Source organism: Candidatus Brocadiaceae bacterium, from assembly GCA_012728835.1.
Classification (GTDB): Bacteria; Planctomycetota; Brocadiia; order SM23-32; family SM23-32; genus JAAYEJ01.
The window spans coordinates 1-115343 of the sequence record JAAYEJ010000062.1; the positions used below are offsets into that span (position 1 = coordinate 1).

General features: G+C 70.3%; 88 protein-coding genes, 1 tRNA gene and 1 pseudogene (1 of these 90 running past the window's edge). 34 read left to right on the plus strand and 56 right to left on the minus strand.

Annotation, left to right across the window (positions count from 1 at the left end):
* Positions 1 to 320: 320 nt before the first annotated feature.
* Positions 321 to 2225, minus strand: coding sequence for a chloride channel protein (locus GXY85_09610; protein NLW51079.1), 1905 nt, complete (start codon positions 2223 to 2225; stop codon positions 321 to 323).
* 187 nt (positions 2226 to 2412) lie between these two features.
* Between GXY85_09610 and GXY85_09615 the strand changes: the two genes are divergently transcribed.
* Positions 2413 to 5154 carry a glycosyltransferase gene (locus GXY85_09615; GenBank protein NLW51080.1) on the plus strand — a complete coding sequence of 914 codons (2742 nt, stop codon included), beginning with the start codon at positions 2413 to 2415 and terminating at the stop codon, positions 5152 to 5154.
* On the opposite strand, the gene GXY85_09620 is transcribed toward GXY85_09615, so the two are convergent.
* The 6 genes from GXY85_09620 to GXY85_09645 form a co-directional block, all read right to left on the minus strand.
* Entirely contained in the window at positions 5114 to 5872 is a 759-nt protein-coding gene (locus GXY85_09620) for a hypothetical protein (GenBank protein NLW51081.1), read from the minus strand. The genes GXY85_09615 and GXY85_09620 overlap by 41 nt on opposite strands.
* A 58-nt stretch (positions 5873 to 5930) precedes the next feature.
* Positions 5931 to 6308, minus strand: a complete 378-nt coding sequence (locus GXY85_09625) for a hypothetical protein (GenBank protein ID NLW51082.1) — start codon at positions 6306 to 6308, stop codon at positions 5931 to 5933.
* Between the two features lie 108 nt (positions 6309 to 6416).
* Entirely contained in the window at positions 6417 to 7400 is a 984-nt protein-coding gene (locus tag GXY85_09630; protein NLW51083.1) for an ornithine cyclodeaminase family protein, read from the minus strand.
* A 382-nt stretch (positions 7401 to 7782) separates the two neighbouring features.
* Positions 7783 to 9711 (minus strand): DUF3604 domain-containing protein, encoded by a 1929-nt coding sequence (locus GXY85_09635; protein ID NLW51084.1) that lies wholly within the window; start codon positions 9709 to 9711, stop codon positions 7783 to 7785.
* Between the two features lie 44 nt (positions 9712 to 9755).
* On the minus strand, positions 9756 to 10202 hold the full coding sequence (locus GXY85_09640; protein ID NLW51085.1) for a GNAT family N-acetyltransferase: 447 nt from the start codon (positions 10200 to 10202) through the stop codon (positions 9756 to 9758).
* A 53-nt stretch (positions 10203 to 10255) separates the two neighbouring features.
* Positions 10256 to 11284 carry a hypothetical protein gene (locus tag GXY85_09645; protein ID NLW51086.1) on the minus strand — a complete coding sequence of 343 codons (1029 nt, stop codon included), beginning with the start codon at positions 11282 to 11284 and terminating at the stop codon, positions 10256 to 10258.
* Positions 11285 to 11671: 387 nt separating this feature from the next.
* On the opposite strand from GXY85_09645, the gene ychF reads away from it, so the two are divergent.
* The 4 genes from ychF (at position 11672) to GXY85_09665 (ending at position 18122) form a co-directional block, all read left to right on the plus strand.
* Positions 11672 to 12742: a redox-regulated ATPase YchF gene (ychF, locus tag GXY85_09650; GenBank protein NLW51087.1), complete on the plus strand. Its 1071-nt coding sequence runs from the start codon at positions 11672 to 11674 to the stop codon at positions 12740 to 12742.
* On the plus strand, positions 12739 to 12879 hold the full coding sequence (locus GXY85_09655; protein NLW51088.1) for a hypothetical protein: 141 nt from the start codon (positions 12739 to 12741) through the stop codon (positions 12877 to 12879). The genes ychF and GXY85_09655 overlap by 4 nt, the downstream gene beginning before the upstream one ends.
* Positions 12880 to 13015: 136 nt before the next feature.
* Positions 13016 to 17296, plus strand: a complete 4281-nt coding sequence (locus GXY85_09660; protein ID NLW51089.1) for a hypothetical protein — start codon at positions 13016 to 13018, stop codon at positions 17294 to 17296.
* 481 nt (positions 17297 to 17777) lie between these two features.
* A complete protein-coding gene (locus GXY85_09665; GenBank protein NLW51090.1) occupies positions 17778 to 18122 on the plus strand; it encodes a hypothetical protein in 345 nt (114 codons plus the stop codon).
* Positions 18123 to 18135: 13 nt separating this feature from the next.
* On the opposite strand, the gene GXY85_09670 is transcribed toward GXY85_09665, so the two are convergent.
* The 3 genes from GXY85_09670 to GXY85_09680 all read right to left on the minus strand — a co-directional run bounded on the left by GXY85_09670 (position 18136) and on the right by GXY85_09680 (position 22962).
* Positions 18136 to 19386 carry a serpin family protein gene (locus GXY85_09670; protein ID NLW51091.1) on the minus strand — a complete coding sequence of 417 codons (1251 nt, stop codon included), beginning with the start codon at positions 19384 to 19386 and terminating at the stop codon, positions 18136 to 18138.
* 60 nt (positions 19387 to 19446) lie between these two features.
* Positions 19447 to 22407 carry a DUF2135 domain-containing protein gene (locus GXY85_09675; protein NLW51092.1) on the minus strand — a complete coding sequence of 987 codons (2961 nt, stop codon included), beginning with the start codon at positions 22405 to 22407 and terminating at the stop codon, positions 19447 to 19449.
* A gap of 117 nt (positions 22408 to 22524) precedes the next feature.
* Positions 22525 to 22962 carry a hypothetical protein gene (locus tag GXY85_09680; protein ID NLW51093.1) on the minus strand — a complete coding sequence of 146 codons (438 nt, stop codon included), beginning with the start codon at positions 22960 to 22962 and terminating at the stop codon, positions 22525 to 22527.
* 597 nt (positions 22963 to 23559) lie between these two features.
* Here GXY85_09680 and GXY85_09685 point away from each other — a divergent pair.
* Positions 23560 to 25068, plus strand: coding sequence for an MATE family efflux transporter (locus tag GXY85_09685; protein NLW51094.1), 1509 nt, complete (start codon positions 23560 to 23562; stop codon positions 25066 to 25068).
* Between the two features lie 88 nt (positions 25069 to 25156).
* Here the strand turns inward: GXY85_09685 and recQ are convergent, their stop codons facing one another.
* Positions 25157 to 26947 carry a DNA helicase RecQ gene (gene recQ / locus GXY85_09690; protein NLW51095.1) on the minus strand — a complete coding sequence of 597 codons (1791 nt, stop codon included), beginning with the start codon at positions 26945 to 26947 and terminating at the stop codon, positions 25157 to 25159.
* 119 nt (positions 26948 to 27066) lie between these two features.
* Here recQ and rmuC point away from each other — a divergent pair, with 119 nt between their 5' ends.
* On the plus strand, positions 27067 to 28485 hold the full coding sequence (rmuC, locus tag GXY85_09695; GenBank protein NLW51096.1) for a DNA recombination protein RmuC: 1419 nt from the start codon (positions 27067 to 27069) through the stop codon (positions 28483 to 28485).
* 106 nt (positions 28486 to 28591) lie between these two features.
* On the opposite strand, the gene GXY85_09700 is transcribed toward rmuC, so the two are convergent.
* The gene (locus tag GXY85_09700; protein NLW51097.1) at positions 28592 to 30313 is read right to left on the minus strand and encodes a hypothetical protein; all 1722 of its coding nucleotides are present in this window, start codon (positions 30311 to 30313) and stop codon (positions 28592 to 28594) included.
* Positions 30310 to 32328: a DUF4175 domain-containing protein gene (locus GXY85_09705; GenBank protein NLW51098.1), complete on the minus strand. Its 2019-nt coding sequence runs from the start codon at positions 32326 to 32328 to the stop codon at positions 30310 to 30312. Before GXY85_09705 ends, GXY85_09700 begins: the two co-directional genes overlap by 4 nt.
* A 166-nt stretch (positions 32329 to 32494) precedes the next feature.
* Here GXY85_09705 and GXY85_09710 point away from each other — a divergent pair, with 166 nt between their 5' ends.
* The 9 genes from GXY85_09710 (at position 32495) to GXY85_09750 (ending at position 42674) form a co-directional block, all read left to right on the plus strand.
* Entirely contained in the window at positions 32495 to 32974 is a 480-nt protein-coding gene (locus tag GXY85_09710) for a 6,7-dimethyl-8-ribityllumazine synthase (protein NLW51099.1), read from the plus strand.
* Between the two features lie 107 nt (positions 32975 to 33081).
* Positions 33082 to 34374 carry a transcription antitermination factor NusB gene (nusB, locus tag GXY85_09715; protein NLW51100.1) on the plus strand — a complete coding sequence of 431 codons (1293 nt, stop codon included), beginning with the start codon at positions 33082 to 33084 and terminating at the stop codon, positions 34372 to 34374.
* A gap of 20 nt (positions 34375 to 34394) precedes the next feature.
* The gene (gene ftsY / locus GXY85_09720; protein NLW51101.1) at positions 34395 to 35411 is read left to right on the plus strand and encodes a signal recognition particle-docking protein FtsY; all 1017 of its coding nucleotides are present in this window, start codon (positions 34395 to 34397) and stop codon (positions 35409 to 35411) included.
* Positions 35412 to 35448: 37 nt separating this feature from the next.
* Entirely contained in the window at positions 35449 to 36642 is a 1194-nt protein-coding gene (locus tag GXY85_09725) for an aspartate aminotransferase family protein (GenBank protein NLW51102.1), read from the plus strand.
* Between the two features lie 20 nt (positions 36643 to 36662).
* Positions 36663 to 37568 (plus strand): ornithine carbamoyltransferase, encoded by a 906-nt coding sequence (gene argF / locus GXY85_09730; GenBank protein NLW51103.1) that lies wholly within the window; start codon positions 36663 to 36665, stop codon positions 37566 to 37568.
* Positions 37569 to 37609: 41 nt separating this feature from the next.
* Complete coding sequence (locus GXY85_09735) at positions 37610 to 38017, plus strand: YkgJ family cysteine cluster protein (GenBank protein NLW51104.1); 408 nt, start codon at positions 37610 to 37612, stop codon at positions 38015 to 38017.
* A 211-nt stretch (positions 38018 to 38228) separates the two neighbouring features.
* Positions 38229 to 39902 carry a dihydroxy-acid dehydratase gene (ilvD, locus tag GXY85_09740; GenBank protein ID NLW51105.1) on the plus strand — a complete coding sequence of 558 codons (1674 nt, stop codon included), beginning with the start codon at positions 38229 to 38231 and terminating at the stop codon, positions 39900 to 39902.
* A gap of 28 nt (positions 39903 to 39930) precedes the next feature.
* Positions 39931 to 42132, plus strand: a complete 2202-nt coding sequence (locus tag GXY85_09745; GenBank protein NLW51106.1) for a hypothetical protein — start codon at positions 39931 to 39933, stop codon at positions 42130 to 42132.
* Positions 42129 to 42674, plus strand: a complete 546-nt coding sequence (locus tag GXY85_09750) for an HAD family hydrolase (protein ID NLW51107.1) — start codon at positions 42129 to 42131, stop codon at positions 42672 to 42674. The genes GXY85_09745 and GXY85_09750 overlap by 4 nt, the downstream gene beginning before the upstream one ends.
* Here GXY85_09750 and GXY85_09755 read toward each other — a convergent pair.
* From GXY85_09755 to GXY85_09795, 9 genes and pseudogenes are all read right to left on the minus strand, one after another.
* Positions 42668 to 44449, minus strand: a complete 1782-nt coding sequence (locus GXY85_09755) for a hypothetical protein (protein NLW51108.1) — start codon at positions 44447 to 44449, stop codon at positions 42668 to 42670. The two genes, GXY85_09750 and GXY85_09755, sit on opposite strands and share 7 nt — an antisense overlap.
* Positions 44450 to 44469: 20 nt before the next feature.
* A complete protein-coding gene (locus tag GXY85_09760) occupies positions 44470 to 46164 on the minus strand; it encodes an ABC transporter permease (protein NLW51109.1) in 1695 nt (564 codons plus the stop codon).
* A 340-nt stretch (positions 46165 to 46504) separates the two neighbouring features.
* Positions 46505 to 47365: pseudogene (locus tag GXY85_09765) on the minus strand (ABC transporter ATP-binding protein).
* Between the two features lie 13 nt (positions 47366 to 47378).
* Positions 47379 to 49307: a cadmium-translocating P-type ATPase gene (cadA, locus tag GXY85_09770; protein NLW51110.1), complete on the minus strand. Its 1929-nt coding sequence runs from the start codon at positions 49305 to 49307 to the stop codon at positions 47379 to 47381.
* A gap of 55 nt (positions 49308 to 49362) precedes the next feature.
* Positions 49363 to 50511 carry a hypothetical protein gene (locus tag GXY85_09775; GenBank protein ID NLW51111.1) on the minus strand — a complete coding sequence of 383 codons (1149 nt, stop codon included), beginning with the start codon at positions 50509 to 50511 and terminating at the stop codon, positions 49363 to 49365.
* Positions 50511 to 51569, minus strand: coding sequence for a hypothetical protein (locus tag GXY85_09780; GenBank protein ID NLW51112.1), 1059 nt, complete (start codon positions 51567 to 51569; stop codon positions 50511 to 50513). The genes GXY85_09775 and GXY85_09780 overlap by 1 nt, the downstream gene beginning before the upstream one ends.
* 4 nt (positions 51570 to 51573) lie before the next feature.
* Entirely contained in the window at positions 51574 to 53577 is a 2004-nt protein-coding gene (locus GXY85_09785; GenBank protein NLW51113.1) for a hypothetical protein, read from the minus strand.
* Positions 53578 to 53615: 38 nt separating this feature from the next.
* Positions 53616 to 54596 (minus strand): hypothetical protein, encoded by a 981-nt coding sequence (locus GXY85_09790; GenBank protein ID NLW51114.1) that lies wholly within the window; start codon positions 54594 to 54596, stop codon positions 53616 to 53618.
* Between the two features lie 130 nt (positions 54597 to 54726).
* A complete protein-coding gene (locus GXY85_09795) occupies positions 54727 to 56091 on the minus strand; it encodes a hypothetical protein (GenBank protein ID NLW51115.1) in 1365 nt (454 codons plus the stop codon).
* A 258-nt stretch (positions 56092 to 56349) separates the two neighbouring features.
* Between GXY85_09795 and rfaE2 the strand changes: the two genes are divergently transcribed.
* The 7 genes from rfaE2 to yidC all read left to right on the plus strand — a co-directional run bounded on the left by rfaE2 (position 56350) and on the right by yidC (position 62988).
* Complete coding sequence (rfaE2, locus tag GXY85_09800; GenBank protein NLW51116.1) at positions 56350 to 57846, plus strand: D-glycero-beta-D-manno-heptose 1-phosphate adenylyltransferase; 1497 nt, start codon at positions 56350 to 56352, stop codon at positions 57844 to 57846.
* Positions 57830 to 58405: an SIS domain-containing protein gene (locus tag GXY85_09805; GenBank protein NLW51117.1), complete on the plus strand. Its 576-nt coding sequence runs from the start codon at positions 57830 to 57832 to the stop codon at positions 58403 to 58405. Before rfaE2 ends, GXY85_09805 begins: the two co-directional genes overlap by 17 nt.
* 22 nt (positions 58406 to 58427) lie before the next feature.
* Positions 58428 to 59060, plus strand: a complete 633-nt coding sequence (locus GXY85_09810; GenBank protein NLW51118.1) for a site-2 protease family protein — start codon at positions 58428 to 58430, stop codon at positions 59058 to 59060.
* Positions 59061 to 59072: 12 nt separating this feature from the next.
* Positions 59073 to 59900, plus strand: a complete 828-nt coding sequence (locus tag GXY85_09815) for a segregation/condensation protein A (protein NLW51119.1) — start codon at positions 59073 to 59075, stop codon at positions 59898 to 59900.
* 42 nt (positions 59901 to 59942) lie between these two features.
* Positions 59943 to 60173 carry a hypothetical protein gene (locus GXY85_09820; GenBank protein NLW51120.1) on the plus strand — a complete coding sequence of 77 codons (231 nt, stop codon included), beginning with the start codon at positions 59943 to 59945 and terminating at the stop codon, positions 60171 to 60173.
* A 14-nt stretch (positions 60174 to 60187) separates the two neighbouring features.
* Positions 60188 to 60940 carry a metallophosphoesterase family protein gene (locus tag GXY85_09825; protein ID NLW51121.1) on the plus strand — a complete coding sequence of 251 codons (753 nt, stop codon included), beginning with the start codon at positions 60188 to 60190 and terminating at the stop codon, positions 60938 to 60940.
* An 80-nt stretch (positions 60941 to 61020) separates the two neighbouring features.
* Positions 61021 to 62988, plus strand: a complete 1968-nt coding sequence (gene yidC / locus GXY85_09830; protein ID NLW51122.1) for a membrane protein insertase YidC — start codon at positions 61021 to 61023, stop codon at positions 62986 to 62988.
* Positions 62989 to 63002: 14 nt separating this feature from the next.
* On the opposite strand, the gene GXY85_09835 is transcribed toward yidC, so the two are convergent.
* Together GXY85_09835 and GXY85_09840 are read right to left on the minus strand one after the other, a co-directional pair.
* Positions 63003 to 63437: an OsmC family peroxiredoxin gene (locus tag GXY85_09835; GenBank protein ID NLW51123.1), complete on the minus strand. Its 435-nt coding sequence runs from the start codon at positions 63435 to 63437 to the stop codon at positions 63003 to 63005.
* A gap of 27 nt (positions 63438 to 63464) precedes the next feature.
* Complete coding sequence (locus tag GXY85_09840) at positions 63465 to 63992, minus strand: ferritin family protein (GenBank protein NLW51124.1); 528 nt, start codon at positions 63990 to 63992, stop codon at positions 63465 to 63467.
* A 258-nt stretch (positions 63993 to 64250) separates the two neighbouring features.
* Between GXY85_09840 and GXY85_09845 the strand changes: the two genes are divergently transcribed.
* Both GXY85_09845 and GXY85_09850 read left to right on the plus strand, forming a co-directional pair.
* Positions 64251 to 65630 carry an alpha-glucosidase/alpha-galactosidase gene (locus tag GXY85_09845; protein ID NLW51125.1) on the plus strand — a complete coding sequence of 460 codons (1380 nt, stop codon included), beginning with the start codon at positions 64251 to 64253 and terminating at the stop codon, positions 65628 to 65630.
* A gap of 86 nt (positions 65631 to 65716) precedes the next feature.
* On the plus strand, positions 65717 to 66124 hold the full coding sequence (locus GXY85_09850; GenBank protein NLW51126.1) for a hypothetical protein: 408 nt from the start codon (positions 65717 to 65719) through the stop codon (positions 66122 to 66124).
* Positions 66125 to 66164: 40 nt separating this feature from the next.
* Here the strand turns inward: GXY85_09850 and GXY85_09855 are convergent, their stop codons facing one another.
* From GXY85_09855 to GXY85_09885, 7 genes are all read right to left on the minus strand, one after another.
* Entirely contained in the window at positions 66165 to 67334 is a 1170-nt protein-coding gene (locus GXY85_09855; GenBank protein NLW51127.1) for a hypothetical protein, read from the minus strand.
* Positions 67335 to 67474: 140 nt separating this feature from the next.
* The gene (locus tag GXY85_09860; GenBank protein ID NLW51128.1) at positions 67475 to 69052 is read right to left on the minus strand and encodes a hypothetical protein; all 1578 of its coding nucleotides are present in this window, start codon (positions 69050 to 69052) and stop codon (positions 67475 to 67477) included.
* Positions 69052 to 70965, minus strand: a complete 1914-nt coding sequence (locus GXY85_09865; protein NLW51129.1) for a hypothetical protein — start codon at positions 70963 to 70965, stop codon at positions 69052 to 69054. The genes GXY85_09860 and GXY85_09865 overlap by 1 nt, the downstream gene beginning before the upstream one ends.
* Before the next feature lie 37 nt (positions 70966 to 71002).
* Entirely contained in the window at positions 71003 to 72565 is a 1563-nt protein-coding gene (locus GXY85_09870; protein NLW51130.1) for a hypothetical protein, read from the minus strand.
* Positions 72562 to 74460: a hypothetical protein gene (locus GXY85_09875; GenBank protein NLW51131.1), complete on the minus strand. Its 1899-nt coding sequence runs from the start codon at positions 74458 to 74460 to the stop codon at positions 72562 to 72564. The genes GXY85_09870 and GXY85_09875 overlap by 4 nt, the downstream gene beginning before the upstream one ends.
* A gap of 172 nt (positions 74461 to 74632) precedes the next feature.
* Positions 74633 to 75412 (minus strand): cytochrome c biogenesis protein CcsA, encoded by a 780-nt coding sequence (gene ccsA / locus GXY85_09880; protein ID NLW51132.1) that lies wholly within the window; start codon positions 75410 to 75412, stop codon positions 74633 to 74635.
* On the minus strand, positions 75402 to 76115 hold the full coding sequence (locus GXY85_09885; protein NLW51133.1) for a cytochrome c biogenesis protein ResB: 714 nt from the start codon (positions 76113 to 76115) through the stop codon (positions 75402 to 75404). The genes ccsA and GXY85_09885 overlap by 11 nt, the downstream gene beginning before the upstream one ends.
* A 193-nt stretch (positions 76116 to 76308) precedes the next feature.
* Between GXY85_09885 and GXY85_09890 the strand changes: the two genes are divergently transcribed.
* The 5 genes from GXY85_09890 to GXY85_09910 all read left to right on the plus strand — a co-directional run bounded on the left by GXY85_09890 (position 76309) and on the right by GXY85_09910 (position 80369).
* Positions 76309 to 77301, plus strand: coding sequence for a nucleoid-structuring protein H-NS (locus tag GXY85_09890; protein ID NLW51134.1), 993 nt, complete (start codon positions 76309 to 76311; stop codon positions 77299 to 77301).
* 61 nt (positions 77302 to 77362) lie between these two features.
* On the plus strand, positions 77363 to 78178 hold the full coding sequence (locus tag GXY85_09895) for an amidohydrolase family protein (protein NLW51135.1): 816 nt from the start codon (positions 77363 to 77365) through the stop codon (positions 78176 to 78178).
* 92 nt (positions 78179 to 78270) lie between these two features.
* On the plus strand, positions 78271 to 78858 hold the full coding sequence (locus tag GXY85_09900) for a YbhB/YbcL family Raf kinase inhibitor-like protein (GenBank protein NLW51136.1): 588 nt from the start codon (positions 78271 to 78273) through the stop codon (positions 78856 to 78858).
* A gap of 30 nt (positions 78859 to 78888) precedes the next feature.
* Positions 78889 to 79974: a hypothetical protein gene (locus tag GXY85_09905; GenBank protein NLW51137.1), complete on the plus strand. Its 1086-nt coding sequence runs from the start codon at positions 78889 to 78891 to the stop codon at positions 79972 to 79974.
* A gap of 26 nt (positions 79975 to 80000) precedes the next feature.
* Positions 80001 to 80369, plus strand: a complete 369-nt coding sequence (locus tag GXY85_09910) for an acyl-CoA thioesterase (protein NLW51138.1) — start codon at positions 80001 to 80003, stop codon at positions 80367 to 80369.
* 27 nt (positions 80370 to 80396) lie between these two features.
* On the opposite strand, the gene GXY85_09915 is transcribed toward GXY85_09910, so the two are convergent.
* On the minus strand, positions 80397 to 81239 hold the full coding sequence (locus GXY85_09915; GenBank protein NLW51139.1) for a sugar phosphate isomerase/epimerase: 843 nt from the start codon (positions 81237 to 81239) through the stop codon (positions 80397 to 80399).
* Between the two features lie 192 nt (positions 81240 to 81431).
* Between GXY85_09915 and recG the strand changes: the two genes are divergently transcribed.
* Positions 81432 to 83543 carry an ATP-dependent DNA helicase RecG gene (gene recG, locus GXY85_09920; protein ID NLW51140.1) on the plus strand — a complete coding sequence of 704 codons (2112 nt, stop codon included), beginning with the start codon at positions 81432 to 81434 and terminating at the stop codon, positions 83541 to 83543.
* Positions 83544 to 83560: 17 nt separating this feature from the next.
* Here recG and GXY85_09925 read toward each other — a convergent pair whose 3' ends face one another.
* The 19 genes from GXY85_09925 to ribD form a co-directional block, all read right to left on the minus strand.
* Positions 83561 to 84034 carry a PEGA domain-containing protein gene (locus tag GXY85_09925; GenBank protein NLW51141.1) on the minus strand — a complete coding sequence of 158 codons (474 nt, stop codon included), beginning with the start codon at positions 84032 to 84034 and terminating at the stop codon, positions 83561 to 83563.
* Positions 84031 to 84522, minus strand: coding sequence for a metallophosphoesterase (locus GXY85_09930; GenBank protein ID NLW51142.1), 492 nt, complete (start codon positions 84520 to 84522; stop codon positions 84031 to 84033). The genes GXY85_09925 and GXY85_09930 overlap by 4 nt, the downstream gene beginning before the upstream one ends.
* 52 nt (positions 84523 to 84574) lie before the next feature.
* Positions 84575 to 86578 (minus strand): PQQ-binding-like beta-propeller repeat protein, encoded by a 2004-nt coding sequence (locus GXY85_09935; protein NLW51143.1) that lies wholly within the window; start codon positions 86576 to 86578, stop codon positions 84575 to 84577.
* Positions 86579 to 86597: 19 nt separating this feature from the next.
* Positions 86598 to 87404 (minus strand): amidohydrolase family protein, encoded by an 807-nt coding sequence (locus GXY85_09940; GenBank protein NLW51144.1) that lies wholly within the window; start codon positions 87402 to 87404, stop codon positions 86598 to 86600.
* Positions 87405 to 87732: 328 nt separating this feature from the next.
* A complete protein-coding gene (locus GXY85_09945) occupies positions 87733 to 89022 on the minus strand; it encodes a hypothetical protein (protein NLW51145.1) in 1290 nt (429 codons plus the stop codon).
* A gap of 104 nt (positions 89023 to 89126) precedes the next feature.
* Positions 89127 to 89318 (minus strand): DNA gyrase inhibitor YacG, encoded by a 192-nt coding sequence (locus GXY85_09950; protein ID NLW51146.1) that lies wholly within the window; start codon positions 89316 to 89318, stop codon positions 89127 to 89129.
* A 56-nt stretch (positions 89319 to 89374) separates the two neighbouring features.
* Positions 89375 to 89659, minus strand: coding sequence for a zinc ribbon domain-containing protein (locus GXY85_09955; GenBank protein ID NLW51147.1), 285 nt, complete (start codon positions 89657 to 89659; stop codon positions 89375 to 89377).
* Between the two features lie 62 nt (positions 89660 to 89721).
* Positions 89722 to 90342 carry a nucleotide exchange factor GrpE gene (locus GXY85_09960; GenBank protein ID NLW51148.1) on the minus strand — a complete coding sequence of 207 codons (621 nt, stop codon included), beginning with the start codon at positions 90340 to 90342 and terminating at the stop codon, positions 89722 to 89724.
* A gap of 35 nt (positions 90343 to 90377) precedes the next feature.
* Complete coding sequence (gene dnaJ / locus GXY85_09965) at positions 90378 to 91520, minus strand: molecular chaperone DnaJ (protein NLW51149.1); 1143 nt, start codon at positions 91518 to 91520, stop codon at positions 90378 to 90380.
* A 132-nt stretch (positions 91521 to 91652) separates the two neighbouring features.
* The gene (groL, locus tag GXY85_09970; GenBank protein ID NLW51150.1) at positions 91653 to 93275 is read right to left on the minus strand and encodes a chaperonin GroEL; all 1623 of its coding nucleotides are present in this window, start codon (positions 93273 to 93275) and stop codon (positions 91653 to 91655) included.
* Positions 93276 to 93317: 42 nt separating this feature from the next.
* Entirely contained in the window at positions 93318 to 93611 is a 294-nt protein-coding gene (locus GXY85_09975; protein ID NLW51151.1) for a co-chaperone GroES, read from the minus strand.
* Between the two features lie 70 nt (positions 93612 to 93681).
* Positions 93682 to 95358: a chaperonin GroEL gene (gene groL, locus GXY85_09980; GenBank protein NLW51152.1), complete on the minus strand. Its 1677-nt coding sequence runs from the start codon at positions 95356 to 95358 to the stop codon at positions 93682 to 93684.
* A 290-nt stretch (positions 95359 to 95648) separates the two neighbouring features.
* Positions 95649 to 97940: a PKD domain-containing protein gene (locus tag GXY85_09985; GenBank protein NLW51153.1), complete on the minus strand. Its 2292-nt coding sequence runs from the start codon at positions 97938 to 97940 to the stop codon at positions 95649 to 95651.
* Between the two features lie 117 nt (positions 97941 to 98057).
* Positions 98058 to 98132: transfer RNA gene (locus tag GXY85_09990), tRNA-Met, on the minus strand.
* Between the two features lie 39 nt (positions 98133 to 98171).
* Complete coding sequence (locus GXY85_09995) at positions 98172 to 98609, minus strand: hypothetical protein (GenBank protein NLW51154.1); 438 nt, start codon at positions 98607 to 98609, stop codon at positions 98172 to 98174.
* Between the two features lie 227 nt (positions 98610 to 98836).
* Positions 98837 to 101002 carry a protein kinase gene (locus GXY85_10000; protein ID NLW51155.1) on the minus strand — a complete coding sequence of 722 codons (2166 nt, stop codon included), beginning with the start codon at positions 101000 to 101002 and terminating at the stop codon, positions 98837 to 98839.
* A 130-nt stretch (positions 101003 to 101132) separates the two neighbouring features.
* Positions 101133 to 101777 (minus strand): endonuclease III domain-containing protein, encoded by a 645-nt coding sequence (locus tag GXY85_10005; protein ID NLW51156.1) that lies wholly within the window; start codon positions 101775 to 101777, stop codon positions 101133 to 101135.
* A 49-nt stretch (positions 101778 to 101826) separates the two neighbouring features.
* Positions 101827 to 102891, minus strand: coding sequence for a methyltransferase domain-containing protein (locus GXY85_10010; protein ID NLW51157.1), 1065 nt, complete (start codon positions 102889 to 102891; stop codon positions 101827 to 101829).
* Positions 102885 to 104060 (minus strand): bifunctional diaminohydroxyphosphoribosylaminopyrimidine deaminase/5-amino-6-(5-phosphoribosylamino)uracil reductase RibD, encoded by a 1176-nt coding sequence (ribD, locus tag GXY85_10015; protein ID NLW51158.1) that lies wholly within the window; start codon positions 104058 to 104060, stop codon positions 102885 to 102887. Before ribD ends, GXY85_10010 begins: the two co-directional genes overlap by 7 nt.
* Before the next feature lie 148 nt (positions 104061 to 104208).
* Between ribD and GXY85_10020 the strand changes: the two genes are divergently transcribed.
* On the plus strand, positions 104209 to 105207 hold the full coding sequence (locus tag GXY85_10020) for an acetyl-CoA carboxylase carboxyltransferase subunit alpha (protein ID NLW51159.1): 999 nt from the start codon (positions 104209 to 104211) through the stop codon (positions 105205 to 105207).
* 21 nt (positions 105208 to 105228) lie between these two features.
* Here the strand turns inward: GXY85_10020 and secD are convergent, their stop codons facing one another.
* Complete coding sequence (gene secD, locus GXY85_10025; GenBank protein NLW51160.1) at positions 105229 to 109101, minus strand: protein translocase subunit SecD; 3873 nt, start codon at positions 109099 to 109101, stop codon at positions 105229 to 105231.
* A gap of 275 nt (positions 109102 to 109376) precedes the next feature.
* Between secD and aroE the strand changes: the two genes are divergently transcribed.
* Positions 109377 to 110858 carry a shikimate dehydrogenase gene (aroE, locus tag GXY85_10030; GenBank protein ID NLW51161.1) on the plus strand — a complete coding sequence of 494 codons (1482 nt, stop codon included), beginning with the start codon at positions 109377 to 109379 and terminating at the stop codon, positions 110856 to 110858.
* Positions 110859 to 110864: 6 nt separating this feature from the next.
* Here aroE and GXY85_10035 read toward each other — a convergent pair whose 3' ends face one another.
* The gene (locus tag GXY85_10035) at positions 110865 to 111590 is read right to left on the minus strand and encodes a metallophosphoesterase family protein (GenBank protein NLW51162.1); all 726 of its coding nucleotides are present in this window, start codon (positions 111588 to 111590) and stop codon (positions 110865 to 110867) included.
* Positions 111591 to 111784: 194 nt separating this feature from the next.
* Between GXY85_10035 and GXY85_10040 the strand changes: the two genes are divergently transcribed.
* Positions 111785 to 112969, plus strand: coding sequence for a glycosyltransferase (locus tag GXY85_10040; protein ID NLW51163.1), 1185 nt, complete (start codon positions 111785 to 111787; stop codon positions 112967 to 112969).
* 10 nt (positions 112970 to 112979) lie between these two features.
* Here GXY85_10040 and eno read toward each other — a convergent pair whose 3' ends face one another.
* The 3 genes from eno to pabB form a co-directional block, all read right to left on the minus strand.
* The gene (gene eno, locus GXY85_10045) at positions 112980 to 114296 is read right to left on the minus strand and encodes a phosphopyruvate hydratase (protein ID NLW51164.1); all 1317 of its coding nucleotides are present in this window, start codon (positions 114294 to 114296) and stop codon (positions 112980 to 112982) included.
* 158 nt (positions 114297 to 114454) lie between these two features.
* On the minus strand, positions 114455 to 115336 hold the full coding sequence (locus GXY85_10050) for a 4-amino-4-deoxychorismate lyase (protein ID NLW51165.1): 882 nt from the start codon (positions 115334 to 115336) through the stop codon (positions 114455 to 114457).
* Positions 115326 to 115343: the end of an aminodeoxychorismate synthase component I gene (pabB, locus tag GXY85_10055; protein ID NLW51166.1), read on the minus strand. 1368 nt of this gene lie beyond the right edge of the window; the window shows 18 of its 1386 coding nt (coding positions 1369-1386); the start codon falls outside the window, past its right edge — the gene reads right to left on this strand; it ends in the stop codon at positions 115326 to 115328. The genes GXY85_10050 and pabB overlap by 11 nt, the downstream gene beginning before the upstream one ends.

Consider the following 115343-nt stretch of genomic DNA (forward strand, 5'->3'; position numbering starts at 1 on the left):
GACGTCCAGCGCCGGACCACCCCTGGCGCCAAGGCTACCAGAACATGCCCGCGCATTTATAGCTGCGGCAACAACCGGACATTTCTATCTGCCGTGTATAGCGGACATTTCTATCTGCGGTTGACAGCATGAACTGGCTACGGTGTCAACCGCAGATAGAAGTGTCCGGTCTTCGGCGGATAGAAATGTCCGCTTTCCTTCGGGTGGAAGGAGAGCGGATGGAGGGAGACCGGACATTACTATTCGCGTATGACACCCCGCGCGACGACGGGAGCGCTCGAACGGCCGGAGCCCGCCGGGAACGCGGCCGATTCCGGCGGTCAGTCTTCGGCGGCCTCGATCTCGGCCTCCCAGGCATGGTAGAAGGCCATGAGTTCGTGGCGGCCCAGCACGCCGACGACCCGCTGGGACTCGGCGTCCAGCACAGGCAGTTCGTCATACTCGGACTGCGCGAAGCTCAGCATCGCGGTCGACAGGTCGCTGTCCGTGCGCAACGGTTCCGCGTCGCGCACAACCACGTCCTTGACGATGATCAGCCGCGCGGCGTCCCTGTCGTAGAGGAGCGGCCGGACCTGGTTCAGGCCGAACATGCCGTAGTAGTCCCCCCGTTCGTCCAGGACCGGGAAGACGGTCTGCGCCGTGGATGGGATCAGGTCCATGACGTTCGACAGAGGGGCGTCAAACGGGAACGTGACGACCGGCCCCCCGCCCGGCGTCCACACTTCGCTGACCCTGTGGCCTCGGACGACGCTGAAGACGAAATCGCCCTGGTGCGCCGGCGAGTAGAGGCGCGACGGCACCTGTTCATGGTAGATGGACCAGCCGCGGCTCAGCAGGTAGGCGATGGCGGCCACCCACATCGCCGGGATCAGCAGCTCGTAGCCGGCGGTCAGCTCCGAGACCATGATGATCGTGCTCAGCGGCACCTTGGCCGCCGCCGTGAAGAAGCCCGCCATGCCCAGGATGACAAAGACGTCCGGCCGCACGACCAGCCCGGGCATCCACTGCTGGAGCAGCAGGCCCACCGCCCCGCCCAGAGTGCCGCCGATGACCATGCTGGGGCCGAAGATGCCGCCTGAGCCGCCCGCCCCGATCGTTAGGGCCGTCGTCACGATCTTGCCCAACCCGATGGCCGTCAGGATCACCAGGGCCGGCCTCAGGCCGTACTGGAATTCGCCGGCCAGCAGCCTCTGAAGGATGCCGTAGCCGAAGGACAGCACGTCCAGCGAATCCTTCTGTGCGACCGGCCCGAGGCCGGCCAGCCCATAGAAGAGGCCCAGCGCGAAGAGGCCCGTCAGAAACGCACCGAGCGCCGGCCGAATATGCGCGCGCACGTGCACGCGCTTGAAAACCCTCTGCGCCCCGTAGAAGCACCGCACGTACAGGAACGACGCGACGACCATGCAGCCCGCCAGCAGGGCGAGCGGAGCGAGCAACAGCGGGTTGTCGAACACCAGCCCCGGCTGAACGGCAAGAAGCGGCGAGAAACCGGACGGGCTGCCGAAACCGTAGGTCGTTACGAAGCCGAAGACACAGTAGGCGACGGTGCACGAGATGAACGCCGGGATCAGGGCTTCGGCCTCGAAGTCCTCGTCCCTGTAGAGGACCTCGATGGCAAAGATGGCCCCGGCCAACGGCGCCTTGAAGATGGCGGCGATCCCCGCCCCCATGCCTGCGCATAGCAGCATGCGCCGTTCGCGTGCGGAGAGCTTCAGCAGGCGGGCCAGATACGAGCCGAACCCGGCGCCGATCAGGGCGATCGGACCCTCGCGGCCCCCCGAGCCGCCGGTGCCGAGCGTCAGGGCCGAACAGACGATCTTCACCAGCGGAACGACCGGCCGGATGATGCCGCGGCCCCGGTGGTAGGCGCGGATGGCCGCGTCTGTCCCGTGCCCCTCGGCTTCCGGGGCGACTGTGTAGACGATCCACCCCGAGACCAGCCCCCCCAGGGCGACGATCACCAGGATCAGCCACGGAACGAGGCGGCCGAAGGCGGGCCGAACCTCCGAGAAGATGTCCCACTCCCCCGCCGGCCCGCCGGGACGATAGCCTGCGATGAGTTCCAGGCCGTACCGGAGCACGACGTGCGACAGCAGTTGGAAGGCCACCGCCCCCAGCCCCGCCACCACGCCGACCAGCCCGGCCAGCAGGACGACCCGTCCGACCCAACGCAAGTGCCCCGGCTCAGGATGCAGCACCCCCAGACGTCGCAGCGCAGCAGCCATCCCCCCGCACCCTGGTCCCTTCCGGCCCGCCATCAGAACAGGAACACCCGCTCGGCACCGGTGCCATTAGAATGCCCCGGCGCGCAGGTTTCAAGCATCGCCCTTGCGCGTTGATATTCGCGCTTGTCTGAGGCTATGCTGATGCCACGTCGTATCTCCCCGATGGCCACGGAAGGAGCGGTGTGCATTGAGCGCGGCGGCCAACCTACGGCACGAAGCGGCGTCTGAGCAGCAGGTCTCCATCCTGATCCCGACCTTGAACGAGGCCGAGAACATCGACCTGCTGCTGACGCGGCTGTTCGCCGTCGTTGACCCGGAGGGTCCGGTGGCCGAGATCGTGTTCGCCGACGGCGGGTCGACCGACGGCACGCAGGACCGGGTCGCCCGATGGGCCGGCGACCATGCCGTCCGGCTCGTGCAGTGCGACTCCCATCGGGGCCTGTCCGGCGACGTTCTGCAGGCGGCGGAGGCCGCCTCCGGCCAGGTCGTCGTGGTGATGGACGCCGATCTGAGCCACCCGCCCGAAGCGATTCCGTCCCTGGTGGCGCCGCTGCTCGACGGCACGCATGACATGGCCGTCGGCAGCCGATACGTGCCCGGAGGCGGCACGCCCGACTGGCCGTGGACCCGCCGCCTGTCCTCTCGTGTGGCCACGGCACTGGCCTGGCCTCTGGTGAGCGTGCGCGACCCGATGTCGGGTTTCTTCGCGGTTCGGCGCGACCACCTGCTCGAACTCGGGCAGACGGCCGCGGGCTTCAAGATCGGCTTGACCGTGCTCTCCCAGGGCGACGACGCGCTGCGGGTCAAGGAAGTGCCGATCGTGTTCCACGACCGAACGGTGGGCCGTTCGAAGTTCGGTCTGCGGGAGATCGGCACGTACCTGGCGCAGTTGCTGGCGCTGGCGGGCGCTTCCGTGCCGGGCGGGTCCGGCGGAGCGCTCCTAACGGTGGGGCTCATCGCACTCGCTGTCGATCTGGCGGTCTTCAACCTGCTGCTGACGCTGGGGCTTGGCAGGGCGGCCGCCCATCTGGCGGCGTTCGCGGCCGCCACGCTGCCGTGTGTCCCGGCGGCGCGCGGGGCGTTCGGCGGGCCTGCCGGCGGGGAGGGCCCGGCCCGGCCGCCCGGCGGGCGTTTCCTGGGCGTCTGGCTTTTGGCGGCGGTTCTGCGCGGCGTGGTCCTGGAGGCCTTCGTCGACGCCCTGCGCTGGTCACCCCGGGCGGCCATCCTGCCGGCGGCCGCCGCGGGCATGGCCGTCGGTCTTGTCGGGGGCATGTTCTTCGTGTTCCCGGCCGCCGCCGACGGGGCGCGGCCGGCCACGCGCTGGCGGGTGTTTGCCCTGTGCATGGCCGGCTACGGGCTGCTGCTGCGGCTGGCGCTGGCTGGGGCCACGGACCTTCTGCCCGAGGAGGCCTACTACTGGCTCTACGGGCAGCATCTCGACATCGGCTACCTGGACCATCCGCCCATGGTGGCCTGGATGATCCGCCTGAGCACGTGGATCGGCGGGAACAGCGAGTTCTTCGTGCGCCTGCCCGCCCTGCTGTGCTGGGTTGTGATGGCCGGCTTTCTGTACCGGCTGGCCACGAACATGTTCGACCGCACCGTGGGGCTCTGCACCGTGTTCTTTGTGAGCGTTCTGCCGGTCTACTTCGGCATGGGGATGGTCACGCTGCCGGACGCGTCGCTGTTCGCTGCGTGGGCCGCGTGCCTGTACTTTTTCGAGCGGGCGTTGCTGGGCGAGCGCCGGCACGCCTGGTGGGGTGTGGGGGTGTGCTTCGGCCTGGGGATGCTGTCGAAGTACACGATGGGGCTTCTGGGCCCGGCGGCGCTGGTCTTCGTGCTCGTGGATCGTCCCTCGCGCCGCTGGCTCCTGCGTCCCGGGCCGTACGTGGCCGCGTTTGTGGCCGCCCTGGTGTTCAGCCCCGTGATCGTGTGGAACGGCATGCACGAGTGGGCGTCGTTCGCCTTCCAGGGGCCGCGCCGGTGGTCGGGGCATGCAAGGTTCTCGGTGCACTTTCTGCTCGGGGCGATGCTGGGACAGGTGACGCCTCTGGCGTTGATCGGCGTGCCGGCGGCGTTTCTGGGGTCTCGCGCGTCCGGGGACGGCCAGGGGGCGCCGGCCCCGTCCATGGGCGGCCGGCACCGGCTGTTCGCTCTGGTCTTTTCCGTGGTGCCGCTCTCCGTGTTCGTCCTGCACAGCCTGCAGGACGAGCCGAAGTTCAATTGGACCGCCCCCGTCTGGCTGGCCGCCCTTCCGCTGTTCGCGTCGTGCGTGGTGGCCGGGCGAACGCGGCGGCCGGTGCGCCCCTGGGTCGCGACGGCGGGATTCCGCCTGTGGAAGCCCGCGTCCGTCGTCCTGCTGATCTTCTACGGCATAGCCATGTACCACCTGGTGCTGGGCTTGCCGGGGGTGCCCGCGCTCCGCACGATGAGCATGCCGGTTGGCTGGGAGGAGCTGTCTGCCGAGGTGGCGGCGATCGACCGGCGCGTGCAGGCGGAGACGGGGCGGCTGCCGCTGATCGTGGGCCTGGAGAAGTACTCCCTGTCCAGCCAACTGGTGTTCTACGATCCGTCGGGGAGCCGGCGCGGGAGGGTGTCCAGCCGGCATCTGCTGGGTCGGAGCGGTCTGATGTGGGAGTACTGGCAACCGGTGGAGGATGCCGTCGGGAAGACGGCGCTCCTTGTGGGCTTCCGGCGTTCGCACGTCGAGGGGCCGCGCGTCGAGGCTCGGTTCGCCCGGTTGGGCGAAGTCGAGGAGATCGACGTGCGGAAGGCCGGCAGGACCGTCACGCACATCTACTGCCGGGTCGGCTATGACTACTCGGCTGGAGCAGTGCGGATGACGCCCCGTCCGCGGCCGACTGAGGCCGGCCCGTCGGCGGTCGGGCTCAGGTCCCGTCGGACCAGGGCCAGACATCGGATGCCTTGAGTTCGGCCACGACGCCGTCGGTCAGGTTCAGGACGAGGACGACGCCCTCGATGGTGCCCTCTTCGGGCCATTCGGCGGCCATCTTGAGCAGCCGGCGGGTCCAGCCGTCACGCCAGGCGGCCTCCTGCTGCCCGGTCGCCTGGGCGGCGGCGGCCTCGGACAGGACGATCTGCGGGATGGGCACGCGCACGCCGCCGGGCAGATCGAGCGTCATGCTGCAGCCGGCCTGTTCGGCACGGAGCCAGAGTGCCAGGCGGGCGGCCATGGCGCGGTCGCCGGCCTCCTCGGCCATGCCCTGCCAGAGGCGGTACTCGAGTTCCTGGAGGGCGGGGTCAGCGGCCGCCGTGGGGACGGGTTGCGGGCCGGCGTCTTCGAGGGCCTGGGCGGCAGCCGCTTCGCCTTCGGCATCCTCTTCGATCAGATCGGCCAGCATCTCGTCTTCGGGCTCATCCGCTGCGGCCGCGACGTCGGCTCCCTTGCCCTTGCCGGCCGGCTGCGGCTTCTCGGCGCCGTGTCCTACCAGATGGGCCACCCGGGCGGCCAGGTTCTTCTTGCCGCTGGGCCGGGCGCCGTCGCGCCGGCCTCCGCCGAAGTCCTCCCTGACGACCTCCATCTTGCCGCCGCATCCGGGACAGTGGCCGCACTCGCCGATCTCGTCCTCGAACACGGTGACCTTTGTGCCGCATTTTGAGCAGCGCAGCTTCGCCTCACGCGCCATCGTTCATCTCTCCCCGCTTCTTCCGTACTGGTTGTGACGGCGGAGGGACTCCGGCCCACTACTCGTCGTCGTTCCACGGCCAGACGCCGGCTTCCTTGAGTTCCTCGACGACGGAGTCGGTGTGGTTCAGCACGGCGACGATCCCCTCGGTGGTCGGTTCGTCATGCCATTTGACGGCGACGTTGACCAGCCGGCGGGTCCATTCGGCGCGCCACTCGTCCTCGCTGCCGACGGTGAGGGCGGCGGCGGCCGCTTCGGCAGCGATGATCTCCGGGATGCGCATCTCGCGCCCGTCCGGCAGCACCACCGTCATCTTGCACCCGGCCTGCTGCGCCTGGTGCAGGATGTGGAGTCGGGCCACCATGGCCTCGTCGCCGGCGAGCTCGGCCAACCTTCGCCAAACCAGGTAGCTGGCTTCCTTCACGTCTGCAGCCATTGACCTTCCCCTTCTGCCTTGCGATGTGCGGTTACAGGCGAATGCCGAATTCTACTGTCTTCGGGCGCCAATCTCCAGCGATTTCCGCCGATTCCGGCCGTCCTGCGGCTATGACAGGAAGTCGAGGGTGACCAGCCGGGCAGCGGCCCCGTCGGCCATCACTGCCCGGTAGACCAGCGCGGCGCAGGCCAGGTCCTGTATGGCCAGCCCGGTCGAGTCGAAGACCGTGATGTCGTCGTCGGACTGCCGTCCCGGTGTGCGCCCGCAAACGACCTGCCCGAGTTCGCCGTGCAGGTCGTCCCGGCCGAACAGCCCCTGGGAGACGGGCACGTTGATCTCGCCGCCGTGGGAGGCCTGCTCCCATTCGTCGATGACCACGCGGGCGGATCGGATGATGGCAGCGTCCAGCTCCTGCTTGCCGGGGGCGTCGGCGCCGATGGCGTTGATGTGTGTGCCGGGCCGCACCTGGTCCCGCATCACGATGGGCTTGCGCACCGGAGTGACGGTCACGACGATGTCGGCGACGGCCAGAGCGTCATCCAGGGGGCAGGCGGCGGCCTCGATGCCGTGCCGGGCGGCGCTCTGCCGGGCAAGCTCCTCGGCCCGCTCCCGATTCACGTCGCAGAACAGGGCGCGCTCGATCGTGGGCACCGTGACCATCAGCGCGGCGAGTTGCGTCTGCGCCTGACGGCCGGCGCCCACCAGGCACACGACGCGGCTGTCCGCGCGGGCCAGGTACTTCGCCGCCACGCCGCCGGCAGCGCCGGTGCGCATGGCCGTCACGAGCGTGCCGTCCATGATGGCCAGCGGATAGCCCGTCTCCGGGTCGAACAGGCTGATCGTGGCCATGACGGACGGCAGGGCCGTGTTCCCCGGATGGACGTTCACGTTCTTGACGGCGGCCAGGCCCAGGTCCGGCTCGTAGGACGGCATGACGCGCAGGTCGCCCTTCTCGAACAGCAGGTAGGACTTCGGGGGCATCTGGACCTTGCCCTCGCCGTATGCCCGAAAGGCCGCCTCGACCGCGGCCACGGCCTGCTGCATGGAGAGCACACGTGACACATCCGACTGGGGGATCAGGTACGTACGCATGCCGGCCATCATGACCTCCAAAGCAGAGTCCGTCGAATGGGGACAGTGCGGACATCATAGGGCAGACAAGCGGCGAGTTCAAGCGGCTGAGACCGGCCGCGAGCCGGGCGTGCGGGTGGGGATGGCGCCAAAAAGGACGGGCGGGCCTGAGAAGCAACGACCGCCCCCGCGTCGTGCGTTCCCCGACCCGCCCTCCTCCACCGCACTCGGTCGCCCCCGCAAGGACGATCGCCCGCCGAGCACCGAGGTCCATCTGAGGCGCGGCATCCTGTGTGGGACACCGAGTACAGAGCATACGCGCCGGGTGCCCGCCGCTCAATCGGGAAAACCCGCAGATGCGACGGTGGAATCCCTGAGTGGCACGCCGAGCCGGAAGGCGCGGTCAGGGGCCGATCCAGACGGGACTGGCCCAGGCCATCTGCCCGTCGCGCTGGCGGGCGCGCACGTAGTAGAAGCAGAACGGGTGCGGGCAGTATCGGGCGGCCGGCATCCAGAGGCCGCCCAGCGGGGCGTCGTCCACCCAGGTCAGCTCGCAGTCCGGGGCCTCGACCGCGTGCGTGTGGACCACCGTGTTATTGCGGACGATCTGGATCCACTCCAGGGGTGCGGTCGCGTGGCAGCGTACGTCCAGGGTGCGCCGCCCGTCCAGCGCGCCGTCTTCCGCCAGGCTCAGCTCGGAGCCGAGCGGGCGGCCGGAGAGCGTGTAGTCCAGCAGGATGCGCGGCCCGGTCGTTGCGATGACGCGCCGCTGCCACAGGCCGTCCCAGATGGCCTCGCGCGTGCATGCGGCGGCCAGCACGCAGGTCAGGCCGACCATGCGCCACTCGTCCCCCAGTTTGTGGGGGAACTCGGTGCCGGCGTGGCCCTCGTGATCGTCGCCTCCGCCGGTGAAGCCGACCCGCCAGCCGGCCGCCAGGGCGTTGCGCACGTAGCCCTGCCGGAACGGCGCGGGGTCCGAGCGCTGCGGCAGCGGGTTGCCGTCCTCTTCGGAGCACTCATAGCAGCCGAGTATCTGGTAGATCTCCACCAGCCGCTCGTGCACCGGGTCGTGGTCCTTCCAGTCGCAGGGGTTTCCGCTTCGGGCGGTGTGGTGGGGCATGACCAGCGCCGCTTCGTCCTGCAGCGCGGCGAACAGGTCGGGCGGGGACGGGTAGTCGGCGTCGTCGGCGCGGTACATCGGGCGGTCGTCGTGCAGGAAGTAGACGTTGCGGTCTCCATCGCCGTTGCGGCGCCAGCGCGCCCACTCGTAGCCCAGGAAGGTCACGAACGCGCCCGGATCGTGCCACCGTCTGACGGCGCGGCACGTCGCCTGCCAGAAGCCATCGGGGTGCTCGCTGCGGCTGTCGTGGTCGCCGGTGGCGCCGAAGTCGAGCCCCGCCTCGCGGCGGAGCTGGTGGAAGTAGGCGTCCAGCGACTCGCGTCCGTCGGACATCTCGGTGTGCGCGTGCAGGATGCCCCAGTGCGGGCGCAGGGCCGGCCGGGAGTCGGCACAGACGATGGGGTTGGCCTCGGCCGTCCACCCGCCCGGCCCGGCGGCGACGCGCAGGCGGTGCACGCCCTCGTGCGGCAGCACGACGTGCAGGCGCAGGCAGGACGACTCCGGGACCGCCTCGGCGCGTGCATCGAGCGCCCGGCCGTTCAGCGAGACCCGTCCTCCGTCCAGCCGTTCGGGCGAGAGATTGCTGTGCTCGTCCTCCGGGCGCACCAGGACAACGATCTCCTGCCCGGGCCGCGCGTGCGACGGCACGTAGGCGCGGACATGATGGATCGGGCCGCCGAGCACGTGCATGCTGCAGGCGGCGACGATCCGTCCGCCGTTGGCCGGGTTCCACTGGTTCGGACGGTCGTTCTCGTCCTGCGCCTCGTACAGGACCACGAACTTGTTGAGCGCGCGCATGGTGGGCATGCGGGCGCCGGGGCCGCCGCCGGACCGGTCGCCCACGACGAGCGTGAGCACCTCGCCCGCCCGAAGGGCCCTCTCCGGCCGCGCCAGGGTGTAGTAGCTGCGCGCCTCATCGGGGGTGAGCGGAACCGGTGCGCCGTCCGGCCCCTGCAGGGAGACGTAGCCTTCGCCCCGCGGGTCGGCTGCCTGATCGTCGGCGAAGCCCGGCCGGGCGTTGCGGCCGCCGCCGGTCTGGAGCTTCAGGAGGGTCTCGGGGGCGACGTCGCGTGCGAGTTCCAGCGGCAACCGCCAGGTGCCGCGCTCGCCGGCCAGGCCGAACGGCGGGTCGGCGTGGCGCAGCGGCACGGACTCGGGGATCCTGATCGGCCGCGTCCAGCGCGGCAGGAAGCCGGCCTCCACCATCGGCATCGTCAATCCTCCACAGGAAGCGGGCGCACGCGAGCACGCGCCCGTCACTTGAGCCATTCGAACAGCCGGTAATGCTCCCCGTCCATGCCCATCGCCTCGTAGGCGCGGCGGGCGGTCAGGTTGTCGGCAGCCACGTAGAGCCGGATGCCGGCAAGGGTCCCGTCGTGCTCGACGAGCGTACGCAGGTGGGCGTAGAGGGCGCCGAACACGCCCGTGCGGCGGTGGGCCGGGAGCACGTACAGGGACTGGATCCACCAGACCCAGGCGTTGCGCCAGTCGGACCATTCGGGGGTGACCAGCAGCACGCCGACGGTCTGGCCGTCCGTCTCGGCGATCCAGTACCGCCCCCGGGTCGGGTCATCGAGGACGGCCCGCACGCCGGCGGCGACCGTGGCGGCGTCCAGCCGGATGCGTTCCGTCTCCCAGGCCATCGCCCTCTGGGAACGTGCGATCGCCTCGGCGTCCTCGGCTCGCGCGGGCCGGACCTGCATTGCGGGGTCTGCCTCCGGGGATGATGTGTCGGTTGGCGAGGTGATCCGTCGGGTTAACGGGAATCGGGGCAGCCGGCGGCCTTCAGCGGCGTGCGCCCGGCGGCCGGCCGGACGAGCAGGCGCTCGAACGTCTCATCGGGCAGGCGGCCCAGGGTGCGCGCCAGCACGTAGACCACCGCAATGCTGAAGAGCACCCGCCCCACGAGCACTCCCCCGACGTGCGCGCCGATGGCCATCATGAGCAGCGTGTCCTCGATGAGGCTGTGCGAGAGGCTCAGCAGCGCGAGCGAGAAGAACACGTCGCGGCCCGAGAGCCGGCCGGAACGCGACTCCCGGATGATGAGTCCCCCGCCGTAGGTCAGCCCCAGCGTCATGCCGATGATGGTCAGGGGTGTGGCGTTTTCGCTGAGCCCGAGCCTGTGCAGCAGCGGCGTGAGCGGGCGGATGAGGATGTCGATGACGTGCAGCCGTTTGAGCACCCGCAGCAGCACGAGCAGCGTCAGGATGATCACGAAGATCATGGCCAGGTTCCGAACCTGGGCCACGGTCCAGGCCGCCCAGGACGGATCCGGCGCGGACGGCTTCAGCAGAGGATTGCTCTGCTGCTGCAGCCACCCGAAGGCGGTGCACGTGCGGTGCACGATCCACCCCAGCGCCAGGGCCGCCAGCACGCGGAGCGGCCCGATCGCGCGCAGCCGCGAGCCGGCCTTCTGCGCCACGCGCAACTCCACCGGCAGCCCGTGCGCAATCAGGATCATGCAGCCGAGCACCGTCACCTGGGCGACCGTTAGCGAGGCCGCCGGTGCCAGCGACGCGAAGACGATCATCGACCCGTACATGTTGATCAGCATCGCCGTCGCCCAGACCAGGCCCATGCTGCCCGGCAGGCCCACGGCACCCATGACGGGGCTGAGCGCCTCGCCCAGGAGCAGGATCGCCCCGGTCTGCTCGAGGATGCGGGTCAGGAGCAGGACCGGCACGAGCACCTTCGCCAGGGTCGAAAAGGTCTCGAACGCATCCCGGAAGACCTGGATGGCCGCATGCGCCGGGCGCGATGCCTGCACGTCGACAGGAGTGCTCACGGAGGAACCGCCGTTTTCCGGACAGGATGGACCCTCGGGCGGGGCGGGACCGGCCCGTTGCGCACGGCCCTGCCTCACGGGGGATGTCACGACGATGGTCCCGGCCCGTCCTGCCGTCCGATGTCCGGGACGCGTCCGGCCGGGGCCACCCCGACCCCACCCTCTATAACAGACGCGCATGGGCCTGTCAACGGCGGTTCGGGCAGGCGATCGACTTGCGGCGGAAGGCGGTTTCTGATAGCCTCGGGGGTTCCTGCAACGACGCGGCCTCCGCGCGGCGTTTCCGGCGTCCTCACTTCCTGAAGCGTTCCCGCCGGTCACCACGGGGCCGCCGTGCGCCATCGAACGGCGGGCCGCGCCGCCCGCAGCCCAGAGAGGAGACTCGCAGTGAGAGTCGGCATCATCGGCGCCCGAGGGGCCGGAAAGCGGACCGTCTTCGAGGCGCTCACGCGGCTGTTCGGGCCCGGGGGGCACAGCGGCGAGAGCCGCATCGGCACGGTCAACGTGCCGGACGCGCGTCTGGACGTCCTCAGCGCCCTCTACAAGCCCCGGAAGACGACCCCCGCGCAGATCCAGTATTTCCTGCCCGCCGTCCGGGGCCAGGAGAGCGACCGCGACCAGGACGAAGGCATGTACGCCCAGGTGCGCGACTGCGACGCGCTGATCGCCGTCATCCTCAACTTCCGCGGTGAGGGCAGTGACGAGGGAACGATCGAGGACCGTTGCAGGAAGCTGGACGAGGACATGATGTTCGCCGACCTGGTGACCGTCGAGAAGCGCCTGGAGCGCATCGAACTCGATCGGCAGCGGGGCCGGCGCTTCGACGCGCAGGAGTGGGAGGCGCTCAAGGCGTGCAGCGAGAGCCTGGAGCGCCAGGTCCCCATCCGGCGGCTCCCCGAACTGGCCTCCTCGCCCCACCTGCGCAGCTACTCGCTCCTTTCCGCCAAGCCCCTGCTGACCCTGATCAACAACCCCGACGACGCCCCCGAGACGGCCGCCTCGCCCGAGACGGCTGCCTCGCCCGAGGCGGCCGCCTCCGGGGAGGCGGCGGCCGGCGAACGCCGGGCCGTCATCCGCGGACGGCTCGAACACGAACTGGCCCAGATGCCCCCCGAGGAGGCGGCCCTCTACTTCGACGAGTACGGGATCGCCGAGTCCGCCACCCGCCGCGTGATCCGGGAGAGCTACGAACTCGTGGGGCTGATCTCCTTCTTCACCGTCGGCCCGGACGAGGTCCGCGCGTGGACGATCCGTCGGGGGACCTGCGCGGTGGACGCTGCCGGAGAGATCCACTCGGACATCCAGCGCGGCTTCATCCGTGCCGAGGTGGTCGCCTATGACGACCTGATCGCGGCCGGCAGCCACCAGGAGGCCCGCAAGCGCGGCCGGGTGCGCCTGGAGCGAAAGACCTACCCCGTGCAGGACGGCGACATCATCAACGTGGCCTTCAACGTGTGAGGAACGCCGCGACGGGCACCAGCCACCCGATCGGCCGTCGGATCACGCGGGAGAACCTGCGCCGCATCTGCGCGGGCGGCTGCAAGCCCGACCAGTGCTACGAGGCGGCGAGTGACCCTTCCGTCATCTTCGGATGACGCTCCCGGCCGGGCCGGCCGCCGCCTTCGCCCATCGACGGTTGAAGACCCTTCCAACGCCCCGTATGCTCGACCGTACGGCCGTCGGGCCGCTGTACGGAACATGGGAAGACGCGGGATGCGGGGAGGTCGGGGGATGTCGGGCTCAGGGAGGTCGATCACGTGGGCGCTCTGTCTGTCGGTCATCGCCCTTGGGAGCGCGCAGGCGCCGAGCCGCGCCCAGGAGATACTGCCCGAGGGGGTGAAGGTCCAATGGGACCTCGGGCGGGCGCACCGGGAGTCCACGGTGACCCGGGAGCGCCTCTGCGTCAACGGCCTCTGGCGCTGGCAGCCGGCCGGCGAGGACGTCGAGGCCGTTCCGGCGGACGGCTGGGGCTACTTCAAGGTGCCGGGCCCCTGGCCGGGCACGCGCTTCGGCCGGGCCGACGAGTCCCAGCGCGCCTATGCCCATCCCACGTGGGCAGACCTGAACCTGTCCGCGGTCCAGCGGGCATGGTATGAACGCGAGGTCGCCATCCCCGCCGGCTGGGCCGGCCGCCGGATTGAGCTGTGCGCCCAGTATGTCAATGCCTCGGCCGTGGTCTTTGTGGACGGCGAGCGCGCGGGCGAGATCCGCTCGCGCGGGGGCCGCGTGGACCTGACGGACGCCTGCCGTCCCGGCGGGACGCCTCAGCGCCTGTCCATCCTCGTGCGAAAGGGGCCGCGCGGCTTCCGCGGGCTCTGCGGCGACGTCTACCTGGAGAGTACGCCCGCCGGCGAACGGATCGAGGACGTCCGCGTCGAGACGTCCGTGCGCCAGTGGGAGATCGCGCTCGACACGGCCGTCTCGTCCCTGCGCGATGCGGAGACGTATACGCTTGCGGCGGAGATTCGGGATGGCGACGCGGTGGTGAAGCGGATCACGGGCGAGCCGTTCCGCGCCTCGGCGTTGGAGAACGGCCGCCTCGTCGTCCGGGACGCCTGGCGGCCGGACAAGCTCTGGGATACGCACACGCCGCAGAACCAGTACGACCTGACGCTCAGCCTGTTGGACGCCGCCGGCCGGGTCCTGGACGAGTCTCATCCGGTCCGGTTCGGGTTCCGCGAGTTCCGGGTCGACGGACGCGACGTGCGCCTGAACGGCACGCGGATCACCTTCTTCGCCACGCCTCTGGACGTCGGCGAGGTCAGCGCCCATGCCGCCTCGTACCAGACCGCCCTGAAGATGTTCCGCCGCCTGCAGGGCGTCGGCATCAATCTCATGTACACGCACAACTACTCCTGCATCCCGGGGGCCCACATCAGCTTCGACGAGATACTGCGCGCCGCCGATGACGTCGGGATGCTCGTCTCGTTCAGCCAGCCGCAGTTCAACGACTACGACTGGGAGGCGCCCGACGCCGAGGCGACGAACGGCTACGCCGAAGACGCCGCGTGGTACGTGCGCCGCGCCCAGAACCACCCGTCGGTCATCATGTACTCGACGAGCCACAACGCCACCGGGACGTCGCAACAGCAGAATCCCGACTACCTGGACAGCCGCTCGGCGCCCTGGCCCCACCCGGACGACCCGGCCCTTCGGAACGACAACCGCGCACGCCGCGCCCTCCGGGCCGAGGCCATCATCCGCCGCCTGGATCCCTCGCGCCCCGTCTACCATCACTCCTCGGGCAACCTGGGCGGCTTCTACACCCTGAACTGCTACCTGAACTGGGTGCCGATCCAGGAGCGCTCCGACTGGTTCGAGGTCTGGGCGACCCGGGGGCGGAAGCCCCTGTTCCTGGTCGAATGGGGCGCCCCCTACACGGCTACGTGGTCCGACAGGCGCTCGGGCAGCATGACGCCCGGCCGGGGCAGCCGCCAGTTCCAGGTCGAATGGGGCGCGCAGTTCCACGGCGACGCCGCCTATGACCTGACCGACGCCGAGGCCGCCGACCCCAACCGCCGCGACAAGAACTCGCGGAACGTCGCCGGCGTCCTCGCCCTGTTCGTCGCGCAGAACTGGCCCGCCTTCCGGACCTGGGGCGTCCCCTTCACCAACGACTGGAACCTCCACTACACCGTCTTCACGGCGCGACGGGGTGCGTCGGACCCGCAGCCGGTCGTCGACTGGGACGACCTGCAGAAGCCCGGCTACAGCGCCGACTTCATCCGCACCCGGCGGTGGGACCACGGCTACGGCGAGGAGGACTGGACGCCCGACGCCGAGGGCCAGGCGCTCATCCGCTACAACCGCCCGGTGCTCGCCTACATCGCCGGCACGGAGCCGCGCTTTACCAGCCGCGACCACAACTTCCAGCCCGGCGAGACCGTGGACAAGCAGCTCATCGTCATCAACAACTCCCGGCGCGAGACCCTCTGCGAATACGAGTGGTCGCTGGGGCTGCCCACGCCGGTCACCGTCTCCGGCGCCTGCACGGTCCAGACGGGCGAGCACGTCCGCCTGCCGATCCGCGTCGCACTGCCGGCCGCCCTGCCGGCCGGACGCTACGAGTTGACGCTGAAGGCGGCGTTCTCCGGCGGGGAACTCCAGGAGGACGCCTTCGCGATCGAGGTCCTTCCGGAGCCGCCCGCCGTCGGGACGGCGTTGCGGATCGCGGTGCTGGACCCGAATGGGGAGACGCGGGAGCTGCTCTCGCAGATGGACGTGAGCTTCGATTCCGTGACGGCGGACGCCGACCTGGCCGCCTACGACCTGCTGATCGTCGGCAAGCACGCGCTGACCCTCGTCAACCCCCTGCCGGACCTGTCCCGCGTGCAGGACGGGCTGAAGGTCCTCATGTTCGAGCAGAGCAACGAGGTGCTGCAGAACCGGCTCGGATTCCGCACGCAGGAATACGCCCTGCGGAGGGTGTTTCCGAGGATGGCCGGTCACCCCGCCCTGGAGGGCCTCCGTGCCGAACACCTGCGGGACTGGCGCGGGGAAGGCACGACCGTGCCCCCCCGGCTGGCCGTGTCCATGGAGCCGCACGGAGGCTATCCCCGCGTGCAATGGTGCGGCTTCAGCGTGCCGCGGGCGTGGCGCGCCGGTTGTCTGGGCAGCGTGGCGTCCGTGCTGATCGAGAAGCCCTCGGCCGGGGACTTCCTGCCGATCCTGGACGGCGGGTTCAGCCTGCAGTATGCCCCGCTGCTCGAGCATCGGCACGGGGCGGGCCTGATCCTGTTCTGCCAGATGGACGTGACCGGGCGCACACAGCAGGACCCGGCGGCGGCCCGGCTGGCCGGCAACCTGATCCGCTATGTGGGCGGGTGGGAAGCGCCCGTCCGGCGCGGCCTCGTCTACGCGGGCGAGGATGCGGGCAGGGCGCATCTGGCGGCCGCGGGGTTCGAGCCGGCGCCGCCTGGCGCGGACCGCCCGGCGTCCGCCGACGTGCTCGTGACGGGGCCGGGGGCCGGCAAGGAACTGGCGCCGCACGCCGACCGCATCGCCCGGTGGCTGGCGGCCGGCGGCCGGCTGGTGGTCCTCGGGCAGGATGCCGAGGAGATCGGCTCCTACCTGCCTCTGCAGGTCGCCACCGAGACCCGGCGGTACACGTGCGGCGCCCTGGCGCCGCCCTCCCCCGCGGCCGCCGTGGCCGGCATCGGCAGTGCAGACCTGCTCGATCGCGCGCCGCGTGAGCGGCCGCTGATCGCGGACGGCGCACAGACCCTGGCGGACGGCGTCCTGGCACTGGCCGAACACGCCGATGGGCAGGTCGTCTTCTGCCAGCTCGTTCCGTGGCATTTCGACCACCAGGAATCCTACAATGTCAAGCCCACGTTCCAGCGCAGCAGCTTCGCGCTGACGCGCCTGCTGGCCAACATGGGCGTCCGGCCGGCCACGCCGCTGCTGCGGAACCTCTCCAGGCCCCTGCCCCCCAGTTCGATGCTGGACGACGTTCCGGGCGTTGTCTACCTGCAGGCGGGCGACGAACACATCATCCTCCCCTCGACGTGGAAGGGGCTCCCCCTCGGCGAGGAGGAACCGCCGGAGCACTGGAACGAGACGGGGTTCGACGACGGCGCCTGGCGCGACATCCAGGTCCCCGGGTCCTGGGAGGACCAGTTCCCCGACCTGGCCCATCTGAACGGCCAGTTCCTCTACCGGACGGCGTTCGACGTCCCGGCCGAATGGGCGGACCGGGAGGTGACGCTCGTGGTGGGCGCGGTGGATGACGAGGACTGGACCCACGTCAACGGGCAGTTCGTCGGCTCGTTGACACGCCAGACGCACCCGGACGACTACTACTCGGCCGTCCGCTCATACGCCCTGCCCCGCGGCGTCCTGGCCGCCGGGCGGAACACCATTGCCGTGCGAGTCAATGACCTGCGAGGGGCCGGCGGCATGTTCGGCTCGCTGCTGAAGCGACGGGGCGGAACCGACGAACGCTGGCTCTCGGGCCTGTACGTGGACACGCCCGAACTCCAGGACGATCCCTATCGCTACTACTGCTGGTAGGCGGGGATGCTCTGCAGGACGGGCGAGCCCGGAACACGCATGCGACCCTCCGGATCGTGTGCCGCCCGCCCGGCCGGCACGGCGGCCGGCGCCTGAATAGGAATGGACTGCGGCGCTCTGCCGCGCACCGGTCTGCCCCGGGTGCAGGTGAAGAACACCGTCGGAAGGCAGAGCCGGGCTTGACATGGCCGGTCACGGGCATACAATGTCCGGTGAGTCATCGCAGTTGTCGGGAGGACGGGAGGTTCTGGATGGGACTGGCATCCAGCGCCCAGGGGCAGGACAGCCGGATCCTGCAGGCTGAGTCTGCAGAATTCATAGGTCCGATACAGCACAGGAACGGCGCCTGCCCGGCACATACGCGGACGGTTCGTCCGTCGGCCAGCCGCGGGAGGTCGGGCGGGGGCGCCCTTCGAAGCGAACCGGGCGAAGCAGACGGAAGGGGGTTGTACGCACCGCAACAGGAGGGGGAGGGCTGACGATGGCATCCGACGACCATTATCTGACGTGCCTCAACCAGTCGATGGGGCACATCCTGGAGACCGTGAAGCACGGGCTGACGTCGCTGATGGACTCGGTGACCGTTCGGGACGCAACGCTGTGGAACGTCCATCTGATCAGCTACGGGGCGCGGCACCTCTCGGAGGAGAGGAAGGCGGCGCACCCGGAGATCGACTGGGACGCCCTCGGGCAGCTCTCCGGCCGGCTGATCGGCCGCGATCCCTGGTCGGTCGAGCTGAACAACGTGGCGGCCTTCGTGGAGAACGACCTCCCCGCCCTGCGAGAGCGCCTGCAGCGCCTGCTGGCCGCCCGCTGGTCCAAGTAACGCCCGGGCCGGATCAGTCCGCCTGCGACGGGTCGGCCAGCCGGCCCATGAACAGGACGGCGTCCGTCGGCCTGTGCCGGATCAGCAGGATGAAGGGATGGTCGGCGCGGAAGGTCACGGGCGGCGCCGGAGCGGCCCGCAGCCCCATGACCACGACCGTGGCGGCCGCCGCCTCGGTCCCCTGCTCGTTCACGTCCACGAACGCCTTGTGCAGCACGGCAGAGATGCGCAGGTCCCGCCCGCCCGTCATCCCCGAGAAGTCCGCCGACTGCACGCTGAACGCATCGGTCATGCCCATCGCCTCAAGCACCTCGCCCAGGCCGACGGCCCGCGTCAGCTTGAACTTCGGCAGCGTCACGTCCACCTCACGACTCCGCAGTCCCGCCGTCCACTCGGCCAGGGCCTCCGGCGTCAGGGCCGCCTCCAGCGCCGGCAGTCCCCCGCGGCCGCGCGGCAGAAGCACCACCATCGACAGCGCCTCGCCCGCATACGGCAGCTCGAGCACCTGGCACTGCGCAGACTCGCCGTACGCCAGCGACCGCGTCTGACGCATCATCGGCGCCGCCACGCCCTCCTCCGGCGTTGTCCAGAAGACGCCCTCGGTTGTGACGCCCTCCTCGAACGGATGCAGCCAGTCGCCCTTGAAGTAGATGGCGTTGGCCAGCACCAGCCGCGTCAGGGCGTTCAGCACGCCGGCCGGAACGAGGTCCGTGATCCTCTCCCGGGTCTGTTCGGACACCCAGTCGTTGATCTGCTTGCGCGCGGCTTCGGCGGCGTCCACGAAGTCGACCTGGTGAAGCGGCGCGGCGTAGTGCCCGTCCAGCGTCTGCAGGAACTCCGGCACAAAGGCGTAGCCCGACTGTCCCCAGAGCGCGTTGGCGATGCGCAGTTCGCAACCCTCGGCCTCCGTCGCACGCCCGATCTGCTCGATGAGCCGTCCATACGCCGGATGCAGCCGCGCGGCCGGCAGCGTGAAGTGCAGCACGTCCGCCATCTGCGCCGCCGTGTTCCCGGCCGCGCCGGCGTAGGTCATCGCCAGGGCGGTCGAGATGCTGTAGGGCGAGAAGAAGAGGTTGCCCTCCTCGGGCCGCAGCCGCGCGTAGAGGTCCACCGCGAACGCATTGACGCCGGCGGCAACCACAGACGTGTCCGCCGCCGCATCGGCCGCCGCCGCCTGCGCCCGGACGGCCGGCGCCCCGGCCGCAGCCCCCAAAGCCAGGACCGCCAGCAACAGCACCGTCCCGCGCCTCGTCTTCCGTGTCATCGCGTCCTTTCCTTCCGTGCCTTCGGGCTCCGGCCGAACCTCTCCCCGGCGACCGGTCGCTCAGAACTCGATCTCTCCCACGGTCACCGTCTCCTGGGCGCTTCGGAGCCGAAGCGTCAGCGAGCGGCGCTGTTCGTTCGGTCGGCCGTAGTTCAGAAAGACCTCGGCCTGCACCGTGACCGCTCCGGCCAGCTCCGGGGCCGAGCTGCCGTAGTAGTTCGCCTCGATCCTGTAGGACCCGACCATCGCCTTGCGGACGATGTACTCCTCCGGGCCGTAACCGTCCGTGAAGTCCCTCGACAGATTCCCGCCGATCGTCGTCCTCGGATGCCCGTAGTAGGCCTTCTCCCCCGACGGCTCGGTCACCCACAGGTCGATGTCGGTCAGGTCCGCGTCCCAGGTCAGGACGATGCGCACGTCGACGTCCAGCAGCGTGATAAACCGCGCATCCGCCGCGAACTCCCCGACCCCGGCCGCCCGCGCCAGGGGGATCAGCCGGTTGAGTTCCACCAGCGCAACCAGCTCGATCCCGTCGAAGCGGTCCCACTCCCCCGCCACGACCTGCCAGAGCAGGTCGACGGCCCGGGCGTAGTCGCCCTGAGGATCCACGGCCCCGTCCTGCCCCGCGCGGCGTGCCAGCACCAGCGCCAGGTCCCGGTGCGACTGCGGCTCTTCCGGCCGGAACCGCAGCACGTCCTCGAAGACCCGGGCGCTCAGGTCCAACTCGTCCAGTTGGGCCAGCCTGTGGCCGAGCACCCGCAGCAGGGGCGCGCTCTCCAGCTCCAGCTCCGCGACGTTGGACAGCACCTGCATGCCCATCTCGCCGTGGCCGGCCTGGAAGAAGAAGTCCGCGCAGTCCAGGAAGAACGCCGGTGAATCCGCGTAGTCCTGCCGCCGGCCCATGTAGACCGCGACGGCCTCGTCCTGTGGGGCGACGCGGAGCGCCTCCAGGTACGGCGTGCCGGGGTCCCAGGGCTGGATCAAGATCACGGGCTCGGCCGCCCCGGGGGCACCCGCGTCGCCGGCCGGCTCCTCGTCGCCAAGCTCGGCGGCCTCCTCCCGGAGCGAAGCGAGTGCCGCTGTCGGCCGCGCGTCCGCTGCCGCGGCCACAGCCGTCCCACCGCGACCGCCGGGAATCCTGCTAAAGAGGGGCACGTCCGGTTCGGCCCCCTCGGGCTCCCCGGCCGTCGTCTCTGCCGGCTCGTCGCGGAAGCCCGCCGGGTAGACGAACTCCTTTGTGCACCAGGCCACCTTCTCCTGCCAACGCGCCAGTACGTCGTCGAGCTTCGCCTTGCGCTCGGCGGCCTTCGCGCTGACCGTCTCTCGCATCCGTGCCTCGTACTGGGCGCGCATCTCGGGCAGCGACTCGGGCGGGGTGATGCCGTGCTCCAGGTACTGCGCCAGGCTCTCGAGCACGATCAGCGACGTGCCGGGCGTGGCCAGCCCGAACCTCCGGCCGGTCGACAGGATCTCCTCGGCGTTTCCGTCCGGGTCGGCCAGAAGGTCCTGCAGATGGTTCTGCGCCCAGAACCGTGCCAGCAGGTCGCCCTCCACGGCTTCGCCGGCCGAGACGACGTGCCGGGCCGTATGGACGGCCACGCCGTCGACCCCGTAGGTCAGGGCGACCTCCGCAGCGGCGCCCAGCAGGCGGCCGACCACGGTGACCCGCCCCTGCACCGGCGCGTTGTCGCCCGGGTATGCGTCTGCGATCGCGTCGGCGCGCACGGACAGCAGCGCCAAACGGGCCTGGCGCAGGACGGCGACGGCGGCGTGCACGTCAATCCGGCTCAGGTTCAGATACTCGCCGCCCGTGCGCCGGGCCAGGTGCCGCAGGAACGGATGGTCGGCGGCGGCGTCGGACGAGACCGCGTAGACCGGCCGCCCGAACTCCGGCCGGCCGCGGACCCCGAAGTTCCCGTTGCCGTCGGAGAACAGCAGGTAGACGTCCGGTTCGCGCTCGTCGGCCGCCGGGTTCAGGCAGGCGATGTTCGTCCCGCCGTCGTACAGAACCCCTTCGAGGGCGGCCACGAGTTCCGCGCAGTCGCCGTTGCGGATCACATAGGGCCGGGCGGGCGCCGCAGCGTTGCGGAACACCACCAGGTCGGCCTGCACCTCCGTGTCGCGAAGCTCTGCGAAGTAGGCGCGCAGCAGCGCGATCTCCCGGGCGCGGTCCGTCCGTCCGCGCGAGCCCGAGGCGTCCCACAGTATCCGCACACGGCCCGGCGCAGCCTTCGGCGGCCGTTCGGGCTCAGGAGGCACGTCGCGGATGCAGAAGTAGACCTCGCCCCCCGGCGCCGTCTCCACCAGCACGCTCGGCGCCCTCACGTCGGGCAGCAGCAGGACCAGGTCCTCGGCCAGGGCGGCATTCTCCAGGCGGGCCTCGGCCACGAAGCCCTCCTGCCACCGTGCGAAGTCCAGGCCGGCCGGCCCTCCCTGCCGCACGACCGGCATGGCCTCCGCCTTGACCACCTGGACCCGCAGGCGCGCCTCGCCGACCGGTTCCCTGAAGTTCAGCGGCAGGTAGTAGGCCGGCCCGTCCGGCCCGTCCACGACCTCGCTCAGGTACCTCACCATCACGGTGCGGCGGCCCCGGGCCGGGATGGGAAACACCCGGGTCCGGAAGTTGCTGCCCCGCACCCACTCCAGAAGCCCGGGATCGATGCCCTGGCGTACGATCTTCTCGAAGACCTCCCGGCCTTTGCGGCGCTCGACCACCACGCCGTCGACCATGACGCCCTCGACGTCCAGGGCGTAGCCGCTGACGGTCGCGCCCTCCGGCAGGGGGAAGTACAGGTCGCCGGCCAGTGCGCGGTCATGGGGGTTGGCGAACGTCAGCGTCAGGCGTGTCTCCGCGATGGAACCGAAGACGCGGGCCTCGACGTCGACCCGGGAGATCGCCAGGGACGCGGGGCCGGCGGCGCCGGCCGACGCCGCATCGACGAACAGCGCCGGCGGCACCTCCTGTGCGCCGGCCACCGAGCCCAGGAAGACCGCCAGACACGCCATCCGCAATGCCCTCATCGTCCGAACCTCCCGAGTCAGAGTCAGGCCGTGCGCTTCGTGTGCCGCCCATCTTGGATGAGTGGCGACCACCCCGGGTTCCCGGGAATCCCCCCGCTACCGTCGTGGGCCACAATCCTACGAGGCGTCGCCGGCCTCTTCGGGGCTCGGCCGTAAGGGAGCGGACTCCTCGGCCGACGGCCCCTTGACCGGCCACGAGAACGTGAAGGGCCGCCAGATGCTGGCCGGACCATACGTGCGGAAGACGTCCTCGTACTCCATCTGGCCCATCACCCACTGGATGTCGAGCGCCAGCCCCTTGGCGAAGCCGAAGACCGGGCCCGTGGCGAAGCCGACCGGCCCCAGGACGACCGCGTTCAGCGAGTGCAGGACGGGCACCTCGTCGAACCGCTCCCGGTTGGCGCGGTAGTTCTCCGCCGGACAGTCGATGGCGTTGGTCACCGCGCCCGTGACCGTGCCCGTGACCGTGGCGCAGCCGGCTCCTGCGCACAGACCCACTGCGAGCGCGGCGATGGCCATAACGCGGCTCGCGCGACCGATCGTGCTCCGAATCATCCCGCCTCCTCCTGACGATGGACTGAAGTCCCGTGACTCATCAGAGTATCATCCCAGCCGGGCGGATGCACTCGCCGGGCAACGCATCCGCCCCAACGACAATGGGTAGCGCGGCCGTCCTCGGCCGCGGGGAAGCCGGTGCGCGCACACACCCCGGGCGGGGACGACCCGGGCGACCCGGCGTTGGAGGGGCACGCTCCGTCGTGCCCGCTCCTGCAATGACAGGCCGCTGGCCATCCCCGGCCGCGACGGAGCGCGGCCCTCCACCGGCACGCTCCGTCGTGCCCGCTCCCGCAATGACAGGCCGCTCGCCATCCCCGGCCGCGACGGAGCGCGGCCCTCCACCGGCACGCGCCGTCGTGCCCGCTCCCGCAATGACGGGCCGCTCGCCATCCCCGGCCGCGACGGAGCGCGGCCCTCCACCGGCACGCTCCGTCGTGCCCGCTCCTGCAATGACAGGCCGCTCGCCATCCCCGGCCGCGACGGAGCGCGGCCCTCCACCGGCACGCTCCGTCGTGCCCGCCCGGGCAATCCCGGCCGAGACGGCGCCGTTCACCACGTCCTCTTGTGCCGGAGGCCCGGGTCGGGGATAATCCGATGGTCTGCCGGGTGTCGCGGCCCGGCCCCTCCTTTCTGGCCCCCGATCGCTGGGAGTCCTCCGTGTCGCATCTTCTGAGGGACGGCGTCCGGCGCCGCTGGCACGCCGAGGCCGGGTATCGCGAGATACTGAAGCTCGCCGTGCCCCTCATCATCAGCACCAGCGCCTGGAGCGTCCAGCATTTCGTCGACCGCATGTTCCTGGCGTGGTACAGCCCCCAGGCGGTGGCGGCCGCCATGCCGGGCGGCATGGCCAGCTTCGCCGTCCTGAGTCTGTTCATCGGCACGGCCGGGTACGTGGGCACGTTCGTGGCGCAGTACCACGGGGCGGACCGCCCGGAAGAGATCGGCCCGGTCGTCTGGCAGGGCATCTACCTGTCCGCCGCCGCCGCCTGCCTGCACCTGGCGCTCGTTCCCCTGGCGGGTCCGTTCTTCCGCCTTGTCGGCCACGAGCCGGAAGTCCGGGACATGGAGATCGCCTACTTCCAGATCCTCTGCCTCGGTGCCGGACCGGCCGTCGCCGGCAACGCGATATCGGGCTTCTTCGCGGGACGCGGCAAGACGTGGACCGTCATGATGGTGAACGTCCTGGTCACGGCGGTGAACCTGGTCCTGGATTACCTGCTGATCTTCGGCCGCCTCGGGTTCCCTGAGATGGGCATCCGGGGCGCCGCCCTGGCCACGATCATCGCCACGGCGGTCGGGTTGTGCGTCTCCGCGTATCTGCTGATGCTGCCCGAGCACGCCCGGCGCTTCGGGACGCGGTCCGGCCGGCGCTTCCGGCCGGCGCTGTTCCGCCGGCTCATCCGCTTCGGCTTCCCGAGCGGCGTTCAGTTCTTCATCGACTCGGCCGGTTTCACGGCGTTCATCCTGCTGGTCGGGCGCCTGGGCGTCACGGAACTGGCCGCCAGCAACATCGCCATGAACGTCAACACGCTGGCCTTCATGCCCATGATCGGCATCGGCATGGCCGTATCCATCCTGACCGGTCAGCATCTCGGCGCCGACCGGCCGGACGTCGCCGAGCGCGGCGCGTGGTCGGGGTTCCACCTGACCCTGGCGTACATGACGGGCATCGCGACGGCCTACATCCTGCTGCCGGGGGTGTTCCTGGCGCCGTACGCGGCCCGCATGTCGGCCGCCGATGTCGCCCTTCTGCGCCCCACGGTGGTGATCCTGCTCCGGTTCGTGGCCCTGTACTCGCTCTTCGACGGCCTCAACATCATCTTCGCGTCCGTGATCAAGGGGGCCGGGGACACCCGGTTCGTCATGCAGATGATCCTGATGGTGTCGCTGGGGGTGCTGGTCGTGCCCTCCTACGTCGCCCTGCAGGTGCTGGGTCGGGGGTTGTACACCCTGTGGGCGTTTCTGGCGGCGTATGTCATCGTTCTGGGCCTCGTCTTCCTGATGCGGTTCCTGGGGGGCCGATGGAAGTCCATGCGCGTCATCGAGCCGCCGGTGGCGGCTGTGCCTCCCGCCGTCCCGGACGCGCCGACGAGGCAGGTCTGACCGCCTGCCCCTCCCCCCGGCGATTTGCGCGATGGACACGACCCCATTGGGATGGAGGGACGGCGAGCGGCCACGCCTGGTCCGCCCCCTACTGGCCGCCGCGTTCGAACTTCCGTATGGCCTCGATGAACGGCTCGGCGTACTGCCGGCACTTGCGGTCGCCGACGCCGTGGGCCGCGCGGAACTCCTCGGGCGTATGCGGCCGGCGGCGGCAGAGGTCGCGCAGCGTCGCGTCGCCGAACACGACGAACGCGGGCACGCCCAACCTGTCCGCCAGGCGCTTGCGCAGCGCCCGCAGGTGTCCGTAGAGGTCCGGGTCGACGCCGTCCCAGGGGTCCTCGGTGCGGAGCATGGGGCGCACCGGCCCGCCGGCCGGCCGGGACAGGCGGGGGGTCCGTTCCCCACGCAGCACCTCGGCCCCTTCGCGCGTGAGCTTCAGCACCTTGTGCTGCGCCGTGCGTGTCAGGCAGCGCTGGGCGAGCAACTGCTCGATCCAGTTCCGCACCTGCCGGGCGGGGTACTCGCTCAGCAGCCCGTAGGTGCTCAGCCCGTCGTGCCCGTTCTGAACGACGCGCTCCGGGTTGGCGCCCGTCAGCACGCCGGCGGTGTAGGCCGCGCCGTAGCGCTGCCGGAGCCGCGCCACGCAGGAGAGGATCTTCTGGGCCGTCTCCAGCGAGTCCTCCAGGCACGCCACCTCGCCCAGGCAGAAATCGCAGGCCCCGCAGTCCGCCTTCCCGTAGGGCTGGCCGAAGTACTCGACCAGCGTGCGATGCCGGCAGGAGACGTCGGTGCAGAAGCTGTACATCTCGCTCAGCTTGCGCATGTGGATCCGGCGCATCTCCGGGTCGGAGTCGGACAGGATGAACTTCCACGTGTGGTAGTCGTTGCCCGAGTAGAAGACCCAGCACTCGGACTCCAGCCCGTCCCGCCCCGCGCGGCCCGCCTGCTGCTGGTACTCCTCCAGCGTCTTCGTCATGCCGGCGTGGATGACGTAGCGCACGTCCGGCTTGTCGATGCCCATGCCGAAGGCCACGGTGGCGACCACGATGTCGGCCTCGCCGCGCGAGAAGGCGTCCTGATTCCGCCTGCGCGCCCCATCCTCCATGCCGGCATGGTACGGCAGCGCGCGGTAGCCGAGGCTCTGCAGCTCGGCGGCCGTCTCGTCCACGTCCGCGCGCCGGATGCAGTAGACGATCCCCGCCTGCCCGGGATGGGCGTCGATGACGCCGCGCACCTGGGCCGGCCGATTCTCGGCGGGTCGGGCGCGATAGACCAGGTTGGGCCGGTCGAAGGACCCGACCATCACCCGGGGCGCCTCCAGGCGGAGCGTCTGCACGATGTCCTCCCGCACCTGCTGCGTCGCGGTGGCCGTGTAGGCGTGCACGGCGATGCCCGGGAAGACCTCCTTCAGCGCGTCGAGCCGCCGGTAATCCGGCCGGAAGTCGTGCCCCCACATGCTGACGCAGTGCGCCTCATCCACGGCGATGAACGAGAGACCGCCCGCGCGCAGCACGTCCGTAAAGCGTTCCGACACCAACCGTTCGGGCGAGACATAGAGCATCTTCAGGGCGCCGGCTCGGAACTGTTCCATCACGCCGCGCCGCTCCTCCGTCGACAGACTGCTGTCGTAGCGTGCCGCCGCAACGCCGCACTCGGCCAGCGCGTCCACCTGGTCCTTCATGAGCGAGATGAGCGGGCTCACCACGACGGCCGTGCCGGGCAGCACGCCGGCGGGCGCCTGGTAGCAGAGCGATTTGCCCCCTCCGGTCGGCAGCACGACCAGGGAGTCGCGCCCTTCCAGGACGCTCTCCATGGCGTCCTGTTGAAGCGGCAGGAACCCCTCGAAACCCCAGTATTTCCGCAGTGTCTCGCGCAGCATGGCCGCTCGGGAATATAGCAGCACCCGGCGTCGAATGCCAGTGCGCCCGGGCTGCGCCGGCGGTTGAGTCGGCGCGCCGCGCGTGCTAAGCTTGGGCGTCATTCGCGCGGGAGAGGTCGATGACGTCGGTCATCGTTGCGGCACTGGCGGGGCTGGTCGTGGGCGGCGCCGCGGCCTGGGTCCTGGCGTCCGCACGGGCGCGGGCGACGGTCGGTGCCCAGGTGGCACAGGCGCGCGGCACGGTCGGCGAGCTGCGCGGGCAACTGCTCAAGGCCGAGGGGGACCTGCAGTCGCTGCGGCAGACGCTCGACGCCGAACGGGCGGCGCGGGTGAAGGCGGAGACCGAACAGGCCGAGTCGGCGCGCAACCTGCAGGAGCAGCGCGCGCTGCTGGAGCAGGCCCGCATCCGGCTGACCGACTCGTTCAAGGCCCTCTCGCACGACGCCCTGAGGACGAACAACCAGGCGTTCCTGGAACTGGCCAGGAAGTCGCTCGAGGCGCTCGTCACCGACGCCAAGGGCGACCTGGGCAAGCGCCAGGAAGGCATCGACGCGATGCTTAAGCCCCTGCGCGAGGCCCTGAAGCGCTACGAGGAGCAGATCCAGGCCATCGAGCACAGCCGCCAGAAGGCCTACGGCGGCCTGGAGGAGCAACTGAAGGGCCTGACGGCCGCGCAGCAGCGCCTGGAGAAGGAGGCGCACCAGCTCAGCACGGCGCTGCGCAATCCCCAGGTACGCGGCCGCTGGGGCGAGATCAGCCTGCGGCGCGTTGCCGAACTGGCCGGCATGAGCGAGCACTGCGACTTCGCCGAGCAGGTGTCCGTGGCCGGCGACGCGCGCCGGGGGCGTCCGGACATGGTCGTGAGCCTGCCCGCCGGCCGGCAGATCGTCGTGGACGCCAAGGTGCCGCTGAACGCCTACCTGGAGGCCGTCGGGGCCGACACGGAGGAAGCCCGTGCGCGCTCACTGGCCGTCCATGCGCGCCACATGCGCGACCACATGAGGGGCCTGGCGGCAAAGGGCTACTGGGAGCAGTTCGCGGAAGCGCCGGAGTTCGTCGTGATGTTCATCCCGGGCGAATCGTTCTTCGGTGCGGCGGTCGACAACGATCCGGCGCTCATCGAGGACGGGATGCGCGACGGCGTCGTGCTGGCCACGCCGACGACGCTCATCGCGCTCCTGCGTGCGGTCGCTTACGGCTGGCGCCAGGAGCAGCTTGCGCAGAACGCGCAGGCCATCAGCGACCTGGGCCGGCAGGTGTACGACCGGCTCGGCACGCTGACGGGGCACCTCTCGGCCGTCGGCGATGCCCTGCAGCGGGCGGCCCATGCCTACAACCGGACGGTGGCCTCGATGGAGGCCCGCCTGTTCCCCGCCGCCCGGCGGTTCCAGGAACTCGGCGTCGCCGCGCCCGACAGCTTCCCGGCCGTCTCCCACGTCGAGACCAGCCCGCGCACACTGGCCGCCCCCGAGGCTGCCGGGGACGACGCCGGCGCAGCGGACGATCGCGACGACGCGGACCAGGCCGCCGACGCGTGATCCCGCACGGCCGGCCGCGTGCCGTGTGTGGCACAGCCGCCCTCGGCTGTGTCGGCGCCGGAGGCGCCGCCGGGCGGGCGGCTCCTCCAGACCTCCCCCACGGGCGCTACTCCCCCTGCCCTGCCAGGCGCCGGCTGTAGTCGCGCAGCAGCTCGCGGTAGCGTGCGGGCAGACGGCCCGTTGCGAAGGCGTCCGAAATGCGCCGGCGCTCGGCCTCCGGAAGCTCGGGCAGCCAGTCGGCCGCGGCCGGACCCTCGGGCGCGAGCAGCCCGGGCGGCGGCCCGAACGGCGAGAGCATCGATTCGTCGGCCGCCCGCTGCGGGGCCCCGGTGGCCGCGCCGGGCTGCGTGGCCCGGGGTTCGTCCGAACCGCCGGGCGCGCCCGTACCGTCCGTGTCCGGCTGCTCGGCGGCCGCGATCAGGGCGTCCAGTCCGTCCAGGACGCGCCCCTGCGCCTCCCGGACCCCGGCGCCGGTCAGGCCCCGCTCCAGGGCGTCGCGCGCCTCCACGGCGGCCTGTGCGATCGGCGCCAGAGCGTGCGCGAACGACGGCGGCGCCGAGTCCCCCAGGGCCGTCAGCCCCGCAACGACGCCCGACTGTCGCTCGGCGACCGCTCGGACGGCCTCGGCCGGGCGCGCGGTCTGCGCGTCGAGCCGCGCCGTGCGCGCCTGGAGGGCCGTCTGCACCGCGCGCAGCACGAGCAGGTCGCCGTGCAGGTCGGGCGGGGGCCGCTCGGACGGCGAGCGCCTCTCCTGCTCGCCGGGCTGCACCTGCGCGGCGGGCGATTCGGCCTTCCGGACGGCCTCCCTCAGCGCCCTCAGCTCGGCGACGATTCCCTCCTGCAGCGCCTGCACGTCCACGCCGGCGTTGCCCGCCTGCAGGCGATCGCGGGCACGGCCGATGTCCGCCCTCAGGCCGGCCAGCGCCGCCGGGAGGGCCGTGCTGCCGGTCTCCCGGGCCGCCGACAGGGCCTCGGCAGCCTGGTCGGCCACCGCCTGCTGGCGCTCGGCCAGGCGTGCGACGGCCAGTTGCGCGCTGCGCACCGGCACGGCCGACAGGGCCTCGGCGACGGCGCGCGTGTCGGCCAGGATCGACTCCTGCTCGGCCTCCATGGCCTCCAGAAGGCCTGCCAGGCGTGCACGCGCCGCCGCCCGTTCCTGCGCGCGGAGGGCCGCCACGGCTGCGCGCACGGCTGTGAGCGCGTCGGCAAGGCTGTGCTCGGCCTCCGCCTGTGCCTCCCCCGCCGGTGCCCCCTGGCCGGAGCCCAGCGTGCGCTCGGCGTGCAGCATGTGGGCGACGGCCGCCGCCAGATGCGCGGCGCCTGGACGGCCCGGGGCCTGCGCCTGCACCCCTTCTGCGCGCGTGCGCACGTCCGCCTGCGCGGCCGCCGTGCCGGCCGCTGCCGCGGCGGCCTGACGGGCCAGCAGATCGGCCAGGGCCGCCTCCAGTTCGGTGAGGCGCCGCAGCTCGGCGGCCGTGTCGGACGCGGCGAGCAGCGCGGCCATGGCCGCCAGATCGCCGGCGACCTGCTCCTGCAGGCGCGCGGATTCGTCCAGGCGCCCCCGGGCCAGCAGCCGCCGGGCCTCGGCCATGGTCTCGACGATGAACCGGTCGCGGCTGAGCGCGAGCGCCTCGGCCAGGCGTGCGGCCTGGGCGGGCTCGTCGTTCTCGAGCCGGCCGACCAGCCCGAGCAGATGCTGTTCGAGTTCGGCCATGCGCAGCTCCGCCCGGCCCTGCTGGGCCGCCAGCGCTGCGGCGTCCTGTGCGTGCGCACCGCCGGCGGCCAGGAGCGCCAGCGCGCATGCTGTGAGCAGCCATCGCATGGTCATTCGTCCCACAGGGATTCCAGGGCACGCGCCTGCTCGGCGCGCGTGCGGCGCAGCAGGTCGGCCTGGGATTCGGCGAGTTCCTCCACGGACGTGAGCACGGATGCGTACCCTTCCATGAGCAGCATGCGCGTGCGCACGGCGTCCAGTTGCGCCGCGATTTCGCCCATCGCCTGCGCGGCCGCCGGCGTGTCGGCCCGGCCCAGCGCATCGGCCGCCAGCGCCACGGCCCCGCCGGGTGCCGCCAGGCGCCTGAGCGGCGCCACGACGGCGGCGGAACGCGCGGCGTGGTCGGCGTCGGTCAGGATGCCGTTGTTGAGCATCTGCGCCAGGACGTCCGCATACGCGTCGCCCACAAGGCCCAGCAGCCCGCCGAGCGCACTCTGGCGGCGCGCGAGCGCTCCGGCCGCCGGCACGTCCCGGAGCAGGCGGCGCTGTTCGGAGAGGTAGTCCTCCAGATCCCGCCGCAGGTCGAGCTGTCGCAGCAGGAGCGCGGCGAGCAGTTCGCGTCCCCGCACCAGGCGGAACGTCGTGGGGGCGCTGCGGCCCTCGTTCGGCCCGCCGACCGTGCACGCGTCGCGCGCGGCCGCCCGTATGACCAGCCGCCCGCCCGGCTCGAGACCGAGATCCGACAGGTCCACCACGGCCCGCTCGCGCACGAATGCCCGCGCCGGCCCCTGCCATACGGCCATATCGGGCAGCGAGTGCGCGTCCGCGCCGTCCTCGTGCGTGACCTCCAGCCGGACGCCGACCGCGCCGTAGTCGTCCTGCACGTGCACGAGCAGCGGCAGCCGCGCCGTCGGCAGCACCAGGTCGCCCACGCCGTCGGCGGCCAGGCGCACCTGCGGCGCGCGGTCGGGCACGGCCGTGATATCCGCCACGAGCGGTGCGGCCGATTCGAGCCCGAACGCGTCCGTGAGCGCGATCGCACAGTGCACGTCGGCATGCACGGGCAGGGTGAAGCGCACGCGCGCCTCGCCGTCCCACTCGGGCGCCGGTGCGGGGGCTCCGTCCGCACGGCAGCGCGCGTCGGAGAGCGGCGCAGAGGCATCCAGCACGATCGTGGCCTCGCTGCCGACGGGCACCGAGAAGGCCGGCGTGTTCCAGGGCAGGATGACCGGCTCGGGGGCGATGTAAGGGGGCGGGCGCACGACCAGGCGCGCGGCGGTCACGTGCGGGCGCTCCCGGACCATGATCCGGCGGCCGTCCAGGCGGCCGTCGCCCGCGCGCACGGCCACGTGCACGGACTCCTCGAGGCCGGCCGATTCGGCCTCGAGGCGGTTGCCTCCGGTGCGCGCCATGGCCAGCGTGCGCGTCGTTGCGGACTGCAGCCCCGTGAGCGTCAGCCGCCCGCTGCGCGGGACGGCGCCGTCGGCGTGCACGCTTACGCGTACGGGCTCGCCGCGCGGGGCGACCTCGGGCAGCTCGACGAATGCCAGGCGCGTGCGCGGGGGCCAGGGCACGTTCCGAAGCAGCAGGTTGCGCTGCGCCCACAGGGCGGCCGCGCGCGGCTGGGCGAAGGCCAGTCCGGCGGCCAGCGCCAGGAGCGCGCCGGCGGCGGCGAGCGACCGCCGCACGGGCCGCCACTGCACGAGGCCGCCGGCGGAGAGGCCCCGGGCGGCGCGGCCGGCGCGTGCCAGCACGCTACGGCGCAGCGCATCGGCCCCCAAGCCGCGTTCCTCGGCCAGCCAGAGCGCGGCGGCGAACAGGTCGGGCGGGCCCGGCCACCGCCCCTCGACCTCCAGTGCCAGGGCGGCATCGGGGAGCGGGCGCAGAAGGGGCCACACCAGGTCGCGCGCGAGGCGCCACGCCACCACGGCCGCCCCGGCCGCCATGAGCGCCAGCCGTGCGCCCCCGGGCAGGAGGAACGCGCGGTCGAGCGCGCAGTCCGCCAGTGCGACGGCGGCCAGGACCCACGCCGTCCGGCCGGCCCCCCGCAGGACCATGGCCAGCCGGAGCCGGCGGCGCAACTGCGCCATGCGCATCCTGAGCAGCAGGACATCGACCGGTTGGGCCACGCCGTCGCCTCTGGCAAGGCGTCCGCACGGCCGCCGCGCCCCGGCCGCGGGGAACGCCGAAAACGGTTGAAGCCAACGCGCGATTTGCTTATAGTGTTCCGTTATTATAGGGGGAGATTGTCGGCCGGGAAAGGACCCCGCGGTCCGGCATGGGATCGAGGACGAGATGGCGCAATTGAAGACGCACGAAGGCAACCTGAACGCCGGCGGCAAGCGGTTTGCGCTGGTTGTGAGCCGCTTCAACGAGTTCTTCTCCGGCCGTCTGCTCAGCGGCGCCGAGGACTGCCTGATCCGCCACGGGGCCGCGCCCGAGGACGTCGAGGTCTTCCGCGTGCCGGGCTCGTTCGAGCTGCCGCTGGCCGCCCGGAAGGTGGCCGAAACCGGCCGGTTCCAGGCCATCGTCTGCCTGGGGGCCGTCCTGCGCGGGCAGACCCCCCACTTCGACTTCGTCGCTTCGGAAGCCGCCAAGGGCATCGCGCAGGTGAGCCTGAGCACCGGGCTGCCCGTCATCTTCGGCGTGATCACCACCGAGACCGTTGAGCAGGCTGTGGACAGGTCGGGGGCGCGGGCGGGCAACCGCGGCGCCGAGGCGGCGCTGGCCGCCATCGAGATGGCGAACCTGCTGGACGGAATCGCCGGTCCTTGACGCGTCTCCGGCGCCGGCGGATCGCCGCGCCGGCCTTCCCGCTCGGTGCGTCCTCCGGCACTGCCGCACGTGATGAAGGCTTCCATTGTTCTTCTTCGGACAACCCTGTGAAATCGCAGACCCTCGCGCGTGAACTGGCCCTCAAGACCCTCTACCGGCATGACCTGCTCGGCGGGCGGCCCCAGGCGGACCTGGTCGCCTTCTGTGTGGAGCACGGCGAGGCCGCCGTCGCCGCCGAGGCCATCGAGATCGTCAAGGGCTGCCTGGAGCACGCCGAGGCGCTGGACGACCTGATCCGCCGCACGGCCGAGAACTGGGACCTGGAGCGCATGGCTGCCACGGACCGCAACGTCCTCCGCATCGGCATCTACGAGCTGCTTTTCCGGCACCGGACGCCGCCCAAGGTCGCCATCGACGAGGCGATCGAACTGGCCAAGAAGTACAGCACGCAGAACTCGCCCACGTTCGTCAACGGCATACTGGACCGCATCTACACCACGCGCGTCCTGCATGCGCACGGCGAGGGCGCGCGGCCGGGCGTCGCCGACGGGGACCCCATGGTGCGCTGCGACCTGCACGTCCACTCGACCGCCTCGGACGGCTCGGTCGCCCCGTGCGAACTCCCCGGGCTGGCCGCACGGGCCGGCCTGGCGGCCATTGCGCTGACGGACCACGACTCGGTCGAGGGCGTCGCCGAGGCCCGCGAGGCGGCCGAGTCGCTCGGCATCGAGCTTGTGCCGGGCATCGAGCTGACCGCCTATGCGCCCCGCGAGGCGTCCATGGCGGAGGTGCACATCGGCGGCCTGTTCGTCGATCCGTCGCACCCGGACCTGCTCGCCAGCCTGCGCGGGCTGCGGCGCGGGCGCGTGGAGCGCGTCGAGGCTATGGTGCGGGCGCTGGCGCGGCTCGGCGTGCTGGTGGACGCCGAGGCGGTGCTGAAGCGTTCGCAGGGAGGCGCCGTCGGGCGTGTGCACGTCGCCCAGGAGGTGGTGGCGCGCGGCTACTGCAGTGACCTGCGCGAGGTTTTCGATCGCTACATCGGCCAGGACGGCCCCGCCCACGTGCGCAAGAAGGACATGAGCCCCGGGCAGGCGATCGACCTCATTCACACGGCGGGCGGGTGCGCGGTCCTCTGCCATCCGGGCCTCGGCGGAGGCGTCGACCACCTGATCGACGACCTTGTCGCCGCAGGGCTGGACGCCCTGGAGGTGCACTGCCCCGCCCACACGGCCGAGGATGAGAAGCGCTACATGGACATCGCGCGCGAGCGCGGCCTGCTGATCGCCGGGGGGAGCGATTTCCATGGCGAGGCCAAGCCCGACGTGAAGCTGGGCCAGGAGGCCGTCTCGGGCATCGAACTGGAGCTGATCCGGCGGCGCGCGTCCGCCCCGTCCCGTTGACCGTCGCATGAGGACACCGCATGTCGCTGTTGAACCCGTTCAAGCGCAAGAAGCCGGACAGCCCTGAGGCCGCGACCCCTGCTGGCGCCGCCGCCCCGTCGTCGGCCGAGGCCCCCACCGAGCCGCGCAACGGCCTGTTCGGACGGCTCCGCAGCAGCCTGGCGCGCACGCGTCAGAAGGTGACCGGCAGCCTGCTGAGCGTGCTGGCCATCCGCCGGCCGCTCGACGAGGCCGTGATCGAGGAGATCGAGGAGCAGCTCTACGTGGCCGACGTCGGCCCCAAGACCGTCGCCCGGCTCTGCCGGGAGCTGCGCGCGGCGCACAAGGAGGGCCGAGTCACGCAATCGAACCAGGTCGCCGAGTTCCTGGCCGGCCTGATCAAGGACGAGCTGCGCCGGTGGGACACCGAGCTGCGTCTGCCGGAGACCGGCCCGGCCGTCCTCATGGTCGTGGGCGTGAACGGGTCCGGCAAGACGACGAGCATCGCCAAGCTGGCGCAGCGGTTCGTCCGCCAGGGCCGGCGGGTTCTGCTGGCCGCCAGCGACACGTTCCGGGCGGCGGCCGTCGAGCAGCTCTGCATCTGGGCCGAGCGCGTCGGGGCCGACATCGTGAAGAACGAGAGCGCGGACCCGGCCGCCGTGGCCTTTGACGCGGCCGAGAAGGCGCTGGCCGGCGGCTACGACGTGCTGATCATCGACACGGCAGGCCGGCTGCACACGCGCAGCAACCTGATGATGGAACTGGAGAAGGTCCGGCGGGTCGTGGCGGGCAAGGTGCCGGGCGCCCCGCACGAGACGCTCCTGGTGCTGGACGCCACCACCGGTCAGAACGCCGTCAGCCAGGCGTTGCGGTTCAACGAACACATCCCGCTGACCGGCCTCGTGCTGGCCAAGCTGGACGGCACGGCCAAGGGCGGCATCGTGTTCGGCATGCGGGACCAGATCGACCTGCCTGTGAAGTTCATCGGCATCGGCGAACGGGCCGACGACCTGGTGCCCTTCGACGCCGACCGATTTGTGGACGCACTTTTCGAATGACCCCTTTCCCGTCGGGGAACGACAGATGACACAGCCCATGCACTTCGACGAAGTACGCCGCCTGTTCGACAAGCACGTCGTGGCCAACTACGCGCGCCAGGCCGTGGCGTTCGTGCGCGGGGCCGGCTCGTATCTCTGGGACACCGAGGGGAACCGCTACATCGACCTGATGCCCGGCTGGGGCACCACGCTGCTGGGGCACTGCCACCCCAAGGTCGTGACGGCCGTCCAGCGCCAGGCCGCCATGCTGCTGCACGTGGACAACACGTTCTACATCCCGCCGCAGGGCCAACTTGCGCAGGCGGTCAGCGAGCGTTCGTTCGGCGGCAAGTGTTTCTTCTGCAACAGCGGCGCCGAGGCGAACGAGGCCGCGCTGAAGCTCGCCCGAATCTACGCCGAGGAGTCCGGCCGCTACAAGGTCATCAGCATGCTGCACTCCTTCCACGGCCGCACGATGGCGGCGATCCGGGCCACGGGCCAGCCGGCCTATCATCGGGGCGTGCCCCACGTGGAGGGCTTCTGTTACGTGCCGATGAATGACCTGGACGCGGTCAAGGAGGCGGTCGACGACGAGACGTGCGCCGTGATCGTGGAGCCGATCCAGGGCGAGGGCGGCGTGAACATCGCCACCCAGGAGTTCATGGAAGGGCTGCGTGCCCTCTGCGACCAGAAGGAGATGCTTCTGATCTTCGACGAGGTCCAGACCGGCGTCGGCCGAACCGGGGACTGGTTCGCCTACCAGAACTACGGCGTCACCCCGGACGTCATGACGCTGGCGAAGGCGCTCGCCAGCGGTGTGCCGATCGGCGCGATGGTGGCCCGGCCCGAGGTGGCCGAGCGCCTGGTGCCCGGCACCCACGCCTCGACATTCGGCGGCAACCCGCTGGCCTGCGCCGCCGGGCTGGCCACGTTCCAGGCCATCGAGGACGAGGACCTTCTGTCCGCCTGCCGCAGAGTCGGAGAGCACATTCACGAGCGCCTGACGGCGATGGCGGGCGAGTTCGACATCGTGCGCGAGGTCCGCGGGCGAGGCGTCATGTGGGGGGTGGACCTGACCCGGCCGGCCGGTCCCGTCTTCCAGTACTGCCTGGAGCAGCGGGTCCGCCTGAACTGCACCCACACCAGCGTTCTGCGCATCCTGCCGGCCATGAACGTGCCGCGGGACGTTCTGGATGTCGGCCTGGACGTGCTGCGCGACGGACTGGCCAGGGCGCAGGCCGGCGACATCTGACCAATCGGAGGGAGGCGGCGATGCACCTGATCACGCTGATGGACTGGGAGCCGGACCGGATCTGCGAACTGCTCTCTCTGGCCCACGATTTGAAGGCCCGGGCGCGCGCCGGCACGCTGGAGCCGACCCTGCGCCGCAAGACGCTGGCCCTGCTCTTCGAGAAGCCCTCGATCCGCACGCGCGTGTCCTTCCAGGTGGCCATGACGCAGCTCGGCGGCAGCTCCATCTACGTGTCGCAGGCGGACGCCAACCTGGGCAAGCGCGAACCGATCAAGGACGGCGCCCGCGTGCTGGCGCGCTACGTGGACGGCGTGGCGGCGCGGACGTTCGCCCACGAGACGGTGGAGCAACTGGCCGCCTATTCCTCCGTGCCCGTCATCAACGCCCTGAGCGACGCCGCCCACCCCTGCCAGGCGCTGGCGGACGTCCTGACGATCCAGGAGCGCTTCGAGGAGCCCGAGGCGGCGCGCGTCGTCTTCGTCGGCGACGCCAACAACGTGTCGCGTTCCCTGGCCACGCTCTGCGCGAAGCTGCGGATGGACTTCACCCTCGCCTGCCCGCCCGAGTACTCATTTACCGACGATTTCATGGCCACGCTCCATTCGACGACCGGCCGCCGCATCGTCGTCTGCCACGACCCGGCCCAGGCCGCCGCCGGCGCCGACGTGCTCTACACCGACGTCTGGACGAGCATGGGACAGGAGGCGGAGGCGGAGGCGCGCAAGAAGGCGTTCGCCGGCTTCTGCGTGGACGCCGCCCTCGTTGCGCGCGCTGCGCCGGGCGTTATCGTCATGCATGACCTGCCCGCGCACCGGGGCGAGGAGATATCGGACGACGTGATCGAGGGCCCGCACTCGGCCGTCTTCGACCAGGCGGAGAACCGCCTGCACGCCGAACGGGCGCTGCTGCAGATGCTGCTGGCCTGAACGCCGCCCGGCGGCCCCGGCTGACCAGGGTGTGACAGGAAATGGCGGATTCGCCGCGTCGGTCCCAGCCGAAGACGTCCGCGCGCACGGAGCCGGCCTGTGAGGGCTGCCCGGCCCTCTGCTGTCACGACCTGGTCATGCCCATTCTCAAGCCTCGCACCCGCGAGGAGATCGACGAGCTGAAGTGGAAGCTCCAGTATGACACCGTCAGCGTCTTCATCTCCAACCAGCGCTGGCATCTCCAGGTCAAGGGCCGCTGCATCTACCTGACCGACGATTGCCTCTGCTCGATCTACGAATGGCGCCCGGAACGGTGCCGCCGGCACAGCCCCTCCGACTGCGAGCGGTACGGCTCCTACTTCGACGTGCGGATGGAGACGCCGGAGGAACTGGAGTCGTATCTGAGCCGCCAGCGCCGGGGGCGGCGCAAGCCGAAGCCGCGCCGCTGATGGACCGCTGCGACGCACGCGCGGCCGCGGACGTTCCGGCGGCCGGAAGGGTTTCGCGGTCGTCTGTGTAGCACAGCCGCCCGGCGGGCGCTCTCCCACTCGCGCGCACGCGCCATTGTTTGACAGGCGCCGCTGCCGGGATTACACTCGATGCCTTGCGGCCGACGCCGTGCTCATCCCGCATTCCCGCTCACGCAAGGAGACCGTCAGCATGGGCCTCAGACACGAGAAGGCCACGGCCGGCATCGAACGGATGCCGAACCGCGCGCTGCTGTATGCCACCGGACTGACCCCCCGCCAGATGGACCGGCCGTTCATCGGCGTCTGCTCCAGCTTCACGGACCTCGTGCCCGGTCACGTGGGGATGCGGAGTCTCGAACGCCGCATCGAATGGGGCGTCTGCAGCGGGGGCGGCGTGCCGTTCCTGTTCTCCGTGCCCGGTATCTGCGACGGCATCGCGATGGGCCACGTCGGCATGCACTACTCCCTGCCCTCGCGGGAGCTGATCGCCGACATCATCGAGTCGATTGTGGAAGCGCATCAGTTGGACGGGCTTGTGCTGTTGACGAACTGCGACAAGATCACGCCCGGCATGCTGATGGCGGCCTGCCGGCTGGACCTGCCCACTGTCGTCGTCACGGCCGGTCCGATGCTGTCCGGCCACCACAAGGGGCGGCTGCTGTCGCTTGTGCGGGACACGTTCGAGGCCGTGGGCCTGTGCAAGGCGGGCAGACTGGGCGAGTCCGACGCCGCCGAACTCGAGATGGAGGCATGCCCCGGCCAGGGCTCGTGTCAGGGGCTCTACACGGCCAACACGATGGCGTGCCTGACCGAGGCCATGGGCATGAGCCTGCCGGGCAGCGGCACGGGGCTGGCCGGTTCGGCCAGGAAGGAACGCCTGGCCGAACAGGCCGGCGAGCGCGTGGTGGCCCTCGTGCGCGAGGGGATCACGGCGCGCCGGGTCGTCACCCGCGAGTCCCTGCGGAACGCCATCCGCGTGGACATGGCCCTGGGCGGCTCGACCAACACGGCGCTGCACATCCCGGCCATCGCGCACGCGGCCGAGGTGGACGTCACGCTGGAGGACTTCGACCGGCTCAGCCGCGAGACGCCCCAGATCACGTCTCTGCGGCCCGGCGGCGAACTGATGATGGAGCACCTGGAATGGGCCGGCGGCATCCCGGCGGTGATGAAGAACCTGGCGGCCCTTCTGAACACCGACTGCGTGGGCGTGAGCGGCCTGAGCGTGCGGGAGGTCGTGGACGCCACTCCTGCGGGCGATCCGGCCGTGATCCGGAGCCTTGACGACCCGATCGCACGCGAAGGCGGCATCGCGGTGCTGAAGGGGTCCCTGGCGCCGGACGGAGCCGTGGTGAAGCAGGGCGCCGTGCAGCCCGACATGATGAAGTTCACCGGCACCGCCCGGGTGTTCGACGGCGAGGACGCCGCCATGGAGTACCTGATGGCCGGCAAGGTGGTGCCGAACGACGTGCTGATCATCCGCTACGAGGGGCCGCGGGGCGGTCCCGGCATGCGGGAGTCCCTGGCGCTGACGGCCGCCGTGGCCGGCAGCGGCCTGGGCGACAAGATCGCCATCGTGACCGACGGGCGGTTCAGCGGAGGCACGCGCAACCTGAGCATCGGCCACGTCTCACCCGAGGCCGCCGAGGGCGGCCCGATCGCGCTGGCGAAGGACGGCGACAGGGTGACCGTGGACGTGCCGGCGCGCACGCTGGACCTGCAGGTGGCGCCGGAGGAGCTGGAGCGCCGCCGGCAGTCCTGGAAGCGCCCGGCCCCGAGGTTCACTCGCGGCTGGCTGGCCCGCTACTGCCGCCTGGTCTCCAGCGCGGCCGACGGCGCGGTGCTGTCGCCGCCGTGCGACTGAGGGGGCGAGCCTCGAACAGGCGAGTTCGATGGAAGAAACCGGCCTGGTCCTGCGGCCGTTCGTCAGCCCGTGGGCCATCGCCCTGCTGGCGTGCGTCCTGGTGGGCGTCTGCGTGCTCGCCTACGTGCGCACGCCGGGCGCCCTTGCGGGCCGGTTTCGGGCGCTGCTGATCGCGCTCCGGGCGATGGCGGTCGCTGCGGCCGGCGTGGCGCTGCTTCGGCCCAGCCTGGAGGTGACGCACCACGAGGTCGTCCGCCGGCCCCTGCTCCTGCTGGTCGATGCCAGCCGGTCCATGCGCGAGATCCGCGACATGCCCGGCGGGCGGAGCCGAAGCGAGGCTGCCGACGAGGTGCTGGCGCGCAATGCGGACGAGCTGGAGGCCCTCGAGGGCCTCTACGACGTGACCGTGCTGCGCTTCGGCCGGGGCCTGCTCGGACGCGGCGCGGACGACGACGATGCGACGGGGGCGCGCTACAGCGCCTACGGGCTGGCCATGGAGCAGGCGTTCGACCACGTCGCCGCCGGGCAGGCCGACGCGCTGGTCGTCATCGGCGACGGGGCGCACAACCTGGGTCCGCCGGACCCCGTGGACGTCGCCGGCGCGCTGAACGCCCAGGGCGTGCCCGTCCACACGATCGGCATGGGCGAGGAGCAGGACCCGTCCGCCTTCTGCGACGTGCGGATTGTCGAGGTCACGGCGCCTCCGACCGCTTTCGTGTTCGCCGCCCTGCCGATTCGTGTGCAGATGCTCCTGCGCGGGTGTCGGGGCCGCACGGTGCCGGTGCGCATGCAGTTCGGAGACCAGCCGCCGCAGGAACGCGTGCTGACGGCCGCCCACGACGAGGAACTGATTCCCCTGGAGTTCGAGGCGGTGCCGGAGGCGGTGGGCGAGCAGAAGGTCACCGTCCGGGCCGAGCCGATGCCGGACGAACTGCTCGTGACCAACAACGCCTTCACCACGTACGTGCGCGTGGGCAGCGAGGGGGTGCGCGTCGGCCTGTTCGACACGCTGCGGCCGGAGAGCAAGTTCATCGCCCATGCCCTGACCGGGGCGGAGCACGTGGCGCTGCGCCGGGTGCTCGTGCTGCCCGGGCAGAGCCCCCCGTCGGACGTGTTCGACGCGGCGCGTTACGACGTGGTCATGCTGGGCGATCTGGGGCCGACGGCGCTGGTTCCCAGCCGCGTTCTGGCGCTGAAGACGGCCGTCCAGGAGGACGGCAAGGGGCTGATCGTCCTGTTCGCCGGCGGCGGCGAGCGGGCGGGCGAGGCGTTCTCGCACACGGCCATGCAGGACCTTCTGCCCGTCCGCCTGGGGGGCGACCTGCGCCCGTCCGAGGGGATGTCGCAACTCGTGCCGGCGCCCGCACATGCGGGCCATCCCGTGCTGGCGCTGGCGCCGACGCCCGAGGAGACGGCCGCCAGGTGGCGCGGGATGCCTCCCCTGACCGGCACGCTGACCGGCGCGGAGCCGAAGCGCGGCGCCACCGTGGTGGCGCAGGACGACGGCGGCCGCCCGCTGCTGGTCGTCCACCGGGCGGGCGCCGGCCGCGTCGCGTGCGTGCTGTGCGACACGACGTTCCGGTGGTTCTTCACGGAGCGCGACACCCAGGACGCCCACCGGCGGTTCTGGCGTCAACTGGTGCTGTGGGCCGGCGGGTCGGCCAAGGCGGACGACGTGCGCCTGCGTCTGGACCTGAGCCGGCAGCGCCTGCTGATGGACGAGGCCGTGACGGCCAGAGTGCACGTTTCCGACGCCGACGGCGTCCCCCTGCGCGAGGCGGAGGTGTCGATCCAGGTGACCGACCCCCGGGAGCGCACCGTGGCACTGTCGCCCGTCTACCAGCGGGAGGCGGCGGCCTTTGAGGCCGAGTTCTCGCCCGCCCTGGCCGGGGAGTACACGGTGGAGGCCACGGCGCGCCGCGGCGCCGCGCACCTGGGGCGGGAGCGGGCGCACTTCCAGGTGAGCAGCCCGGACGCCGAGGTGGAGGACCCGCTGCCGGACCTGGCTCTGCTGCGCCGGGTCTCGGCGGCCACCGGGGAGGCCGGCGGCCGCTACGTCCACCACTCGCGCGCCGACAGCCTGTTCGCCGCGCTGCGCAAGGGGGGCGCCCCGCTGACACTGACGACCCGGCGGCGCGCGGACGTCTGGGACTCCTGGCCCCTGTTCGCCGTCTTCGGCGCGTGTCTGGCGGCCGAGTGGGCCGTGCGGAAATGGAGGGGACTGCCGTGAACGAGCGCGGACGCAGGGCGGTCTTCCTGGACCGCGACGGCACGCTCATACGCGACGCCGACTACCTGACGGAGGTCGACCAGGTGGAGTTCCTGCCGGGCGTGCCGGAGGCGCTGCACGCCCTGCGCGAGGCGGGGTATCTGCTCCTGGTGGTCACGAACCAGAGCGCCATCGCGCGCGGATGGCTCAGCGAGCCGGAGCTGGTGCGGATCCACGCCGAGCTGAACGCCCGCCTGCGGGCCGCCGGGGCGTCCGTGGACGCCTTCTACTACTGCCCGCACCTGCCGGACGGCGCGGTGGCGCAGTATGCGCGCGCCTGCGACTGCCGCAAGCCGGCGCCGGGCCTGATCCTGCGGGCCGCGGGGGAATGGCGGGTGGACCTGGGCCGGTCTTTCATGGTGGGAGACAGCGAACGCGACGTGGAGGCCGGGCGCCGGGCCGGCTGCCGCACGGTGCGGATCGGCCGGTCACCGGGCGCCGCCGCGGACCTGGGCGAGGCGGCGGGGCGCATCCTGGGGGGCGAGGCGGCCCGTTCTCAGTAGCGGTATTCCTTCAGTTCGTCGTCCACCTCTTCGGGCGTCGGCAGGCTCACCTGGGCTTCCTGGAGGTTCTTCAGGATCTGGTCCACCGCGTCGCTCTTCTGCGCGCGAAGCTCGCGCAGGATGCCCATGTAGACCGTCCGGGACACGCCGGCCCGCCCCGTCAGCACGTCCACGACGGCCGTCTCGCGGACGCGGTCGAAGCGGACGGTCATCCGGGGGCTGCCGTCGTTGTCCTCCGCCTCGTTCCACTGGGTGGCGAAATCCCGGGCCTGCTGTTCCAGCGCGGCGGATTCGTTGTAGTTGCCCAGGCCGAGGGCGACCAGGGAGCGGATCAGGTAGACCCACACGAGCCGGCGGGCCTCCTGCGTCGTCTTGTCCTGCAGTGCGTAGTCCATGGCTGCGCGCCGGTAGGCATCGTAGGTGCGGTTGCGGACCTCGTCGGGGTAGTCCTTCTTGAGCATTGCGAAGTAGGCCTGCGACTTTCGGACGTCGCCGGTGTAGTAGAACTCCATCAGGCCGCGGGTGAGGAAGTTCTTGAGGCCTTCGGTTGCGCCGGTGGCGAACCGGCTGCCCCGCTCCTCGATCATCTTGCGGTAGAGCGGGAGCGTGGCATCGGCGAAGCGGTAATCGGGGCCCACCTCGAGCTGCAGCACGCCCCGGGTATCGAACAGGACGCGCCCGTGTGTCACCAGGCTCTGCATGGAGGCGTAGATGATGCGCTCCAGGGTGACGCGCTGGAACTCGTAGAGTCCTTCGCCTTCCCGCAAGTCGCCCTCGCCTTCCTCGTACGGCTTGGGCACCTCCTTGCCGAACGATTCGAACTTGCTGACGGTCCGGGCCTCCAGTTCGTCCAGCTTGCGCACGCCGACGGTGGCCCAGTAGACGGCGTGGGGGTAGGGACTGCGCCAGTCGAACGGGCCGTATTGCTCGCGCAGCTCGAGCATCAGGCGGACGTCCATCTTCATCTCCTCCCGCAGCCGTCTGGCCCGGGCGAAGGCGGCGGTCTTGCGAATGGCGAACAGGTTGTAGTCCCGGTTCACGATCTCGAAGATCGGCCGCGGGACGGAGGCCGTCTGCTTGTAGAACTCGAAGAAGCCGTCGACGATGTCGAACCCGTGAACCATGCACTCCTGGTGGAAGCGCTGCACGTCGGAGTCGGCGAGCAGTTCCTCGCGCGTGGCGGGTGCCTTGGCCAGGGTCTCCAGTTGCTCGGCAGTGCCTTCCCCGCCGATGATCTCGTGCATGAGCAGGCCCAGGGACCGCTTGTAGAACATGTTGGCGTTGTCGGTCTGTTCGCCCATCTTGTGGTAGAACAGCATTGCCAGGCGGTCATAGAGCATGGCGGAGTAGGGATTCTGCGGTATCCCCTGGTCGCGCAGAAGCTCGACGCCGGCCCAGACCCAGGGCCAGCGGTCGGGCAGCTTGGACATGCGGCAGCTGACGTTGTAGGCGAGGTTCCAGGACTGGATGTCCCACACGGGCGCGAACCGCGGGGCGAGCTTGCAGGCCCAGTCGGCCAGTTGCACGAGTTCGAAGTAGCGATCGTCCATCTTCAGGGCTTCCATGCGGATCCAGATCACGTCGATGATCAGGCCGCGGCCCCATCCGAGCACCTGCGTGGCCAGCGCCAGTTGTGGGGTGAGCCCCTCGACGGGCTGGTTGGTCAGATCGTATTCCTCGCGCATCCGCTGAAGCGGGTCGAGGGCAGCCCCCGCCGCAAACAGCAGGACGAGCGCAGTGCTCAGGGAGACGAGTCGTTTCAGCCTGGTGCTCACGGCGTCCCGGCCCCTTCCGATCAGACGATCACGCGGGCGAGTTCCCTGCGCGTGTAGAAGTAGATGCCGATCAGCATCGCCACGGTGCCCTGCAGGAACACCATCACCGCGCCGGCCAACGCCACGGACGACCACGTCACCGTGATGCCGTCCGTCAGATCGGACAGCGGGTTGTACTTCCCGAAGTGCGGCATGACGGTCAGGAATCCCTCCACGCCCCGTCGCCAGATCGTCTCCAGGAGGTCCCGCAGAAACGGCGCCTCGCCGGTCATGATCGCGGGCTCCAGGAGGGTTCCGAACCAGGGCCCGATGAGCCCCACGACGACGACGAAGACCACGGTCAGGGTGGCCACGGGGAACGAGAACACCGCCCCCGCCATCATGCCCAGGGCCGCCAGCAGGGCCACGTGGCAGAGCAGGGTGAGCAGGGCCCGGTAGTAGTTGGGCCAGAAGCCGCCCTGCTTCTGCAGGATCTCGATCGGGATCGTGTGGTTGAACATCGCGGCCGAGGCCGTGTTGATGTTCTCATACTGGAAGAACAGGGTGCCGTCCGGCGGAACCACCGAGGCCGGCATCTCGAACTCGTTGCGCGCGTAGGCCGTCCATTCATATCCGGCCGCCGGCGGAAGCTCGACGTGGACCGGCACATACCGGAAGCCCGTCTTGCCCTTCTCGTCCTCCACCACGTCCCGCCGCAGGACGACCCACGTGCCGCTGAGTTCCTCGCCCGGCTTGCTGGAGTGGGCATCCCAGCGGACGAACAGCGAGCCCTCCTGGCCGGGAAGGAGTCCGTCCACCCGCATCACGATCGCGTGCCCGGCCATGACGGTGTAGTACTCGGCCAGCGTGGCGTCCAGCACGCGCCGCTTGTGGCGTTCGCGCTTGTGCACGTTGTCGCCCGCGTCGCCCTTGGCGACGATCTCCTTCCATATCTCCTCGGCCCTTGTGAACGCCTGCTCCGGCAGTTCGGGGATCACCGGACGACGCGCCACGAGGACCTCATCGAAGACCTGGTTGTAGTTCGCCATTGCCGCTTCGGCTTCGCGCTTCAGCATGCGGCGCGTATCGGGTTTCTTCACCAGTTGCATGGTGAGGGCGGCGGCCGCGAACGCCATGATCGACAGGATCGTCGAGCACATGACGACCACGCCGAACCACTTGCCCAGCAGGAACTGCCAGCGCTTCAGCGGCTTCGTGTCGGTCACCTGGATGTGCTTCTGCTCCACCTCCGAGCAGATGCTGGCGGCGGACACGAAGATGGCCAGCACGCTCAGGAGCGTCAGCCCCAGGACGAGCGCATAGAAGAGCGTCAACTGCGTCTGGCTCTTCAGGCTGCCCTCCGTCTTGAGTATGAACGGCAGGGACAGCATCAGCACCGCGAAGAAGACCAGCAGCACGATGACGACCTTGCGGTGCAGGGCCTCGATGATCAGCTTGCGCGCAACGGCCCAGAGGTAGGTCCAGTTGCGCCAGAAGACGATGACGGCCACGACGCTGCCGACCAGGCAGAGCAGCGCGGCGGCCAGCGGCCAGCGGTTGGCGCTGAGGTCGGCCACGAACGCGGCCGGTTGGGTCAGGACGAGGCGAGCCTTCCGCACCACGAGTGCCCCGACCATGACGACCAGCGGCACCATCGCGGCCAGGAAGACGAACAGCAGCACCTCCGGCATTCGATGGGCGAACCAGCGCAGCAGCCTGCGGATCCTATCCTTCATCGGCGTTCCCGGTCCCCCTGCCCATCAGGTCGTCGAGCACCTCGCGCCGCACGTTGGCCTCGCGGGCCGTTTCGGCCTCGGCAGCCTCCTGGCCGGCCTCCTCGGCGGTCCCGTCGTCGGCGGCGCGGGCCATCAGGTTGCCGATCAACGCCTCATCGGCGCCGGTGCGGATCACGGGGGCGGGCTCGGGCGCGGCGGGCGTCGCCGCCCTGCCCTCAATCTCGGCCCGGGCGGCCTCCACGAGCTGGTGCACCAGGTCCTCGCCCTCGCCCCCGCTCCGCTTCAGGAAGTCGGCGGCCGCGGTGCCCAATTCCGCCCCGGCCGTGACCAGCTTGTCCCGCTGGGCGTCCCGGACGACCTTCAGGAAGTACTCCTCCAGGGAGTGCTGGGGCGTGGAGACGTCGACCTCATCGGCCGACCCCAGGTGCGTGGCGATGATGTCCTTGACCGCCTGCACGGCCTCCTCGGGCAGGCGCGGGGCCTTGATCTGGGTCCTGTCCTCTGCCGACAGCAGCTCATCCACGGGGCCGATGGCGCGCTGCTTGCCGCCGTAGAGGATGCAGATGCGGTCGCAGACCTGGGCCACGTCGCCGAGCAGGTGGCTGCAGAGCAGGATCGTCTTGCCGCGATCGCGCAACGTCAGGATCAGGTCCTTCATCTCGCGGGTGCCGATCGGGTCCAGGCCCGTGGTCGGCTCGTCCAGGATGATCAGGTCGGGGTCGTTGATCAGCGCCTGCGCCAGGCCGATGCGGCGCGCCATCCCCTTGGAGAACTGGCCGACGGGCCGTCGGCGGGCGCGCTTGAGGCCCACCATCTCGATCAGTGCATCGGCCCGCGCCCGGCGTTCGCCCGGCGCCAGCCTGAAGAGCCGCCCGAAGAAGTCGAGCGTCTCCTCCGCGTTCAGGTAGGCGTACAGATGCGATTCCTCGGGCATGTAGCCGACGCGCTTCTTGACGTCGACGGCGCGCGGGCTCTTCCCGAACAGGCGCACGGCGCCGGAGGTGGGGAACAACAGCCCGAGGATGATGCGCACGCAGGTCGTCTTGCCGGAGCCGTTCGGGCCCAGCAGGCCGAACACCTCGCCGCGACGGATGTCGAGGTCCACCGAATCCAGGGCCTTGACGCTCTCCCGCCCCCAGAAGTCCCGGAAGGTCTTGGTCAACTGGATGATGTCTATGACGGTGTCATCTGCCGATGCCATGCTTCAGCCTTCCTCAGGCGGAGACGGGCACAGCCTCGCTCTCTTTGAGCGCCGTACCGGAGTAGGGTGAGAGGTTCTCGCCGAAGCGCACGAGCCGCGCGCTGTTGAAGATCACGATGAAGGAGCTGATGTTGTGGAGGACGGCGGCCAGGATCGGGCTGATGTAGGCCATGACGCCGAGCGTTGCCCCGCCGACGACGAAGACGACGCCCACCAGGATGTTCTGGACGATCACGGTGCGCAGGCGGCGCGAGAGGCGCACCAGGAACGGCAGCCGGCCCAGGTCGTCGCTCATCAGTGCGATCGAGGCGCTGTCGATGGCCACGTCGCTGCCGGCCGCGCCCATGGCGATGCCGAGGTCCCCTGCAGCGAGCGCCGGCGCGTCGTTGACGCCGTCGCCGACGACCGCCACCATGTGGCCTTCGGACCTGAGTATCTCGACCAGGCGCAGCTTCTGCTCCGGCAGGCACTCGCCCTGCACGTCGGTGCACCCCAGCTCGCCGGCCACGCGCTTCGCCACGCTCCAGCGGTCGCCGGTCAGCATCGAGATCCGCTGCACGCCGAGGTCGCGCAGGCTCTCGGTGGCCTGTTTCGCTTCCGGCCGGGCCCGGTCTTCGAGCCCCATCCAGCCGATGCATTCGCCGTCTCTGGCGACGAACAGCATGCTCATGCCGCTGACGTCGACGCCCTGGACCTCCTGCACCTTCACGCCACGCTCCTCGAGGAACGACGCGCGGCCGATGATCACCACGGAGTCGCCCAGGCGGCCCTCGACGCCGCGTCCGGGCGTCTCACGGAAGTCATGCACGTCCTTAACGATGATGTTGGCCCGGGCGGCGATCTTCTGGATGGCCTGGGCCACCGGGTGCCGCGAGTGGTGCTCAACGCTGGCGGCGGCCGTCAGCAGCTCCACGCCGTCCACGTCCGGCGCGGGCGACAGGCGGGTGACGGTCAGCTCGCCCGTGGTGAGCGTGCCCGTCTTGTCGAACACGACGGCCGATATGTCGCCGGCCGCCTCGAGGTGCGCCACCTTCTTGATCAGGACGCCCAGGCGCGCGGCGGCCGACAGCCCCGCGACCATGGCCGTCGGGGTTGCCAGGACGAAGGCGCACGGGCAGCAGACGACCAGAACCGTGATGACGCGCCGCATGTCCTTTGTGAAGACATAGAGCATGAACGCGACCATCAGCACCACGGGCGTGTACCAGTGCGCGTAGCGGTCGATCAACTGCATCATGGGTGTCTTGGTGCTCTCGGCATCCAGGATCAGGCGTTTGACCTTGCCGAGGGTCGTGTCCTCGCCCACGCGCGTCACTTCGACCTCGATCGAGCCGGTCACGTTCGTCGTGCCCGCGAAGACCTCGGCGTCCGTGCCCTTGTCGACCGGGAAGGACTCGCCGGTGATCGTGGCCTCGTTGATGGTGGTCTCGCCGGAGACGATGCGCCCGTCGGCGGCAATGCGGTCGCCCGGGCGCACGCGGATGCGGTCGCCCTTCTTCAGATCGGACACGCGCACGGTTTCCCCGCTGATCAGCTCGGCGGTCGGCGGCGTCAGCGTCATGAGCTTCTCGACCGATTCGCGCGCGCCGGCCGCCGTCTGTTGCTCGATCAGGCTGGCCAGCATCATGAAGAACGCAATGATGCCGGCCTCCGAGTAGTTCCCGAGAGCGAAGGACGCCAGCACGGCGATGGCGACCAGCACGGACATGTGCATGCGCCCGCGCCGCATCTCGTGCATGCCGCCCAGCAGGATCGGGCCGGCCAGGATCAGCGCTCCCACCAGGCCGCTGACGCCGCTGATGATCGGGTCGTTGGGAAAGAGGAGGTTGGCCAGGTACGCGTTGATGACCAGGGCGCCGCCGATGAACGTGATGACCAGGCGCGTCTGGATCGTTCCGACGTGTTCGTGCTCGTGCGCGCTTTGAAGGGCTGCTTCTGCCACGGATTGTGTCTCCCGTTCAGGGGTGTGGGCCGGACGAGGCCCGCTGTGTCCCCGCTCAATCCTCCGTAGGTGGCGGCGGTTCCGCCGACAGGAGGAGCCGCAACTCCCTGTCGGGATTCTCGTAGAGGATGTACACCGAACGCGCCGTGTCCATGACCGAGTTCAGCGTCCGCTGGAAGAACGTCTCGCGCAGGATGGCCGCCTCCTCGGACGAGGCCTGGTAGACGGGCAGCAGCTTGGCCATGGCCTCGGCGTCGGCCTGCGCCGTCTGCACCAGGCGTTCCTTGAAGCCGGCGGCCGACGCGACGATCTCGGCGGCCTTCGCCCGGGCGTCCTCCAGGATGGCGATGGACTCGATGCGGCCCTCGTCGATGAGCTGCTGGCGCAGACTGCTGGCGTTCTGTGCGTCCGTGAACGCCTGCCGAACGGCCAGGGGCTCGGTGGGGTTCTTGATGGCGTTGTCGATGACTTCGCTGGCTTCGACCGCCTCGACCCGGATGCCGAGCGGGATGCCCGCCCTGGCCTCGAACACGGCCACACGCCGCTGGAGTTCAAGGCGGATCTGGTCCAGCAGGGCCTGGCGCTTCAGGACGTCCATGACCTTCATCGAACCCACGACCTTGACGGTGGCGCCCAGCAGTTGCCGCTTGAGTATCTCCTCCGCGTCGGTGACGCCGAACAGGTAGGAGAGGGCTCCCGGGGCGTCCCCGCGCACGCGGTAGCGGGCGCGGACCTGCATATGGACGATGTTGGCGTCGCCCGTGATCAGAAAGCCGTCTTCCTGCACGCGCAATGCCGACTTGCGGGTCGGGGCGGGGCCCATCGGGTACTGCGTCCAGAACTCGGTTTCGACGGCCAGCGACCGTTCCTCGGTCGATACCCGCTCCACCGCTTCCCACGGCCACTGGATGTGCATCGTTCCGGGCTGCAGGGCCCATTCACCCCAGCTCGGCACGACCCGGCCGAAGCGCAGCTTGAACCGCACTTCCTGCGGCTGCACGTAAAAGATACCGCTGATCACGTAGAAGACGGCCAGGGCGATCATGGCGACCTTCAGCACCCGGAAGCTGCCCTTCAGGGCGTCGGCAAGGGCTCGCGCGCCCGCCTGCTCGGCCGCCACGTCCTCGGGGCCGCGAGGCTGTTCGGTCTCCGGGGTGCGCTCCTGCGGCACGTTCGTGCCGTCGGCCTGTTCCCTGTCGGCCATCATTCGCCTCCATCCGTCGTCGGGATCCGGACGGCGTCCGGGACCGTCAGATCGGGCAGTCCCGGGGTGCCCGTCCCGGCCTCGGACCCGCTGTCCAGGACTCCGAACGGCGGCGTCTGTGTGCTCAGCACGAACGTGAGCGGGCGCCGGGACTCCTCGGCGTTCGTTGCCATCAGTTTCAGCGATTCGAGCCGGCGCAGGAAGATGGCGAACTCCTGGTCACGCGCGAAGACCTCGTAGCTCTTGCCCGCTTCCGCCTCGCCTTCGGCGCGGATCCTGCGTGCATCGGCCTCGGCGTTGGCCAGCATGATCTCGCGTTCCTTGTTGGCCCGGGCCACCATCTGTCGTTTGAGCGCCTTGCCTTCCTCGGTCAGCTTCTCGGACTCGGTCGTCCGCTCCAGTTCCATGCGGCCGAAAACGGCGGAGGTGGCGTCCTCAGGGAGCGCGATCCACGTGATGCCCAGGTCGCAGATCTCGATCCCATAGTCGGGCCCCTCCACGGCCTGCTTGACCTCGCGGTAGACCTCCTCTTCGATCTGGTCGAACTTGAGCTGGCCGGGGTCCGTGTTAACCAGATCGCGCAGTGTGTAGCCGCCGAACACCTCCGGCGTGCGGCCGCCGATGATCTCCTTGACCCGTTCGCGCGCGGCCTCCGGGTCGCCCATGAAGGAGCTTTCAAACAGGTCCGGATCGATGATGCGCCACGTGGCGTAGACGCGCGGGATGAGCTGGTTCTCGTCGGGCAGTTGCATCTGGGTCAGCGGGCCGTCCACGTAGTTGACCCTCTGGTCCTGCTTGCGCACCTTGTCGAACGGCCACGGGAGCTTCAGGAACCACCCCGCCCGCTCGACGACCGGGACGTTGCCCCGGCCGACCTGCTGGCGCTCCAGAAGCGTTTCCCCGGCCAGTTCCAGGGGGGGCCGGATAATGCGCCTGAGCTTGCCGAGCCGGTATTGCGCGGCGACCTGGTCCACACGGACGCTGAAGACGAACAGGTAGCTGACCAGACCCACCGTGATCATGACCAGCAGAACCGTCGTTAGCCATCGTTTTGCCATCGGGTCAATCCTCCAGGGCATCCAGATCGTCCAGGATGAACGGACGGACCTTCTCTTGAAGATCGATGATCTGCACTTCGTGCGCGGTATCGGGGACCACGTAGACTCTCTGGTTCTCGAGCGCCAGTTCCAGCGCGTCGAGGTAGGTGCGGTACAGGTAGACGAACGGCGCCTTGCCGTAGACCTCCATCTGCGTCTCGAACAGGGCGGCCTCGGCCGCCGTCACCTGCGCCTGGTACTGGGCGTAGGCCGTTGCCGCCTCCAGGATCTCGGTGCTCTCGGCTTCGGCCTGCCTGTAGGCGCGGTTGCTCTCCTGCTCGCCTTCCTGGATCAGCGACTCGCGCTGTTCCAGGGCGGCGACCACCTGTTCGTAGGCCCGGGCGATCTCGGCCGGGGGATGCACGGCGTTGATCGTGGCATCCACCACCTCGATGCCCAGCCCCACCTGGTCCGCGCCCTTCTGCACGGCCGCCAGGTACTGCCGGGCCACCGCCGCGCGGTCCTGGGCCACCCACCGCAGGAAGTCCTGGCTGGCCGCCACCCGGCACATGGCCCGGAAGGCCAGCTTCTCCAGATGCGTGGTGGTGTCCTGCTCGTTGTAGTAGTAGGCGAAGGCCGCGTTCCCGTCGAGCCCTCCGCCCTCGGCGTGCTTGAGGCGGTAGTAGACGTGGCCCTCCACCCGAACCAGGTTGACGGCCGGCGCCTTCAGCGCCTCAGCCACCTGCACCTCATCGCCCTCCTTCTTGGCGACGACCGTCGGGTCCACGTCCAGCTCCTCACTGCTGGGCACCAGGAAGCTGGCCTCGAAGCCCTCGCGCGGATCAATGTGGAGTTCGCGCCAGAGAACGATGTCGGGTTCCTTCGTGACGGCGATCGGCGCACGCATGCCCGTGTGGCCTTCGTACACCTTGCCGACGGACACGTGCAGGATCGCCTCGCCCGGGATCCGGCGGGTGACCGCGAAGGGCCAGGGCGCCTTCAGGCGGAAGCCGGGCTGGATGAGCGTGGCCTTCAGGCCCTGCGCCCTGTCCTCGGCGCTGACGTACGGCCGCCCCAGCGTCTCGATGAAGGCGACTTCCTGCGGCTGGATGACGACCAGCGTCGTCAGGATCCAGAGCCCGAACGCCTGGACGAGGATCAGCGGCAGGATGGCCCGCTCCATGAAGTGGTAGAACCACGTCTCGGACACCTTGAAGCCGAACTGGTAGTCCAGCGTGGCGGCCATCGTCTTGAGCACGCCCTCGGGCTCGGCGAACAGCCCCAGCAGGCGGCTGTCGTACGGCGGCCGGGTCTCCTGGCCGGCCACCCGGGGGCGGTAGATGTCCAGAATCAGGTTCAGGAGCACCTCCAGCGCGACCAGCGCCATGACGGCCGGGATGACGAACGTCAGGATCCGCTCGCCCCACCGGATGTCGAAGTAGTACAACGCCATGGCCACCGCCGTGAGCACGGCCACGATCACGTTGCCCATCGTGTAGCCGGCGCCGGCCCTCAGCAGGCGGAAGCCGCGATTCTGGGCGATGCCGGCCGCGTACTTGCCGATCAGGAAGCCCAGGAAGCTGATGAAGACCATGCCGATCGCCACGGTGGCCGGGTTCGAGACGCTATAGGGCTCCCGGGTCCAGTTGTTCCGCGCGATCTGAACGGCGAAGAAGGCCAGCAGGCCGCTGAGAACAAGGCTGACGATCGGGACCAGGTACTTCTCGAAGAAGGCCAGACCGGCGCTTGCGCGCGCCGAGTCCAGTTCCGTCTCCTCGAAGATCTCGTCACTCAGCCGCGTGGCCCGGAGCCGCTCGCGCTCCTCGCGTTCCTCCTGCGCCAGGCGCCGTTGCCGCCCGTGGACCAGCACAAGGAACCAGACCAGGAGCCCCACCGCGACGTGCCACATCTCGGCGTCGACGGCGAGACTTCCGCTCTTCTCCCTCAATATGAGACACACCACCAGGAACGCCAGTTGGAGTGCCAGGCCGGCCAGGGCCGTCATCTCCAGTCTCTTCGGACGGGCCATCCTCAGGGTCTCTCCTCTGCGGTCTGCAGTTGGGGGCCTCAGGTCACTTCGCGACGCTCGAACAGGAATGCGGCAAACGCCACCATCGCCCCGCAGTAGACGACGGCGTACACGGACGCCATCTGCACGTAGGGCATGGGGATGAACGGCGCCTCGGACATGAGCGCGTCGCCCACCCAGAACACATGCAGGCTCGGCACGACGCGCAGCGCCGCCCAGGCCCACCAGGCGTCGTCTGCGAAGCGGCCGAACAGGAACTGCGAGATCATGCCCACGAAGAACACCGTCAGGCAGATCACGACGTTCACGACGACGTTCAGGCGAACCGAAGCCGCCACGGCGATGGAGCTGAGCACCCAGACGCCCAGGAAGACCAGCACCGCCGTCTTGGCCACCTCTCCGGCGTGGCGCTGCAGGAACACCATCGGAATGAACTGGAACTGCCAGGCCGGGCTGATCAGAAGCATGCCCGCCAGCGCCAGCGCGTAGAAGGCGAACGCCAGGGCGACGGCGGTCGAGGCGAAGTTCCAGCGGTAGAAGAAGTTGCAGTACATCCCCAGCCCGATCGCCAGGAACAGCGGCGCCAGAAGGGCTACGAACGCGGGGACGTCCGGCTCCCACGAGGCCGACGACGGCACGCCGATGCGCAACGTGGCCAGCAGCACGACCGTCAACACGAACCAGCTCACGGCCATGGCCAGGGAGACCGACAGGAACTTGCCCAGCACGAAGGTGAAGCGGGCCACCGGCTTGCTGAGCACCGCCCCGACCGTCTGGGCCTCGATCTCCCGGCTGATCACCTGCGTGGCGCTCAGCACCGCAATCACCAGACCCAGCAGCATGATCGTCGTCAGGCCGATGTCCACCATCAGGCTCTCGTCGCGCGCCATGCTGAACATCGTGATGGCCGGCGAGGCCCCGATCAGGACCATGCCCGTCAGTATGAGCACCCCGTAGACGGGCTGCCGGATGATCTCGCGGAACGAGTTCTTGGTGATCGCCCAGAGGGTGGAGATCAAGAGCGCCTCTTCTCAGCAGGCCGAACCCAGTGTCGGCGGATGATCGAAGCCGGCGGAGGCCCGTCCGGGTCGCCCGCCGTTCCCTTAGTGCGCATCCTGCGCCAAAGGTTCAATGCACCGTCGGCGCTTCTCATGCGTGCGTCTCCAGTGCGGCCAGGGCGGCCTGCGGCTCCACGCCCGCCCCCATGGCCGTCAGTCGGTCCCGGACGGCCACGCCCGGATAGACGACGGCCCCGAGCCGCCGGAAGAACTCGTTCCGACGCGCCCGATCGCCGCCGAAATGCGCCTCCGCCCAGGCGCCCGTCGCCCCCGCGCCGGCCGTCATGCGCAGCAGCGTGTGGCCCCAGGCGAAGTGCGCCCCGTCCAGGAAGGCACGGCGGTGCGGCGCCAGCTCCGGCACGTCGAACGAGTCGACGAACCTCTGCCCGTCGGCGTTCATCTCCGTGCCCACGATCAGCGGCATGCTGAGCCGGGCGGCGGCCTGGACCGCCGCGTTCAGATGGGCCGCCTTGACGGCCCTCTCCCGCGGGTCGGCGACGTTCCAGTTGCGGTCCGGGATGATGCAGACGGCCTCGATGCCCCGGCTCCGCCAGAACGCGAACAGCTCGTCCGGGTCCCGCTCTCCGTCATTCGTACCGTCCAGCCACCCGCCCACGGGCACCGCCCCGCAGTCGAGCGTCATGCGCACCACGGAGTTCAGGTCTGGGAATCTGCCCTCCTGCGGCGGCGCGTAGCCGACACCGCCGTGCTTCATCAGGCGCGCCCGGACGAGGGCCTTCAGTGCGACGGGATCGTCCAGGAGCGCGTGCACGCGCTCGACCGGCTCGCGGAGGCGCTCGCTCCAGAAGGCGGCCCGCTCCCGGCGGTCCGGAAGGACCTCGCGCGCCCGCCGGACGTAGGCCGCCAGCATGTGACGCTCGGTGACGTTCCCGGCCGGTGTCAGCGGCAGGAGGTCCGCCCGGTAGTCCACCGTCACGGGCTCCAGGTGGGCGTTGACCCGCTGGACCATCCGCTCGTTGCGGCGCCGTGCGCACGCGGCCATCTGCCCGAGCACGTCGGCGGCCTCCGACCCCGGCTCCGGCGGGCGCACGAAGCCCGTGCTCATCACGTAGGAGACGCCCGGCTCATGGGGCGAGTTCGTCACCCGGGCGCGATACTCCGGCACGAACACGCGCGTCTCGAAGCCCGCCACCGTCTTGAGGCCCAGCAGGCGCCCCGCATCCAGGAACTCCTCGGTGCCGTCCAGGACGTCGAAGTCCACGATGCCGGCGGCCTCCAGGCCGTAGATCCGGGCCTCCCAGGCAAACCGCGACGGGGAGTAGCCCCGCGCGTTGTAGGAGAAGAAGGTGTGACAGTGCAGGTTCACCTCGCTCCGGCGGGCGGCGGGCAGCTCGGCCGGGCACAGGCGGACGAGCCCTCTCAGGGCGCGCCGGCGCACGGCGGCCTCAGGGCTGTCCAACTGCGCCACGAGTGCGTCGATCTCGCTGGAACTCACGGGCAGGTCCGCACATGGGTTTCCGGCCGGAAGGTCGCCCGGGACGTCGGGCTCCAGACCACGCTACCCGCTCGGCCCGCCCGATTCAAGCGCCGCCGGGGCCGTCCGGGGCTCCGCCTCATTGACACGGCGGCCGCGTTTGGCCTACTATCTCGGAACCGCCGTCACCGGTGGGGGCGTCCCCTGGCAGGCGCCGGGGCTCTGGGCGGCGGACGCCCTTCCGAACCACGTCCTCTGCTCGTGAAGGATACACGCGGAATGCTCGAGGAAGCATGCAGGCTGCTGGAGCGCGCGGGCCGGCCGCGCATCTGCGTGGTCGGCGACCTGATGCTCGACACCTACGTCTGGGGCGACGTCTCGCGAATCTCCCCTGAGGGCCCCATCCCCGTGCTGCGCGTGGAGCGCCGGGACCACCGGCCGGGCGGCGCCGGCAGCGTGGCCGCCATGCTGACCGCCCTGGGAGCCGACGTGCAGCCCGTGGCGCTTGTCGGCGACGACGCTGCCGGCGCGGCCCTGTGCGCGTGTCTCGCCGAGGCGGGCATGAACACCGACACCGTCGTCGTCTCGACCGAACGCCCCACAACGACCAAGACGCGCTACATGGGCTACGTGCAGTCGGCCGGACGCGCCCTGCAGCAGATCGTGCGCGTTGACGAGGAGGCGACCCACCCCCTCTCGACGCGCGAGGCCGCCGACGTGCACCGCGGCGTCATGGACGCCGTCGCCCACGCGGACCTCGTCGTCATCGAAGACATGGGCAAGGGGCTGCTGGACGAAGCCCTGATCCGGCGCACCATCGCCGAAGCCGCCCGCCTGGGCACCCGCGTGGTGGTGGACCCCGAACGGACCCAGGACTACGCGCCGTACCGGGGCGCCGCCGCCGTGCTGCCCAACCGCTTCGAGACCGAACTGGCCACCGGCCTGAGCCTGCGCACGGAGGAGGACTACGCGCGTGCGGCCGACCGGCTCCTGGCCGACCTGGGGCTGGCCTGCGTGATGGTCAAGCTGGACCGCGAGGGCATGTACCTGGCCACGGCCGCCGGCGAGCGCACGCGCATCGCCAGCCGCGTGCGCCAGGTGGCCGACGTGACCGGCGCGGGCGACATGGTGACCGCCGCGTTCGGTGTCGCACTCGCCTGCGGCGCCTCCGAGCGGCTCGCGGCCGTCCTGGCCAACTTCGCCGCCGGCATCGAGGTCACGCTGCACGGTGCCACCCCCCTGCCGCGCGCGGAGTTGATGGGCGCCCTGCGTGCCGAGGCCGACCCCACCGCGCGCAAGATCGTGGACAGAGAGGACCTGGCGCAGATGCGCGCGGGCATGCGGGCGGCCGGCCGCAGGGTGGCCTTCACCAACGGCTGCTTCGACCTGCTGCACCTGGGGCACGTGCAGTTGCTGCGCTACGCGCGTGCGCAGGGCGATCTGCTCATCGTGGGCCTCAACACCGACGCGTCCGTGCGGCGCCTCAAGGGCCCCTCGCGCCCCATCAACTGCGAGCAGGTCCGCAGCCGCGTCCTGGCCTCGCTGGCCGACGTGGACTACGTCGTCCTGTTCGACGAGGAGAGCGTGCTTCCGCTCGTGGACCAGTTGCGCCCCGACGTGCTTGTCAAGGGCGGCGACTACACGGTCGAGGGCGTCGTGGGCCACGAGCTTGTGCAGTCCTACGGAGGCGAGGTGAAGCTGGCCCCGCAGGCCGAGGGCTTCTCGACCACCGACCTGATCCGCAGAATCGGAGAAAACGATGAAAGGCATGATTGAAGCCACCCTTCACGACACGGCCGCCGTGCACGAGGCGCTCATCGCCCAGAGCGACCGCATCGCCGAGATCGCCGGGCGCCTCGTGGACGTCTTCCGGATGGGCGGCTCGCTCTACCTGATGGGCAACGGCGGCAGCGCCGCCGACTGCCAGCACATGGCCGGGGAACTGGTCAGCCGCTTCCTGATGGAGCGCGCCCCCCTGCCCTGCCTGGCCCTGACGACCGACACGAGCATCCTGACGGCGATCGGCAACGACTACGCCTTCGCCGACGTCTTCACCAAGCAGGTGAAGGCGTTCGTGCACAAGGGCGACGCCGTCATGGGCATCTCGACCAGCGGCACCGCCGCCAACGTCAACGCCGCCATCGACGAGGCCCGCCGGCGCGGCGCGCTGACCATCGGCCTGACGGGCCGCGACGGCGGTGAGCTGGCCGGCAAGTGCGAACTCGCCCTCGTCATACAGGCCCAAGCCACCCCGCGGATCCAGGAGGCGCACGCCACCGTGATCCACATCCTGTGCGAACTGATCGAGCGCGCGCTGTTCGCCGACGCCATGTGATCGCCGCAGCAAGGTCCTGACCATGCGAATGCTCACGCTGGAAGAAGCCGTCTGGCGTCTGCTCCTGATCCTGCCCGCACTCACGTTCCATGAGTTCGCTCATGCGTACGCGGCGGAGCGGATGGGAGACCCGACGCCCCGGATGCTCGGCCGGCTCACGCTCAACCCCCTGGCGCACATCGACCCGATCGGGACGATCCTTGTCCCGATCTACGTGCGCTTCGGCTGGGCCAAGCCCGTGCCGATCAACCCGCGCAACTTCCGGGACCATGCGCGCGGCTCGCTTGTGTGCAGCATCGCCGGGCCGGGCTCGAACCTCCTGCTCGCCCTTTCCACCGGGCTGATCGCCCGGGGCCTGGCCGCGTTCCTGCCGCCGGAGGCGATCGCCTGGGACTCGGTGTTCGTGCGGTTCGCTTTCTCGTTCGTCGCCGTCAACGTGATGCTGGCGATCTTCAACATGATCCCCCTGGGCCCGCTGGACGGCCATCACGTGCTCGAGGCGCTCCTGCCCTATCCGCTACTGATGAAGTACCGCCAGTTCAACCAGTATGGCTTCTTCATCGTCATGGCCTTCCTCTTCCTGACCCCGCAACTGGCGGACCTCGTCATCTTCCGGCCTGCCGTGTGGGCGGCCAGCTTCCTGACCGGCTTCTGAGGAGGGCCTGCGGTGTCCGAGCGCGAGGCACAACCCGAGCCGGCCGCGCCCTTGAGCCTGGAGGGCTTCCGGGCGGAGCTGGAGGTCTTCAACGGGCCGCTGGACCTGCTGCTCCACCTGATCCGCCAGGAAGAGGTGGACATCCTCGAGGTGTCCCTGGCGCGGATCACGGACCGCTACCTGGCCGCGTTGCGGGCCATGGAGTTCTTCGACGTGAACATGGCGGCCGACTTCCTCCTCGTGGCCGCCACCCTGACCGAGCTGAAGAGCCGCACCCTGCTGCCCCCCGGCCCGGCGGACGAGGAGGAGGACGAAGACGACCCCGGGGCCGAACTGGTCCGCCGGCTGCTCGAATACAAGGAAGTGCGCGAGGCTGCCGACCACCTGGGCGAGCGCGCGCGCGAGCAGGGCACCCGCTTCCGCCGCGGCCGTGCGCCCGTGCCCGGCGAGGTCCAGGACGACGAGGCGCCTGCCCTGCTGGAGGACCTGGCCGTCTGGAACCTGATGGCCGCCTTCGCCGAGGTCGTCGAGCAGACGCAGTTGCGCCGCCCGCGCGAGATCGTGCACAGCGACGTGCCCATCAGCGTCTACATGGACGAGGTGCTGTCGGCGCTGGGCGAGTGCGGCGGTTCGCTGGAGTTCCTGGACTTCTTCGCCCACGAGCGCTCGCGGGCGCGCGTGATTGGCATCTTTCTTGCACTGCTGGAACTCGTGCGTCGCAAGTCGATCCACGTCCACGACCCGGGCGACCACCCGTGCCGGATACGGATCACGCTGCGGGACGACCCGGAGCCGGAGCCCCAACCGCCGGGCGGCGTCCCGGACCCTGAGGTCAGTTGAAGCCAGTCGGCACTTTCTGTTACCATGCCGTTTTCAGCGACTATGACATCAGACCAGGATCAGGACCTGACGGCCCCCGAGGGCATCCGGGAGTTCCTCCTTGCGCTTCTGGCCTGTCCGGCGTGCCGGCAGCCGGTCGAACAGGGGGACGGCATGCTGCGGTGCCGAGGGTGCGGTCGGGCCTTTCCGATTCGGGACGGTGTGCCCGTGATGCTCGTTGAGGAGCCGGCAACGGCCCCCGACGGCCCGTCGGGCTCCCCTCCATCGCCCTGAGAGAGGCAGCTCGTTTGCGCGCGATCATTTCCGACATCCACGGCAACCTGGAAGCGTTCCAGGCCGTCCTGACCGACATGGAGCGCCAGGGGGCCACGTCCGTGACCTGCCTGGGCGATTTCGTTGGCTACGGGCCGAATCCCAAGGAGTGCATCGACCTGGCCTTCGGCTTCAACATCGCCCTGCGCGGCAACCACGAACACGCCCTGCTGACCGAGTTCGAGAGCACGAACTTCAACGTCAAGGCCCGCGGCTCGATCGACTGGACGCGCCAGCAGCTCAACCCGCTCGGCGCCGACCGCGAGGCGAACCTGAAGCGATGGGACTTCCTGGATTCCCTGGAAACGACCCACAAGGAAGGCAACGTCCTGCTCGTGCACGGCACGCCCCGGGACCCCATCGCCGAGTACCTCTACCCTCGCGACATCTACCGTCCGGAGAAGCTCCAGGCCATCTTCGAGAAGGTCGACTGGCTGTGCATGTGCGGACACACGCACGTGCCCGGCATCTGGACGGAGGACATGATCTACCTGACGCCGCAGGAAGTGAACTTCCGATACCACCTGGTCAACAAGAAGACCCTGGTGAACGTGGGCAGCGTCGGCCAGCCGCGCGACGGCGACAGCCGGGCCTGCTACGTGCTCTTCGACGGAAGCCGCATCATCTTCCGCAAGGTCGAATACCGCGTGGAGACGACGGCCCGCAAGATCCGCGCGATTCCCGAACTCGACGCCTACCTGGCCGATCGCCTCCTGGAGGGCCGGTAGCGCACCCGACGGCCGTGCGGTGCCCGGCCGGGCGGCCGTGACTCGGGAAGGGCCCGCCTCGCCGTCCAGCGAAAGACCCCATGGATAAGAAGACCTTCGCCCAGTTCCTGATCTTCTGCAGCGCCGTGCTCGGCGCGTGGTGGGTTGCCAGTTACATCTGGTTCCGCCCCGAGCCTGCCGCGCCCCGGCCGCCCGAGGCGGCCCCGGCCGTCATCGCCGCCGCCGAGGCCCCCGAAGGCCGGTCGCCCCGCGCCCTGCAGGGCACCGAAGGCCCGGCCGCCGCCGTGCCCGACGAACCCGTCCCCGAACCGGCGACTGCCCTGCTCGACAACGGCATGATCCGCACGGAGTGGACCAACCGGGGCGGCGCACTGGCCCGGCTGGACCTCCTGGACGAGCGCTACCGGGCGCCCTACGAGGTGGGCGGCGAACGGCCGGTCCTGACCCTCCTGCGCGATTTCCAGGACGGGCTTTGCAGCGACGTCCTCGAGAGCCTGACCTTCTACGTGGCCGATCCGCAGGGCGGCGAACGGGTGCTCGAGTTCCCCGTCGGCGACCGCCTCTATGAACTCGCCCGCGAGCCGGGCGGCCGACTGGCCTTCTCCACCGTTGTGCGCGACCCGCACGGGCATGCCGTGGAGGTGCGCAAGACCGTCACCGCCGAGCCGGGGGCGCATCATTACACAGTGGACCTGGAGTTCCGCAACGCCGCCGAGGCGCCCTGCAAGTTCGCCTTTGCCCTGCGCGGACCGGCCGGCATCGAGCGCGAGTCCCTGGCGACCGGCAACCTGGGCACCCGCGTCGGGCTGTCCGAACGCCGCGACAGCTACAGCGTCAAGAAGACCTCCACGGGCGATCTGAGCAAGGGACAGCGGGTGAACGAATCCGCCGACATCGCCTGGGCCGCCGTGGTCAACCACTACTTCGTGGCCGTGCTGAACCCGGAGGACGCCGCGTGGGTCAACCGCGTCGTCTCGCGGTCGATCATCGACAGCGACCTGCTGGCGGGGCGCGGCCGCTGGCCCGTCGGCAGCATACGCCGGGAGGCCGACCGGGCGCGTCTGGCCGCTCAGAACGCGGCCATCGTGCTGCACAGCACGGCGCAGAAGCTCGAACCCGGACAGACGCTGCTTATCCGCTACGCGCTCGTGGCCGCCCCGAAGGAGCCCGCTTTGCTGGAGAGCTACGACCGCGGATTCGGCAAGCTGATCGAATACGGCATCCTTCCCGGGGTCAGCAAGCTGGTGGTGGCCCTGCTGAAGGCGGTCTACCGCGTCCTGCCGAACTACGGCGTGGCGCTGATCCTGATGACGATCATCGTGCGCGCCCTGCTGCACCCGCTTACGCGCAAGAGCCAGATCGGCATGGCGAAGATGCAGAAGCTCCAGCCCATGCTCGAGGAGCTTCAGAAGAAGTGCGGGGACGACAAGCAGCGGCTCACGCAGGAGCAGATGGAACTCTGGCGCAAGTACGGCGTCTCGCCGATGGGCGGCTGCCTGCCGCTCCTGCTCCAGATGCCCGTGCTGTTCGCCCTCTTCGGCGCCCTCCGGGCCGCGATCGAACTGCGCCATGCCGGCTTCCTCTGGGTCGAGGACCTCAGCCGGTCCGACACGCTCTTCACATTCAAGTTCTTCCTGCCCATCGTGCAGAACGAATTCAACCTGCTGCCCCTGCTGATGGCCGTCGTGATGGTCGTCACCCAGAAGTCCGCCATGCAGGCCTCCACAGAGCAGGCCCGTCAGCAGCAGAAGATGATGAAGTTCATGCCCGTCATCTTCGCCGTGTTCCTCTACTCCATGCCCAGCGGCCTCTGCCTCTACATCCTCACCAGCACGCTGGTCGGCACCTTCGAGCGATGGCTCGTGCAGCGCCACACGGACACGATCGAGCTGCGGCCCGTCGGTGAGAGCCCGCGCAAGGGCAAGCCGACTCGCCCCGGCACGCGGCCGGCAGGGCGGCCGTCGGGCTGGATGGGCCGACTGCAGAAGATGGTCGAGGAGCAGGGCAAGCCCGGCCCACAGCCGCGCCGCCGGCCGAAGAAGAAGTAGCGCCCCCCGCCCTCTCAGACCGACGCCTCGGCGATGTCCGCCTCCAGGCGCACCTCGCCGGCGAGTGAGGCGGAGACCAGACACCTCTCGGCGCGTGCCATCGCCTCCCGGGCGGCGCCCAGATGCCCCGTCGCCACCGTCACGGACGGCCGCACGGTGAACGATGTGAAGGCCGGTCCGTCCGCAGTGAACTCCAGGACCCCCTCCGCCGCCGACTCGTAGCGGATCAGGTCGACCTTCGCACGCTCCGCGTAGTGCAGGAACGTCGCCAGCGTGCACGCGTTCAGCGAGGCGACCAGCAGGTCCTCCGGCGACCAGGCGTCGCCCGGCCCGCCGAACTCGGCCGGCGGGGCGACCGGCAGGTCGGGCCGGTCGGCTGCCGTGCATACTCCCCGCACCCCGCGGTCCCATGCGACCATCGTCCGGTAGACGTAACGCTTCTGCGCCATCCCCGCCTCCGCTGCCGGCCCGGCGGCCTATTCGATCCCCAGCGAACTCTGATCGCCGACGACCAGCGCCCACTCGTTCCACAGGAACCACTTCGGGTTCTCGGACAGGTACTCCAGCGTGTTCTCCAGCATCTCGTAGTGCTGGTTCTCCTCGCGGGCGAGGCGCTCGAGCAGCTCGCGCGTGGCCGCGTCCTCCGCGCGCCCGGCGGCATCCCGGTACATCTGGAAGCTCTTCGTCTCCATCGACAGGGCCACGCGGACGGCCTCCCGCTCGGTCTCGGTGGCCTCTACGTCGGCCTCCTCGCGTGCGGCGGCGCGCGTGAAGATCGTGGCGATCTCGTCGCGCGGCATGGGCATCTTCGACAAGTCCACGCCGACGCCCTCGGCCACTTCGCGGACGATGCGCAGATGGCGTCGTTCGTCCGAGGCGAAGGACTCGAACATCCGACGGGCGGCCGCAGAGGAGCATTCCTCCGAGAGCTTCCCGTAGTACTCGGCTCCGTCGAGTTCGAGCTTCTGCGCCAGTTCCAGCGCCCTTTTCAGTTCGTCACGCATCCGTCCGTACCCCCTGATGAGTGGATCGTGTGCCCACCGTTTCGGTACAGCTTACGCAATGCCCCGCCGCCAGTCAAAGCGACACCCCAGGAGGCCGCCCCCGACTGCGGCCGGGTCTGGCGCGCCCATTGTTCCCCCGGGCCCGGAGTGCGTGGACGCCCCGGGGTCCGTCCGCTATAATGGAGCCTTTCACACGGTGTGCTCGGGCCGGCACGCTCGGTCCGCCCTGTCCTCGTGCCCATGGGAAGCGAACGTCTGATGGCTGATCGGACCCACACCGCGCGCGAGGTCCGCATCGCGTGCATCGGCGGGGGCGGGCGCCACTGGCCCCGCGAGATGATGATGGAGCTGGCGCTGCGGCCCGAGATCACCGGCACGATCGCGTTGTACGACATCAACTTCCCCGCCGCGAGCCGCAACGCGCGGTGGGGCCGCGAGGTGTTCGCGCACAGGGATGCCCGCACGCGGTTCCGCGTCCGCGCGCACCGCACCCTGGCCGCCGCGCTTCGCCGCGCCGACCTGGTGCTGATCTCCATCCAGCCGGGCCCGATGACCATGATGGTGTCGGACATCGAGATTCCGCGCAAGTATGGGATCCTCCACGCGGTGGGCGACACGGCCGGGCCGGCGGGCGTTGTCCGCGGCCTTCGGTGCGTGCCGCTGTACATGGAGTATGCGCGGGCGGTGATGGACGAATGCCCGAACGCCTGGGTGATGAACTTCACGAATCCGCTGGCGCTGTGCGTCGCGGCGCTCTACGCGGCCGCACCCGGCATCAAGGCCGTGGGCTACTGCCACGAGATGCAGTACAGGAAGCGTGAGCTGGCGGCGATCCTGCGCGAACGGTGCGGCCTGGAGGAGTGCCGGCCCGAGGAGATCGAGGTCGACGCCTCGGGCGTCAACCATTTCCTCATGGCCCGCCGGATCTCGTGGCGCGGGATGGACCTGATGCCGGTGCTTCGGGAACTCATCTCGCGCAAGGGGTTCTTCGCCGACCGGACGGAGGTGGCCCGGGAGCGGAAGGCCGGAGGGCGCTACTTCGAGGCGGACGGCCTGGTCGCGTTCGACTTCCTGCGCCGCTTCGGCGTCCTGGGCATCGCCGGCGACCGGCACCTGGTCGAGTTCGTGCCCTGGTACATCTCCAGCGAGGAGGAACTGCACCGCTGGGGCGTGGTGGTGACGCCGACGGAGTACCGCCTGTCCAGCCGTCCCGACGACCGCCGGGGCGAGCAGGCCGAGCATCCGGAGCGGCTCCGCAGTGCCGGGCCCGAGTATCCGCAGCAGATGCTGGCCCTGCTGGGCTGCGGCGAGATGCGGGCGATGGCGAACGTGCCCAACCGCGGGCAGACGCCCGACTGGCCGCTCGGGGCCGTGGTGGAGACGCACGCCGTCTACCGGCGCGACGCGGTCGACCCCATCGCGGCGCTTCGGCACTCGCCCATCGTGAGCGGCTGGCAGCAGCGCGCGATCGAGCAGCACATGACCACCCTGGAGGCCGCCCGGACCTGCGACCGGGACCTGGCCCTCCAGGCGGTGGCCCATGACCCCCTGGTGCGGCTGTCGACGGACCGGGTGTGGTCGATGCTCAACGAGATGCTGGACGCGACCCGTGCCATGCTCCCCGGGTGGAATCTCTGAGGGGTCGCCGCCCCTTGACGTGCTCCCCGGAGAGTCGTAAACTTTTGCCCCGGAAGTGAATAGGACGGTTTGTCAGGGAGAGTTGAATGGATCGCAACGTGACCTGTTCGGCGGCGGGATGTGGCACCACGTTCACGGTGCAGAACAAGGAAGTCGGCGACATCGTCAACTGCCCGAAGTGTGGCGGGCAGTGCACGGTCCTGGCCGACTTCGGGGCCGACTTCGACCTCGAGGTCATCGAGGCGCCACCGGACCCCGGCAAGTCGCTGCATCACCCCGCGCGGCAGATCTGCAGCCATTGCGGCGCCATCCTGGGCGTGCGCGCGGCCATCTGCCCTCATTGCGGGTCGGACGTGCGCACCGGGCAGGCCGTGCAGAGGCAGGTGCAGGTCGAAAAGAAGAGCAAGGCCCCCGTGCTGATCGCCTCGGGCGTGGCCGTGCTGGTCGTCCTGCTCGCCGCCGTCCTGCTCCTGGTGCTGACCAAGGGGAGTTGACGCCGCGTCCCCGGACGCGGCCGCGTCCAGGGACGCGGCGTCAGGGCGTCCGCGCCCTGGCGGCGATCCCGTCCACCTCGAACAGCCAGTCGTCCCGGCACACGTCGGCACGCACGACGACCGCCGGCACGTCGGCCAGGCCGCTCTCTGCGCCCAGGGCCCGGAAGACGCCGTGGCCGTCGCCGTCCTTGAAGAACAGGGTGGCCTGGCAGATGTCGTCCAGCGAGACGCCCTCCTGGCCGATCAGTGAGCGCACGCTCTCGGCGGCGGACAGAATCTGCCCGCGCACGTCCCCGACGTGCATCGTGCGCCCCTGCCGATCGACGGCGGCCGTGCCGGATATGTGTACCTGTTCCAGGTGCGGCTCGCGGATGCTCGCGCCGCGCGAGAACGCGGACCCGTAGCTGAAGGCGTCGGCCTGCCTGACGTTGCCCAGGAAGGACGTCCGCACCGCCGAGCCCTCCAGAGGCACCACCGCGACCACGTCCATCATGCACGCGGCCCCGTGCGCGTTGTCTCCCTCGATGCCGGTGCTGGCCGGCAGGCGCGGGCCGCGTTCGTCGGCCAGGCCCAGACCCCCGTAGATCCGATTGCGCACGCCGTTGAACTCGTCGTACCACTCCAGGAGGCGCGAGAGGTAGATCCAGGTGCGCACGACGTGCGTGTAGTCGGCGCCCTCGGCCGCCAGGATCGCCTGCGTGCGCTGGAACATCCGCGCGGCCTGCTCGCCACGCGTCTGCCCGGCGATGCACGGCGCCTCCGCGCTCATGTCCTGCAGAATCAGGAAGCGCGCGCCGCTGCGCGTCCAGGCGCGGCCGCACGGCACGCCGCCCTCGCGGATCACCTCGACGCTGCTCTCGGGCGGTCGCACCAGACGGAGCTGGACCCCCGCCAGGCCGTCGCCCCAGACCGGCCGGCCCTGCACGTAGGTCAGCGGGCCGTCGGGGTCGATCCCCTGCCGACCGAGCGCATCCCGGCGCGCGGCCAGGACGTCCGCGCGCACCGAAAGGCTGCCGAACACCCGTTCGTGCACGACGTGCATCCGCTGCGCCTTGGCCCGGGAGGCCAGCCGTTCGTAGAAGCGGCGGGCCGTCTCGCCCGCGCCGCCTCCGGCGGCCGTCACGGCCGCCGTGATGAACAGGTCGTCATCGCTCGGGCCGGCCAGGTGGACGGTCAACGGCACGTCCTGCAGGGTTTCGCAACTGCGCACTCAGACCTCCCTTTCCGAAACCGGGGCACGCGGTGCGCGGGTGAACGTCCCGTGCCGCGCACCACACCATGTGCCTTCAAGACTACGCGTTCCTGCCCGGCGTCTGCAAGGCCCCGCCCCTCGGCGGGGCCCCCGCCGCCTCATCGGGCGCGCCAGGGCAGCCCGGCGTCCTCCGACTGGCCGGGCTCCTGCGTCTGCTGTGCGGTGGCCCCCGTCGTGGGGGCTGCGACGGCGTGCCACTCATCGTAACGGATCGCCCGGGCCATCTCCTGGCCGCTCACCGGCAGAGGGCCGGTCAGAAACTCGGGGAACTGGTACATGTAACAGTGGGTGCCGTAGAACGCCGGATCCTTCTGGGGCAGGATGAACGGCTTGGACGCCTGTCCGGACTCGTCCACGTGGGCGAAGTAGGGCCGGATGAACACGCCGTCGTCCCGCTTGCTGCTGAAGACGATCCAGCGGCTGTTGCTGGACCACGAGTGCCGCGACTCGGCCCCCTCGCCGCTGCATGCCAGGCGCCGGACGCTCCCGTCGGCCAGCGACAGCACGTAGATGTCCGCGTCGGGCTGGAACGTGGGGAACACGCTGTGGTCCGACAGGCAGAAGGAGACGAACCGCCCGTCCGGCGACGGGCGCGGCTGGGTGATGCTGCCGCCCGCCTGATCGGCCGACAGCACGGTCTCGACCTGTCCCCATTCGTCGGCATCGACGTCGTAGGGGATGCGAACGAGGTCGTAGCGCAGGGCGGCGATCTGGTTGGCCGCGAGTTCGGCGACGTCCGGGGAGGGCGGCACCACGCGGCTGAAGTAGAGGTGCTTTCCGTCGGCCGACCACGCGGGGTAGGTCTCCAGTGCGTCGGGGCGGCTGATGGCGGCCGTGGCGGTCACGCGCCCCTCGTCGACAAGGTAGAGGGCGAGGTCGGACCGCATGTCGTACACCTCGCGCACCTCGGTGCGATGGCTGTGGAAGAACTGGCGGAACACGTCCATGGAGTAGGCGATGGCCCGCCCGCTCGGATGCCAGGAGCTGAGGGCCGCCAGCCCGATGCTCTGCGGGGTCTTCGTGTCCACCTTGGTGATGCGGCCGTCCTGGATGATGAGCATGCCGTGGCCGTATGGTTCCGCCCCGCTGCGCACCTGCACGAGCGCCGAGTCGGGCCGGCCGTTCAGGAAGCTGTGGCAGTTCATGCAGCCGCCGCCGGTCTGGTCGTTGTCCAGAAGCACGATGTCATCGTAGGAGGAGATGTCCCGCTGGCGCAGCCGCATCCGCCCCCAGAACATGTAGACGTAGCCAAGCTCGCGGTAGACGATATGGCTGTCGATCTCCTCCTGCGCGACGTGGATCTCGAACGGATCGAATCGCGTCCATCCGCCGTCGGCGTCCTGCACGCTCACCTGCACGCGGATCGTGTCGCCGCGGGCGTCCTGGAGCAGCGCGCGCCACTCCCCCGCCGGCAGGACCGCCGCCCCCGCTTTCGTGCGAACCGCGAACGCCCGCCCGGACGCCGTGCGCAGTTCGACGCGGCCGAGACGCCCCGGCTCGGCCACCCGGAAGTTCAGCGGCGCGATGTTCGGGGGCACGGTCACGCCGATGTAGTCGGGCTCGATCCTCGGCGGCCGCCCGGCAGGGCGTCCCTCGGGCGGGGTCCCGCCGCACCCGGCCGCCAGCATCGTGGACAGGAGCGCGCAGAGCGCCGCGAACAGGCATCGGGCAGGCATCATCCGGCTCCCGGCTCGGGCTTCTGGAGGAACACGAGGTAGTAGTAGTAATAGTACGTGCCGACGTACGCGGCGGCGGCCCTCCGGGCGCGGCTCAGGTCCCCTCCGTGCCGCGCCGACGCGCTCAGGAAGGCGAACAGCCGCATCCGCGCCTCCTCGCCGACCTCCAGCCCCCCCAGGTCCACCGCCCGGGCGGCCTCCTGCTCGTACACGAGGATCGCCTCCTGGTAGTGCACGGGCAGGCGGGAGATGCCCAGCTCGGAGAGCCTCGGCATCCATTCGACGAAGCGGTCCAGCCGCTTGCCGGCCAGGTAGTGGGCCAGCAGGTAATCCAGGGCCATGCGGTCGAGCGGGTCCGCCTCGAGCTGCTCGAGCAGCATGGTCTCCAGGCTGGCGTGGCCCGGCCTGGGCCTCCTTTTGGCGACGGCGGCGCGCAGACGCCGCACCTCGGCGACGTCGGACAGCGAGGAGTCCCGCAGCATGCGTTCCTTCCACCGCCGTGCCCAGGTCCGGTGCACGGGGTCCTGGGCCAGCAGCCCCAACCACTTCAGGGCCACCCCGACCCGCTGCTTGACGGCATTCGTGAAGAACAGGTGCCGTATGAGCGCCGGGCGGCGCCCCAGCACCTCCAGGGCCTCCGCCCCCATCTGCTCGGACTCGTTGACGCGGCCGATGTCCAGCAGCAGACGGCTGCTCTTGGCGAACGCCATCGGATTGGCGCCTCTCAGCGCCCCGGCGTCCAGATGGAAGTCCTCCGTCACCGGCAGCACCGCGTCCGGCCGCTGAGGGAATGTGAACATCCTGTCTCCGAGGGCGCCGGTGAAACACAGGGCGCGGTTGACGTCCCAGAGCACATACACGTTGAAGTGGCCGATCGGCAGGCGGCGTGCTTCGCGAAGGACGTCCTCCCACCGGCCCTGCTGCGAGAGCACGTCGATCCGCATCCGGTCCCGCATGCTCGTGTCCAGCGTCCGGCCGAAGACGAGGCAGGCCGCCAGGGCCAGCGCCGCCGCCGAGGCCGCCAGCCCGGCTCTCGAGTTGGCCCCGCGGGCGATGGCTGCAGGCAGACGGAAGCGCCCCAACGGGCGCACAGCCGGCACGGCCGCCGTCAGCACACACAAGGCATACAGCACGCCTGCCGCCCGAATCGACACCCAGTTCCTCATCGGCCATGCCGGCCAGAGATGCACGAACGCCTCTTCCCAGAACAGGCCGGCGGCCCGGACCCCCAGGCCCCAGGGCACCAGGAAGCCGCACGCCAGGCATGCGAGGCCCGCCCCGACCTGCCGGCGCGCCCTCAGCTCGTGCAGCGCGCACAGGACGGCGAAGAGCGCACAGAACCCGCCGGCCACCAGGAACAGCGCGACCGTCAGGATCAGGGCCGCCGCGAACCGTCCCCACCACCGTTGCCACGGCAGCGAGGCGTAGACCCAGGCCGCCGTGAGCGCCGCCAGCACGCCCAGGCCGATGGCCAGGTGATTCCAGTACCGCACGAACGGCCAGAGGAAGACCAGCCCCGGCAGCAGGTGCAGCATGCGCAGGCGGACGCCCGACGCGGTGCGCGCAAAGCCCCGTGTCGCCACGCACAGGAGCATGGCCAGGGCCGACACCACCAGCGCGGCACTCCAGTCCGCGTAGAAGACCTGGCCCAGGAAGGCGGACGCGTAGCCGAGCAGTCCGCCGGGCCGCATCGCCGACTCGAGGAAGAACGTCCGGCTCAGGCGGAACGCCGGGAGCGCGGCGGCCGCCCAGAAGCTGTGGTAGAGGAGGCTCAGGTCGACGTGCGCCTGGAAGTAGATGAACGCGACCGCCGAGAACAGGCAGACCGCCGGCGCCGCGATCCGGTCACGCGCCTCGGGGAGTGCGGCGGCCCCCGCGTTCGCATTCGTCTGGTCGACCTTGTCTGTGCTCATGGCGTTCTCGCACGGCCGGCCCCTGCCGGGGCGGGTGCTACTGAGCGGGCCGCCACGTCTCGGCGGGCGGCGTCGCGGACGTCACGGGGATGTCCACCCCCGTCCACTGCTCCCTGCGGATCACGCGTGCTATCTGCTCGCCCCGCACGGGCACGGGCTCCCTGATCAGCTCCGGCAACTGGTAGAGTCGGATGCTGGAGTCGTAGAACCGGGGATCGCGCTGCGGAAGCACGAACGGCTTGCAGACCACACCATCCTGACCAACATAACAGAAGGCGGGCCGTGTGAAAAGCCCGTCGCCCGCTTTGGTCGCGTAGGCCAGCCAGCGGCTGTTGGAGGACCAGGAGTGCCACGTCTCGGTCTGATCGCTGTTTCCCGGCAGCGGGCGCACGCGGCGGGTCGCCGTGTCCATGACGTACAGGTCGGCCTCGGGCTCCATGGCCGGGAACCCGCCATGCGGGCTCATGCAGATGACCAGGAACCGGCCGTCCGGCGATTCGCGCGGCAGCGTGATGCTCATGCCGGCCTCGGCCGCACTCAGGACAACCTCCGGGTCGCCCCAGGTGTCCGTCGCGACGTCATACGGAATGCGCATGAGGTCATACATCGCGTCGGCGTAGTTGTCGGGAATCCGGTCGCCTTCCGGCGTCCAGGGCAACGGCGCGGTGCAGTAGTAGAGGTGCGTGCCGTCCGCTGACCACGACGGCCAGGTCTCCATCCGGTCGGGCCGGCAGAGGACCGGCCGCGAGCTGACCAGCCCGGAGTCCACCCGGTAGTAGGACAGGTTGGAGTTCAGGTCGATGCCCTCCCGGACCTCCTGGCGGCTGGAGTGGAAGAACTGGCGCACGGTGTTCGTGCTGAAGGCGACCACGCGGCCGCTCGGATGCCACGAGGAGAACGCCGCGAGCCCCGGGTCCCGCTCCGTGCGGGTGTTGATCTTCGAGACCCGACCATCCTGGATCAGCAGCATGCCATGCCCGTGATCGACCTTCCCGCTTCGCATCTGGATCAGCATGCGGTCCGTCCCGTTGTTGAGGAACGTGTGGCAGTTCATGCAGCCGCGCCCGAAGGACCCGTTGTCCAGAATCAGCCGATCCGCGTACGATTCGAGATGCCGTTCCCGGATCTGCATGTGCGTGTAATAGTTGTATAAAACATTGATTCGCCGGTAGACGAGATAGGAGTCGATCGGCTCCTCAGCCACCAGGCTGTGGAGCGGCTCGAAACGCGTCCATCGTCCGCCCGCGTCCAGAACAAAGGCCCGTATTTCCAGTGAACGCCCCCGGTTCTCTTCCAGGAGCCTGCGCCAGGAATGCAGGGAAAAGTCGAGGCCCCCGTCCTTGCTCCACGCGCGGATGGGCTCGCCCCGGTCTCCGTGTAACTCCACGACGAAGGCCGAGCCCTCTTCCTCCACAACGAAAGACGGTGCGGCGATATTCGGGGGGAACACTGTGCCGGCGTAGTCGGGGCGCAACTTCGGGGGACGACCAGCCGACTGGGGCTGCACCACTTTCGGGAAATCGTCCGGCAGCAGGCAGATGACGGCCGCGACAACTGCAGCGAGCGCTGCAAGCACAACTGCGCCACGCGTCCGACTCATTCCACGGGCTCCGGCGGCAGGACAAAGAAGTAGTAGAACATGTAGCTGTCTGCGAAGTCGGCGAGGGCCTTCATACGGCTGAGGCGCGTCCTCGCGCCCGCCATCGCACGCCGGAATGCTTCGAAACGCTCCTGGGTGCGCGCACTGATTCGCAGGCCGTTCATTTCGGGCATCTGCCCCGTCCGCACGGCGTAGAGCAGCAGCGCTTCCTCGAAGTGCCTCGGCACCGATCGATAGCCGACCTCGCCCAGCCGCGCGAACTCCCGCACGCAGTCCCCCAGCCTGCCGTAGATCAGGTAGCGCGCCAGCAGGTACTCGTAGGCCATTCGGTTCCCGGGGTTCCGGCTCAGCAGCCGCTTGAGGGCGTCTTCGACGTGGCCCCATTGGGCCACGTTCTCCGTCACGCGCAGTTCCCGCAGACGCGCCACGAACGGATCCTGCGAGAGGTCCGGGTCCGTCCTCATCCGTCGCAGCATGCTCCTTGCCCGCCGGCCGTAGACGGGATCTCGGCTCAGGGCGCCCAGCAGGATCCGGGCCGCCTCCGTGCGTCCCTTGGCCAGGTTACAGAACATCATCACCTCGAGCAGGCGCGGATGGCTGCCTCTGGTCTCGATGGCCTCGCAGGCCATGTGCTCCGCCTCGTTTACGAGTCCAAGGTCCAGAAGCATCTCGCTCGAGGCGACCCAGGCACGGTGCCGCAGCACCTGACTCGGCACGATGTCCTTACACAGCATGTGCCCGACGGGGTCCTGCTCGTAGGCGAACATCCCGTCGGCAAGCTCCCCCAGGTGGAAGAGCGCCCGGTTGAGCTGCGAGTTGACGAACAGGTAGTCCAGCGGATTGAACGCCCCGCGGGAGGCGTTCTTCACGACCTTCGGCCAGTTGCGCCGGGACGCGTGGTAGTCGACCGCCGTCTGCGCCTTCATCGCCCCGTCGTGGGCGAGCACGACGGCGACGGCCAGCATCGCCAGCGCAGCGACACCGGCGATGGGCCGACGGCGGCCCGCACGGCGAAGGCGCCCGGCCGCGTAGGCCGCCACGGCCGCTGCAGGGAAGAACGCGTAGAGCACGAGGCGCAACGCCTCGCTCCGCAGCACGAGCGGCACGGCGTTGTCCGGGGTCAGCGCAAACTCGTGGAAGGGCAGCAGGCGGCGGTAGGCGTCGGCCGTTCCGGCGTGCGGCCACAGGAGCCCCAGCGCGTACGGCATCGCCGCCCCCAGCACCAGCACGGCCGGAGCGAGCCGTCGCCGGCCCCCGGCGGTCAGTTCGTAGAGTGTGCACAGCGCCGCGTAGACCAGCACCGCCCCGGCGGCGATCGAGTGCAGCAGCGCCAGCAGGAGCACGAACACGCCCAGCCGTCGAGGGGGCGTCGCGCCGCCCTTCGTGACGTAGACGGCGGCCCCGCCCAGCACCAGCGCCAGCGCCAGCATCGGACGCAGCGGGTCGTAGTAGAAGCCATAGAGGAGCAGCAGCGGGAAGACCGGCACCAGGTGCAGCAGGCGCGGGGGCTCGCCGGCAAACGCCCTGAGCAGCACGAACGCCTCCAGGCAGAGCAGGGCCATCAGCCCGGTGATGATCACGGCCCCCAGCCATGCGATCTGGTGGTACTGGCTCAGGAGGGCCGCCGCATACTCGGTCAGCCCGCCGGGAAGGAACAGGAAATCGCCCAGGAAGCGCGTTCCCCAGCGGAAGACGGGCACGCCCGGGGAGAGCGCCGGCTGAACCCAGTGGGCCTGGAAGACGAGGGCGGGGTTGACGCGCAGGTAGACGTACGCGAAGACGGCGGCGAAGAACGCGGCCCAGACGCGGGGCCATGCACCGGGCCGCGCCGGAGCGGCCGGGGGCTCCCGGTCGCCTCCGGCCGGAGTGAGTCGCTCTGGTCGTGCCGTCCTCATGTGCACCCGTCGGTCGCTCGGACTCCCGAGATGGCGGTCATGTCTCCGGCCGTCGTCGGCCCCTGGGGCCGGCACGTGCGCGGCGACCGATCCACAGCCGCCGCGGGGCCGATGATACCACAGGCGTCCGCGCGCGGGCAACCGGCCGGCCGATCGGCGCCGAGGGCCGGGTTCAGGACGCGTAGCTGTGCAGCCCGGCGAAGACGCGTGCCAGGTTCGCCCACAGCAGCGTGGCCGCGATGGTGCCGCAGCCGGCCAGGACGAATGCCGCGTTCGCGCGGCGGCGTGCGCCCCCCGTCAGGCGACGCCACTGGAAGTAGCCCACGTAGACCAGCCACATGGCCAGCGCCCAGAGTTCCTTCGGGTCCCAGTTCCAGTAGTCGCCCCAGGCGCGCTGCCCCCAGACGGACCCCAGCACCAGCCCGAGCGTCAGCAGCGGGAACCCGAAGCGGGCCAGGCGATGTGCTCCCTCGTCCGCCCGGGCATCCGTGCCGCCGGATGCCAGCACGCGCACTGACTGCACCCCGGCGCGCAACATCACCAGATAGCCCGCCAGGTAGGCCAGGATGTGCGGCCCGAACAGCCGGCTCCGGAGTATGGGCGGCAGCGGCAGCGGCGCCGGGTCGAACACGAACGCCACGGGCACCAGGAAGAGCGCGGCCATCAGCGCGTCCTCGCCCCGCCCCGGCACCCTCAGCCGCCGCTCGAAGAAGGCCGAGAGCGGATAGCAGAGCGTCGCCATGCAGAGGAACACCTCGAAGAGGTTCTTCATCGGCGTGTGCCCCACGGCCGTCCACCGCACGGCCACGGCCGCCAGCAGCAGACCGAACCCCGCCCGGAACAGCCAGGTGCCTGCCGGCCGCCGGCCCGCAAACCACGCCGCAGCAGCGCCTGTGCAGGCCACCAGTGCGGCGGCGGCCAGTCGGCTCGCCCAGTAGCCCTCAGGGTCCATCGGCGCCCCCTCCCCCGCCGGACGGCGCCGGCAGGAGCCAGAAGTGCAGGAACACGCCCGTGCACAGCAGCAGCATCCCCGCGTAGACGGCGAACAGCCCGCGATCCGACTTGGCCCTCAGCATCACGTAGTCCCCGCGCTCCCAGCCTCCGCCCTGCAGGCTGAACTGGTAGCCGCCGTGCCGCAGCGGCCGGTTCATCGCGACGGATGCCCGGCAGACGTCCCGCCCGCCGCTGACGACGGCCACGTCCGCGGCATACTCCCGCACGGCCCCGCCGGCCGGGTCGGCGTCCACGCGGACCGTGTGGCACACGAGATGGAAGGGTAGGCGGGCGATCCTGTGCTCGAATCCGTGGCTGAACACATCGTCGCAGAGCCGCCCGCGCGGCAGGAACAGGTAGCCGTCCACCGGTGCAGGCCATCCCAGCAGGCGCTCCGCCAGCCGGCGCCCGGAGGCCGAGCCCCAGAGCCCTCCGGCCAGGATGAACGCGGCCCCGAGCAGGGCCACCCTCCGGGCCACTCCCCTGCCGACGACGGCCCGCCCGAGCAGCCACAGAGCGCCCGCGCTCCAGAAGGCCCCCATCGGCCAGGAGTTGAACAGCCTCCGCGCCCGTTCCGGGCCCAGAAACGCGCCCACGACGCACAGGGCGGCGAGGCTCGCCACCCCGCCCAGCTCCACGGCCTGCACCGGCCTTCGGTCCATAGCGGCCCCTTGCCTGGGGAGACCCGGTTGTACCGGCACGCCGCAGCACGGTCAAGCGACACGACAGACCGAGGGCTTGCCCGCCGGGGCGGGACGGCCGTGCATGACGCGCGTGCGGCGAGCGCGGTTGAAAATGACGCCGCCGCCTGCGATCATGGGGTCAGGGCTGTCCATGCCTCTCAGGAGATGCTTCATGCAGCACGTGAAGAGCGAGTTCGCCAGGGGCTCCTGGCTCACCTACCGGCCGGACATCAAGATACTGGACTGCACCGTCCGCGACGGCGGTCTGATCAACAACCACCGTTTCGACGACGACTTCGTGCGGGCCGTCTACCGGACCTGCGTCGACGCCGGCGTGGACTACATGGAGATGGGCTACAAGGGCGCCAAGAGCATCTACCCGACCGACGAGTTCGGCCCCTGGAAGCACTGCGACGAGGAAGACCTGCGTCGCATCGTCGGCGACAACGAGACGGACCTGAAGATCTCCGTCATGGCCGATGCCGAACGCTGCGACTACGAGGCGGACATCCTGCCGAAGTCCGAGAGCGTCATCGACGCCATCCGCGTGGCCTGCTACATCCACCAGATCCCGGTTGCGCTGGACATGATCCGGGACGCACATGAGAAGGGCTACGAGGTCGTCCTTCAGCTCATGGCGGTCTCCGTGATTGCGGAACGCGAACTCGACCAGGCCCTGCAGATCGTCGCGGAGACGCCGGTGACGACCATCTACCTGGTCGACAGCTTCGGGGCGCTCTACTCGGAGCAGGTGCGCGACCTGGTCGTGACCTACATGAAGGCCGTGGAGGGCAAGGGCAAGGAGATCGGCATCCATGCGCACAACAACCAGCAGCTCGCCTACGCCAACACCATCGAGGCGCTGATCCACGGCGCGAGCCGGCTGGACGCGACGCTGCACGGCATGGGCCGCGGCGCCGGCAACTGCGCCACCGAGCTGCTGCTCGGGTTCCTGAAGAACCCGAAGTTCCACCTCCGCCCCGTGCTCAAGTGCATCCAGGAGCACCTGTTGCCGCTGAAGGAGCAGATGGAGTGGGGGCCGAGCATCCCGTACATCATCACGGGCCAGCTCAACCGCCACCCGCGCGCGGCCATCGCGATGCGACAGGGCGAGGACCCGGACGATTACGTTCGCTTCTACGACCAGATGACCGAGGAGGAGTAGCGCCCGGCGCGCACGCGCGCTCCCCGCTCCCGCCTCGACACCGTCTCCGGAGGATCACCTCATGACCAAGCGCCCGATCATCGACGCCCACCATCACGTGGGCGACGAGGCCTACGCCGACCGCCTCGCCGCCGTGTGCGAGAAGCTCGGCATCGTCAAGGTCTGCCTGGTGGCGACCAACGTGCCCGATTCCCCCCGGGACAACAACGCCAACACGAAGCGCGCCTTCGAGAAGTACCCCGACCTGTTCGTGGGCTTCGGCGGCGTCAACATGTGGCAGGACGACGGCGCCGACCAGGTCCAGCGGCTCCACGACGAGGGCTTCCGCGGGCTGAAGTTCATCATCCCGCCGAAGCCCTACCACGACCCGTCCTACGATCCCATCTACGCGAAGGCGCAGGAACTGGGCATGATCGCCCTCTTCCACCTGGGCATCGTGGCCCGGCACGTCACGCGCAACCTGCGCACCGACAACAACCTGATGCGGCCGGTCTACCTGGACACGATCGCGCGGAGCTTCCCCGAGCTGACCATCATCGGCGCGCACCTGGGCAATCCGTGGTATGAAGAAGCCACCATGTCCTGCCGCTGGAACCCGAACCTCTACTTCGACCTGTCCGGCTCGACCTTGAAGAAGAAGTCGCCGCAGTTCCTCAAGGAACTCCTCTGGTGGACGCCGACGACCTTCTACGGCGACGTCGAGGGGCGCTACGCCTGGGAGAAGATCGTCTTCGGCAGCGACGTCGGCCCGGACTACGTCAAGGACGTGCTCCACGACTACGAGCAGACCATGGAAGCGATCAACCTGCCGCCCGAGATGCGCCACCAGGTGCTCTACGGAACCATGGCGCGCATCCTGGGCCTGGAGGACGCCTGACGCGTCGGGGCCGTCCGAATGGGGCTTGACAGCCCCGGCCGCCCGGCCGACAATGGCCGCGGCGGTCCACTCCTTCGGAAGGAGGTTCGGAGATGGCTCCCAGGCAGATCGTGGCGGCGGTCCTGGTCGTGCTCGTGCTCCTTCTGGCAGCCAACCACTTCCGCAAGCGCGCGCTCGAGCGCCGGCGGGCCGAACAGCCGCCCGCCGAGGGCGAGTTCGTGCTCGTCTGCCCCTCCTTCGGACACGGGGGTGCGATCCCGCCCGAGTACACGGCCGACGGACGGAACGTCTCGCCCCCGCTCGTGTGGGACAACGTGCCGGACGGCACCATGACGTTCGCGCTGGTCGTCGAGGACCCCGACGCCCCGAACCGCACGTTCACGCACTGGATGCTCTGCGAGATCCCCGGCAAGCTCCGGGAACTGCCCGAGGGCGTGCCGTCCGGGGAGACCACCGCGTTCGGCGCGCAGGGCGTCAACGACTTCCGCGAGACCGCCTACGGGGGGCCGAACCCGCCGCACGGGCAGGAGCACCGCTACTTCTTCCGGCTCTACGCCCTCAGCACCACGCTCGACATGGCCGGCGCCTACACGAAGCAGCAGCTCCGGGCCGCCATGGCGGGCAGCATCCTGGCCGAGACCGCCCTGATGGGACGTTACCGCCCTGCGGCCGGGCGCTGACGGCGCCGTCCCCACCGCGAAGGAGTATGCATGCCGCCCCTGACCGGACGTGAACGCATCGCCCGCATCCTGCGCCGGGAGCCCGTCGACCGCATCGGGCTCTTCGAGAGCTTCTGGGGCGACACCCGGAAGAAGTGGATCGCCGAGGGCCACGTGCGTGCGGACGAAGACCTGCCCACGCACTTCGGCTTCGACATCAGCACCCACTGGCCCTTCAACCTGATGGCCGACCTGGGCTTCGAGCCCGTCGTCGTCGAGGAGACCGCCGAGACCATCCTGACGCGCGACGCCAACGGCGCCCTGCTTCGCCGGCACAAGCTGCACGACGCGACGCCGGAGCACGTGGACTTCGCGGTGAAGGACCGCCGCACGTGGGAGGCGAAGGCGCGTTCCCTGCTGCTGGAGCCCGACCGGCGGCGCATCGACTTCGAGGGCTACCGCCGCGCCCGCCGGGAGGCCGCCGAGGCCGGCCGCTTCTTCTGCTGGGGCGGACGGAACGTGTTCGAACTCATCTTCCCGGTCTGCGGCCACGAGCACATGCTCATGGGCATGGCGCTGGACCCCGCCTGGGTGCGCGACATGGTGGACGTCTACGCCGAGTTGACGGTGGCCCTCATGGGCATCCTGTTCGCCGAGGAGGGCCCGCCGGACGGCGTCTGGTTCTTCGAGGACATGGGCTTCAAGGGGCGGCCGTTCATGTCGCCGCAGATGTACCGCGACATCGTTCAGCCGGGCCACGCGCGGACCTTCGCGTGGGCGCACTCGTGGGGACTGCCCGTCCTGGTGCACTCCTGCGGCTACATTCGGCCCCTCCTGCCCGGCCTGGTCGAGGCCGGCATGGACTGCCTGCAGGTCATGGAGGTGAAGGCCGGGATGGACCCGCTGGAGATCAAGGCCGAGTTCGGCGACCGGATCACGCTCTTCGGCGGCATGGACGCACGCAACCTCGTGGCCAACGACCGCGAGGCGATCCGCAGGGAACTCGGGCGCAAGATCCCGGTCCTCATGGAGGGCGGGGGCTACATCCTGCACTCCGACCACTCCGTGCCGACCACGTGCGACTACGAGACCTACCGGTTCTTCGTCGACGAGGGCCTGCGCCTGGGGACGTACTGACAGGGCGCGCGGCATCGGAGGCTGCCATGGCACATGCATTTGCGCACCACATGATCGTGCGGCAGGAGCACCTGAACCAGTACGGCAACCTGTTCGGCGGCGTCGTCCTGCGGGAGATCGACGAGCTGGCGTTCATCGCCTGCATGCGGGCCTACCCGGGCCGGAACTTCGTCACGCGCGCCGTGCAGAACGCCGAGTTCACGGCGCCGGCGCACCTGGGCGACATGCTGGAGTTCCGCTTCCACGTCGGCCAGACGGGCCGCACGAGCGTGCGAGTGCACGTGGAGATGGTCGTGCACGACGGCCGCGGCGGTCCGCCCGTGCAGTCGTTCGACGGCACCGTGGTCATGGTCTGCGTGGATTCCCACGGCGTCCCCGCCCCGCTGCACGCCTGAAGCCCGCGGCGCGCCCCCGGGGGGGGCCTACTCCCCCTGCAGCAGGGCCGACAGGAACCGGTGGCCGCGCTCCAGCTTCTCGCGCGTGGTGATGCCGACGGGCTTGCAGGCCCAGCCGCCCTGGAGGTCCTCCAGGTTCAGCCAGCCGTCGTAGCCGACGCTCTTGAGCGCGGCGATCACCTCCTTCCAGTCCACGATCCCCTCGTCGATGCCGCAGTGCTCGCAGAACCACGTGCCGTCTTCGCGCCGCACCCAACGGTCGTTCTTCGTGTGCACGTGCGCCAGGTAGGGGCCGAGTATCTCGCAGGCCATCTTCCAGTTCTCGATGCCCTCGCGGACCATGTTCGCGGGGTCGAGGATGACGCCGACCCAGCGCGGGTCCCGGCCCTCGAGCAGACGGAGGGCGGACGACGTGTTCGTGCAGATCAGGCCGTGGTGCAGTTCGAGCAGGGCCTTGACGCCGGCCGCCCGCGCGGCCTTCTCCACCTCGACGTAGGCGGCCCGGGCCTTCTCGAACAGCTCCTGATAGGGCGTCTTGCCGTCGTAGCGCGGCCCGGCCACCCTCAGCATCGGCGCACCGACGATTCGGGCGACCTCCATGCACGTGCGCGCGCCGTCCAGGTCGAAGCAACTCACTGCCGTGCCGAGAGATACGACGGTCAGGCCATGGCGCTCGGCCGCCGCACGCGCGGCGCGTGCGCTCTCCTCCAGGTTGGCCGTGTCGATGTGCCACCGGCTCGTGCCGTCCCAGACGGCGTTCTTGTAGTCCACCGTCCACTCGATGCCTTCGTGGCCGGTCTCGGCCACCAGTCCGGCGGCATCGTCCACCCGGTAATCCGGCGTGACGAGCGAATAGACGCCGAGCTTCATACCCGTCTCCCCGATCCTGAGGAACGCGGCAGGCCGGCCCCGGTGCCCCGAGGGACGGCTCCGGGGATTGTAGGCTTGATCCGCCGCGAAGTCAAAACGCCGTAGATGCGCACCGTGACGTCGGGACGCGTCTCTGGTATAGTGCCCGGACTGCGATCGACGATGATCCCGACGCACAGAGGGAGGGTGTCCGTGGGCAAGGAGGTCGGGCTCGGATCCGACGCGGCCGGAGCCCTGGACCGCGACGTGCGCTACCTGCGCGGCGTCGGCCCTCGCCGTGCGGAGGCGCTCGCCCGGCTGGACCTGCACACGGTCCGCGACGTGGTCTTCCACCTGCCGCGCGGCTACGAGGACCGCCGCCACCCGCGGCCGATCGCCGGACTCCGTGCGGGCGAACGCGCGGTGGTCGCCGGGCGCATCGCCGACGTCCGCTTCCGCTACGCACGCAGCCGTCGGGGCGGCATCCTGGAGGTGGACGTGGAGGACGCGACGGGCCTCCTCGCACTCACGTGGTTCAACGCGCGCCAGGCCTGGGCCGCCCGCTACCCCATCGGCGAGCCGATCCGCGCCTACGGCACCGTCAACTTCTACGGCGGCCTGCAGATCGTCGCTCCCGACTGCTCCGTCGGTCCCGCTCAGGACGCATCGGCGGAGAGGTTCGACCGCATCCTGCCGCTCTATCCGCTGACGGAGGGCATCTCGCAGGCGGCCATGCGTGCAATCGTGCGCACGGCGCTCGAGGCGGGCGCCGCCGGGGTCGTCGACACCCTCCCGCCGGCGCTCTGCCGGCGCAAGGGCCTGCCCGACGTGCGGCGGGCGCTGCGCGACGTGCACTTTCCGAACGCACCGGCCGAGGCCGAGGCGGCGCGGCGCCGGCTGGGCTACGAGGAACTGCTGCTCTTCCAGACGGCACTGGCGCTCCGGCGCGCACGCGCCCGGCAGCAGGCGGGCGTCTCATTCCGGGTCGGCCCGAACGTCGACAGGCGCATCCGCCGCTTGTTCCCGTTCTCCTTCACGGGGGCACAGGACCGCGCGATCTCGGAAGTCGTCGCCGACATGCGCAGCCCCCGCCCCATGAACCGCCTCCTCCAGGGCGACGTCGGCTCCGGCAAGACCGTGGTGGCCGTCTACGCCCTCCTGGCCGCCCTGGCGGACAGCCGCAGGGGCTGCCAGGCCGCCCTCATGGCCCCGACCGAGATCCTGGCCGAGCAGCACGCCCTGACGCTGCAGGCACTGCTGAAGTCCGCACGCGTGCGCACCGCCCTGCTGACCGGCAGCGCGTCCCCGGCCGAGCGGCGGGCGCGGCTGGCGGCGATCGCCCGTGGCGAGGTGGACCTGGTGGTGGGCACCCACGCGCTCATCCAGGGCGACGTGGAGTTCAGCAACCTGGCTCTGGTGGTGGTCGACGAGCAGCACCGCTTCGGCGTGCGGCAGCGACTGGAGATCCGCCGCAAGGGCCCGCCCCCCGACGTGCTCATCATGACCGCCACGCCGATCCCGCGCACCCTCGCGCTGGCCTACTTCGCCGACATGGACGTGAGCGTCATCGACGAGATGCCGCCGGGCCGCAGCCCCGTCGAGACGGTCCTGTGCCCGCCGAGGGACTGGGACCGCGCCTTTGAGGCCGCGCGCGGGGAACTCGAGCAGGGGCGGCGCGTGTTCGTCGTCTACCCGCTCGTGGAGGAGAACCGCGACCTGGACCTGACCAGCGCCACCGAAGGCTACCAACGGCTGCGCACCGAGGTCTTCCCCGAACACCCGTGCTGCCTGCTGCACGGGCAGATGCCGCCCGCGCACAAGCAGGAGGTGATGGAGGCATTCCGCACCGGCGGCTGCCGCGTGATGGCCGCCACGACGGTGATCGAGGTGGGCATCGACGTGCCGGAGGCGAGCGTGATGATCGTGCAGCACGCGGAACGGCTGGGCCTGGCGCAGCTCCACCAGCTCCGCGGCCGCATCGGGCGGGGGCGCTTCCCCGGCCGGTGCTTCCTGCTGGCCGATCCGACCACAGAGGACGCACAGGCGCGCCTGGGCATCCTGACGCAGACGTGCGACGGCTTCCGCATCGCCGAGGAGGATCTGCGCCTGCGGGGGCCGGGGCAGGTGTTCGGCACCCGCCAGAGCGGCATGCCCGAGTTCCGATGCTACGACTTCTCGGACCCAGCCCTCCTCAAGGAGGCGTGCGACGACGCCGTCCGCCTCGTGGAGGCCGACCCGGACCTGCGCCGGCCGGAGCACCTGCGGATCCGGCAGACCATCCTCTCCCGGTACGGCGAGGGTCTGGCCCTGGCGGACATCGGATAGGATGGCGGGCCGCCCGCCTACTGCCCTTCCGGCAACTCCTCCACGAACCCCGCAAGCGCCCTCTCGCGGTACGCCTCCCCCCGGGCGATCACGGCGTCCGGATCGACTGCCGGGACATGGCCCGGTTCCGGCGCGTTCGGCAGCACGACCAGGGGAAGCGTGTGCTGGTCCAGGAGGACCTCGGGATAGAGCACCTCGGCGAAGAAGTCGAACGGGAAGGTCTCATACCAGGGCGGCTCCACCTCCCAGTCCACCACCTGCTCCTCGTGCGTGAGCCGTCCGTCCTCGTCGCGCACGGGCCCCACGCGCACGCGGCGCAGGCCATAGTGGGCGAAGGAGTGATCCAGAGGCGTCATGCCGACGTAGGATTCGTCGATCCAGACGGGAGCCCCGGCGGGCTCGGAGCGGATGTACATCTTCCGCTCCACGCAGCCCGACGCGGCGGTCAGCAGGGCGACGGCGAAGGCGGCCGTCACGATCGAGTGTCTCATGGGAGAACCGTCTCCTGAGGTCCGAGTTGAACGAGTTCCGCCTCCATGGTCTCCAGGCTCACCAGCGCCGCCGTGGAAAGGCCGGTGAGCCAGCCGCCGGCCTCGCCGGGGTTGACCAGCAGAGGCGGGCCCATCTGCACACGGGGCTCGTGCGTGTGGCCGCACACGAGCAGGTCGGCCCCGTCGGAGGCGCCCGCAAGCTGGTCCGCGTCATGGGCCAGCACGATCGTGCGCCCGCCCAGCACGCACCGGTAGGGCGCGGCGTGAAGGCCGTCGCAGGCCCTGCTCAGCCCGGCGCGCTCCCCGTCGTTGTTCCCGAAGACGCCGATGATCGGCACCCCGCCCTGCCCCATCAGGCGCAGGACGAACGGGGCCACGAAGTCGCCTGCGTGGAGGATCGTGCCGACCCCGCGTTCGGCGAACAGCTTCATCGCCGCCGAGACCTTGGGCAGGTTGTCGTGAGTGTCGGCCAGGATTCCGACCAGCATGGCCCGATCTCCCTCCGTTCCGGATGCGGCCGCGCCATGCGGCCGCGCCGCCCTACTCCCTGTGCTCGAACCGGTAGAGCTTGCCGTCGGCCGCCGCCACGATGCAGCGAGCCTCCGCGTCGGCCTCGAACTGCTTGACGTCCGCGTCGCAGAGGCAGTGCCAGCGCGGCTCCAGTGCGGCCTCCCGACCGGCGAAGACCGTCAGGTGCGGCCCGGCCGCGTGGAGCACGACGGGCCCGCCCTCCGACGGGGTCCTCAGCAGCACCGCTCCCGGTGGGGGCGCGAAATCCCACACCGTGCCGGCGCGCACGTCCGCCACGGCGCAGAGCGCGTTCTCGCCGTAGGCGGCCAGGGCGCCCCCCAGGCGGTCTACGCGCACGATCGGCTCGAAAAGCCGCCGGCTCCAGGCCTGCCGTCCCGTGCCGTCCAGTACCGTCAGCCGCCCTCGGGGCGCCACGAACGCGCTGAAGTCGTCGCCGACCACCACGGGGTGGTGCCGGTCGCCGTCGGCGAAACGCAGCTTCCGCTGAAGGGTGCCCTGGGGGTCGTAGTAGCGCAGGCGCCCGTCCGCATCGACGACCAGCACGGTCCGCCCGGTCGCGCTCACGAGCAGCGTCCGGGCCTCGTCGCCGACGGGCCGCCGCCAGGCCGCCTCGCCCCCCTGCCCGAGACGGCAGAGCCAGCCGCCGTCCTCCAGCGTGTAGGCGACGCTCAGATCGTCGGCACAGCCGATGCCCAACAGGTCCGCCTCGCCCAGGCCGATCTCCCGGACGTCCCCGGTCGCGGGCTGCAGCACATGCAGCGACCTGCCGGCGTGCAGGCCGACGGCCTCGATGAACGCCGCCGGCACGACCTCGGCGGCCTCGACGACGCGGTGCCGCAGAACCGGCGCGCCCTGACGGTCAAGCACCGCGACCTGCCCGTCTGCCAGGCCCACGAGCAGGAAGGCCCCGTCGGCCGACGAACGCAGCAGGCCCGGGCGGATCGGCAGCAGCGCGTCGTGCAGGCGCTTCTTCCACAGCAGGTTCCTGTCCGTGTTGCGCGGGGCCGCCGCCGCAGCGGCGGGGGCGGGGGCGTCGGCGGCCATCGCCTCCTCGATCGCCAGGTAGTCGTCCGCGCCCGGTTCGGCCGGCTCCTGGTCCTTCGACGGGCCGGCCGCGGCAGGGCGCGGGGCCTCGGCGGGCTCGTCCCCGGCCGTTGCCACCCGGTAGGCGACGACGCGGCGGTCGGTCTCCGCCACGACGAGGCAGCCGCCGGCCGCTCCGTAGGCCCAGGTTCCGGCCGGCTTCGGCCCCGGTCGCTCCCAGACGACCTGGCCGCCCTCGTCGATCAGAGCCAGCCGGCCCTCTGCCAGCTCGACCATCGCCGGAAACCCTCGCGGGCCGGCCTCGACCCGCTGCACGTCCCCGCCGGGGGCCACCTTGCCCGCCTCGCGCCCGGCGGCGTCGAAGACCAGCAGGCCCCGTCGGCCGCCGGCCACGAACACGCGGTCGCCGGTCGCGTCGGCCGAGACGGATTCGGCCCGGAAGCCCAGGTCCTTCTGCCACTGCGTCTTGCCCTGGCCGTCCAGTTGCGCAAGCTGCCCCTTCGCGCCGACCACGACGATACGGCGGGCGTCCGCGTCGCGGACCACGATCGCCGTCATGGGAAATCCGATGGGCGCCACGCGCCGCTCGCGGGTGACCGCCGAGTATGTGTAGAGCCAGCCGGCCTCGGAGACGGCGGCCAGGAACTCGCCCGACTGGCCGACGGCATAGGCGGTGACGGGGCCGCCCAGTTCCACGCGCCATTCGAAGTCGCCGCTTGGGGAGAACGCATAGATGATCGCCGTGCCGGCCAGGGCGGTCAGAACGGAGCCGCCGCCCACGTCGAGGCAGCGGACCAGCTGGCCCGCCTTGAAGCGCCCGCAGACCGTGCCCCCCTCATCGAGCACGTGCACGGTGCGCTCACCGGCGCAGACCAGGGCGCACGAAGCTGCGTGCGCGGCGGCGATCCGGCCGACCGGTTCGGCCGCCTTGAACTCCCACATCGGTGCCGTCCCATCCTGCGTCTGCATCTTTCCCTCCGCCGTCCGGTTACGACTCCGCCGACAGTCCCAGCAGCCGCGCCGCCGTGCCTCCCATGACCGAGTCGATGCACTCAGGTGCCAGGGCGAGCGAACGGAAGACGCGCTGGTGGTCGCGTTCGACGGACGCGATCTCGTCGTGCCGCACGCCGGTGCCGAAGATGATCCGGCCCCACAGATCGTCCGCCGCGTTCTGCTCCCACAGGGCGGCCTGGGGCGGTCTGAGCAGGTCGCCGACGAACTCCGCCCCCTTGCGGCGCAGCAGGTCGCCGGACAGGTCGAAGTGCACGTTCCCATGGTGCCGCAGCACCTCGACGGCCTCCTCGTACCACGGCCCGCCCAGCCCGACGCCGACGATGCTCAGGTTCGGGAAGCAGCGGGCCAGCGTGTCCAGGTGCATCGGGTGTGCATTCATGGTGCGCATGCGCCGGGAGCGGTCCAGCGGCGTGGGCGGCAGCACGCACGTATGGAGGAGCAGCGGCATGCGCAGCGCCTCGGCGGCCTCGTAGAAGGGGAAGTATTCCTCGGCATCGTAGGGAGCCGACGGCCCCCAGGCGCACAGCCCGACGAAACCTGCGCGGCGGAGGCGTTCGACTGTCGCGGGCCCGTCTTCGCCCGGGTCCACGTGGGCGAACGGCAAGAACATCTCCGGGTAGGCATCGGCCTGCCTGCGAACCTCTGCGTTGGCGGCCAGCCCGTAGCGGCCCTCGCCGCCGCAGATGCACAGGCGGTCGATGCCCAGGTTCCGGGCCGTCTCCGCCAGCGCCTCGCCGTAGCCCGCGTCCTCGTAGAGGTGTGCGTGGAAGTCGATCAGCATCTGTGCTCTCCCCTGCGCGGGATCGGGTTCAGGAGCGGTCCGGCGCACCACCAATGTAGCACAAACCGCCGCGTTCGCAACCGCCGTTGCGGCGTCCTGCACAAGCAAGAACGGGAGGACGGCCGGCAAGCCGGCGGCCCTCCCGTTGCAGAGGCATGGGGCGCCCCATCAGCCCGTTGAAGGAGTCCTTTTGTGTGGCACAGGCGCCCTCGCCTGTGGGTTCTTGCCTGCAGTCAGGCCGTTCCGGACCTGGGCCAACAGCCGAGGCCTGCCCGACGTGGCTTGCCCGCCAGGGCGGGCGGCTGTTCCACACTTCGTCAATGGGCTGCTACGACGCCTTCACGTCGCCGTTCGACGCCGGCTCGGGCGAGTCATCCTCGTCCTCATCCTCGTCCTCATCCTCGTCCTCGTCTTCCTCGCTGTCCTCGTCGTCCTCCTCGTCTTCGTCCTCGTCCTGGTCGTCCTCTTCGTCGTCATCCGTCTCATCCGACGCGTCCGACGGCTCCTTGGCGGGTGTGTCCTCGAGGCCCTCGGCGCCTTCTTCCTCCTCGTCCGCTTCCTCGAAGATTTCATCGACGCCAATGCTGTCCTGCTCCTTGCGCATCAGCAGGAAGGTGATGGTGCCGGCGGTGAAGACGTAGGAGAACAGGTAGGCGATGGGCAGCAGTCGCACGCCCAGGAAGAACACGGTCAGGATCATGCTCGGCAGGGCCGCGAGCCCTTCCCCGGCGGGCGTGATGGCCGTCCCGGACTCGCCGACGACGTAGCTGACCCAGTCCACGGTGTTCACGTAGCCGAGGTTGACCGTCCGGACGATGAGGAACATCAGCAGGTCGGTCAGTCGGAACGCGACCCAGCCCGCCACGCAGCCGACCACACCGGCGACGACCGCATAGAGGACGAACCGCCGCAGGCCCCAAAGCACGTAGCTGTAGGCCGTGCTCCAGCTCTCGAATCCGTCCTTGCCGCCCGCGCTGACGGCCGGCATCATCAGGGCGAAGCTGAGCACCCCCAGCACGAGCAGGAACACGATGACGATAGTCGATGCGAGCAGCAGGGGGAAGCCCGGGAAGACCAGCAGGATGCGGCCCGGCACCCAGAGGGAGGCGACGAGTCCGCCGATCACGTTCAGGGCGATCAGGAAGAGGATGAACAGGAGCGGCATCATGGGGGCCATGAAGTAGGCCCTGCGCCGGGAGCGCACCATCTGGCGCGCCTCAGCCAGTGTGGGCAGGTCGTCGCGGCCGTACTCCAGGGCTGCCAGCCGGCTGATGACCCCCGCCGCCCCGGTCCACACGTAGAGGAGGCCCACGTAGGTGAGCACCGAGAGCAGGAAGTGCACGCGGCCGGCGCAGAAGGGGTTCAGGAGTGCGCGGACACTTGCGGCGGCCCGGGCCCCTTCGCCTCCGATCAGCATGGCGATGAGGTCGTTGTCCCCGCCCGGCAGCATCCCCGGCGGGTTGACGTCGCCCAGGAGCAGGCCGTAGACCACCGCCATGATGACGATCAAGGCGATGCTGGCGCCGACGGCCAGCAGCCCCATGCAGACCTTCTTCGCGTCGAGCGCGAGCGAGTAGGCCGACAGCAGATCCCGCCAATCCTCGGTGCGTTTTCTCATCACGGTTCTCCCAACGAGCGCGTGTGTAGAACGCCGGACGTGGCTGACTGAACGGCCACTGTATACACGGGCGACGGCATTGTCAAACACAAAAGAGGCACTGCTCAACCGGCGGTGGGCTCCCCGCCGGCGCCGGGCACATCCTCGGCCGGGGGGCCGGGGATGCGGTGCTCCTCGTCGAGCCACTTGCCGAGGTCGATCAGGCGGCACCGCTCGGAGCAGAATGGGAAGAACCGCCCCGCCGCATCCGTGGAGTACACGACCGGCCTCCCGCACGTGGGACACGCTACCTGCAGTTCCTCAGGTCGCACCGGATGGCTCCCTCGAACGGTTGCCGCACGGGCGCGGGGAGTCAGTTCCCGGCCCCCCCCGAGGCGCTGCCGCCCGACCCCGACCCCGAACCGGACCCCGAACCGGCCGTGCCGGTCGCGGCCTTCGCCGGGCTCCGCGAACCGTTCCGGTAGTCGGTGATGTAGAAGCCCGATCCCCGGAAGATGATGCCGGCGCCTCCCCCGATCAGCCGCACCAGCTTCTTCTTCCCGCACTCCGGGCATGTCTTCAGCGGCTCATCGCTCATGCCCTGAAAGGCCTCGAAGCGGTGTCCGCACTGCTTGCACTCGTAATCATAGGTGGGCATAGGAGGTTCGATCCATGGCGCTCAAGGGCTACTGCCGCACGGCCCTGCGGAAAGTCTCCATTCTACGCGTCGGCATCGGGCGAGTCAATCGTCTCGTCCGCCGGCGCGGCTGCGACGATCACCTGTGCCGGACGCACAAGCGTCTCGCCGAGCAGGAAGCCCTTCTTCAGTTCCTGCACGACCGTGTGGGTCGGCACGCCCTTGACGGGCATCTGGAGTACGGCCTCGTGGTAGTCGGGGTTGAACGGCTGTCCCACCGCTTCGATCGGCCGGATGCCGACGCCGGCCAGGGCGCGGTAGAACTCGTGTTCGACCAGCCGCAGCCCTTCGATCATGCCGGCGCCGCCTTCGGAGTTCGCGGCGGCCTCCAGGGCGCGCCCCAGGCTGTCGGCAACGGGCAGGAAGTCGTCGGCAAGCGCCCTCAGAGCGACCTGGCGCGCGGCGTCCTGGAAGCGCTCGACACGCTTCTGGAGGTTCTGGTAGTCGGCCACCGCCCTCTGGAGGCGGCGGAGATACTCATCGCGCTCGCCGGCCAGGGCCTTCAACTCCTCGTACTGCGCGTAGGAGAGCGTCACACCGCCTTCGGAGTCTGCGGCGTGGCCGAAGGCCGGATTCTCGCACGCATCATCGCGTGCGGGCTCGGCCGCATCGGCCTGGGGTCGGCGGTCCTGATCATCGTTCATCGTGCTGAGCCTCTACAGGGCGTGCCGGGGCGGGCTTACTGCTCCTCGGCCGGCGTCCCTTCACCGTAGATGTAGTCCTTGAGCTTCGCAAGGAAGCTCTTGCGCTTCTCCGATACGTTCTCTTCCTCGATCTCCGCCAGCTCGCGCAGCAGTTCCTCCTGACGGGCCGTGAGGCGGTGGGGCGTCTCGATGACCACGCGCACGAGCAGGTCGCCGCGGGCCGTGCTGTTGAGGCGCGGCAGCCCCAGCCGGCGCAGCCTCAGCACGTCGCCGCTCTGCGTGCCGGCGGGCACGTTGAGTTGCCGGGCCTCTCCGTCCAGCGACGGCACGTCGACCGCACCTCCCAGGGCGGCGGTCGGGTAGCCGATGGGCACTTCGCAGAGCAGGTCGGGACCGTTGCGCTCGAATACGTCGTGCGGCTGCACGTAGACGTCGCAGTAGAGGTCGCCGGACGGGCTGCCCGGCAGGGCCTCGCCCTCGCCGCGCACGCGCAGTCGCGTGCCCGATTCGATGCCGGCCGGCACGTGCACGGTCACCTCGACCTCCTTGCGGATGCGGCCCTGTCCGCCGCACCGGGAGCAGGGGTCGACGACGACGGTGCCCCGGCCCTGGCAGCGGGGGCAGGTCGTGCGCATGCGGAAGAAGCCCTGTCGGCTCTCGACCTGTCCGTATCCGTTGCACTGGGCGCAGGAACGCAGGCCGCCCTCGGGGGCGCCCCGCCCGTCGCATTCGCGGCAGACCTCCTGGCGCACGAGCGGGATGGCCCTCTCGACCCCGTCCAGGACCTCGCGCAGGTCCAGCTCGACCGAGACGCGCAGGTTCCGGCCGCGTCCGGGGCGACGTGCGCCGCCGCCCCCTCCGAAGAAGCCGTCGAACAGGCCCGCTCCGCCGAAGAAGTCGCTGAAGACGTTCAGAATGTCGTCGACCGAGCCGAAATCGTGCAGCGGCACGCCCTGGAGGCCGGCCCGGCCGAAGCGGTCATAGCGGCTCCGCGTCTCTTCGTTGCCGAGCACCTCGTAGGCTTCGGCCGCCTCCTTGAATCTCTCGGCGGCGGCCGGGTCGTCCTGGTTGCGGTCGGGGTGGTATTCGAGCGCCTTGCGGCGATATGCCTTCTTGATCTCGGCCTGCGAGGCATCCCTGGCGACGCCCAGCACCTCGTAGTAGTCACGGTCCGCCATCGAGCACCCGCTTCCCGCTGTGCGTCCCGCTTGCGCGGCCCAAGAAGCGTCCTTCGCGTGGCCGGCAGTGCCGGACGAGACGGCGACCGGCCGGGGGTGCGGCATGCGCCGTCTCCGGCCGGTCCGTCGTCATCAGCGCACCGTGCCTTCCGGCGCCGCACCCTCCTCGGCGTCCTCGTCCAGATCGGTGACGAGCGCTTCGGTCGTCAGCATGAGAGCGGCGATGCTGGCGGCGTTCTCGAGCGCCGTCCGGGTGACCTTGGTGGGATCGATGATGCCCGCCTTGACCATGTCCACGTACTGCCCGGTCAGGGCGTCGAAGCCGACGCCGTCCTTCTGCTCCAGCACGTCGGCCACAACGACGGCGCCGTTGACGCCCGAGTTCCCGGCGATGCTCATCAGCGGGGCCTCCAGCGCCTTGGCGATGATGTCGGCACCCGTCTTTTCGTCGCCGCGCAGGCGCTCGCGGCGCTTCGCCACGGCGTCCTTGCAGCGGACGAGAGTGCAGCCGCCCCCGGGGATCACCCCTTCGTCGGCGGCGGCGCGTACGGCGTGCAGCGCGTCCTCGACGCGGGCCTTCTTCTCATTGAGTTCGGCTTCGGTCGCGGCGCCGACACGGACGACGGCGACGCCGCCGGCGAGCTTGGCCAGCCGCTCCTGGAGCTTCTCGCGGTCGTAGTCGCTCGTGGTCTGCTCGATCTGCTTGCGGATCTGCTCGATCCGCGCGCGGATGTCGGACGTCTTGCCGGCGCCCTCGATGACGGTCGTGTCGTCCTTGGTGACGATGACGCGCTTGGCCCGGCCCAGGTCGCTCAACTGCAGGCCGTCGAGCTTCACGCCCAGGTCCTCGCTGATGAAGCGCCCGGCGGTCACGACGGCCAGATCGCTCAGCATGGCCTTGCGCCGATCGCCGAAGCCCGGCGCCTTCACGGCGCAGCACGGCAGCAGGCCGCGCAGCTTGTTCACGACCAGCAGGGCGAGGGCTTCGCTTTCGACGTCCTCGGCGACGATCAGCAGGGGCTTGCCCGCGCTGAGCACCTTCTCCAGCAGCGGGATCATGTCGCGCGCACTCGATATCTTCGCCTGGTGGATCAGGATGTAGGGATCCTCCAGCTCCACCTGCATGCTCTCGGCGTTGGTGATGAAGTACGGCGAGAGGTAGCCCTTGTCGAACTGCATGCCCTCGACGAACTCCAGCTCCATCTCCAGCGTGTTGCCGTCCTCGACGGTGATGACGCCGTCCTTGCCGACCTTGTCGACCGCCTCGGCCAGCTTCTCACCGATCTCCCGGTCGCCGTTGGCGCTGATGGTGCCGACCTGCGCGATCTCGTCCCGGCTGTTGACGGGCTGGCTGCGCGCCTTCAGCTCGGCCACGACGGCGGCGACGGCTTCGTCGACGCCGCGACGGATCGCCATGGGGTTGGCCCCGGCCGCGACGGCGCGCAGGCCCTCGCGGTAGATCAGCTCGGCCAGCACGGTGGCCGTGGTCGTGCCGTCGCCCGCGTCGTCGCTCGTCTTGCTGGCGACCTCGTTGACGAGCTTGGCGCCCATGCTCTCGAACTTATCCTCGAGTTCGATCTCCTTGGCGACGGTCACGCCGTCCTTGGTGACCTTCGGGCCGCCGTAGCTCTTCTGAAGGACCACGGTGTGGCCCGTGGGCCCCATGGTCACGCGCACGGCGTCGGCCAGCTTCTGGACGCCTCTGAGTATCTTGCTGCGGGCTTCCTGCCCGTACATCAATTGCTTCGGTGCCATCTGGATCGATTCCTCCGTCCGGTACTGGCGAAGTGGAGAGCGTCAGTTCTCGACGACGGCCAGCAGGTCGCTCTCCCGCAGGATGAGAAGCTCCTTGCCGTCCACCTCGACCTCCGTGCCGCTGTACTTCGCGAAGATCACCACGTCGCCTTTCTTGACGGTCATGGCGCCGCGCTGGCCGTTCTCCAGCACCTTGCCGGGACCGGCGGCCACGATCCTGCCCTGCTGCGGCTTCTCCTTGGCCGTGTCGGGGAGGAAGATGCCTCCGCGGGTCTTCTCGGCCTGTTCGAGGATCTCCAGCACAACGCGGTCATCCAACGGCTTGATCTTGGCCATCTTGTCCGAACCTCCGAAACCTGATTTCTCGTGTGTTGCCTCTGTCCTCTGTGCTCGGCGCCGGGGGCTCTCACATCATGCCCATGCCGCCCATACCACCCATCCCGCCCATGCCACCCATGCCGCCCATGCCGGCTTCCGGGCCGCCCATGCCTGCCTCGTCCGTCTCGTCCTTCTTCTCGCGGATCAGGCATTCGGTGCTCAGGATGATGCCGGCCACGCTGACGGCGTTCTGCAGGGCCGTGCGGATGACCTTCGTGGGGTCGATGACGCCTTGCTCGAACAGGTCGCAGTACTTCTCCTGGTCGGCGTCGTAGCCGAACGCGTAGTCGGTGTTCCGCTCCGTCGTCCGGGCCACGACGGCGCCCTCCAGGCCGGCGTTGTCGGCGATCGTCATCAGCGGCACGCGCAGGACGGACCGCACCACGCCGGCGCCGACGGCCTCGTCGCCTTCCAGCTTCAGCTTCTCGACCGCGCCGACTGCTCGCAGCAGGGCGACGCCGCCGCCGGGCAGGATGCCTTCCTCGATGGCTGCCCGGGTCGCGTTCAGGGCGTCCTCGACGAGCGCCTTCTTCTCCTTCATCTCGGTCTCGGTGGTGGCGCCGACGTTGATCTGGGCGACGCCGCCGCTGAGCTTGGCCAGCCGCTCCTGGAGCTTCTCGCGGTCGTAGTCGCTGGTGGTCGCCTCGATCTCGCGCTCGATCTGCGCGACGCGGGCCTTCAGCTCGGCCGCCGAGCCGGCCCCGCCCACGATCGTGCACGTCTTGTCCGTCAGCGTCACCTTCTTGGCCCGACCCAGATCGGCCGGCCCGACGTTCTCCAGCTCGATGCCGAGGTCCTGGAAGATGGCCCGCGCGCCGGTCAGGATGGCGATGTCCTCCATCATGGCCTTGCGACGGTCGCCGTAGCCCGGCGCCTTGACGGCGGCGCAACTGATGACGCCGCGCAGTTTGTTGACCACGAGCGTGGCCAGGGCCTCGCTCTCCACGTCCTCGCTGATGACCAGCAGGGGACGCTTCTGCTCGGCCACGCGGCTCATGATGGGCGCGATGGACTTGGACGTGGTGATCTTCTTCTCGAAGATGAGCACGTAGCAGTCCGAGAGCACGCACTGCATCGTGTCTTCGTCGGTGATGAACTGCGGGGACAGGTAGCCGCGGTCGAACTGCATGCCCTCGACGACTTCCACCTGGGTCTGGGTGCTGCGGCCCTCCTCGACCGTGATGACACCCTTGCGCCCGACCTTGTCCATGGCGCGGGCGATCATGCGGCCGATCTCCCGGTCGTTGTTCGCGGCGATGGACGCCACGGCGGCGATGCCGTCGGATCCGTCGACGGTCTTGCTGTGCTTGCGGAGCTCCTCGACGACGGCATTGCAGGCCCGCTGCATGCCGCGGCGCAGGGCCATGGAGTCGCAGCCGGCCACGACGCGCTTCATGCCCTCGCGGCAGAGCGCCTCGGCCAGCACGGTGGCCGTGGTGGTGCCGTCGCCCGCGTCGTCGTTGGTCTTCGACGCGGCCTGCTTGAGCAACTGAACGCCCAGGTTCTCGTAGCGCTCACAGAGCTCGATGTCGTCGGCAACGGTCACGCCGTCCTTGGTGACCTTCGGACTGCCCCAGCCCTTGTCGAGCACGGCGTTGCGGCCCCGGGGACCGAGCGTTTGCTTCACGGCGCGGGCGAGCTTGCCGACGCCGGCCAGAAGCTTCTCCTGTGCTTCCAGGCCGAAAGCCAATTCCTTGGCGGCCATTTGTCAGACCCTCCTGCGATACATTCAGGTTGAGGAACGCGTGCGAGGAAGTTCCCGCGCGGAAGAGCAAACCCCATGCCAGCGCCGCGTCTCCGGCCCGCATCCGGCACCGTGCAATGATCGCAGAGGGGCGGCTGCCCAACCGGAAGGCGCTGACGTGCCCCATTATGCCCGTTGCCGCCTGCCGGCACAAGTCCCCGCCCGCCCGGCGGCCCCTCCGCCCCACCCCGCGCCCACCCGGCCGAGGTGGCAGACCCGGCGTTGCCGGTCTGTCATATTGGCAGAGGAGGCTACGATCCGCCGCTCTCGCCCCAGTAGGCCGCATGGCGCACGGCCGCCGAGAAGCCCTCGTGGCAGCACTCGGTGACCGCCGTCATGATCTCGCGCGCGATGATCCGCTGCCCCTGCTCGTTCGGGTGCACGAGGTACGTGGTCCCCTGCCCGTCCGGGGGCTGGAACAGTGCCTCCCAGTCCGGCATCAGCCGAAAGCGCGAGTAGAGATCCACCACCGGCACCCCCTTGCGCAGCCCCAGCCGCTTGGCCGCCGCCGCGTAGGCCCTCGAAGCGTCGGGCCGGCCGGGCACCGGCGGCGGCCCCACCAGGACCGCTTCCGCCCGGCTGCGCACCAGTACCTGGTCCAGGGCGGCCGAGAGAGCGGCCTCGAATTCGTCCACGGGTGTGCCGTTGATGACCGTGTCCGGCTGGCAGACGAGGATGACGAGGTTCGGGCTGCTCCGCGCCAGCGTGGACGCCACGTGCAGGAAGCCGGCCATGGGCTGGATGCCGGCGCTCTGCGGCGCGGCGGCGCGGCGAGGGACGAAGCGAAGGCCGCTGTAGAGGCCCTCGAGGGCCTCGGCCAGGAACTCGCCGTAGGTCCGGGCCGGGCTGCCGGGAGGGCCGCCCAGGGCGTCGTCGATGATGAGCACGTCGACCGTGGTCGACCCGGGCTCGCACAGGCAGCGCGGCGAAGCGCCGCTGCGGGTGGCGCCGGCGGTCCGCAGGGCCACCCGCGCGCCGCCGGCACGTCGCAGTTCCCCAGAGTCGTCCAGGGCCAGATCGCGCAGCACGCCGTCGGTGCCGAGCACGACGAGGTCGTCCCGCGCGACCTCGACCCCGTGGAACTGCGCCGAGACGGTGACCCGCACGTCGTCCTCCGGCACCGGAAAGAGCACCCGCAGTGCGGTCCACCGTGCCGATTCGCCTGCGGTGCCGGGCACCGTGTTCAGCACGGTGGTCGTGCCGGCGTCGTTGCGGCCTTCGCGCCGGACGGTGGCCTGCAGAACGAACTCCTGCTCGGCGCCCCCCTGCCGCAGCACGAGGGCCTGCAGCGGCAGCACGTCCCCCGGCTGCGCAAACAGGGACGCCGGCCGCGACTGCACCTCCAGGAGCACCTCGCTGGTGGGCCGGGCCGCCGGGAACACCGGCCGGGTGACGGACGCCTCCCGGCCGTCGGCATCGCGCACGAGCAGCGTCACGGTGCGCGCCCCCGTGCCGGCGAACTCGTGGATGACCTCGGGACCCGTCGCCACGGTGCCGTCGCCGAAGTCCCACTCGAATTCCAGACTGCCGTCGGAGGACGCGGCGGCCACGCGGCTCTCGAAGCGGTAGCGGGGGAAGCCCGGCTCCCGGCCGTTGATCCGGACGGTGTAGCAGTGTGTGGCTGTGAAGAAGGGAGAGAGCGGGTCGTCGCGCATCTCCAGCCCTTCGATGTCCGCCGGCAGGTAATGGATGAACGCGCCGGGGGGAATCAGCACGATGGCGTCCGAGGACGGCGTCTGCCAGCCCAGCTTGGCCAGTTGCCCGCCGTAGTTTTCGAAGTGGTGGTAGTGGATGCGGTAGACGCCCCGCTCAAGCCGGACCTTCCGCACGGCCCGGGGGTGGGCAGGGTCGCGCCAGGTGGTGCCGAGCACGCCGGGATCGCGCCAGCACAGCAGGTCGGCCGTGCCCTCGATGCCGAACAGCGCCCCATCGTCCGAGCTGACGGCGAACACGTAGTCCCCGCTCTCAGGGCAGTACAGCGTGCCCTCGTAGATGCTCAGGTAGAGGTCGTCCGGGCCGAAGGGATTCTCCTGGTCCCACACCTGCTTCCAGGGCTGACGGTCGTGGCGTTCGGTATGCTGGCGCACGGCGGCGGGCAGCTCGGCGGCACGGCGCAGCGGACGCGAGAGGGGGCGCGTCTCGAGGTAGAGCCCTCCCAGCGTCTCGGTCCACGGCTCGGAGGCGGGCAGGGCCTCGCCGCTCCCGTAGTAGAGGTGGAAGTGATCGCAGTCTTCGGGCGCCTGGAAGTAGACGCGAAACGCCGCCTGCTCCCCCACCTCGATTCGGTGCGGCACGGCACGGCCTGCGGGGGTCGTCACGCGGATGTCCGCACCGTCCGGCCGGCACCGCTCGCTCTGCTCGGCCAGGTCGATCTGCACCGTATTGAGTCCGCCCCGCCGGGCAGCGGGCACCGCGCTGAGCAGCAGGCGGCAGGGCATGTCCGGGGCATGCCAGTCCTCCCGGGCGCCGGCCGCGCCGCCAAGTGTCACCAGCATGGCAAGGACGGCCACCGCCAGGGGCCGCCCGGCACGGGGTCTTCCCATACGCGCACGCTCCCTGTCCTGTGCAGCGGGCCAGACCGCATGATAGCAGGGACAGGGGGCCGAGCCAAAGGGACGACCGCCGAACGGCACGTCCGCGGGCCTGGCAAATAGAGGGGGTGGTAGCGGAGGAGGGATTTGAACCCCCGACCCGAGGCTTATGAATCCTCTGCTCTACCCCTGAGCTACTCCGCCACCAACGCCCTGCATGTTAGCGTGTAACGCCCCGGCCTGTCAAGCCGAACGGGCAGGTGAGTAGGGCAGATCGAATGCCTCGCGCACGCGGGCCGTCATCTGGGCTTCCGACATCTTCTGGGCGCTGTCCAGGGCGCGGACGCGGCCCGTGAAGTCCTTGTGTTCCCTGAGCGTCTTGAGGAGCTGCTTCTTCGCCTGGCCCGGTCCGAACACGTAGATGCTCTCCGCGGTGCGGGCGGCCCGGCAGATCCTCTCATACAGGCGGTGCGCATGGATCTGCCGCTTCTCCTCCGGGTCGGCATGGGGCGGGAGCCCCCCGTATGCCCCTCTGCGCCCCGAGATCGTCCGTCCGCTGGATCGGCCATGCCTCGGCTGGTCGACTTCCGCGTGCTGCACGTCCGTTTCCCCGTCCTCGTCGATCCACACGAGGTAGGCTTCCCTGTGGTCCAGCCAGATCCCCAGGTAAGGCTTCGTCATGGCGCACTTCCTCCCCAGCATCAGATGCAGGTGCCTGAAGTGTCCGTCCCCCAACAGCCATGACCCCATACTACGCCAGCGGGCGGAACCGAGTCAAGACAGCAGATTGGATGGAAATGGGTGTGGGAGCAGGCAACCGGTGCGAGATTCGCGCGCGGGCCGGAGGGAGATGGGGCCCAGAGCACGCCGCCTGGAGCAGGTCTCCCGGCGGCATGTGCGGCGGGGCCCTATTCGGTGGACATGACGAGCCAGAGGACGAGGCCGCCGACGCCCAGAATGGCCACGCCGAAGCCGATCAGGACGAGCACCAGCGGCTGCTTGTACCACGGGCCGCGTCGGGCGCGGATGGCTGCCAGTTCGGCCGCGACGCGGGCCTCCTCCCTCTTTTTCTCTTCGGCTTCCCGGATGAACCGCTGCGCGCCGGCCAGCATCTTGGCCATGGCGGGCCGCTCGGGGTCCGCCTCGGGAGTCAGTTCGAGTGCGGCCTTCAGGTAGCCGAGGGCGTCGGCGTATCGTTGTTCCTCGAATGCCTTGCGTCCCTGGGCGAAGGCGCTCTTGCGGACCGTCTGCCCGGACTGCTGTTCGATGGCGGTCTGGAGTTCGCGCACCAGCGGGTGGTCGCGGCGTGTGGCGCTGGCGAATTCGAGGGCCTTGCGGGCCTCGGTCGTCTTGCCCTCCTCCAGGAACCGCCGAACCTCGCGCAGTTCGTACTCCACCATCCTGTCGGTCTCGCGCGCGTCATGGAGCTGCGCGCGCGCGTCCTCGAGGCCGGGGCAGTCCACCCAGGTTTGGGCGACGCCGTTGAGCGCCTTCTCGGCCTCATCGTACTGCTGCTGCTTGATCAGGTCGAGCGTGGCGCCCACCCTCTGGCGGGCCAGCGCCATGCGGGACTTGAGGTTGATCAACTGGGCCTCGACGTCCTGCCGGTGGCCGAACTCCTCGGGGATGGACTCCAGGATGGGCAGGGCGTCGGCCAGACGGCCCTCGGCGGCCAGCCGCTTTCCGTCGGCGATCTGCTGGCGGTAGTACTTGCGCTCCTCCTGTCGGTAGGTCTCGATGAAGCGTTGGGCCCGTTCGCGCGCGCGCTGGAACATCTTCTCCCGCGTGCGGAGCACCTCTTCGAGGGCCTTGACGGCGCCCTTGTAGTTGTGGCGGGCGGCCAGGCGGCGGGCCCGCTCTTCGGTGCGGCCGATGTTCATCGAGGTCTGGCGGCGCAACTCGCTGAGGTTCACGCCGCAGGAGGTGCAGATGTCGCGGTCGATCCGGTTATCGGCGCCGCACTCGGGGCACGAGTCGAAGAGAGCCGACAGATCGGCGCCGCAATGGACGCATGTCTTGGCGGTGGGCGGGCTTTCCTTCTTGCACTGGGGGCAGACCTCGTAGGCGCGGGCGAGATCCTGCCGGTAGGTGCGGAAGGCGTCGAGCAGCTCGCGGGCCGTCTGATAGCGTTTGTCCGGGCTCGCGGCCAGGCAGGTCAGGACGATGCGGTCCAGACGGGGGTCGACGCGCGGGTTGGCGCGGCTGGGCGGCGTCGGCGGCAGCCGGTCGGGCACCTTGCCCACAAGGGCGCGGTACATGACGGCCCCCATCGCGAAGATGTCGCTCCGCTCGTCCGTGCGGTTGACGTGCATCTCCTGCTCGGGGGGCATGTAGCCGCGCGTGCCCATCACCTTCTTCTTGCCGGACGCCTGTTCGTCGGCGCTGGCAATCAGGCCGGCCACGCCGAAGTCGGCGATCTTCACCATGCCGTTCTCGTTCAGCATGATGTTGGCCGGCTTCAGGTCGCGGTGCACGACGCCCTTGGAGTGGGCATAGGTGAGGGCATCGCAGCACTGTTCGAGGATCTGGAGGAAAAACTCCTCGTCCAGTTGACCGGAGGCGATCAGTTCGCCGAAGGTGGTGCCTTCGACGAACTCCATGGCGAAGTAGTAGGTCTCGTCCTGGTGGCCGCGGTCGATGATGCTGACGATGTTCGGGTGGTTCAGCGATGCGAGCAGTTCGGTCTCGCTGTCGAACTGCCGCACGAACGATGGGCGCTTGGCGAACTCCTTCGGCAGGATCTTCAGCGCGACCGAGCGGTCCAGCGATATCTGGGTGGCCCGGTACACCACGGCCATCGCGCCCGCGCCGACCATGTCCTCCACCCGGAAGCCGCCGAGCTGGTCGCCCTTCTTGATCTCGCCGTACTCGGCGCGGGCCGCCGCGCTGCTGAAGCCCTCGGTGCCCCAGCCGGCGGTCGACCCGACGCGCACCTCGGTCTGGCCGGACCTGGTGCCCTTCTTGCGGACGATCTCCACCGTCCGGCTGCATGACGGGCAGGCGACTCGCCCCTGCCCCATGTCCTCGTTCCACTCGAACTCGCCACGGCAGTAGGGACACCTCAGGGAAGCCATCTTGCTCCCTTCTGTTCGGATTCCACCAAGCCCTGACCAGCGCCGCCCGACTCGGCGCGCGAAGCCGCCGGAATTCTACTGGAACTGCCCGGTGCCGATCAAGTGCGCAATAATCGGCATGGCAGAAGCCTCAGGGCTCGCCGGGCGGCGGCAAGCCCGGCAGTGCGCGCAGAGGGCATTCGGCGCACGCGCGTCGCGGGCGGCAGTAGCGTTTTCCGAGTTCGACCAGTTGCGCGTGGTAGTCCTTGTACAGCTCCGGATCGCGCGGCAGATGCGACTCGAAAAGCTCCTGCAGCTCGAAGTAGTCGCAGTCCGTATCGACCAGGCCGTGGCGGACGGCCATGCGGACCGTGTAGGCGTCGACGACGAACGTCGGACGGCCCAGGGCATAGAGGAGGATGCTGTCGGCCGTTTCGGGGCCGATGCCGCGCAGGCTCAGCAGTTCGGTTCTCAGTTCCGCCGTGTTGCCGACGACCTGGCTCGGGTCACCGTCGGCGCGGTTCACAAGCCAGCGGGCCAGTTCCTGCAGGCGCGCGGCCTTCTGCCTGTAGTAGCCCGACGGGCGGACCAGTTCCTGCAGGCGCTCGGGCCTGGCCTCGGCCAGGGCGTGGGCGTTGAGCAGGTCGGCCGCCCCCAATCGCTCGATGGCCGTGCGGGCGTTGTTCCAGTTCGTGCGCTGGGTGAGGATGGCGCCGACCATGACCTCGAACGGCGTCTTCGCCGGCCACCACCCCTGGTGTCCGAACGCATCACGCAGGGCTTCGTAGACGCGCATCAGGCAGCCGGCTATCGGGTCGCGCATGGAATCGGCCGTGTTCGGGGGATCAGAACGACTTCTCGATCCGGTAGAGGGTCCAGTGCCGGCCTTTCCAGTTGCAGGCCAACGTCGAGACCGGGCAGTGCGGGGCCACCCGCTTGAGCACCTCGGGCAGCAGGTCCCCCTGCTGCATCAGCCAGACCATGCGGCCTTCGAAGCGGAGCACCCGCAGGCTCTCCTGCACCAGAGGGGCCAGTTCCTCGGGCCGCCAGCGCCGCCCGCCTGAGGGCTCGCTCTGCGGCGGAACGGCGGCAACGGCCGAGAACGTCCGATCGGCGAACGGCAGCGCGGCGGCGTCCCAGCAGGCGAACTGCACGTCGGCGCCGGCGGCCTGTGCGTTCGTGCGCGCCCAGCCGATTCGGCGTTCGTTCCGCTCGCCCGCCACCACGCGCTGCGCTGCGCCGGCCAGGCAGCGTTCGATGGCAACCGAGCCGGTTCCGCAGAACGGGTCCAGGAAGACGTCGTCGCCCCTGGGCTCGGTCATCCGCACCATGGCGGCGGCCAGCGTCGGGTCCGTCGCGCTGCGCGCGTGGCACCGCCTGTAGTCGCGCACGGCCAGCGAGCGCACCGTCAGGCGCGCCAGGAGCCGGCACCACTCGTTGTGGACGTCCACCTTCAACTGAAGGGGCCGGTCCTCCAGCGTAGTGCGGCGCCCGGTGGCCGTGGCGACGGCCTCGAGGGCCAGCTCCTCGACCTGCGCATATGTGAACCGGTGCTCGCCCTTCCTGTCGACACGGATGCCGATCTCCCCGGCCGCCTCGTCGTGGAAGGCGCCGGCCAGCCGCTCCCATCGTGCCAGGGGAAGCGCACGCAGGCGGTCCGTCAGCGGGGCCAGGTCGGCCAGGGACGGGCCGATGCGGACGCGGTCGATGCACAGGAAGACGTTGCCGGCCAGGCGCAGGGCGCCCACGTGCCTGGGGTCGCCGCCGTAATGGAAGGCGACTTCGCTCCAGTGGCGTTCGCCCGGCACATGCAGCCGCTCCTGCACCTCGTCCGCCAGCAGGCCCTCCAGCCCGTACAGGCAGGTGACGACATACCGGTCGGTTCCTTCGACGGCATCCCTGTTCAGCATCCCGAACTCCCTGGCGGAGTGCCCTTCTGCTGCCCGCGCGCGATCCAGTTCCGTGGGGCGGTGACCCACCCGCGTACCAAGACGTCGGGGCCGACGCGAACGACTTCGCAATCGGCCAGGTCCCGCACCGCGCTCATGGCGTCCACCCCCTGCCCCCCCACCGGCCCGAGGGCGCCGGAACCGCCGATCAGACGGGGCGCGACATAGGCCAGCACGCGGTCGACGAGTTTCGCGTCGAAGAACGACCCCAGCACATCGGGCCCGCCCTCGACGAGCACGTTGGCCATGCGGCGTGCGCCCAGTGCGTCGAGCAGGGCCGCCGGGTCGACGCGCGGACTCCCCGGCCCGCCGCGCGGCAGGGACAGCACCTCGCAACCGAGGGCCTGCAGGGCCGGCAGGCCCTCCGGAGGCTCCCCATCCACGCAGGCCAGCAGCACGGGCGCCTCCCGCGCGGTGCACGCGAGCCGCGAATCCGGCCGCGGCGCCCGCCGGCCGCAGAGGACCAGGCGCGCGGCCGTACGGCGCCGCTCCGCGTCGCGGCACGTCAGCAGCGGGTCGTCGGCGCGTGCGGTCCCCGCCCCCACCAGGACGCAGTCGACGAGCCCCCGCAGGCGGTGCACGTCGCGCCGGGACTCGACCGAGCTGATCCACCGGGAATCGCCGGTGCGTGCGGCGGCCCGGCCGTCGATGCTCATGGCCCACTTGGCCGTCACGAGCGGGCGGCCGACGGCGGCCAGCTTGAAGAAGGCCGCGTTCTGACGGGCCGCCTCGTCTTCGCACAGGCCCTCGTCCACCGCGATTCCCGCCCGCCGCAGGATGGCCACTCCCCCGCCCGGGTCGGCAGCCGTCGGGTCCCGAAGCGGGATGACGACGCGCGCGACGCCGGCCCGCACGACGGCCGGCGCGCAGGCGGGCGTCTTGCCCGCGTGATCGCAGGGCTCCAGCGTGACGTAGAGCGTCGAGCCGCGCGCCCGCTCCCCGGCGGCGGCCAGCGCATTGACCTCCGCGTGCGGGCCGCCGAAACGCTCGTGCCAGCCCTCCCCGACGGCACGTCCCTCCCGCACGAGGACCGCCCCGACGAGCGGGTTGGGCTCGACCCACCCGCGCCCCCGCTCCGCCAGGTGGAGGGCGCGCCGCATGGCAGAACGGTCGTCGTCGGAAAAGTCCATGGGACACCCCTGGTCGGGCAGGCGGGCACGCACGCGAATGCAGGCGGTATTATACCGCCCGGGCCGCCTTGATTCAAAACCGGACGGCCGGTACAATTGGCAATCCAGTCAGCAGAGACGCTCTCCCACTCCTTCGGAAGGCCACGGCATGGCATCAAACGCCAGGCATGACCGCTTTGCCTACGACTTTGAGCAGCCCATCCTGGAGTTGGAGAAGCAGATCCGGGCGTTGTCCGAAGGCGACGACGCCGATCAACCCGAGGTGGCGGCGAAGCTCGAGGCGCTCGAGGCCGAGCACCGGCGGCTCCTGGAAGAGACCTTCGCGAATCTGACGGCGTACCAGAGGGTGCGCCTGGCGCGGCATCCGCTGCGGCCGCACCCGATGGACTACATCGACATGCTGGTGACGGACTTCGCGGAGCTGCACGGCGACCGGCGCTTCGGCGACGACCCGGCGATCGTCACCGGCCTGGGCCGGCTGGAGGGGCATCGCCTGCTGGTCATCGCCCAGCGCAAGGGCAAGGAGACCCGGGAGAAGATGGCGGCGAACTTCGGCATGCCGCAGCCGGAGGGCTACCGCAAGGCGCTGCAGAAGATGCGGCTGGCGGAGAAGTTCGGCCTGCCGGTCCTGTGCCTGATCGACACGCCGGGGGCCGCCCCGGCCGTCGGGGCCGAGGAGCGGGGCCAGGCGATGGCGATTGCCGAGAACATCTTCACCATGGCCGGCCTGCGCGTACCCATCGTGGTGCTGGTCACCGGCGAAGGGTGCAGCGGCGGCGCCCTGGGGATCGGCGTCGGCGACCGGTTCGCCATGCTCGAGAACGCCTACTACGGCGTCATCAGCCCGGAGGGCTGCGCCGCCATCCTCTGGAAGGACGGCGCCAGGGCCCCGGAGGCGGCCGACGTGATGAAGCTGACGGCCGCCGACATGCTGGAGGCCGGGATTATCGACACGGTGATCGCCGAGCCCCTCGGCGGCGCCCATCGGGATCCCCATCAGACGGCCCGGAACGTGGAGGCCTACCTGACGGCCGCCTTCGACGAACTGACGGCCCTGCCGATCGATGACCTGCTGGAGCAGCGTTACCGGCGATATCGGGCCATCGGCGTCTACACCGAACCCTCCCCGGCCACCCCTGAGCCGTAGCGTCCGGGCCGGTCCGGGCCGTCAGGCGGCCGTCCGGAATACGTCCCTGTGGCGCAGGGCGCTGACCACGGGCGGCAGACAGGCAAGCGCCCAGAGCGCCAGCAGCAGCGTCACGTCCGAACCGGACCCGAGGCCCAGGCCGTACCAGTGCAGCCCGGCCATCGCCCCGAGCTGTACCAGCGCCACCGCGGCCAGCGCGATCAGTCCGCCCACGGCCCCCCCGCGGCCCCGACGCAGTCCCCTGCCCACCAGGCAGGCCAGCACGCCGGGCACCAGCCAGATGAGCAGGTAGAGGCCCGCACTTGCAGGGCTGCCTTTCAGCAGATGCACCACGGCGCCGACGCCGCCCACGAACGCCGCCAGGGGGCCACCCAGCATCATCAGAACTCCGTAGAAACGCGCCACGCCGGGCACCCGCGGCTCCACGGCGAACAGACGCGGCCAGTCCAGCAGGATGGGGCTCGCGATGAACACGCTCGAGTAGGTGCCGATGACCACGCCGATCGTCAGTGTGAGGGCCACTCCCTGCAGGACCGACCCGCCCATCACATAGAGGATCAGAACCACGATGAGCGTGGTCACAGACGTCAGGACGGTGCGGCTCAGCGTCTGATTGATGCTCAGGTTGATCAGATCGCCGTCGACCGCCTTGCGTCCGAGCGAACCCATGTTCTCCCGGATGCGGTCGAAGACGACGATCGTATCGTTGATGCTGTAGCCGAGAATCGTCAGGAACGCTGCGAGCATGGCCAGGTTGATCTTCACGTCGCCGAACCCACCGACCCAGTCCGCCAGCGCGACGAGGCCGGCCGTGGCGACGACGTCATGGAGCAGGGCCACGACGGCGGCCAAGCCGAAGCGGAATGCATGGAACCGCACGGCCACGTAGAGCACGATGATGACCGAGGCGAACACGACGGCGAGCAGGGCCTTTCCCTGCATCTCCTGGGCCACGGTGGCGCCGATCCGGACCACCTGCTGAACGGCCTGCGGCCGGCCCAGCGCGTCCTGAAGGCTTGCCTGCAGAGCCTCGGCCTCGCCGGCGGGCAGCCGGAGGGTCAGGTCGGAGACCACCACCCCCGGCGCGTAGTCGGTCGCGCCGACGATGATCTCGCCGCGGGACATCAGCCCGCTGTCCTCCATCTGCGAGCGAACGTCTTCGAACGCCATCGGCTGGCCGAGCTTCATCCTCACCAGCACGTGCCCTTCGGACGCCGCCCCCTCGACGGGCGCGAACGTGACGGCCGACGGCGACGGAGCCAGATGAGCGAAGATGGCCTCCATCTGCTCGCGGACCTGCCCGACGTCGATGGCCATGCGATAGGATGGGCTGCGTGCGTCCAGCGAGATCACCAGCAGGTCGCCCAGTGCCTGCTGCTCAAGGCGGGCGCGCACGTCCTGCTCGTCCATCTCAACGGCCAGGCGGGCCGTGACGCCGTCCGGATGGACCTCGGCCAACGGGATGCTGAGCGTCGCCCCCACGGGCAGCTCGCGTCGCAGGTCCTCCAGCCGCTTCCGGGCTCCGACGAGGCGGAAACGCCCGCCCTCGTCGCCCTCGCGCTCCACGGCGATGCCGCCGAACTGACGCCGCTCCAGTTCGAGGACGAGCACTTCGGATTGCACGGCGCCATCGAGCACAAAGGGCATGGTTGCGGCCGGGCCGTCGCCGGCCGGCGGTCCGGTCTCGATGATGGCGAGCTGAGCGCGCTCCAGGCCGGCCCAGGCCAGCGTTCGGAGGATTCGGCCCGGCAGCCCGGGCTGCCGCGCGGCGGCCGATCCGATCGGAGCCCGTACGGTGACGTGTCGTGTGGGGGCCGATTCGGCCGGGGTGATCGCGCCGATGTCGGCCAGTGCGTAGGGATCGCCTCCCTCTCCCAGGGCCTGGCGCAGTTCCATCTCCGTCAGGGCACGCGGCGCAGTCAGCAAGACGGCCCGGCCGTCGCCGGTGATCTTCAGCCCGTCGTCCGCCGGCGGGAGCCCGGCGGCCTGCAGCTTCTGCCGCAGCTCGGCGAGCAGTTCGTCGGTCTCGATGCCCGCCCCCTTGATGCGGATGCCGAAGGCGGTCGCACCCTCGGCGGTCGAGTCCTCCGTGCGAACGGCCTGCACCTCCGCCCTCGGGAATCCGCCATCGGCCAGCAGGGCGCGGACCTCGCTCACGGGCGTCGGCCGCGCCAGCGAGATTTGCACCAGGGAACCGCCCGTGAAGTCGATGTCATAGAGTTCCGCCCCGCGCGTGAAGAACGCCGCCATGCCCACGAACAGCAGCACGGCGGAGGCGATGAGCGCCGGCCGGCGCAGGCGGGCGAAGTCGATCGTCGGCGTGCCGATCCAACTCCGCATCTTGAACGCTGTGAGCCATTCGCGCTCCACGAACGTCTCGAACGCCAGGCGCGTCAGCACCACCGCGGTGAACATGCTCAGCAGGATGCCGAACGAGAGGGTGACGGCGAACCCTCGCACCGGCCCCGTGCCGATCAGGTAGAGGATGAGCCCGGTCAGGAGCGTGGTGACGTTGGAGTCGACGATCGTGGTGAACGCCCGCTCATACCCGTTGCGCAGGGCCATGCGGACCCCTTTGCCGGCCCCGGACTCCTCACGGATGCGTTCGAAGATGAGCACGTTCGCGTCCACCGCCATGCCCACCGTCAGTAGAATGCCCGCCATGCCCGGCAGGGTGAGCGCGGCCCCGAGGAACGACAGGACGCCGACGAGGAAGACCAGGTTGAGCACCAGGGCGGCGTCGGCCACGAGCCCGCAGCGCAGGTAGTAGACGCCGACGAACGCCAGCACGAGGAGGCCGGCGACCGCGAGCGATCGGAGGCCCTTACGGATGCTGTCGCGCCCGAGCTGCGGCCCGACCGTGTTCTCCTGGAGCAGGTCGATGTCCATCGGGAGGCTGCCCGCCTGCAGGACGTTGACGATGTCGGCGACCTCCTGCTGCGTGAAGTTCCCGCTGATGACGCCCGGCCCGTAGATGCGCTCACGGATCCGCGGCGCGCTCCGCAGCACGCCGTCCAGGACGATGGCCAGGCTCCAGCCCTGATTGCGCTCCGTGATGCCGGCAAACCTGCGCATGCCCAGTGCGTTGAACTGGAACGCGATGGCGGGGCGGTACTGCTCGGTCGTCGGCCTCACGGCGCCCGGATCCAGGTACTGGCCCGTGATGGCCGGATCGCCCTTGCGCACGAGGTAGTAGCGTGCCGCCGGGTCGCCGTCGACATGCATCTTGACGAACTCATCCGGGACGTTCCCGGCCTGGGCCTCTTCGTAATACTGCAGGAAGCGCGGCTCGGTCACGTCGCCGTCATCGGGGCGTGGCACGGCGACGCGGAACTCCAGCCGGCCCATCCGCTGCAGCCGGTTCTTGAGCTGCGCCACCTCCGACGCCGTGGCCTGTGGCACCTGGATGAGGATCCGGGAGTTCTCGAGAGGCTGGATCCGGTACTCCTTGACGTTGCTCGGGTCGATCCGCTTCTTGAGGATGTCGATCGTGGCCGCCTGGCTGCCGCCGAGGGCCTGGCCTTCCGCCTGGCGAAGCTGGTAGAGCAGTTCCGTGCCGCCCGCCACGTCGAGGCCCAGCTTCACGCGCCCCGGCACCGTCTGCGACACCTCGTAGAGCACGGTGCCGTCCTCGAGCCGCTCCAGGAAGCGCCGCTCGACGTCCCTCTTGCCCATGGCCAGCGGCAGGAAGCTGCGTTCCTTGACCTCCCGGACGACCTCGTATTCCTCACCCTCCGCCACGCGGTGCCGGGCGGCTTCCTCGGCGGTGGCCGCCGTGTGCACCTCGGCCACGTACCTCTTCACGACCACGCCGACCGGCGGGTAACTCACGTAGAGGGCCAGGAGCAGGGGCAGAACGACGAACACGATCCACTTGGTCGCACGGCCGGACATGGCGTGGGCATTCTGTGAAAATGGAACCGGGGCGGCACGGCCCGGAGGGAACCGAACGGCGCGGCACGCCCGCCGCAGTTCGAGACCCGAAGAATCGTCGAATCATACCATTTCGTGCCCGCCAACTCAAGCGATGCGGTGCTGCCGCCCATGCCGGCACGGACACACACGGACACACGGACACACACACGGACGCCCATGAAACCCACGCCCGCGCCCGGTATAATCCGTTCCGCCGTGCCGCCCGGCACCAGCCCGACCCCGGAGGATGGCCCGTGACGAAGCTCTGCGTCCCCATTACCGAAAACGACACCGAGTCCGCACTCGCCCGCATGCGCTCCCTGCCGCGCGAGGTGGACATCGTCGAGCTGCGGCTCGACATGATGGCCGGCTGCGACCCGGAGCGACTCCTGGCCGGCCGGGACCGCTGCGTCATCGTGACGAACCGCCCCGTGCGCGAGGGCGGTGCCTGCACCGCCCCGGAGGCCCAGCGCCTGGCCCTGCTGAGGCGGGCGGCCGAACAGGGGGCCGAGTTCGTGGACGTGGAACTGGACGCGGTCGGCGCGCTCGGAGAGCTGCCGGCCGGCTGCCGGCGCATCGTCAGCCGCCACGACACGCAGGGCACGCCGGCCGACCTGCCCGCCCTGCTCCGCCGGCTGCGGGACGCCGGCGCCGACGTGGCCAAAATCGCCGTGACGGCGGCAGACGCCGCCGACGTCGCCCCGGTGCTCTCGCTTCTGCAGCGCGAGGCCCGCCGCACGCCCGTGATCGCCCTCAGCATGGGCGAGGCCGGCGTGGCCAGCCGCGTGCTGGCGCCCAAGTACGGCGCCTTCCTGACCTTTGCCAGCGCCGAGCCGGGCCGCGAGTCCGCCCCGGGGCAGGTCACGCTGGACGGGATGCTGAACATGTACCGCATCCGCTCGGTCGACGCCTCCACGGCCGTCTACGGGGTCGTCGCCGATCCCGTCATGCACAGCATGAGCCCGGCCGTGCACAATGCGGCCTTCGCGCATGCCGGCCTGAACGCCGTGTACCTGCCGTTCAGGGTCCTCGACCCCGCCCGGTTCCTGGAGGCGTTCACGCCATTCGACCTGCGCGGTCTCAGCGTGACCCTGCCGCACAAGGAGGCCGTGCTGCCCCTCATGGACGAGGTGGAGAGCCTGGCGGCCGAAATCGGCGCCGTCAACACGGTCGACCTGCGCGACGGCCGTCGCTACGGCGTCAATACGGACGTGGCGGCGGCCGTGGAGAGCATCGAGGGGGCCGTGCGCCGCGCCCGGCTCGAGCCGCTCTCGGCCCGCACGGTCCTGCTGGTAGGAGCCGGCGGCGCCGCGCGGGCCATCGCGTGCGGCCTGCGCGGGCGGGTGGGCCGCCTGGTGATCGCGAACCGTACGGCCGCCCGTGCGCGCGCCCTGGCCGGGCAGGTCGGAGTCGACTGGTGCCCGATTGCCGAGATGCCCGCGCTGCGCCCCGACGTGATCGTCAACAGCACGTCCGTGGGCATGTGGCCGCGCGTGGACGACACCCCGGTGCCTTGCGGGATGCTGCGCGAGGGCATGGTCGTCTTCGATTCGGTCTACAATCCCATCCGCACGCGCCTCCTGGCGGAAGCGGAGGCGGCCGGGGCCGTGACGGCGGCCGGGCTGGAGTGGTTCGTGGGCCAGGCGGCCGCGCAGTTCCGGATCTGGACGGGGCTGTGCGCGCCGCGCGCGCTCATGGCCGAGGTCGTGCGCGCCCGCCTGCAGGGCGCGGGATGAGGGCGCTCAGCGGCCGAGGACGATGCGGACCGAGTTCGTGGAGGGCAGGCCCGCCTCCACGATGCGGGACGAGGCCGTGGAGACGTCGTATTCGACGCGCCGTGTGGTGACCGTGCGTTCGCGGTCGTCATAGACGACGTAGGACGCGCGGGGGTCCAGGTCGCGCGGCTGGCCGACGCTGCCGACGTTGACGATGACCTGCCTGTCGTCCGGCACTTCGTACTCGTCGCGCACGAAGTAGTCCACCGGGTCGGTGTGCTCGAAGATCACGGGCACGTGCGAGTGCCCGACGAAGCAGAGGGGGGTCGCCAGGTGTTCGAAGGCGACCTCGACGTCGTAGTTGGTCTGGATGTATTCGAAGCAGTCGGGGCTGAACGGACTGCCGTGCACGAGAGTGACACCGTCGAGAACGTTGATCAGGTCGAGGTTCTTCAGGAAGGCCACTTCGTCGGTGCTGAGCACGCTTCGCGTCCAGTGGACCGAGTCGCGGGCATCCGAGTTGAAGTAGTCCACGTTCAGCCGGCCGACGGTTGCCCAGTCGTGGTTGCCCGCGACGATCGTCGCATTCAGATCGCGCACCATCTGCAGGCATTCACGCGGATCGGCGCCGTAGCCGACGATGTCGCCCAGACACAGCATCCTCTCGGCACCGGCGCGGCGCACGTCGGCACATACCGCCTCCAGCGCCTGCAAATTGGCGTGGATATCCGCCAGGACCGCGTATCGCACCATCCCCTCCAGGATGTTCCCCGCACCACATGGGAAGTGCCTGCATTGTACTCGCCGCGAACGGGCGAGGCAAACGCAAGCGGCCCGGCGCGGGCGTACGGCAGCTCGCGCGCAATTGACAAGGCCGGCGGGTTTGCGGCACTATTGCCGGACCGGCATGCTTCGCCACCTTCAAGTCGAGACGAACGGCGCAGCCCATGAGTGACCTTGTCGCCTCCGTCGTGATTCCCGTCGGCCCGGGCTGCACGTCGCTGGGCCGGTGCCTTGACCGCGTCCTGCGCCAGGAGGCCGTGCGCAAGGAGATCATCATCGTCAGCGACCCCGCCGTGCCCGAGAGCGATCTGCCCCGGGGTTCGGAGGAACTGCGCGTCATGCGCGGACGCCGGGCCGGCCACCCCGGCATGCTGATCAACGACGGCATGCGGGCGGCCCGCGGGCACGTCAAGGTGCTGCTGATGCCCCACTGCGTGCCGTCAGGCACGGGCTGGCTGCAGGGCATGCTGGATCTGTTCGAGGACGAGAGCGTGGGCGTGGTGGTGAGCCAGACGGTCCCGGCCCCGGAGACGCGGCCGGGGCTTGCGGCGTGCCTGCTCGATTCGGTCCGGCCGGCAATCCGGCGCAATCACCGGGACCACCCCGTCCCGGTCGAGACCGTCAGCCACCAGTGCGATGCCTACCGGGCCAGCGTGCTGGCGGACGTCGGCTACTTCGACACCGATCATCTGCCCCACCCGGGCGAGGCGGTGGACATGTCGATCAAGATGGCCGATGCGGGCTTCTCGATGGTGCTCAGCGACAGGGTCGTCGTCAGCCGACAGACGCCCCCTGCCGGTCGCCGTCTCGGGGCGGCGTTGCGGCGGGCCCTGCAATACGGGGCGGCCGATGCGGCGCTGGAGAAACTCCATGACATGCACTGGCTCAACGCGGGGGTGCACGCGGGGGCCGCCGTCTCGCTCTTGCTGCTGCCGGTGGGTCTGCTGAGCCTGCCGATCGGCGTGGCGCTTGCGCTCCTGCTGCTCGTCTGGGGGGCGTTTCTGGCGTTGCGCGTCCCCGTGCTCGGGGTGGACGTCCCGGTCATGGCAGTGAACCTGGCCGTCTACGCGGCCGTCATGCTGCTGGTGAGGGAGGACTGGGCACCCGGCCTGTTCGGCAAGGGGATGCACCCGGCCATCATCCGGCAGTGGTGTCTGCTCGGCTCGACGACGGCCTCCTACCTGCTGCTGGTCGCCCGCACGGCCGGCCAGGGGGCGTGGCGGACGCTGCGCTTGCCGCGGGGCGCCCGCTCTGCCCTGCCCGTCTTCCTGCTCGGCTTCGCCTGGTGGCTCCTGGCCGGTGTCGGCTACATGCGGGAACGTCTGCTGCCCTCCGGGCGAGGCGACTGACGGCCGCGCGTCAGCGGGCCGCCAGAGACCGGCCGCCGTAGGTCGCCACGTCGCCCAGCTCCTCTTCGATGCGCAGGAGCTGGTTGTACTTGCAGATCCGGTCGGTGCGGCACGCGGATCCCGTCTTGATCTGTCCCGCGTTGGTGGCCACCACGATGTCGGCGATCGTGGCGTCTTCGGTCTCGCCGGACCGGTGGCTCACCACGGCCGTATAGCCGGCCTTGTGGGCCGTCTCGATGGCGTCCAGCGACTCGCTCAGCGTGCCGATCTGGTTCACCTTGACCAGGATCGAGTTGCCGACGCCCGCCTCGATGCCCCGGCGCAGCCGTTCGACGTTGGTCACGAACAGGTCGTCGCCCACCAGTTGCACCTTCGCGCCGATCGCGTCCGTCAGGGCCTTCCAGCCGTCCCAGTCGTCCTCGGCCAGGCCGTCCTCGATCGAGAGGATCGGGAACCGCTCGCAGAGCCCGGCGTAGAACTCCACCATGTCGGCGGACGTCTTGACCTGCTTGCCGTCGCCCTCGGCGGCCAGCACGTATTTTCCTGCGGCCTGGATGCCCTGGCCCTTTGCGTCGGAGCCGAAGAACTCGCTGGCGGCGGGGTCCAGCGCGATGAAGACCTGCTCGCCCGGCGCGTAGCCGGCGGCCTCGATCGCCTGCACGATGAGCTGCAGCGCCTCGATGTTGCTGCCCAGGTCGGGTGCGAAGCCGCCCTCATCGCCCACCGACGTGCTCTTGCCGGCCTTGGCGAGAACCTTCTTGAGCGCGTGGAAGACCTCCGCGCCCATGCGCAGCGCCTCAGCGAACGTCTCGGCGCCCACGGGCATCACCATGAACTCCTGCAGGTCCACGTTGTTGTCGGCGTGCTTGCCGCCGTTGAGGATGTTCATCATCGGCGCCGGCAGGCAGCGGCCGTTGGTCCCGCCGATGTAGCGGTGGAGCGGCAGGCCCAGTGCGTCGGCCGCCGCCTTCGCCACGGCCAGCGATACGCCCAGGATGGCGTTGGCGCCCAGGTTGCCCTTGTTCGGCGTGCCGTCCAGGGCGATCATCATCTCGTCGATCGCGCGCTGGTTGACGGCGTCCATGCCGTAGATCTGCGGCTGGATGACCTTGTTGACGTTCTCGACCGCCTGCAGGACGCCCTTGCCGCCGTAGCGCGCCTTGTCGCCGTCGCGCATCTCAACGGCCTCGTGGGCGCCGGTGGAGGCGCCGCTGGGCACAGCCGCCCGCCCGAACCCGCCCGAGGCCAGTTCCACGTCCACCTCGACAGTCGGATTGCCGCGCGAGTCCAGTATCTCCCGCGCCTTCACGCCGATGATCTCCGTCATGATGCTCTCTGCTCCCAGTGCGTGTGATGCTGAGGTATGGACCGGACGCCGACGGCGCCCCCGGTGGCCTGCGGGCGGAATCCGCCCTCCGAGTAGTTATCCGAATCGCCCCGACAAGTCAAACGAATGCCCGGCACACGGGTCTGTGCGGGATCCCCTCATGGCGGCTGCAGGCAGGGGCGCTCGCCGCCGAGGGCGCGTTCCACGTAGGCGCGGCGGATGGCGGCCGTCACCGGGGCGTCCGCGGGAAAGGCGTGCGGGGGGTCCAGGAGGCTCCGAACCCCCATCACGCCGCGCAGGCCGTTCGTGCAGAACACCTCCTCGGCCTCGATCAAGTCGGCGTCCGGGAACGCGCCTTCCCGGACCGGCAGGGTCTCCTCCCTGCAGATGTCCAGCACGATCCCGCGCGTGATGCCCGGCAGCAGCCCGCATCCGACGGCGGGGGTGTGCACGGCGCCCCGCCTGACCCAGAAGAGGTTGCTGGTAGCGCCCTCGGTCAGTCGGGCCTGCGAATTCAGGAAGTAGACCTCGTCCGCCCCGCGCCGCCGGGCGGCCGCCAGGGCCAGCACGTTGTCCATGTAGCTGAGGGCCTTGTGGCGCACGAGCGGCGAACGCTCGTTGCGGCGCCACTCGGACCGCGCGAGGCACAGGGGCGACGGGACGGCCAGCGGGGCGATGTCTGCGGGGCGCGCCTCGACCACGAGCGTCGGCTGCGCCGCCGTCAGGTCCGTCAGCACCCCTGCATGCGCCCCCCGGCTGACGGTGATGCGCAGGTAGCCGTCCTGCACGCGGTTTGCGGCGATCAGGTCGTGCACGGCGGACCTCACCACCCCGGCGTCCGGCGACCATCCGAAGCCCGTGTCCGTGCACGAGGCGGCCAGCCGGGCCAGATGCAGCCCCAGGAACAGCGGCCGCCCCTGGAGGATGCGCGTGGTCTCGAAGAAGCCGTCGCCATACAGGAACCCGCGATCGAGGGCGCTCAGGACGGGCGCATCCCTGGCCACGATCCCCCCGTTCACCCACAGGCGGTCACTGTCCATCGAACGC

What these genes read in the sequence shown, in the direction of transcription:
- GXY85_09610 (NLW51079.1), bottom strand. Translation starts at nt 2,225, where the DNA reads ATGGCTGCTGCGCTGCGACGTCTGGGGGTGCTGCATCCTGAGCCGGGG.
- GXY85_09620 (NLW51081.1), bottom strand. Translation starts at nt 5,872, where the DNA reads ATGGCGCGTGAGGCGAAGCTGCGCTGCTCAAAATGCGGCACAAAGGTC.
- GXY85_09625 (NLW51082.1), bottom strand. Translation starts at nt 6,308, where the DNA reads ATGGCTGCAGACGTGAAGGAAGCCAGCTACCTGGTTTGGCGAAGGTTG.
- GXY85_09630 (NLW51083.1), bottom strand. Translation starts at nt 7,400, where the DNA reads ATGCGTACGTACCTGATCCCCCAGTCGGATGTGTCACGTGTGCTCTCC.
- GXY85_09635 (NLW51084.1), bottom strand. Translation starts at nt 9,711, where the DNA reads ATGCCGATGGTGGAGGCCGGCTTCCTGCCGCGCTGGACGCGGCCGATC.
- GXY85_09640 (NLW51085.1), bottom strand. Translation starts at nt 10,202, where the DNA reads ATGCAGGTCCGGCCCGCGCGAGCCGAGGACGCCGAGGCGATCGCACGT.
- GXY85_09660 (NLW51089.1), top strand. Translation starts at nt 13,016, where the DNA reads ATGTCGGGCTCAGGGAGGTCGATCACGTGGGCGCTCTGTCTGTCGGTC.
- GXY85_09665 (NLW51090.1), top strand. Translation starts at nt 17,778, where the DNA reads ATGGCATCCGACGACCATTATCTGACGTGCCTCAACCAGTCGATGGGG.
- GXY85_09670 (NLW51091.1), bottom strand. Translation starts at nt 19,386, where the DNA reads ATGACACGGAAGACGAGGCGCGGGACGGTGCTGTTGCTGGCGGTCCTG.
- GXY85_09675 (NLW51092.1), bottom strand. Translation starts at nt 22,407, where the DNA reads ATGAGGGCATTGCGGATGGCGTGTCTGGCGGTCTTCCTGGGCTCGGTG.
- GXY85_09680 (NLW51093.1), bottom strand. Translation starts at nt 22,962, where the DNA reads ATGATTCGGAGCACGATCGGTCGCGCGAGCCGCGTTATGGCCATCGCC.
- GXY85_09685 (NLW51094.1), top strand. Translation starts at nt 23,560, where the DNA reads ATGGTCTGCCGGGTGTCGCGGCCCGGCCCCTCCTTTCTGGCCCCCGAT.
- recQ (NLW51095.1), bottom strand. Translation starts at nt 26,947, where the DNA reads ATGCTGCGCGAGACACTGCGGAAATACTGGGGTTTCGAGGGGTTCCTG.
- rmuC (NLW51096.1), top strand. Translation starts at nt 27,067, where the DNA reads ATGACGTCGGTCATCGTTGCGGCACTGGCGGGGCTGGTCGTGGGCGGC.
- GXY85_09700 (NLW51097.1), bottom strand. Translation starts at nt 30,313, where the DNA reads ATGACCATGCGATGGCTGCTCACAGCATGCGCGCTGGCGCTCCTGGCC.
- GXY85_09710 (NLW51099.1), top strand. Translation starts at nt 32,495, where the DNA reads ATGGCGCAATTGAAGACGCACGAAGGCAACCTGAACGCCGGCGGCAAG.
- ftsY (NLW51101.1), top strand. Translation starts at nt 34,395, where the DNA reads ATGTCGCTGTTGAACCCGTTCAAGCGCAAGAAGCCGGACAGCCCTGAG.
- GXY85_09725 (NLW51102.1), top strand. Translation starts at nt 35,449, where the DNA reads ATGCACTTCGACGAAGTACGCCGCCTGTTCGACAAGCACGTCGTGGCC.
- argF (NLW51103.1), top strand. Translation starts at nt 36,663, where the DNA reads ATGCACCTGATCACGCTGATGGACTGGGAGCCGGACCGGATCTGCGAA.
- GXY85_09735 (NLW51104.1), top strand. Translation starts at nt 37,610, where the DNA reads ATGGCGGATTCGCCGCGTCGGTCCCAGCCGAAGACGTCCGCGCGCACG.
- ilvD (NLW51105.1), top strand. Translation starts at nt 38,229, where the DNA reads ATGGGCCTCAGACACGAGAAGGCCACGGCCGGCATCGAACGGATGCCG.
- GXY85_09745 (NLW51106.1), top strand. Translation starts at nt 39,931, where the DNA reads ATGGAAGAAACCGGCCTGGTCCTGCGGCCGTTCGTCAGCCCGTGGGCC.
- GXY85_09760 (NLW51109.1), bottom strand. Translation starts at nt 46,164, where the DNA reads ATGAAGGATAGGATCCGCAGGCTGCTGCGCTGGTTCGCCCATCGAATG.
- GXY85_09775 (NLW51111.1), bottom strand. Translation starts at nt 50,511, where the DNA reads ATGGCCGACAGGGAACAGGCCGACGGCACGAACGTGCCGCAGGAGCGC.
- GXY85_09780 (NLW51112.1), bottom strand. Translation starts at nt 51,569, where the DNA reads ATGGCAAAACGATGGCTAACGACGGTTCTGCTGGTCATGATCACGGTG.
- GXY85_09785 (NLW51113.1), bottom strand. Translation starts at nt 53,577, where the DNA reads ATGGCCCGTCCGAAGAGACTGGAGATGACGGCCCTGGCCGGCCTGGCA.
- rfaE2 (NLW51116.1), top strand. Translation starts at nt 56,350, where the DNA reads ATGCTCGAGGAAGCATGCAGGCTGCTGGAGCGCGCGGGCCGGCCGCGC.
- GXY85_09805 (NLW51117.1), top strand. Translation starts at nt 57,830, where the DNA reads ATGAAAGGCATGATTGAAGCCACCCTTCACGACACGGCCGCCGTGCAC.
- GXY85_09810 (NLW51118.1), top strand. Translation starts at nt 58,428, where the DNA reads ATGCGAATGCTCACGCTGGAAGAAGCCGTCTGGCGTCTGCTCCTGATC.
- GXY85_09820 (NLW51120.1), top strand. Translation starts at nt 59,943, where the DNA reads ATGACATCAGACCAGGATCAGGACCTGACGGCCCCCGAGGGCATCCGG.
- yidC (NLW51122.1), top strand. Translation starts at nt 61,021, where the DNA reads ATGGATAAGAAGACCTTCGCCCAGTTCCTGATCTTCTGCAGCGCCGTG.
- GXY85_09835 (NLW51123.1), bottom strand. Translation starts at nt 63,437, where the DNA reads ATGGCGCAGAAGCGTTACGTCTACCGGACGATGGTCGCATGGGACCGC.
- GXY85_09840 (NLW51124.1), bottom strand. Translation starts at nt 63,992, where the DNA reads ATGCGTGACGAACTGAAAAGGGCGCTGGAACTGGCGCAGAAGCTCGAA.
- GXY85_09845 (NLW51125.1), top strand. Translation starts at nt 64,251, where the DNA reads ATGGCTGATCGGACCCACACCGCGCGCGAGGTCCGCATCGCGTGCATC.
- GXY85_09850 (NLW51126.1), top strand. Translation starts at nt 65,717, where the DNA reads ATGGATCGCAACGTGACCTGTTCGGCGGCGGGATGTGGCACCACGTTC.
- GXY85_09860 (NLW51128.1), bottom strand. Translation starts at nt 69,052, where the DNA reads ATGCCTGCCCGATGCCTGTTCGCGGCGCTCTGCGCGCTCCTGTCCACG.
- GXY85_09865 (NLW51129.1), bottom strand. Translation starts at nt 70,965, where the DNA reads ATGAGCACAGACAAGGTCGACCAGACGAATGCGAACGCGGGGGCCGCC.
- GXY85_09870 (NLW51130.1), bottom strand. Translation starts at nt 72,565, where the DNA reads ATGAGTCGGACGCGTGGCGCAGTTGTGCTTGCAGCGCTCGCTGCAGTT.
- GXY85_09875 (NLW51131.1), bottom strand. Translation starts at nt 74,460, where the DNA reads ATGAGGACGGCACGACCAGAGCGACTCACTCCGGCCGGAGGCGACCGG.
- ccsA (NLW51132.1), bottom strand. Translation starts at nt 75,412, where the DNA reads ATGGACCCTGAGGGCTACTGGGCGAGCCGACTGGCCGCCGCCGCACTG.
- GXY85_09885 (NLW51133.1), bottom strand. Translation starts at nt 76,115, where the DNA reads ATGGACCGAAGGCCGGTGCAGGCCGTGGAGCTGGGCGGGGTGGCGAGC.
- GXY85_09890 (NLW51134.1), top strand. Translation starts at nt 76,309, where the DNA reads ATGCAGCACGTGAAGAGCGAGTTCGCCAGGGGCTCCTGGCTCACCTAC.
- GXY85_09895 (NLW51135.1), top strand. Translation starts at nt 77,363, where the DNA reads ATGACCAAGCGCCCGATCATCGACGCCCACCATCACGTGGGCGACGAG.
- GXY85_09900 (NLW51136.1), top strand. Translation starts at nt 78,271, where the DNA reads ATGGCTCCCAGGCAGATCGTGGCGGCGGTCCTGGTCGTGCTCGTGCTC.
- GXY85_09905 (NLW51137.1), top strand. Translation starts at nt 78,889, where the DNA reads ATGCCGCCCCTGACCGGACGTGAACGCATCGCCCGCATCCTGCGCCGG.
- GXY85_09910 (NLW51138.1), top strand. Translation starts at nt 80,001, where the DNA reads ATGGCACATGCATTTGCGCACCACATGATCGTGCGGCAGGAGCACCTG.
- GXY85_09915 (NLW51139.1), bottom strand. Translation starts at nt 81,239, where the DNA reads ATGAAGCTCGGCGTCTATTCGCTCGTCACGCCGGATTACCGGGTGGAC.
- GXY85_09925 (NLW51141.1), bottom strand. Translation starts at nt 84,034, where the DNA reads ATGAGACACTCGATCGTGACGGCCGCCTTCGCCGTCGCCCTGCTGACC.
- GXY85_09930 (NLW51142.1), bottom strand. Translation starts at nt 84,522, where the DNA reads ATGCTGGTCGGAATCCTGGCCGACACTCACGACAACCTGCCCAAGGTC.
- GXY85_09935 (NLW51143.1), bottom strand. Translation starts at nt 86,578, where the DNA reads ATGCAGACGCAGGATGGGACGGCACCGATGTGGGAGTTCAAGGCGGCC.
- GXY85_09940 (NLW51144.1), bottom strand. Translation starts at nt 87,404, where the DNA reads ATGCTGATCGACTTCCACGCACACCTCTACGAGGACGCGGGCTACGGC.
- GXY85_09945 (NLW51145.1), bottom strand. Translation starts at nt 89,022, where the DNA reads ATGAGAAAACGCACCGAGGATTGGCGGGATCTGCTGTCGGCCTACTCG.
- GXY85_09955 (NLW51147.1), bottom strand. Translation starts at nt 89,659, where the DNA reads ATGCCCACCTATGATTACGAGTGCAAGCAGTGCGGACACCGCTTCGAG.
- GXY85_09960 (NLW51148.1), bottom strand. Translation starts at nt 90,342, where the DNA reads ATGAACGATGATCAGGACCGCCGACCCCAGGCCGATGCGGCCGAGCCC.
- dnaJ (NLW51149.1), bottom strand. Translation starts at nt 91,520, where the DNA reads ATGGCGGACCGTGACTACTACGAGGTGCTGGGCGTCGCCAGGGATGCC.
- groL (NLW51150.1), bottom strand. Translation starts at nt 93,275, where the DNA reads ATGGCACCGAAGCAATTGATGTACGGGCAGGAAGCCCGCAGCAAGATA.
- GXY85_09975 (NLW51151.1), bottom strand. Translation starts at nt 93,611, where the DNA reads ATGGCCAAGATCAAGCCGTTGGATGACCGCGTTGTGCTGGAGATCCTC.
- groL (NLW51152.1), bottom strand. Translation starts at nt 95,358, where the DNA reads ATGGCCGCCAAGGAATTGGCTTTCGGCCTGGAAGCACAGGAGAAGCTT.
- GXY85_09985 (NLW51153.1), bottom strand. Translation starts at nt 97,940, where the DNA reads ATGGGAAGACCCCGTGCCGGGCGGCCCCTGGCGGTGGCCGTCCTTGCC.
- GXY85_09995 (NLW51154.1), bottom strand. Translation starts at nt 98,609, where the DNA reads ATGACGAAGCCTTACCTGGGGATCTGGCTGGACCACAGGGAAGCCTAC.
- GXY85_10000 (NLW51155.1), bottom strand. Translation starts at nt 101,002, where the DNA reads ATGGCTTCCCTGAGGTGTCCCTACTGCCGTGGCGAGTTCGAGTGGAAC.
- GXY85_10005 (NLW51156.1), bottom strand. Translation starts at nt 101,777, where the DNA reads ATGCGCGTCTACGAAGCCCTGCGTGATGCGTTCGGACACCAGGGGTGG.
- GXY85_10010 (NLW51157.1), bottom strand. Translation starts at nt 102,891, where the DNA reads ATGCTGAACAGGGATGCCGTCGAAGGAACCGACCGGTATGTCGTCACC.
- ribD (NLW51158.1), bottom strand. Translation starts at nt 104,060, where the DNA reads ATGGACTTTTCCGACGACGACCGTTCTGCCATGCGGCGCGCCCTCCAC.
- GXY85_10020 (NLW51159.1), top strand. Translation starts at nt 104,209, where the DNA reads ATGGCATCAAACGCCAGGCATGACCGCTTTGCCTACGACTTTGAGCAG.
- secD (NLW51160.1), bottom strand. Translation starts at nt 109,101, where the DNA reads ATGTCCGGCCGTGCGACCAAGTGGATCGTGTTCGTCGTTCTGCCCCTG.
- GXY85_10035 (NLW51162.1), bottom strand. Translation starts at nt 111,590, where the DNA reads ATGGTGCGATACGCGGTCCTGGCGGATATCCACGCCAATTTGCAGGCG.
- GXY85_10040 (NLW51163.1), top strand. Translation starts at nt 111,785, where the DNA reads ATGAGTGACCTTGTCGCCTCCGTCGTGATTCCCGTCGGCCCGGGCTGC.
- eno (NLW51164.1), bottom strand. Translation starts at nt 114,296, where the DNA reads ATGACGGAGATCATCGGCGTGAAGGCGCGGGAGATACTGGACTCGCGC.
- GXY85_10050 (NLW51165.1), bottom strand. Translation starts at nt 115,336, where the DNA reads ATGGACAGTGACCGCCTGTGGGTGAACGGGGGGATCGTGGCCAGGGAT.